Source organism: Desulfitobacterium dichloroeliminans LMG P-21439, assembly GCF_000243135.2.
Lineage (GTDB): Bacteria > Bacillota > Desulfitobacteriia > Desulfitobacteriales > Desulfitobacteriaceae > Desulfitobacterium > Desulfitobacterium dichloroeliminans.
Genome location: NC_019903.1, coordinates 2462129 through 2577471, shown reverse-complemented (window position 1 = coordinate 2577471; position 115343 = coordinate 2462129). Strand labels below are relative to the sequence as shown.

At 44.9% G+C, this 115343-nt stretch carries 124 protein-coding genes and 1 pseudogene (2 of these 125 running past the window's edge); 121 read left to right on the top strand and 4 right to left on the bottom strand.

What is annotated here, in order from left to right:
• The 12 genes from DESDI_RS12265 to DESDI_RS12210 form a co-directional block, all read left to right on the top strand.
• Positions 1–414 carry the 3' end of a TRAP transporter large permease gene (locus DESDI_RS12265; RefSeq protein ID WP_015262934.1) on the top strand. Its footprint begins 909 nt before the window's first position, so 414 of the gene's 1323 nt are visible here — the last part of the coding sequence; the start codon falls outside the window, past its left edge; its stop codon occupies positions 412–414.
• A gap of 159 nt (positions 415–573) precedes the next feature.
• Positions 574–1368, top strand: coding sequence for a methyltetrahydrofolate cobalamin methyltransferase (locus tag DESDI_RS12260; RefSeq protein WP_015262933.1), 795 nt, complete (start codon positions 574–576; stop codon positions 1366–1368).
• 77 nt (positions 1369–1445) lie between these two features.
• Complete coding sequence (locus DESDI_RS12255; protein WP_041219464.1) at positions 1446–1709, top strand: hypothetical protein; 264 nt, start codon at positions 1446–1448, stop codon at positions 1707–1709.
• A 266-nt stretch (positions 1710–1975) separates the two neighbouring features.
• Positions 1976–2962: a DnaJ C-terminal domain-containing protein gene (locus DESDI_RS12250; RefSeq protein WP_015262932.1), complete on the top strand. Its 987-nt coding sequence runs from the start codon at positions 1976–1978 to the stop codon at positions 2960–2962.
• 92 nt (positions 2963–3054) lie between these two features.
• Positions 3055–3318, top strand: a complete 264-nt coding sequence (locus DESDI_RS12245) for a glutaredoxin family protein (RefSeq protein WP_015262931.1) — start codon at positions 3055–3057, stop codon at positions 3316–3318.
• Between the two features lie 163 nt (positions 3319–3481).
• Positions 3482–3667, top strand: coding sequence for a hypothetical protein (locus DESDI_RS12240; RefSeq protein ID WP_015262930.1), 186 nt, complete (start codon positions 3482–3484; stop codon positions 3665–3667).
• A 275-nt stretch (positions 3668–3942) separates the two neighbouring features.
• Positions 3943–5004 (top strand): cytochrome c3 family protein, encoded by a 1062-nt coding sequence (locus DESDI_RS12235; RefSeq protein WP_015262929.1) that lies wholly within the window; start codon positions 3943–3945, stop codon positions 5002–5004.
• A gap of 561 nt (positions 5005–5565) precedes the next feature.
• Positions 5566–7881, top strand: a complete 2316-nt coding sequence (hypF, locus tag DESDI_RS12230) for a carbamoyltransferase HypF (protein WP_015262928.1) — start codon at positions 5566–5568, stop codon at positions 7879–7881.
• A complete protein-coding gene (locus DESDI_RS12225; RefSeq protein ID WP_015262927.1) occupies positions 7872–8099 on the top strand; it encodes a HypC/HybG/HupF family hydrogenase formation chaperone in 228 nt (75 codons plus the stop codon). The genes hypF and DESDI_RS12225 overlap by 10 nt, the downstream gene beginning before the upstream one ends.
• Positions 8080–9183 (top strand): hydrogenase formation protein HypD, encoded by a 1104-nt coding sequence (gene hypD / locus DESDI_RS12220; RefSeq protein ID WP_015262926.1) that lies wholly within the window; start codon positions 8080–8082, stop codon positions 9181–9183. The genes DESDI_RS12225 and hypD overlap by 20 nt, the downstream gene beginning before the upstream one ends.
• The gene (hypE, locus tag DESDI_RS12215; RefSeq protein ID WP_015262925.1) at positions 9184–10176 is read left to right on the top strand and encodes a hydrogenase expression/formation protein HypE; all 993 of its coding nucleotides are present in this window, start codon (positions 9184–9186) and stop codon (positions 10174–10176) included.
• Positions 10177–10241: 65 nt separating this feature from the next.
• Positions 10242–10646, top strand: coding sequence for a DUF3842 family protein (locus DESDI_RS12210; RefSeq protein ID WP_015262924.1), 405 nt, complete (start codon positions 10242–10244; stop codon positions 10644–10646).
• A 171-nt stretch (positions 10647–10817) separates the two neighbouring features.
• Here the strand turns inward: DESDI_RS12210 and DESDI_RS12205 are convergent, their stop codons facing one another.
• Entirely contained in the window at positions 10818–11099 is a 282-nt protein-coding gene (locus DESDI_RS12205; protein ID WP_242825397.1) for an ammonia-forming cytochrome c nitrite reductase subunit c552, read from the bottom strand.
• Positions 11072–11443: a NapC/NirT family cytochrome c gene (locus tag DESDI_RS12200; RefSeq protein ID WP_083879869.1), complete on the bottom strand. Its 372-nt coding sequence runs from the start codon at positions 11441–11443 to the stop codon at positions 11072–11074. Before DESDI_RS12200 ends, DESDI_RS12205 begins: the two co-directional genes overlap by 28 nt.
• A gap of 223 nt (positions 11444–11666) precedes the next feature.
• Here DESDI_RS12200 and DESDI_RS12195 point away from each other — a divergent pair, with 223 nt between their 5' ends.
• The 31 genes from DESDI_RS12195 (at position 11667) to trxA (ending at position 46128) form a co-directional block, all read left to right on the top strand.
• Complete coding sequence (locus DESDI_RS12195) at positions 11667–12425, top strand: YebC/PmpR family DNA-binding transcriptional regulator (protein WP_015262923.1); 759 nt, start codon at positions 11667–11669, stop codon at positions 12423–12425.
• Between the two features lie 186 nt (positions 12426–12611).
• A complete protein-coding gene (locus tag DESDI_RS12190; RefSeq protein WP_041219460.1) occupies positions 12612–13607 on the top strand; it encodes an SPL family radical SAM protein in 996 nt (331 codons plus the stop codon).
• A gap of 55 nt (positions 13608–13662) precedes the next feature.
• Complete coding sequence (gene ruvC, locus DESDI_RS12185; protein WP_015262921.1) at positions 13663–14160, top strand: crossover junction endodeoxyribonuclease RuvC; 498 nt, start codon at positions 13663–13665, stop codon at positions 14158–14160.
• Positions 14157–14768, top strand: a complete 612-nt coding sequence (gene ruvA / locus DESDI_RS12180) for a Holliday junction branch migration protein RuvA (protein WP_015262920.1) — start codon at positions 14157–14159, stop codon at positions 14766–14768. The genes ruvC and ruvA overlap by 4 nt, the downstream gene beginning before the upstream one ends.
• A gap of 21 nt (positions 14769–14789) precedes the next feature.
• Complete coding sequence (ruvB, locus tag DESDI_RS12175) at positions 14790–15833, top strand: Holliday junction branch migration DNA helicase RuvB (protein WP_015262919.1); 1044 nt, start codon at positions 14790–14792, stop codon at positions 15831–15833.
• Positions 15834–15883: 50 nt separating this feature from the next.
• Entirely contained in the window at positions 15884–17263 is a 1380-nt protein-coding gene (locus tag DESDI_RS12170; RefSeq protein WP_015262918.1) for a SpoIID/LytB domain-containing protein, read from the top strand.
• Positions 17264–17330: 67 nt separating this feature from the next.
• Positions 17331–18356, top strand: coding sequence for a tRNA preQ1(34) S-adenosylmethionine ribosyltransferase-isomerase QueA (queA, locus tag DESDI_RS12165; RefSeq protein WP_015262917.1), 1026 nt, complete (start codon positions 17331–17333; stop codon positions 18354–18356).
• A gap of 18 nt (positions 18357–18374) precedes the next feature.
• Positions 18375–19493 carry a tRNA guanosine(34) transglycosylase Tgt gene (gene tgt / locus DESDI_RS12160; protein ID WP_015262916.1) on the top strand — a complete coding sequence of 373 codons (1119 nt, stop codon included), beginning with the start codon at positions 18375–18377 and terminating at the stop codon, positions 19491–19493.
• 86 nt (positions 19494–19579) lie between these two features.
• Complete coding sequence (gene yajC / locus DESDI_RS12155) at positions 19580–19951, top strand: preprotein translocase subunit YajC (RefSeq protein WP_015262915.1); 372 nt, start codon at positions 19580–19582, stop codon at positions 19949–19951.
• 141 nt (positions 19952–20092) lie between these two features.
• Entirely contained in the window at positions 20093–20830 is a 738-nt protein-coding gene (locus DESDI_RS12150; RefSeq protein WP_015262914.1) for an EcsC family protein, read from the top strand.
• Positions 20831–20916: 86 nt separating this feature from the next.
• A complete protein-coding gene (locus DESDI_RS17660; RefSeq protein ID WP_015262913.1) occupies positions 20917–23121 on the top strand; it encodes a protein translocase subunit SecDF in 2205 nt (734 codons plus the stop codon).
• Positions 23122–23307: 186 nt separating this feature from the next.
• Complete coding sequence (gene ilvB / locus DESDI_RS12135) at positions 23308–24999, top strand: biosynthetic-type acetolactate synthase large subunit (protein WP_015262912.1); 1692 nt, start codon at positions 23308–23310, stop codon at positions 24997–24999.
• A 6-nt stretch (positions 25000–25005) separates the two neighbouring features.
• A complete protein-coding gene (ilvN, locus tag DESDI_RS12130) occupies positions 25006–25500 on the top strand; it encodes an acetolactate synthase small subunit (protein WP_015262911.1) in 495 nt (164 codons plus the stop codon).
• 194 nt (positions 25501–25694) lie between these two features.
• Complete coding sequence (locus DESDI_RS12125; RefSeq protein ID WP_015262910.1) at positions 25695–26687, top strand: polysaccharide deacetylase family protein; 993 nt, start codon at positions 25695–25697, stop codon at positions 26685–26687.
• A gap of 484 nt (positions 26688–27171) precedes the next feature.
• A complete protein-coding gene (locus tag DESDI_RS18115; RefSeq protein ID WP_015262908.1) occupies positions 27172–27324 on the top strand; it encodes a hypothetical protein in 153 nt (50 codons plus the stop codon).
• A 768-nt stretch (positions 27325–28092) separates the two neighbouring features.
• Positions 28093–28533, top strand: a complete 441-nt coding sequence (locus DESDI_RS12120) for a hypothetical protein (RefSeq protein WP_015262906.1) — start codon at positions 28093–28095, stop codon at positions 28531–28533.
• Positions 28534–28627: 94 nt separating this feature from the next.
• The gene (gene recJ / locus DESDI_RS12115; RefSeq protein WP_015262905.1) at positions 28628–31048 is read left to right on the top strand and encodes a single-stranded-DNA-specific exonuclease RecJ; all 2421 of its coding nucleotides are present in this window, start codon (positions 28628–28630) and stop codon (positions 31046–31048) included.
• Between the two features lie 16 nt (positions 31049–31064).
• A complete protein-coding gene (locus DESDI_RS12110; RefSeq protein WP_015262904.1) occupies positions 31065–31586 on the top strand; it encodes an adenine phosphoribosyltransferase in 522 nt (173 codons plus the stop codon).
• A 30-nt stretch (positions 31587–31616) separates the two neighbouring features.
• Positions 31617–33806, top strand: a complete 2190-nt coding sequence (locus DESDI_RS12105) for a RelA/SpoT family protein (RefSeq protein WP_015262903.1) — start codon at positions 31617–31619, stop codon at positions 33804–33806.
• 1 nt (position 33807) lies between these two features.
• Complete coding sequence (gene dtd / locus DESDI_RS12100; protein ID WP_015262902.1) at positions 33808–34257, top strand: D-aminoacyl-tRNA deacylase; 450 nt, start codon at positions 33808–33810, stop codon at positions 34255–34257.
• A 13-nt stretch (positions 34258–34270) separates the two neighbouring features.
• Complete coding sequence (locus DESDI_RS12095) at positions 34271–34888, top strand: MBL fold metallo-hydrolase (RefSeq protein WP_015262901.1); 618 nt, start codon at positions 34271–34273, stop codon at positions 34886–34888.
• Entirely contained in the window at positions 34885–36438 is a 1554-nt protein-coding gene (hemZ, locus tag DESDI_RS12090; RefSeq protein ID WP_015262900.1) for a coproporphyrinogen dehydrogenase HemZ, read from the top strand. Before DESDI_RS12095 ends, hemZ begins: the two co-directional genes overlap by 4 nt.
• A 192-nt stretch (positions 36439–36630) precedes the next feature.
• Positions 36631–37248 carry a DUF2975 domain-containing protein gene (locus tag DESDI_RS12085; protein WP_015262899.1) on the top strand — a complete coding sequence of 206 codons (618 nt, stop codon included), beginning with the start codon at positions 36631–36633 and terminating at the stop codon, positions 37246–37248.
• A gap of 13 nt (positions 37249–37261) precedes the next feature.
• Complete coding sequence (locus DESDI_RS12080) at positions 37262–37468, top strand: helix-turn-helix domain-containing protein (RefSeq protein WP_041219457.1); 207 nt, start codon at positions 37262–37264, stop codon at positions 37466–37468.
• A gap of 131 nt (positions 37469–37599) precedes the next feature.
• Positions 37600–38124, top strand: coding sequence for an RNA polymerase sigma factor (locus DESDI_RS12075; RefSeq protein ID WP_015262897.1), 525 nt, complete (start codon positions 37600–37602; stop codon positions 38122–38124).
• Positions 38121–39434, top strand: coding sequence for a DUF4179 domain-containing protein (locus tag DESDI_RS12070; RefSeq protein ID WP_015262896.1), 1314 nt, complete (start codon positions 38121–38123; stop codon positions 39432–39434). Before DESDI_RS12075 ends, DESDI_RS12070 begins: the two co-directional genes overlap by 4 nt.
• Before the next feature lie 230 nt (positions 39435–39664).
• Positions 39665–41509: a MutS family DNA mismatch repair protein gene (locus DESDI_RS12065; protein ID WP_015262895.1), complete on the top strand. Its 1845-nt coding sequence runs from the start codon at positions 39665–39667 to the stop codon at positions 41507–41509.
• Positions 41510–42281: 772 nt separating this feature from the next.
• Entirely contained in the window at positions 42282–43559 is a 1278-nt protein-coding gene (gene hisS / locus DESDI_RS12060) for a histidine--tRNA ligase (RefSeq protein WP_015262893.1), read from the top strand.
• The gene (gene aspS, locus DESDI_RS12055; RefSeq protein ID WP_015262892.1) at positions 43556–45334 is read left to right on the top strand and encodes an aspartate--tRNA ligase; all 1779 of its coding nucleotides are present in this window, start codon (positions 43556–43558) and stop codon (positions 45332–45334) included. Before hisS ends, aspS begins: the two co-directional genes overlap by 4 nt.
• 127 nt (positions 45335–45461) lie before the next feature.
• On the top strand, positions 45462–45740 hold the full coding sequence (locus DESDI_RS12050; protein ID WP_041219942.1) for a metal-sensitive transcriptional regulator: 279 nt from the start codon (positions 45462–45464) through the stop codon (positions 45738–45740).
• A gap of 58 nt (positions 45741–45798) precedes the next feature.
• Positions 45799–46128 carry a thioredoxin gene (trxA, locus tag DESDI_RS12045; protein WP_015262890.1) on the top strand — a complete coding sequence of 110 codons (330 nt, stop codon included), beginning with the start codon at positions 45799–45801 and terminating at the stop codon, positions 46126–46128.
• Positions 46129–46225: 97 nt separating this feature from the next.
• Here trxA and DESDI_RS12040 read toward each other — a convergent pair whose 3' ends face one another.
• Positions 46226–47515, bottom strand: coding sequence for a replication-associated recombination protein A (locus DESDI_RS12040; RefSeq protein ID WP_015262889.1), 1290 nt, complete (start codon positions 47513–47515; stop codon positions 46226–46228).
• A 408-nt stretch (positions 47516–47923) separates the two neighbouring features.
• Between DESDI_RS12040 and DESDI_RS12035 the strand changes: the two genes are divergently transcribed.
• From DESDI_RS12035 to DESDI_RS11890, 31 genes are all read left to right on the top strand, one after another.
• The gene (locus DESDI_RS12035; RefSeq protein WP_015262888.1) at positions 47924–48364 is read left to right on the top strand and encodes an RrF2 family transcriptional regulator; all 441 of its coding nucleotides are present in this window, start codon (positions 47924–47926) and stop codon (positions 48362–48364) included.
• Between the two features lie 66 nt (positions 48365–48430).
• Positions 48431–49630 (top strand): cysteine desulfurase NifS, encoded by a 1200-nt coding sequence (gene nifS / locus DESDI_RS12030; RefSeq protein ID WP_015262887.1) that lies wholly within the window; start codon positions 48431–48433, stop codon positions 49628–49630.
• A 16-nt stretch (positions 49631–49646) separates the two neighbouring features.
• Positions 49647–50021, top strand: coding sequence for a Fe-S cluster assembly scaffold protein NifU (nifU, locus tag DESDI_RS12025; RefSeq protein WP_015262886.1), 375 nt, complete (start codon positions 49647–49649; stop codon positions 50019–50021).
• Positions 50022–50034: 13 nt separating this feature from the next.
• Positions 50035–51162, top strand: a complete 1128-nt coding sequence (mnmA, locus tag DESDI_RS12020) for a tRNA 2-thiouridine(34) synthase MnmA (RefSeq protein ID WP_015262885.1) — start codon at positions 50035–50037, stop codon at positions 51160–51162.
• A 107-nt stretch (positions 51163–51269) separates the two neighbouring features.
• Positions 51270–51764: a PRC-barrel domain-containing protein gene (locus tag DESDI_RS12015; protein WP_015262884.1), complete on the top strand. Its 495-nt coding sequence runs from the start codon at positions 51270–51272 to the stop codon at positions 51762–51764.
• Entirely contained in the window at positions 51761–51955 is a 195-nt protein-coding gene (locus DESDI_RS12010) for a hypothetical protein (protein WP_015262883.1), read from the top strand. The genes DESDI_RS12015 and DESDI_RS12010 overlap by 4 nt, the downstream gene beginning before the upstream one ends.
• Before the next feature lie 23 nt (positions 51956–51978).
• Positions 51979–52110: a hypothetical protein gene (locus tag DESDI_RS18430; RefSeq protein WP_015262882.1), complete on the top strand. Its 132-nt coding sequence runs from the start codon at positions 51979–51981 to the stop codon at positions 52108–52110.
• A 192-nt stretch (positions 52111–52302) separates the two neighbouring features.
• Entirely contained in the window at positions 52303–53346 is a 1044-nt protein-coding gene (locus DESDI_RS12005) for an AI-2E family transporter (RefSeq protein WP_015262881.1), read from the top strand.
• Positions 53347–53742: 396 nt separating this feature from the next.
• Positions 53743–56379: an alanine--tRNA ligase gene (alaS, locus tag DESDI_RS12000; protein WP_041219453.1), complete on the top strand. Its 2637-nt coding sequence runs from the start codon at positions 53743–53745 to the stop codon at positions 56377–56379.
• 166 nt (positions 56380–56545) lie between these two features.
• Positions 56546–56809, top strand: a complete 264-nt coding sequence (locus tag DESDI_RS11995; RefSeq protein WP_015262879.1) for an IreB family regulatory phosphoprotein — start codon at positions 56546–56548, stop codon at positions 56807–56809.
• A 104-nt stretch (positions 56810–56913) separates the two neighbouring features.
• Entirely contained in the window at positions 56914–57906 is a 993-nt protein-coding gene (locus tag DESDI_RS11990; RefSeq protein ID WP_041219451.1) for an aldo/keto reductase, read from the top strand.
• A gap of 25 nt (positions 57907–57931) precedes the next feature.
• On the top strand, positions 57932–58348 hold the full coding sequence (ruvX, locus tag DESDI_RS11985; protein WP_015262877.1) for a Holliday junction resolvase RuvX: 417 nt from the start codon (positions 57932–57934) through the stop codon (positions 58346–58348).
• A gap of 117 nt (positions 58349–58465) precedes the next feature.
• Positions 58466–58774 carry a DUF1292 domain-containing protein gene (locus DESDI_RS11980; RefSeq protein ID WP_015262876.1) on the top strand — a complete coding sequence of 103 codons (309 nt, stop codon included), beginning with the start codon at positions 58466–58468 and terminating at the stop codon, positions 58772–58774.
• A 153-nt stretch (positions 58775–58927) separates the two neighbouring features.
• Complete coding sequence (locus DESDI_RS11975) at positions 58928–60235, top strand: VanW family protein (RefSeq protein WP_015262875.1); 1308 nt, start codon at positions 58928–58930, stop codon at positions 60233–60235.
• 44 nt (positions 60236–60279) lie between these two features.
• Complete coding sequence (gene mltG / locus DESDI_RS11970; protein ID WP_015262874.1) at positions 60280–61305, top strand: endolytic transglycosylase MltG; 1026 nt, start codon at positions 60280–60282, stop codon at positions 61303–61305.
• Between the two features lie 101 nt (positions 61306–61406).
• Positions 61407–62696, top strand: coding sequence for a peptidase U32 family protein (locus DESDI_RS11965; protein WP_015262873.1), 1290 nt, complete (start codon positions 61407–61409; stop codon positions 62694–62696).
• Positions 62693–62944, top strand: coding sequence for a DUF4911 domain-containing protein (locus tag DESDI_RS11960; protein ID WP_015262872.1), 252 nt, complete (start codon positions 62693–62695; stop codon positions 62942–62944). Before DESDI_RS11965 ends, DESDI_RS11960 begins: the two co-directional genes overlap by 4 nt.
• Before the next feature lie 210 nt (positions 62945–63154).
• Positions 63155–63583: a type II secretion system protein gene (locus DESDI_RS11955; RefSeq protein WP_015262871.1), complete on the top strand. Its 429-nt coding sequence runs from the start codon at positions 63155–63157 to the stop codon at positions 63581–63583.
• A gap of 177 nt (positions 63584–63760) precedes the next feature.
• Positions 63761–65482 (top strand): GspE/PulE family protein, encoded by a 1722-nt coding sequence (locus DESDI_RS11950; RefSeq protein WP_015262870.1) that lies wholly within the window; start codon positions 63761–63763, stop codon positions 65480–65482.
• A 12-nt stretch (positions 65483–65494) separates the two neighbouring features.
• Positions 65495–66700: a type II secretion system F family protein gene (locus tag DESDI_RS11945; protein ID WP_015262869.1), complete on the top strand. Its 1206-nt coding sequence runs from the start codon at positions 65495–65497 to the stop codon at positions 66698–66700.
• The gene (locus tag DESDI_RS17335; RefSeq protein WP_083879868.1) at positions 66697–67197 is read left to right on the top strand and encodes a pilus assembly FimT family protein; all 501 of its coding nucleotides are present in this window, start codon (positions 66697–66699) and stop codon (positions 67195–67197) included. Before DESDI_RS11945 ends, DESDI_RS17335 begins: the two co-directional genes overlap by 4 nt.
• 40 nt (positions 67198–67237) lie before the next feature.
• Positions 67238–67597: a type IV pilus modification PilV family protein gene (locus DESDI_RS11935; RefSeq protein ID WP_015262867.1), complete on the top strand. Its 360-nt coding sequence runs from the start codon at positions 67238–67240 to the stop codon at positions 67595–67597.
• Positions 67594–68145: a PilW family protein gene (locus tag DESDI_RS11930; RefSeq protein WP_015262866.1), complete on the top strand. Its 552-nt coding sequence runs from the start codon at positions 67594–67596 to the stop codon at positions 68143–68145. Before DESDI_RS11935 ends, DESDI_RS11930 begins: the two co-directional genes overlap by 4 nt.
• Before the next feature lie 11 nt (positions 68146–68156).
• Positions 68157–69377, top strand: a complete 1221-nt coding sequence (locus tag DESDI_RS11925) for a hypothetical protein (protein WP_015262865.1) — start codon at positions 68157–68159, stop codon at positions 69375–69377.
• Between the two features lie 51 nt (positions 69378–69428).
• Positions 69429–70595: a pilus assembly protein PilM gene (gene pilM / locus DESDI_RS11920; RefSeq protein WP_015262864.1), complete on the top strand. Its 1167-nt coding sequence runs from the start codon at positions 69429–69431 to the stop codon at positions 70593–70595.
• Complete coding sequence (locus DESDI_RS11915; RefSeq protein ID WP_015262863.1) at positions 70596–71138, top strand: RNA-binding protein; 543 nt, start codon at positions 70596–70598, stop codon at positions 71136–71138.
• A 41-nt stretch (positions 71139–71179) separates the two neighbouring features.
• Positions 71180–71749 (top strand): type 4a pilus biogenesis protein PilO, encoded by a 570-nt coding sequence (gene pilO / locus DESDI_RS11910; protein ID WP_015262862.1) that lies wholly within the window; start codon positions 71180–71182, stop codon positions 71747–71749.
• 137 nt (positions 71750–71886) lie between these two features.
• Positions 71887–72639: an RNA polymerase sporulation sigma factor SigK gene (sigK, locus tag DESDI_RS11905; protein ID WP_015262861.1), complete on the top strand. Its 753-nt coding sequence runs from the start codon at positions 71887–71889 to the stop codon at positions 72637–72639.
• 183 nt (positions 72640–72822) lie between these two features.
• Positions 72823–73296 carry an Lrp/AsnC family transcriptional regulator gene (locus tag DESDI_RS11900; RefSeq protein ID WP_015262860.1) on the top strand — a complete coding sequence of 158 codons (474 nt, stop codon included), beginning with the start codon at positions 72823–72825 and terminating at the stop codon, positions 73294–73296.
• Positions 73297–73363: 67 nt separating this feature from the next.
• Positions 73364–74092 (top strand): AzlC family ABC transporter permease, encoded by a 729-nt coding sequence (locus DESDI_RS11895; protein ID WP_015262859.1) that lies wholly within the window; start codon positions 73364–73366, stop codon positions 74090–74092.
• 31 nt (positions 74093–74123) lie between these two features.
• Complete coding sequence (locus tag DESDI_RS11890) at positions 74124–74459, top strand: branched-chain amino acid transporter permease (protein ID WP_015262858.1); 336 nt, start codon at positions 74124–74126, stop codon at positions 74457–74459.
• Positions 74460–74506: 47 nt separating this feature from the next.
• Here DESDI_RS11890 and DESDI_RS11885 read toward each other — a convergent pair whose 3' ends face one another.
• Positions 74507–75394 (bottom strand): phosphatidylserine decarboxylase, encoded by an 888-nt coding sequence (locus DESDI_RS11885; RefSeq protein WP_015262857.1) that lies wholly within the window; start codon positions 75392–75394, stop codon positions 74507–74509.
• Positions 75395–75572: 178 nt separating this feature from the next.
• On the opposite strand from DESDI_RS11885, the gene DESDI_RS11880 reads away from it, so the two are divergent.
• The 47 genes and pseudogenes from DESDI_RS11880 to DESDI_RS11645 all read left to right on the top strand — a co-directional run.
• Positions 75573–76103, top strand: coding sequence for a YqeG family HAD IIIA-type phosphatase (locus DESDI_RS11880; protein ID WP_015262856.1), 531 nt, complete (start codon positions 75573–75575; stop codon positions 76101–76103).
• A gap of 134 nt (positions 76104–76237) precedes the next feature.
• Complete coding sequence (gene aroE / locus DESDI_RS11875; protein WP_041219449.1) at positions 76238–77065, top strand: shikimate dehydrogenase; 828 nt, start codon at positions 76238–76240, stop codon at positions 77063–77065.
• Positions 77066–77093: 28 nt separating this feature from the next.
• Positions 77094–77558, top strand: a complete 465-nt coding sequence (locus tag DESDI_RS11870; RefSeq protein WP_015262854.1) for a prepilin-type N-terminal cleavage/methylation domain-containing protein — start codon at positions 77094–77096, stop codon at positions 77556–77558.
• 12 nt (positions 77559–77570) lie between these two features.
• A complete protein-coding gene (gene aroC / locus DESDI_RS11865; RefSeq protein WP_015262853.1) occupies positions 77571–78719 on the top strand; it encodes a chorismate synthase in 1149 nt (382 codons plus the stop codon).
• A 25-nt stretch (positions 78720–78744) separates the two neighbouring features.
• Positions 78745–79308, top strand: a complete 564-nt coding sequence (locus DESDI_RS11860) for a shikimate kinase (RefSeq protein ID WP_242825396.1) — start codon at positions 78745–78747, stop codon at positions 79306–79308.
• Positions 79289–80371, top strand: a complete 1083-nt coding sequence (gene aroB / locus DESDI_RS11855) for a 3-dehydroquinate synthase (RefSeq protein WP_015262851.1) — start codon at positions 79289–79291, stop codon at positions 80369–80371. The genes DESDI_RS11860 and aroB overlap by 20 nt, the downstream gene beginning before the upstream one ends.
• 259 nt (positions 80372–80630) lie before the next feature.
• A complete protein-coding gene (locus DESDI_RS11845) occupies positions 80631–80972 on the top strand; it encodes a type II secretion system protein GspG (protein ID WP_041219442.1) in 342 nt (113 codons plus the stop codon).
• The gene (locus DESDI_RS11840) at positions 80962–81345 is read left to right on the top strand and encodes a hypothetical protein (RefSeq protein ID WP_015262849.1); all 384 of its coding nucleotides are present in this window, start codon (positions 80962–80964) and stop codon (positions 81343–81345) included. The genes DESDI_RS11845 and DESDI_RS11840 overlap by 11 nt, the downstream gene beginning before the upstream one ends.
• A gap of 23 nt (positions 81346–81368) precedes the next feature.
• Positions 81369–81860 (top strand): PilW family protein, encoded by a 492-nt coding sequence (locus tag DESDI_RS11835; RefSeq protein WP_015262848.1) that lies wholly within the window; start codon positions 81369–81371, stop codon positions 81858–81860.
• On the top strand, positions 81821–82231 hold the full coding sequence (locus DESDI_RS11830; protein ID WP_015262847.1) for a hypothetical protein: 411 nt from the start codon (positions 81821–81823) through the stop codon (positions 82229–82231). The genes DESDI_RS11835 and DESDI_RS11830 overlap by 40 nt, the downstream gene beginning before the upstream one ends.
• Positions 82224–83987, top strand: coding sequence for a GspE/PulE family protein (locus DESDI_RS11825; RefSeq protein ID WP_015262846.1), 1764 nt, complete (start codon positions 82224–82226; stop codon positions 83985–83987). The genes DESDI_RS11830 and DESDI_RS11825 overlap by 8 nt, the downstream gene beginning before the upstream one ends.
• 38 nt (positions 83988–84025) lie before the next feature.
• Positions 84026–85252: a type II secretion system F family protein gene (locus tag DESDI_RS11820; protein WP_015262845.1), complete on the top strand. Its 1227-nt coding sequence runs from the start codon at positions 84026–84028 to the stop codon at positions 85250–85252.
• A gap of 34 nt (positions 85253–85286) precedes the next feature.
• A complete protein-coding gene (locus tag DESDI_RS11815) occupies positions 85287–85778 on the top strand; it encodes a type II secretion system protein (RefSeq protein WP_015262844.1) in 492 nt (163 codons plus the stop codon).
• A gap of 31 nt (positions 85779–85809) precedes the next feature.
• Entirely contained in the window at positions 85810–86574 is a 765-nt protein-coding gene (locus DESDI_RS11810; protein ID WP_015262843.1) for a prepilin peptidase, read from the top strand.
• A gap of 27 nt (positions 86575–86601) precedes the next feature.
• On the top strand, positions 86602–88065 hold the full coding sequence (locus DESDI_RS11805; protein ID WP_015262842.1) for a PilN domain-containing protein: 1464 nt from the start codon (positions 86602–86604) through the stop codon (positions 88063–88065).
• Between the two features lie 16 nt (positions 88066–88081).
• Complete coding sequence (locus DESDI_RS11800; protein WP_015262841.1) at positions 88082–88570, top strand: hypothetical protein; 489 nt, start codon at positions 88082–88084, stop codon at positions 88568–88570.
• 23 nt (positions 88571–88593) lie between these two features.
• Positions 88594–89157, top strand: coding sequence for a LysM peptidoglycan-binding domain-containing protein (locus DESDI_RS11795; RefSeq protein WP_015262840.1), 564 nt, complete (start codon positions 88594–88596; stop codon positions 89155–89157).
• 161 nt (positions 89158–89318) lie between these two features.
• Positions 89319–89759, top strand: coding sequence for a type II 3-dehydroquinate dehydratase (aroQ, locus tag DESDI_RS11790; RefSeq protein WP_015262839.1), 441 nt, complete (start codon positions 89319–89321; stop codon positions 89757–89759).
• Between the two features lie 120 nt (positions 89760–89879).
• Positions 89880–90437 carry an elongation factor P gene (gene efp / locus DESDI_RS11785; RefSeq protein WP_015262838.1) on the top strand — a complete coding sequence of 186 codons (558 nt, stop codon included), beginning with the start codon at positions 89880–89882 and terminating at the stop codon, positions 90435–90437.
• Positions 90438–90549: 112 nt separating this feature from the next.
• Positions 90550–92207, top strand: a pseudogene (locus DESDI_RS11780) (ribonuclease J).
• A gap of 154 nt (positions 92208–92361) precedes the next feature.
• Entirely contained in the window at positions 92362–93411 is a 1050-nt protein-coding gene (gene spoIIIAA / locus DESDI_RS11775; protein WP_015262836.1) for a stage III sporulation protein AA, read from the top strand.
• 3 nt (positions 93412–93414) lie between these two features.
• Entirely contained in the window at positions 93415–93924 is a 510-nt protein-coding gene (locus DESDI_RS11770) for a stage III sporulation protein AB (protein WP_015262835.1), read from the top strand.
• A 21-nt stretch (positions 93925–93945) separates the two neighbouring features.
• The gene (spoIIIAC, locus tag DESDI_RS11765) at positions 93946–94143 is read left to right on the top strand and encodes a stage III sporulation protein AC (protein ID WP_014794732.1); all 198 of its coding nucleotides are present in this window, start codon (positions 93946–93948) and stop codon (positions 94141–94143) included.
• Positions 94144–94155: 12 nt separating this feature from the next.
• Complete coding sequence (spoIIIAD, locus tag DESDI_RS11760; protein WP_015262834.1) at positions 94156–94542, top strand: stage III sporulation protein AD; 387 nt, start codon at positions 94156–94158, stop codon at positions 94540–94542.
• Positions 94543–94560: 18 nt separating this feature from the next.
• On the top strand, positions 94561–95802 hold the full coding sequence (spoIIIAE, locus tag DESDI_RS11755; RefSeq protein ID WP_083879897.1) for a stage III sporulation protein AE: 1242 nt from the start codon (positions 94561–94563) through the stop codon (positions 95800–95802).
• Between the two features lie 14 nt (positions 95803–95816).
• Entirely contained in the window at positions 95817–96407 is a 591-nt protein-coding gene (locus DESDI_RS11750; RefSeq protein WP_015262832.1) for a stage III sporulation protein AF, read from the top strand.
• Positions 96408–96448: 41 nt separating this feature from the next.
• Positions 96449–97003: a stage III sporulation protein AH gene (locus tag DESDI_RS11745; RefSeq protein ID WP_015262831.1), complete on the top strand. Its 555-nt coding sequence runs from the start codon at positions 96449–96451 to the stop codon at positions 97001–97003.
• Positions 97004–97573, top strand: coding sequence for a SpoIIIAH-like family protein (locus DESDI_RS11740; protein ID WP_015262830.1), 570 nt, complete (start codon positions 97004–97006; stop codon positions 97571–97573).
• 212 nt (positions 97574–97785) lie between these two features.
• Positions 97786–99657, top strand: a complete 1872-nt coding sequence (gene accB, locus DESDI_RS11735) for an acetyl-CoA carboxylase biotin carboxyl carrier protein (RefSeq protein WP_015262829.1) — start codon at positions 97786–97788, stop codon at positions 99655–99657.
• A gap of 10 nt (positions 99658–99667) precedes the next feature.
• On the top strand, positions 99668–101014 hold the full coding sequence (gene accC / locus DESDI_RS11730) for an acetyl-CoA carboxylase biotin carboxylase subunit (RefSeq protein WP_015262828.1): 1347 nt from the start codon (positions 99668–99670) through the stop codon (positions 101012–101014).
• A 202-nt stretch (positions 101015–101216) separates the two neighbouring features.
• Positions 101217–101615 (top strand): Asp23/Gls24 family envelope stress response protein, encoded by a 399-nt coding sequence (locus DESDI_RS11725; protein ID WP_015262827.1) that lies wholly within the window; start codon positions 101217–101219, stop codon positions 101613–101615.
• A 61-nt stretch (positions 101616–101676) separates the two neighbouring features.
• Positions 101677–102204: an alkaline shock response membrane anchor protein AmaP gene (gene amaP / locus DESDI_RS11720; protein WP_015262826.1), complete on the top strand. Its 528-nt coding sequence runs from the start codon at positions 101677–101679 to the stop codon at positions 102202–102204.
• 20 nt (positions 102205–102224) lie between these two features.
• Positions 102225–102443 (top strand): DUF2273 domain-containing protein, encoded by a 219-nt coding sequence (locus DESDI_RS11715; protein WP_242825394.1) that lies wholly within the window; start codon positions 102225–102227, stop codon positions 102441–102443.
• A 71-nt stretch (positions 102444–102514) separates the two neighbouring features.
• Complete coding sequence (gene nusB / locus DESDI_RS11710; RefSeq protein ID WP_015262824.1) at positions 102515–102961, top strand: transcription antitermination factor NusB; 447 nt, start codon at positions 102515–102517, stop codon at positions 102959–102961.
• Complete coding sequence (locus tag DESDI_RS11705) at positions 102927–103922, top strand: Kae1-like domain-containing protein (RefSeq protein ID WP_172635902.1); 996 nt, start codon at positions 102927–102929, stop codon at positions 103920–103922. Before nusB ends, DESDI_RS11705 begins: the two co-directional genes overlap by 35 nt.
• 64 nt (positions 103923–103986) lie before the next feature.
• Positions 103987–104838, top strand: a complete 852-nt coding sequence (locus DESDI_RS11700; RefSeq protein ID WP_015262822.1) for a sulfide/dihydroorotate dehydrogenase-like FAD/NAD-binding protein — start codon at positions 103987–103989, stop codon at positions 104836–104838.
• Entirely contained in the window at positions 104838–106229 is a 1392-nt protein-coding gene (gltA, locus tag DESDI_RS11695) for an NADPH-dependent glutamate synthase (protein ID WP_015262821.1), read from the top strand. Before DESDI_RS11700 ends, gltA begins: the two co-directional genes overlap by 1 nt.
• Positions 106230–106453: 224 nt before the next feature.
• Entirely contained in the window at positions 106454–107308 is an 855-nt protein-coding gene (locus DESDI_RS11690) for a bifunctional 5,10-methylenetetrahydrofolate dehydrogenase/5,10-methenyltetrahydrofolate cyclohydrolase (RefSeq protein ID WP_015262820.1), read from the top strand.
• Positions 107308–107943, top strand: a complete 636-nt coding sequence (locus DESDI_RS11685) for a cyclodeaminase/cyclohydrolase family protein (RefSeq protein ID WP_015262819.1) — start codon at positions 107308–107310, stop codon at positions 107941–107943. The genes DESDI_RS11690 and DESDI_RS11685 overlap by 1 nt, the downstream gene beginning before the upstream one ends.
• A gap of 320 nt (positions 107944–108263) precedes the next feature.
• Positions 108264–109214 (top strand): magnesium transporter CorA family protein, encoded by a 951-nt coding sequence (locus tag DESDI_RS11680; RefSeq protein ID WP_015262818.1) that lies wholly within the window; start codon positions 108264–108266, stop codon positions 109212–109214.
• 319 nt (positions 109215–109533) lie between these two features.
• A complete protein-coding gene (gene xseA, locus DESDI_RS11675; RefSeq protein ID WP_015262817.1) occupies positions 109534–110745 on the top strand; it encodes an exodeoxyribonuclease VII large subunit in 1212 nt (403 codons plus the stop codon).
• 27 nt (positions 110746–110772) lie between these two features.
• A complete protein-coding gene (gene xseB / locus DESDI_RS11670; protein WP_015262816.1) occupies positions 110773–111018 on the top strand; it encodes an exodeoxyribonuclease VII small subunit in 246 nt (81 codons plus the stop codon).
• 7 nt (positions 111019–111025) lie between these two features.
• On the top strand, positions 111026–111895 hold the full coding sequence (locus DESDI_RS11665; RefSeq protein WP_015262815.1) for a polyprenyl synthetase family protein: 870 nt from the start codon (positions 111026–111028) through the stop codon (positions 111893–111895).
• 8 nt (positions 111896–111903) lie between these two features.
• Positions 111904–112347, top strand: coding sequence for a divergent PAP2 family protein (locus DESDI_RS11660; protein ID WP_015262814.1), 444 nt, complete (start codon positions 111904–111906; stop codon positions 112345–112347).
• Positions 112348–112370: 23 nt separating this feature from the next.
• Positions 112371–112976: a hypothetical protein gene (locus DESDI_RS11655; RefSeq protein ID WP_015262813.1), complete on the top strand. Its 606-nt coding sequence runs from the start codon at positions 112371–112373 to the stop codon at positions 112974–112976.
• Positions 112954–114849, top strand: coding sequence for a 1-deoxy-D-xylulose-5-phosphate synthase (gene dxs / locus DESDI_RS11650; protein WP_015262812.1), 1896 nt, complete (start codon positions 112954–112956; stop codon positions 114847–114849). Before DESDI_RS11655 ends, dxs begins: the two co-directional genes overlap by 23 nt.
• Positions 114842–115343, top strand: the 5' portion of a protein-coding gene (locus tag DESDI_RS11645) for a TlyA family RNA methyltransferase (RefSeq protein WP_015262811.1). It continues 308 nt past the right edge of the window; 502 of the gene's 810 nt are visible here — the first part of the coding sequence; it begins with the start codon at positions 114842–114844; the stop codon falls past the right edge of the window. Before dxs ends, DESDI_RS11645 begins: the two co-directional genes overlap by 8 nt.

Below are 115343 nucleotides of genomic sequence, written 5' to 3'. Positions count from 1 at the left end.
GTATTCCTCGGCTTAGGCGGAGCACAAGTAATTACCAACTTCGTCACCAGCTTAGATGTAAGTAGATGGGTAATCTTTGCTGTAGTTGCTATTATTCTACTCATTATGGGTATGTTTATCGATTCCTACGGCGTGTTGTTGATCGGCATTCCCGTCTTTACCCCGATTGTTTATGCTCTTGGCTTTGATCCGATATGGTTTGCCATTATGTTTGCAGTGCTTATTCAAGCTTCCTACTTGTCACCGCCCTTTGCCTATGCGGCCTTTTACCTAAAGGGAGTTGCCAAAGAGAATATCAATATCTCAGAAGTGTATAGCGCTACTTTCCCCTTCTTAGGGCTGCAAATCTTGGCAATCATTCTCCTCTGTATCTTCCCTCAAATAATCACTTATTTACCAAGTATAATGTACTAATTGGGATCTAAATAAAATGGGGCATCCCTAGTATACTTGGGATGTCCCTTCTAACTACTAGGAATCAGCAAGGGAAACTGTGGTAAGTCGAATCTCATAATTCAAATACAATTTAAAGATAAAAGATTTGGGTTGGAAGGGAAAGGAGGTTAGTGGCTTTTGATTATTGTGGGAGAACTCATCAACTCCACACGGAAGGCGATCGCTCTTGCTATTGAACAAAGAGATCAAGGGTATTTACAAGACATTGCCAGACGTCAAGCTGAGGCGGGGGCGAACTTCATTTACATAATCACTGCCCACGGTGGAGACGAAGTAGCCGATATGATTTGGCTTGTCGATCTAATTCAAGAGGTTGTAGACATCCCTCTTTGTATCGACAGTCCTAATCCTCAAGCGCTTGAAGCAGGATTATCACGTTTCCGTCAACAAGGGATGATTAATTCAATTTCCGCAGAGAAAAAAAGATGGGAAGCAGTCCTTCCTCTCATTATTAAGTACAAACCCAAAGTAGTGGCTCTATGCATGGATAATTCGGGAATGCCCAATACCGTTGAAAAGAGGCTTGCCGTAGCAGAAAAACTTGTTAGCGGTCTGCGCGAAGCCGGGGTTGCTGATAGTGATATCTATTTGGATCCTGTCGTCAAACCCATCTGTGTAAATAATCAATATGGGTTGGAGGTTTTGCAAAGCACAGAGCAACTCCATTTAAAATATCCGGATATCCACATCATTGCTGGATTGTCCAACATATCTCATGGTCTCCCAGAACGAAAGCTGATAAATCGTGTCTTTGCTGTTGTGAGCGCAATAAAGGGAGCGGACACTTATATTCTTGATCCTTTAGATCAAAATATGATGTCCTTATTGGCTGCAACAGAGGCCTTAGCCGGTCAAGATGATTTTTGCATGGACTATATTTCGGGTGTTAGGGCCGGTAGAATTAAAGCCTAGATAAAGATGACTACACACGCCAAAGAACAAGAGTGGCAATGTTGCATCACCATCCAAACCAGAGAAAAGGTCACGTCATGAAGGTTAAATGGAATAACGAATTCTTTGCTCGTATAGGATTAGTACCAGCACATTGGCTGCATTACAGCATGCAATTCGGGTATACCATTGAACAGTATATTCAAAAGATGACCCGAAAAGCTAAGGAGAATCAAGATAGAACAGTCCAACGAGCAAAAGAAAGAGGTCAAGATGTTACACTCTTGACCTTGTTCGCAAAATGCACTATGCTTGGCGTATTGCATCATATACCTAAATCAACGACAAAAGTTAATTGGTAAGCCGTATGCCATAGTAGGGCACGTGCGGTTTGATGAGGGGGGAGCCATGAAAGTGGTTTCCCTACTCTATTTTTTTCACTGGTGAAAACTTTTTGTGGAATTCTGTGGAGACCGTCAAGGCTCGCACACAGTTTGGGGAAAAATCTGACCATTATTGACCTTTGTGAGAAAAAAATCTATAATATAACCAATGATACGTTGCGAATTGAGTAAGCGCAAACGTATCTAACAAATTATTTTTCAATTATGGAGATGAGGGGTGACTTATGGATTTTAAAGATTATTATGCTATTCTTGGTGTATCCAGCGATGCGGAGGACAAGGTTATTAAAAAGGCCTATCAAAAATTGGCTAAAAAATATCATCCGGATGTCAACCCAGACAATAAAGAGGCAGAAGAAAAGTTCAAAGAAGTCACTGAGGCATATCAGGCCATCAGCGATCCTGAAAAACGCAGTAAATACGATGAGTTAAAACAAAACTATGATGCTTGGAAGAAGCGTGGGGGTAGGGGCGAATTTGATTGGAATCGCTGGCAAGCTCGACCTGGTGAGGGAACTCAGACTAGGACGATGACTCCTGAAGAATTTGCCGAAATCTTTGGAGACAGGGGATTTGGTGATCGGGGATTTAGTGGTGGTTTCTCAGGTGCTGGAGATTTTTCGGATTTTTTCTCAACGATCTTTGGTGGGGGAGATCCTTTTGGTCAATCACGAAGCAACCGCGCAGCCCGTGCACAAGTAGGTCGAGACTTGGAATTGGAAGTTAGTGTAACCCTTGAGGAGGCGTATCAAGGGACGACTCGGCTTATTGACTTTGACGATAAACGAATTCAGGCGAAGATACCCAAAGGAGTGCGTACAGGGTCGAAAGTGAGATTAGCAGGGCAGGGCGGAGCCGGGTATGGTGGTGGAGCCAATGGCGATCTTTATCTTCTGATTACTGTGGAAAAGAATTCTTTCTTCGACCGCGAAGGAGATGACTTAACAACTGAGGTTCCTGTTGATTTCTACAAAGCAGCGTTGGGAGGCGAGGTGAGTATCATAACTTTGGCTGGAGAAGTGCTTATGAAAATCCCTCCAAAAATTCAAGCGAAGGCAAAATTGCGCCTTAAAGGGAAAGGAATGCCTCGCTTAGAGAATCCTGATCAAGCCGGGGATCTTTATGCGCAAATCTCCATTGTTCTTCCTAGGGAGATGAGTGCAGACGAGATGGATGATCTTCGTGCTCTTGCCGAACGATATCATAATTAATCCTTGATGAGGGAATATTGGCTATAGATAATGATGAGGTTGAGGTATCTAATAATCCACAATTCATTTGAAAGTGAAGGGCCGTGAAGTCGATGAAACCAGTTACGATGTTTGTTTTGGAATCCTGTCCGTATTGCAAAGAAGCGCTTCGTTGGATGGAAGAGCTCAAGGCTGAAAATGTCCATTATGATAGGGTAGCGTTTACTATCGTTGACGAACAACTTCACCCGGAGATATCAAGGCAGTATTCCTACTATTATGTTCCAACATATTTTGTTAATGGAATAAAGGTTCATGAGGGAGCTGCTACAAAGGATATCGTCCGCAATGTATTTGAAAAAGCCTTGGAACCTTGAGCTTAGGGGAACTCCGTAAAGTAGGAGTTCCCCTAATACTAACCGTTCACCCCTCATTTCGAACCTGAAAAGCTCAAATTTCATCCGTTTGAGGAAATATTCATAGTATTGAAAAAATGTGTAATATAATATGGGTAAGAAATAGAGAAGAGGAGTGATAGGTATGAAGGTTTATGTAGTTAAGAGCATGGATACTAACTTTGTTAGTTCGGTGGACAGAATATTTATCAGTAAGCAAGAAGCTGAAAGGTATGCCGTTTTGCAGAATGAAAAATATAAATTTGTAACTTTTTTGGTCTCTGAATACCAAGTATTTAACGATGTCAGCCAAAGTAGCTTAGCCTATTAAATCAGCTATTGTATGATAATGAAATTGAATAATAAGCGAAACAAACTATGCTCCTTGGAGCTCTTAATCTCCCGCTTTTAGGTGAACTGGTTGTATTACAAGATAACTGGTCACGAAGGGGGGATTTTTTATTTCGATACTCATGCCTAAAGTTGGTGTGGGTATTATTTTTTTTAAAAAATATTTATAAGATTACGTAAAACGCACAAACTAACCACAATGCTTAATCAAACTATATTTTAGGAAAAGGAATACGTTTAAAGGAGGAAGGTAGTTTGAAATCCAAGAAAATAATACTCGGACTAGCATTGATTGCACTGGTTATCACGGTACTCGTTGGTTGCAAAACGCAGAATCAAACCCCGCCACCCACAGGTACTGCCACAGATCAGCCTGTGAAACCACCAGCTGAAGCTCAATATGTGGGTAGCGAAAGCTGCAAAGGCTGTCACTCGGAATACCATGGCAACTTTGCTAAATCGCAACACGCGAAAGCCTTTACGCCCCTCACAGATTATTCTTTAACCCAGCCAGCAGGAGAAATAAAGCTCTTTGATCCGAAGGCTACGGATAAGACTGGGAACCTTGATCTAGCCAATAAGGATCTGGTCTATGGGGTAATGATGGATCATTACGTCATTGCTAAAGCTCCCGAAGGGTTTAGTGAGAAGGTTTACCGTGTAGCTGCCCTGGAGAAGTCAGGAGAAAAATATGTCATCAAGCCGGCTAAAGGTACTGATGTGGATAAGGATGGTAAGCCTGATTATACAGCTGAAAGCTTCACCTGCGGCAATTGTCACGCCCCAGGTATTGAAGTGAATTCTAAAGACTATGGGGTATCCTGTGAGTCCTGTCATGGCCCCGGTGGAAATCACGTAAGTGCCACTACCAAGAAAGGAACCATGGATCCAAAGACTGCTGTCAACGCATGTAATACCTGTCATGAAAGCAATCCAAGTAAGAATAAGGATGGGGTATGGACAGCTAACACCCACTATGGAACACGAAATTATTTTGCCAGCAAGCATGGGCAAAGTACTTCGATGACCTGTTTGACCTGTCACGAATCCCATAAGGCGAATGCCAGCGGTCAATTACTCAAAGCTGATAAACCCCAAGCTATCTGTGCTCAGTGCCATGAAGGGAAATCCTTTGATCTTGACAAGATGATGTGGAAGAATCCCACAGATGCTCGAGGACACTTTACTAAGGATCACAGCTTTGGCGCTCTCCCTTATGATAAGCTAGGTGATAAACCTAAGACACCAGAGATTGAGATTACCAATCAAGAGGCTATCGATCTGATTACCAAGCTACTGCCGGATGCAGCAAAGTAAAGAGCTAAAGTAAAAGCATAAGAAGAATATAAATATCTCCCTATTGAAGGATAATTCTTCAGTAGGGAGATTATTTTTGTCGCATATCCGGTACTCACAAAAAGGGGCCGATGCATAGTCCACAAACGCTTTGCATCAGCCTCTTCTAGGTAAGTGCTCTCATTTGAAAGTCACTTCATTGCCATGATAATCATGATGGCCGTCATGATTGTCATGCAGATCAACTATCTGGGAAATATTCAAGATTCATTATTAACATAACCGAATGTAGAAGTTCTATTCGTAAAGATCTTAGAAAATTCTAAATAAAAAAAGCCCAACAAGTTGCTGGGCATAGAGCAGAGGGGTTAGATTGAGGAGGAGTGAAATGATAAACTTAAACTATTAAGTTTCACTTAATTGTGATAGTAAGTGCATTCCACAATTAGATTGTAACCTATTACGCAAGTGTTTACCAGTCCTTTTTAAAATTTTTGAATATTAAAATTATTTACTTAATACCACTTCCGAGTGTAGAATGTATTTACATGGTTGGGCTCGAAAGAAAGCGGGTAATTCGTTATGAAAAGAGCTTATTCTATCCATCTCAATGGCATCGTCCAAGGCGTTGGGTTTAGGCCCTATGTCTATCGTTTAGCACTAGAGATGGGGATTAAGGGGTGGGTTAATAATTCTAGTCATGGGGTAGGGATACATGCCGAGGGATTACAAGTTGATATTTTCTATACCCGTCTACTCAGTGAAACTCCTCCTGTAGCGAAAATCACTCAAGCCGAATGTGAAGAAGCAGTGTTTTGTTATTATGAGACTTTTGAAATTCTTCAGAGTGAGGATGATGGTCTGGCTGATGTTTTAATTTCACCGGACATTGCGACCTGTGCCGATTGCTTTAGTGATCTTAGGGATCTCAAAAACAGACGTCATAACTACCCGTTTACCAATTGTACAAATTGTGGACCTCGTTACACCATCATTGAGGATGTTCCTTATGATCGTATCCAGACAACCATGAAAGATTTCCCGATGTGCGAGGACTGTGCCCATGAATATGAGAATCCGGCTGACCGTCGTTTTCATGCACAGCCTGTGGCTTGCACCCAGTGTGGGCCCACGATTCAGCTTTTGGATGCTCAAGGTGGCGCATTAGAGGGATTGGGTATAATGCAAATAGTTCAAGGAGCTATTCTCGCTGTTAAGGGGTTGGGTGGATTTCATTTAGTTTGTGATGCCAGAGATTCTGCCGCTATTCAGCATTTGCGCCAGCGTAAGGAAAGAGGAGCTAAGCCATTTGCTTTAATGGCTAGGAATTTAGAAGTTATCCGTAAATTTTTTCGACTTTCTGCACAGGAGGAGGCGCTTCTAAGAAGTCCTGCAGCGCCTATCGTTATCCTAGAAAGGAAAAAGGAAAGTAAGGACTATCTTCCTCAGGAGATTGCGCCTGGAATCCATACCTTAGGGGTGATGCTGCCCTATACGCCCTTGCACGCGATGCTTTTTGATGGTCCTTACGATTTCTTGGTGATGACCAGTGCCAACCTAAGCGGTCGTCCATTAATCTACAGAAATGAAGAAGCTTTGAGCGAGCTTGGGGGAATTGCTGATTATTTTCTGATTCATAATCGGGATATCTATCATCCTTGTGATGACTCGGTGCTTCAGGTCATTGGGGAAGAAACTGTATGGCATCGGCGAGCCCGTGGCTATGTTCCTTTACCTCAAGCAGGCCCTAAGGGTCAGCTTACCCCCATCTTAGGGGTGGGTGGAGAATTAAAAAATGCTTTCTGTCTAGCGGCGGAAGGCAGGGCTTTTACCAGTCAGTATATTGGGGACATGGAAGGGTATGAGAATTTTCAACGCTTTCGTCAAGAGTTTACTTCCTTCCAAAAGGTCGTAAAGATTGTGCCGGAGGTAGTGGCCTTTGATGCCCATCCCAATTACCAAACGACACGTTTTGCTCAAGAGGGACCATGGCTGTCAAAGATCAAAGTCCAGCACCATCATGCCCATTTAGTTAGTGTTTTGGGCGAGCATGGTATCACTGCACCTACATTAGGGGTGGTTTGTGATGGGACAGGTTGGGGTGAGGATCAAACGATCTGGGGGTTTGAGTTTCTAAAGGGGAGTTCCGCTGGGTATGAGCGTTTGGCTCATCTTGAATATCTCCCGCTACCCGGGGGCGATGCGGGTGCGAAGCACCCTTTGCGTATTGCCTATGCCTATGGAAAAACTCTGCTCTCTCCGCATGAATGGGCAAAAACACAAGAGCTCTGGGAGGGTCTGGCCGCGTCCGAACAAAAAATTCTCGACCAACAGCTTGAAAAAAGGATTAATGTTTTTAAAACCTCAAGCTGTGGCAGATTATTCGATGCTGTGAGCGCAGTGCTGGGTATTTGCACAAAGGTCACATATGAAGGGCAGGCAGCCATTGAATTAGAGAGCAAGGCCACAACCTGGCTACATAACGTGTGGGATATCTCTGGCTCCGGAGCATCTGAAGAGCTTTTAGGCCTTTCCCCGCGTTATCCCATGGAGTGGGATGAGGATGAAGAAGGGTTAGTCCTAAGAATTAAGGGAATCTTTGCAAGGATTATGCAAGACCTGCTTGAGGGAAAAGAAAATGGCTTTATTGCCACCTATTTTCATGATTCCATAGCTCATGGTATCGTACAAACGGTGCTTAGGCTCCAGGCAGACCAAGGGCCTGTAGCTTTGACGGGTGGAGTCTTTCAAAATAAACTTTTGACGGAAAGAGTATTAGAGCTCTGTAAAATTCATGATATTCCAGTCCTTCGTGCCAAGGAACTACCACCGGGTGATGGGGGGCTTGCTTATGGGCAAGTTATCATAGCAAATGAGAGGTGTTCATCATGTGTTTAGCTATTCCTGCTCGAATCGTCTCGATTGAGGACTTTTTGGCCAAAGTCGATATGATGGGAAATGAGCGTGTTGTAGGAACCCATTTGGTTCCTGATGCTCAAGTCGGTGATTATGTCTTAGTTCACGCTGGTTTTGCCATCGAGGTCGTGGATCAACGCTATGCTGAAGAAACGGTAGAATTATTGATAGAGGAAGCGAATGCCCGTGAAGAATTATAATATTGAGCAAGGAATAAAAACAGCTGCCGAGCGCTACCTTCAAGAGATCTATGAACTGGCGACAACACCCTATACGGTTATGGAGGTTTGTGGGACCCATACGGTAGCTATTGCCAAAAATGCTTTGCGTGATATCCTTCCGTCTCAGATTCGCTTGGTTTCCGGACCGGGGTGTCCCGTCTGTGTTACGGACAGCAGTGATATTGACCGTTTCTTATATCTTGCTGCCCAACCCAATGTTATTACGGCAACCTTTGGTGATATGATTCGGGTTCCCGGATCGAAGAAAAGCTTGCAGATGCTGCGTGGTGAGGGTGCCGATATTAGAATTGTTTATTCGACTCTGGATGCCTTAGAGCTTGCCCGAAAGAACCCCACTAAAGAAGTTGTGTTTTTAGGGGTAGGCTTTGAAACCACGGTTCCGACTGTTGCCGTAAGCATTGAAAGCGCCAAAAACGAAGGGCTAAAGAATTATAGTGTCTTATCCATGCATAAGCTTGTTCCTCCCGTATTACGGGCGTTAGCCGAAGATCCAGAGACCAAAGTGGATGGTTTTTTGGATCCCGGGCATGTGTGTGCCATTATCGGTACTAAACCTATAGAATTTATGGCTAAGGATTATAATAAACCGGGAGTGGTTACCGGCTTCGAGGGCGTTGATGTGTTAGAAGGGCTAGTGATGTTACTGAGACAAAGAGCCCAAGGTCGTTCGGAAATCGAGATTCAGTATCAGCGAATGGTCAAGCCTGAAGGCAATCCCGTGGCACAGTCTTTCATTGATAAAGTTTTTGAACCTGTTGATGCGGCATTCCGCGGACTAGGCACCATCGAGCAAGGGGGACTGGGCATCCGCAAGGGATATGAGGATTGGGATGCTGAGAAAAAGTTTGATCTTCCTGTATTTGAAACAGTTGAAATCCCTGGCTGCCGTTGTGGGCAAGTTCTCAAGGGACAGATTGCTCCGCCCCAATGTCCGTTATTTGGACGGAAGTGCACACCTTTAGCACCAGTGGGACCCTGCATGGTCTCGTCGGAGGGATCCTGTGCAGCCTATTATCGTTATGCGCAAAGGAGTGAGTTATAAGTGGAACGGATTATTATGGCCCATGGGAGCGGGGGAAGGTTGAGTCATCAGTTGGTGCAGGAGATTTTTCAAAAGCATCTCAGTAACTCCTATCTCAACCAAATGAATGATGCCACTTGGCTACCCGGCAGTGAAAAGATTGCGATAACCACGGACTCCTTTGTGGTTTCTCCTCTTTTTTTTCGAGGAGGTGATATTGGTAAACTAGCAGTATGTGGCACGATTAATGACCTAGCTGTATCAGGAGCCCAACCTCGTTATCTTACTCTCGCTGTGATTTTGGAAGAAGGGTTATTGCTTGCAGATCTCGAAAAAATAGTGCAAAGCATCGCCGCCACTTCCCAAATGGCGGGGGTACCCATTGTCTGCGGTGATACCAAGGTTGTAGAGCGGGGCAGCGCAGATAAAATATTTATTAACACGACGGGCATTGGTGCATTGAAAGAGTGCGCAGTAGGACCTCAGTACATAAGACCGGGAGATTATGTCCTGATTAGTGGTACGATTGGCGACCATGGGGTGGCTATCCTCGCAGACCGTGAAGGACTGGAATTTGAGACTCCGGTCACCAGTGATTGTGCGCCTTTAAATCATTTAATCGATGAATTTTATATGCCGGGGATTCATTGCATGCGCGATCCGACTCGTGGCGGAGTAGGTACAACCTTAAATGAACTTGCCAAGCAAGGCCGGGTGAGTATTATCCTTGAAGAAGAAAAACTACCTCTCCATCCGAGTGTTGCCGGAGCTTGCGGAATGCTAGGCTTGGAACCTCTTTATCTCGCTAATGAAGGAAAAGTTTTGGTTATCGTTGCCCCCGAAGCGGTGGACGAGGTCTTAACTCGGATGAGGAATCATCCCCTAGGTCAAGAGGCAGCTATTATCGGTAGGGTAGAGGCGGCTGATCCGGGACTGGTTTTACTTAAGACCCCTTTAGGAGGGAAACGAATCGTGGGTATGCTTGAAGGAGAACATTTGCCACGGATTTGCTAAAGACTCTTGGTATGTACATGGTATAGTTATTAATAACATTGCCACTGATAAGATGGAGGCTAGAGATGAGAGTTGCAGTCATTGACGGACAAGGCGGGGGAATAGGGAAGCATATCGTCGACCAATTGCGCAAGCGGGTGCCTGATTTAGAGATTTTAGCTCTTGGCACCAATGCTCTAGCCACCGGGGCGATGCTCAAGGCCGGTGCTACGGAAGGAGCATCCGGTGAAGCTGCTATTTGCTATAATGCTAATCGAGTTGATATCATTGCCGGATCCTTAGCCATTGCCACAGTCCACGGTCTATTAGGTGAGATTACCCCAAACATTGCTGGAGCAATATCCTCAAGCTCAGCTCTTAAACTACTTATTCCCATCCAAAGAAGCAATATGGTTGTTACCGGAATAACCCGAATGCCTTTGCCCCATCATGTCGAGCAATTAGTGGATGAGGTTGAAAAAAGGCTTTAAAGAGATGAGATAAAAGAGTTGATTAATAGGAATAAAGAAAAAGCAGCCTATTCAGCATATAATCTGTTTGACTTTAAGCAGATCGAATATCAGAACGGGTTGCTTTTATATCGTTTTTACGGTTTTGTTTGTTCCAATGGTTGTTTCATCATTCGGGCGATTTTCAACAGTTTATGGAGATTTATCACCATCTGTAGGCTTCTGTTCATTATTCTTATTGTCTTGCAGAGGAGTGGCCCCACCAGCGGCCTCATTGGCTGTTCCTATCCCTGGAGTTTCACCTGCATTTGGATTAGCTGCGCCACTGGCCGCGGTTCCGATGGCTAGGTTAGCTTGAAGTTGAGCCTGCCGAGCAAAATCAATTCCTTCGCCGAGGACACGAAGAGCTTCATTAGGACTGTGGAAGCCCATGCTGTTTTCAGCGGCTATGTAATCCCAGCGCCACTGAGGCAATTTTTTTGAATCACAGCTTGGCTCCATTCTGTAGTATGTAAAACGACCGGCTGATCAAAGGCATTTTTATAAACATCTTTCATGCCTGAATAACCCTTGTAAACTAAGGAATAAACGATATTATTCCCATGATAGAGATGACAATCGCTGCACCCGACAAGCTCTTCTCGGTGAGCACTATGGAGTTGAGTTTCATAGGCTTCATCCATAATGTGACAGGTCGTACCGCAATAATTAGTGGTAGAAGTATACTCGTATATGTAGGCTATGAAACCGATAAAGATTGCTAGAACAGGTATACTGATAGCTAAGAATTTTTTATATTTGCGTGGTATGGGTGCCAAAATCAAACCTCCTTTCTACTTTCTTCCTACTGTGGATAAGTCGATCTTCAGAGGAGCAAGTTTCCTTTGTCTTAGTATGATTTGCACGATGGATTTTCATTCTTAAATTACTACCCCGGAAAAATTGTGACCCATGGGCGTGTCATTGGCGACATCAACTGCTTTACAGGCTAAAAATCTCTATGGTACAATTAACGATGGACTAAGCAAAGGAGGAGTCACTGTGTCTGGACATTCTAAGTGGGCGAATATTAAACATAAAAAGGCAAAAGCTGATGCACAAAAGGGGAAAGTTTTCACCAAGCTGGGCCGGGAACTTATTGTGGCTGCAAGGTCAGGCGGTGGAGACCCTAATAATAACTTCCGTTTAAAAATTGCCATTGATAATGCCAAGGTAGCGAATATGCCCAATGACAATATCCAAAGGGCTATTCAAAAAGGAGCAGGCGGTGCCGAAGGAGAAAGTTATGAAGAACTTCGCTATGAAGGCTATGGCCCAGGCGGAGTGGCGATCATGGTGGATATCATGACCGATAATCGGAACCGGACTGCCGGTGAAGTGCGCCATATATTCTCCAAGCATGGGGGAAACCTCGGTGAGACAGGCAGTGTCAATTGGATGTTCGATGAAAAAGGTCAGTTGACGATTCTTAAAGAGGATTTACCATTTGATGAAGATGAACTTATGCTGATTGCCCTTGAAGCGGGTGCTGAGGACCTGCAGCAAGATGAGGAAAGCTTTATCGTTTATACAGCTCCAGGCGATATTGAAGCGGTTCGGCAGGCTCTGATTGACCAGGGAATAGCCATCGAGGAAGCAATAAAGAACCAAGTTCCGCAAAATTCTATTGAAATCACCGATGTGGATCAAGCTAAAAAGCTCTTTCGTATGATGGAGCTCCTAGAGGATCATGACGATTCCCAGGGAGTATACGCAAATTTTGAATTAGCTGACTCGATCAATGAAGAGGATTTGGACTGATTTGGTGGTTGTGGGTAATTTTAGTTTTTTATAGAAGAGTTCTATGCTGTCAAGTTCAGCATAGGACTCTTTGTTTTTTCCAAACTTCCCCTGAACATCCTCTAGCCAATAGGGACATGCTAAAGAAGGTTTCTGGAAAGGTTGTCATTAACGAAGTCTTTAGACAAAGTAAAAGGAGATGATTCCTTGCAACCAGAAAAAATCTATTATGAGCCTGCAGTATTAGACTACACATTAGGATTACAGCTCAAAGAACACTTTGCGACTGTTCCTTGGGAACCGATTGAGAGCCATAACAATATAGAAGCTTTGCGCAAAAATCCCAACCAGGAATTTCCACGTATGAAACGACTCCTAATTCTTGGTGTAAGAAAATCTCTAAAATATACTCCTAATCACAAAGTCTCGGACTTCCTCGTCCCTTATACATCCTCAGGCTGCAGTGCTATGTGTCTCTATTGTTACTTAGTGTGCAATTATAATAAATGTTCATACCTTCGGTTATTTGTGAATCGTGAGCAAATGATGGACAGGTTGATTAAGACGGCAAATAAATCAGAGAAAGAATTAGTTTTTGAAATCGGTAGTAACAGCGATCTTATTTTGGAAAATATCATTACAGGGAACCTAGAGTGGACTATAGAAAATTTCAGTAAGAATGAAAGAGGATATCTCACCTTCCCTACGAAATTTGATCATGTAGAACCGCTCTTACCGTTAAACCACCGGGGTAGAATAATTTTTCGGATGAGTGTTAATCCTGAAGAAATTATTCAAAAAGTAGAGTTCGGAACGTCCTCATTAAAGGCGAGGCTTAGGTCACTTAACCAAATGGCTGAAGCAGGATTTAGAGTCGGTATCCTCATTGCACCTGTGGTGCTGCTGGATAATTGGCAGGAACTTTATGCACAGCTGATTGAGCAACTTGCCGAGGAGCTCTCATCCAAGGCAAAGAAGCAGCTATTTATCGAGATCATTTTTATGACCTATAGCTTTATTCACCGTGCCATTAATCGGGAGGCTTTTCCTAAAGCAGTGAATCTCTATAATCAGCCTTTAATGACCGGGAGAGGCCGAGGAAAGTATTGGTACAAGGAGCATGTTCGTATAAGTGGGGAAGAATTTTTACGAGCGGAATTGACCAAGAAATTAGGAGGCATTCCGATTCTCTATGTTGTCTAACAAGGAATCAATCAACTTCCTGTCGAATCCTTAATGGATAGAAAGGAAGTCGTTTATGCTAATACTCGGAATTGACCCAGGAACTGCAATTATGGGGTATGGATTGATTGAAAAGAAGGGTAGCCGTTTGCTTGCTGTAGATTATGGCTGTTGGCGTACTCCAGCTCATACACCCATGACTGAGCGGTTGCTAATGCTCTATAATGATATTGCAGCCTGCATCAAGAACCACCAGCCTAACTTTGTGGCTGTTGAGGAACTTTTTTTTAATCGTAACACCACTACTGCTATCTCTGTCGGACAGGCTAGGGGAGTCATTTTACTAGCTGCTGCCCAAGCGGGGATTCCGGTGTCTGAATACACGCCCTTACAGGTTAAGCAATCCGTAACCGGTTACGGAAGAGCGGATAAACAACAGATACAACAGATGGTCAAAGCCCTGCTCGGCCTACCGGAGATACCGAAGCCCGATGATACGGCAGATGCTTTAGCCATCGCTATCTGTCATGCCCATAGTGTGAATTTGCTCAATAGAATGGGGGGATCTCTTTGATTGGAATGCTGAGGGGGAAGGTTTGGGAGATTCAAACCGATAAACTGATTGTCGATGTGCAGGGCGTAGGATATTTGATCGCTACCCCGTATGGATTATTAACCAAGGTACATCCCGGCCAAGAAGTCACCATCTATACTCATGTGATTCTACGAGAGGATGAACTGGCGCTCTATGGTTTTTCTTCAATCACAGAGAAAGAAATTTTTTTGATGCTCCTCACTGTATCAGGCATTGGACCCAAGGCAGCTTTAGCTATCTTGTCAACCTTGGGTACGGGACAGACAGAAAGTGCTATTGCTAGCGAAAATGTTACCCTCTTGACGAAGGTCCCTGGTATAGGGAAAAAGACTGCTCAGCGATTGATTCTTGAGCTGAAGGAGAAATTTAAAGATAGAGTGATTTCGGTAGATGGGGAAGATTCTTCAGTATCTATGCCTTTATTAGCTAGTGGATCGGAGGCAATGGAGACGTTGCTCGCTCTCGGATTCAGCCAAGAGGAAGCGAAGAAGGCTCTCCAATCCCTTCCCGCTACTGAACAGGGGATGAGTACCGAGGAGCAAGTGCGTCTGGCTCTTCGCTCCCTAGCGGCAATCAAGCCAGCATAATCACAGAGGAGAAAAAAGACTATGGAAGAACGGATGATAGCACCCCAGCAGCTTCCGGGTGATCAGGAAGGTGAAGTCCTTCGACCCCACCGGCTGGCGGATTATATAGGCCAGACGAAAGTTAAGGAAAATCTACATATTTTTATTCAGGCAGCTTTAGCTAGAGGAGAGGCTCTCGACCATGTGCTCCTCTATGGCCCTCCCGGCTTGGGAAAAACTACGTTGGCTAATATCATCGCCACGGAGATGGAGGTTAATATCCGAACTACCTCGGGGCCGGCAATCGAACGACCCGGGGATTTGGCGGCTATTCTGACCTCTTTGGAGCCGCGTGATGTCCTCTTTATTGATGAAATTCATCGGCTCAGCCGGACCACTGAAGAAATACTCTATTCTGCCATGGAGGATGGGTGCTTGGATATCATGATTGGCAAAGGCCCTAGCGCCCGTTCCATTCGTTTATCTTTATCACCCTTTACTCTGGTTGGGGCAACCACCCGGGCCGGGCAGTTGGCCTCACCCTTAAGAGATCGCTTTGGGGTCATCAGCCGATTGGAGTTCTACGAGGTTGACGATTTAATCAAGATTATTTCTCGGGCGGCAGGGATATTAAGCCTAAACATAACGCTTGAAGGAGCGACGGAAATAGCCAGGAGATCTCGTGGGACTCCACGAATTGCCAATCGCCTCTTAAAGCGAGTGCGAGATTATGCCCAAGTCTGGGAAGACGGACTTGTCAGTCAAGAATTGGCAAGTAAATCATTAGATCGTCTTGAAGTTGACCCGGCTGGATTGGATCGAATTGACCAAAAGTGCCTTCTCACCATTATTCAGATGTTTTCCGGTGGACCCGTCGGTTTGGAGACCCTTTCCGCGACCATCGGTGAAGAATCCGAAACCATCGAGGATGTGGTGGAACCCTACCTCCTTCAACAGGGATTTTTGCAGAGAACACCTCGCGGCAGAGTGGCAACAGTTCGCGCATACCAGCATCTCAATATTCCGCTAACAACAGTGCCCAAGGATAACTTACCTGAGGACAGTTTGTTCGAAGACGAGGAATAGATAAAACCGCAAACGGGCAATCTGAGGAAAAGAGAAGTGGGGTGGTTGATTTGCTACCTTTCTCAAGCAGATGGCCTTTTCGTGGTCTGGTTTTTGCTTTTTTTTTCATAGCTACCCTAATGATTCAGGTGTCACCCTGTCAAGCTAAAGAGATAGAAGTTGAGTTGGTTTGGAAGTTTAAGGGCGCAGGGTGGGTTAAGATTCAAATCGAGCAAGGAAATTATCTGCTCAAAGAAGTCAATAAGGATGCCAGTACCTCAACAGCCTTTCCGGCAGGATCTTCCCTCGAACTCACTTGGGGGGGATGGTCGCCTGCCTTCAAAAAGAATTATGACGCGTTTATGATTTGGAACGGAAAAGAAATTAAGCTCATGCGGCAAGGAGAATATGGAAGCTTTTTGGTCCAAACTCCAGACGGTCAACGAGTAAGTTACCGGGGCAGCTTGAGTCTCCGCTGGGAAGACGGCAACTGTAAATTAATCAACCGCGTCGACCAAGAAGATTATCTCAAAGGGGTAGTACCGATTGAGATGAGCAATTCCTGGGCAGGGGATGGTTTAGAGGCTCTCAAGGCTCAAGCTGTTGCCGCCAGAACTTATATGGTGAGAAAAACTCAAAATACTACTCGTATCACCGATTCACCCGATTATGATCAGGCGTATTTGGGAAGGAATGTAGAGGGGAGTGCCGGTCGAGCGGTTGAGAGTACACGGGGTGAAATCCTGGTGGACTCCATCACTTACCAAGCTATTGATGCCCTTTACTCTTCTCATAATGGCGGCTATATGGAGTTGGCTGAAAATGTTTGGAACAATCCAGACCCTCATTTTGCTTCGCAGCCAGATCCTTTTTCGGCAGGAATCGGCGGTCCTGCCGATCGCTGGAGATTTATCGTTGGAGCAGATGTTTTAGGAAAGGCCTTTGAATTAGGCCCGATTGCAAAGATTGAGCTTGACAAACTCCCCTCAGGTAGGATAAAAAAAGTAAGTATGCAGGACATATATGGTAAACTAGTCAGTGTTAGTGGCAGGGCTTTGGTCCAAAAGTTTTATCCTTATGGACAACCGATTACGTCGCAAGCCTTTCTCGGCAACATGTTTAGTGCGCAACGTATCCCTAACCATGAAGCGGTATTCTCTCTTGACCAAAGGGTAAAGGGAATGCCCATCCCTTTGAATGCCACCATAGATTCTCAAAAAATTAAGACGAGATATTCCGGACCTCGCTTAAGTCGCATTTTAAGCTCTTCCCAAGGAATTCGGGACTTTCCTGCGACTTATGATGTCTTTATCTTTAATGGTCGGGGTTGGGGTCATGGGGTCGGCATGTCCCAATGGGGTGCATATCACATGGCCCAGCGAGGCTACACCTACCGCGAAATCCTCGATTTTTATTACCAACAAACGGATTTAATAAAGTTCTATCTTTAGGCGAGGGATATTAGCTTTAGGATAGGGATATTAGGCTACCGATCTTTTACATAAAAGGAGAATCATTTTGAAAGTAGACGATTTTGATTTCGATCTTCCTGAAGAACTCATTGCCCAGCACCCGTTGGAGCCTCGAGATGCTTCCCGGTTGATGAGGGTAAACCGTTCTAGTGGAGGTATTGATCATCTGGTGTTTCATGATCTGCCAGACTTGCTTCGAGCGGGAGATGTCCTTGTGGTCAACAATACTAAGGTCATTCCTGCTCGATTGATTGGTGAAAAAGAGGATACCCAGGCTAAAATAGAATGTCTGCTACTTACGCGTCGTGAGAAGGATATCTGGGAGACGCTTATTAAGCCGGGCAAACGCTTGAAAATGGGACAGACCGTTGTTTTTGGCAATGGGCTCCTGCGGGGAAAACTCTTGGAGATTTTGCCTGATGGAAATCGAGTCATGCAGTTCAGTTATGAAGGAGTTTTTGAAGCGGTTTTGGACGCATTAGGGAATATGCCCTTGCCCCCTTATATTACGGAACAACTGGAAGATAAAGATCGCTACCAAACAGTGTATGCCAAGGAAAGTGGCTCGGCCGCTGCCCCCACAGCGGGCCTGCATTTCACTCCGGAGCTGATAGAGCAGTTGCGGGCTAAAGGAGTAGAAATTGTCGAGATCCTGCTCCACGTAGGGCTTGGAACCTTTCGCCCGGTTAAAGCAGATGTCCTAGAAGAACATGAGATGCATTCGGAATACTACCGAGTATCTGGGGTAGCCGCCGAACAGATCAATCAAGCTAAGGCTCAGGGGCGCAGAGTCATCGCTGTTGGTACGACAGCCGCTCGGACTCTAGAATCAGTGGCTAAAGAAAACGGACTGATTACCGCCCAAGAAGGTTGGACAGATATTTTTATCTATCCAGGTTATACCTTTAAAGTCCTTGATGGGTTAATTACCAACTTCCATTTCCCCAAGTCAACCTTAATTATGCTGGTAAGTGCCTTAGCCGGTAGAGAACGAATTCTTGATGCTTATCATCTGGCGGTCCAAGAACGCTATCGCTTTTATAGCTTTGGCGACGCCATGCTTATTTTGTAAAAAAGGAAGTGACGAATCATGGCAGTTCGTATAGAAATACTTAAAGAAGATAGCAAAACCCGGGCTCGGCTCGGCAAACTCCATACCCCTCACGGGGTAATCGAAACCCCTGTGTTCATGCCCGTTGGCACACAAGCGACTGTAAAAACTATGACCCCGGAGGAATTAAAAGAGCTGGGGGCTGGCATAATACTAAGTAATACCTATCATCTTTTTTTGCGTCCGGGCCATGAACTGATTCGAGACGCCGGAGGACTACATGCTTTCATGCATTGGGATGGAGCGATTCTTACCGATAGCGGTGGCTTTCAGGTCTTCAGTCTGGGCGATTTGCGAAAAATCACCGAAGAGGGAGTGGAATTTCGATCGCATATCGACGGATCCAAGAGGTTTCTAAGTCCTGAGATTGCAACCCAAGTCCAGATGGCCTTAGGGTCCGATATTGTGATGGCCTTTGACGAATGTACTCCTTATCCCGCGACTCGTGAATATGCTAAAGCTTCTTTAGAGCGAACGACTCGATGGCTGAAACGTTGCAAAGAGACCTTGATTACGACCGATCGACAAGCACTGTTTGGTATTGTTCAAGGGAGCATGTATGAGGATTTGCGCAAGCAAAGTGCGGCGGAAATCACCGAGTTAGATTTGCCAGGATACGCCATAGGGGGACTAAGCGTTGGCGAACCAAAAGAGCTTATGTATGAAGTGTTGGATTATACGGTGCCTTTACTCCCCAAAGATCGCCCTCGCTACCTCATGGGGGTCGGCTCTCCGGACGCTTTGATTGAAGGGGTCATGAGAGGAATCGACATGTTTGACTGTGTTCTGCCCACTCGTATCGCCCGTAACGGCACCGCTCTCACTCGCTATGGCAAGGTAGTGGTGAGAAATGCTGAATCAGCTCATGATTTCTCGCCGCTTGATCCAACCTGTGACTGCTATACCTGTAAGAACTACTCCCGTGCTTATCTGAGGCATCTCATCAAAGCCGACGAAATTTTAGGTTTGCGCTTGATGACCATTCACAATTTGCGTTTTTTGACTAATCTCATGGCTGAGATCCGAGAAGCAATCAAGGAAGATCGCCTACCCGAGTATCGACATAAGTTTTTCTCGGATTACGGATATTTTAATTAAATCGAGGCAATAAGCAGGATTTCTTCGTTGCCGTAGGGAATTATACTAAGGTAAATTAGACAAAACTAAAGGGGGCTAACCAATCTATGGATTCAGGTACAACGACTCTTCTTCTTTACATGGCTGTTTTCTTTGCAATTATGTATTTCTTTATGATCAGACCACAGCAGAAGCAGCAAAAACAAAGACAAGCAATGCTCACTAGCCTTAAAGTCAACGATAAGATTATTACCGCTGGTGGGATACATGGTAAAATCAAAAAAGTTAAAGAAGACTCCGTTATAGTTCTTATCGCCGATAAAGTAGAGATCGAATTAAACAAATCCGGTGTCGGTACGATATTGAATCGCGAAATCACTGTTGAAAAGAGAAAGTTCTTTGGCAAAAAGGATAACGAGAAGACAAAAGAAGTAGATAATGATGAGGAAAGCGAAACCCAAGAGGACTCTGCTGAGTAAGCAGTATGCTTAGAATGCTGCAGCCAATCTCGGGTACAATAGGTAAGCTAGAATAAGCAAGTGGAAGAATCTACTTGCTTATTTCATTGGGAAAAGCCAACACTTCTGGGTGATAATTACCCATGAACAAGGGGGGGTACTATGACTTACGAAGAGCATATTCGCAAAGAATTGTTGCATTGGCGAAAGAAAATGCTAAAAACCCCTGGTTTGTTGGAGAAGGGATCAAAAGCAATTCAGGGCAAAATCAATAATCTTTACCCTCAGAAATTTCTTGATGCCCTGACTGGGACCATTAAAAGGTTGGTTAGAGGAGTTCTTTTTGGACTTGAATATATTCCTAAAGGGAAACCTCTAAAAAACATGGATCTGAGTGTAAGGGATCTGCGGGCCTTAGAAGTGCTTAAAACCTATAAGCGGGTAGCTGCAGCTGAAGGTGCCGGGACAGGGGCTGGCGGATTTGTATTGGGGATTGCCGATTTCCCGGCCTTAATTGCGATTAAGCTGAAATTCCTATTTGAGCTTGCTCATATCTATGGTTATTCTACTGAAGACTATAAAGAGCGCTTATATATTCTCTTTGTTTTCCAACTAGCATTTTCCAGCCAACAAAAGCGCCCCCTTGTCTACCATAAACTAGTCCATTGGGAAGACACTGTGAAGGATTATCCCCAAAGCCAGGCTATGGAAAAATTCGACTGGGAACAATTCCAGGTTGAATATCGGGATGCGATTGATTTAAGGAAGATGCTCCAAATGTTACCGGGAATCGGTGCTGTGGTCGGGTTGATCGCTAATTACGGATTGCTGGAGGATTTAGGAAAGGTAGGCATGAATTGCTACCGCATGAGGATTCTACAAGAGAAGGGGTTATATTAACCACTAATTGACACCATTAAGGAACGAGGACTATAATATAGTTTGGCATGGGCAAGTCCCAGGACAATTTTAAGGGAGGAAAAATAATGAAAAGGGGAAGTATCCTGAAGCTAACAGCAACTATGTTGCTGATCATCATCGCCGTCGTATTCTCAGTCAAACCCCTTACAGATCCGGAACAAGGGATTTCGTTGGGACTTGACTTGCGTGGGGGAGTTCATCTCGTCTTGCAAGCAGAAGCAGGTCCGGACGGTGCAGAAATTACTGCTGAGGACATGGACAAGGCCAAAAGTATCATTGAAAAACGTGTCAATGAGATGGGTCTTTCCGAGCCAGTCGTACAGGCTGATTTAGGTAAGAAACGTATCATTGTTGACTTAGCTGGAGTCCAAGATCCTGATAAAGCTGTGGAAACCTTGAAAACCACTGCTAAACTGACATTCAAAGACCCTCAGGGTAATGTTGTGATTGAAGGAGCCGATTTGAAGGATGCCCGCGCCGGGCAGAGTCAAACGGGTTATGTAGTTCACCTTACCTTCACTCCAGAAGGGACCAAAAAGTTTGCCGAGGCAACCACAAGAAGTCTCGGTCAGCAGATTGGAATCTACTTGGATGATCAGCTTTTGCAAAATCCCAGAGTCGAAAGTGCTATAACGACTGGACAAGCTGAGATTACTGGATACAGCTCTCTAGAAGAAGCAGCGGGATATGCAGTTTTACTTCGTTCCGGCGCGTTGCCAGTGAGTTTAACGATTGAAGAGAAACGCACCGTGGGAGCTACTCTTGGGGTGGATTCCCTCAATAAAAGCATTGATGCCGGTATGGTTGCTATTGGCTTTATTATTCTATTTATGCTGGTCTTATACCGCTTGCCGGGATTGGTGGCTAATATCTCGCTCGTTGTCTTCACTCTGATTGTGCTCTGGGCATTAAAAGGATTTGGAGCGGTGCTCACCTTACCGGGAATCGCGGGGATGATTCTTTCCATAGGAATGACAGTGGATTTAAACATTATCATTTATGAAAGAATCAAAGAAGAGCTTCAGTTGGGAAAATCCTTGCGTGCAGCAGTGGAAGCAGGCTTCAGTCGTGCTTTCCTGACAGTCTTTGACTCGAACATCACCACCTTATTTGCAGCTGCTACCCTATTTTTCCTAGGAACAAGCTCCATCAAGGGCTTTGCCATTACTCTGGCGATTGGTATTTTTGCCAGCTTATTTACGGCAATCACCTTTACCCGCATGATTTTGCGTTGGATCGTGGGTGTGAATCCCCGTATGAATACGGCTTGGTTTGGTGTCAAGCCTGAGAAGAATGATTCTGAGACGAAGATTAAGGCCTCAGGTCCTGTCACTCATGCGGCAACCTATGAAGAAGTCAAGAATTCCATACCCTTCTACTTTAATGTAGTTAAGCGGCGTAATATATGGTTTGCCATCTCGCTCATTTTGATTTCGATCAGTATCGGTTCCTTGTTTATCAATAAGTTGAATTTGGGCGTGGATTTCACAGGCGGTACCATGATGGATGTGAAATTTAATCAACAGGTTACTCAAGAGGATGTTACTGAGGCTATGGGCTCAGTAGGTCTGGAAGGAATCGTCCAACTCTCCAATAATGATACCACTGCGTTGATTCGTATACCGGCCTTAGAAGACAACCAACGCAATGAACTGCTTTCGGCGCTGCAAACGAATGTTGGCGATTTTAATAAAGAAACCCTAAAGGAAGACCTTGTCGGACCAGCTATCGGTGAAGAGTTAACCAATAACGCCTTTTTATCCCTGGCTGTCGCTGCGGTCCTAATGTTGATTTATATCGCTTTCCGTTTCCAATTTGCTTATGCAGTATCAGGAATTTTGGCCTTGCTGCACGACGTCATAATCACCGTGGGGGTATTCTCCCTCTTCCAATGGGAAGTAGACTCCACCTTTGTGGCCGCCATCTTGACGATCTTCGGTTATTCTATTAATGATACCGTGGTTATTTTTGACCGAATCAGAGAAAATGAACCTCGTCTGAAACGCAACGATAGCTACGAGGATATGGTGGATAAATCCATCTGGCAGATGATGGGACGTTCTATTAAGACAGCTTTAACCGTCATTATTTCACTCCTTGCTTTACTGATTTTTGGCGGAGAGTCGACTCAAGGGTTCGCTTTAGCTATGCTAATCGGTTGTTTAGCAGGAGCTTACTCCTCAATCTTTAATGCCAGCCAGATTTTGGTTGAAATTAAGAAGAGAATACAATCCAACCGCGGTGGCAATCCGTCTCGCGCCAAAGGATAAGCTATGAATGGATATCAATAATTCATAAAACTAATATATAATGTAACTTTAGAAATTCCGGGCTCGTCCCGGAATTTCTTTTAAGTAATTTTCCATAGAATTTACTTTTTTTTAATATTATAGGTGCAATTTTTTCGGTTCTGTACTATAATACATTTTAAACAGAGATAAAGGAGGAGTGGGCGTATGAGGATGTCAGGAGCTCGAGCATTGATTGAATGCTTGAAGCAAGAAGATGTGGATATAGTATTTGGATATCCGGGAGGGGCGGTCTTGACGCTTTATGATGCGCTTTATGAGACCCAATTTCCTCACATCCTTACTCGACATGAGCAAGATGCAGTGCATGCTGCCGATGGATATGCACGATCCACTGGGAAAGTGGGGGTATGTATTGCTACCTCAGGGCCGGGGGCAACAAACTTAATAACAGGGATTGCTACAGCCTATATGGATTCGATTCCCATGGTGGCAATCACGGGCCAGGTGGCAGTTTCTTATATTGGTCGCGATTCATTTCAGGAAGCTGATGTCACTGGGATTACCACACCGATTACCAAACACAACTACTTGGTGAAGGATGTCCAGGATTTGCCGAGGGTATTCAAAGAGGCTTTTCATATAGCCCAGACAGGTCGACCTGGTCCTGTGCTCATAGATATTGCCAAGGATGTTTTTGCTAAAGAAATAGATTTCCATTATCCTGAAACGGTCCTTCTAAGAGGATACAAACCCCTATTTGAGGGAGATTCTCGGGTGATTGATCAAGTGGCAGAGGAGTTAGCTAAGGCACAAAGGCCGCTGGTTTTCGTGGGTGGAGGGGTAAATCTAGCCGATATTTCGCCGGCTTTAAGTGAATTCGTGGAGTATACGAATCTTCCTGTAATTACAAGTCTGATGGGGTTAGGGTGTATTCCAGATCGACATCCCCAGAATTACGGCATGGTTGGCATGCACGGGACTTACGCAGCTAATATGGCTACCACACATGCTGATTTGCTGATTGGCCTGGGAGTGCGTTTTGATGATCGGGTCACGGGTTTGGTCGCTGATTTTGCCTCTAAAGCCAAGGTGATTCATTTTGATATCGACCCGGCGGAAATCAATAAAAATATTATTGCCAATATACGCGTTGTAGGAGACTTAAAGTGGTCCATACCCGCTATGTTAAAAAAGGTTGAAGAGCGCACAGCCGATGCATGGAAAGCCTTGAATCCTGAGTGGAAAGCACAACTTAATGAGTGGCGGGAAATGAATCCACTCACCTATACACCACGTGAAGGGGTCGTATTACCTCAACAACTGATTGAAAGTGTCAGTCATTATGCCGACAGCGATGCGGTTGTGGTAACTGATGTAGGTCAGCACCAGATGTGGGCAAGCCAATTTTATGAATTTAGGCAACCACGAACCTTTCTTACATCGGGTGGCCTAGGAACGATGGGGTATGGTCTGCCTGCGGCCTTAGGTGCTCAAGTGGGATGCCCAGGGCGCCAAATCCTGTTATTTACCGGTGATGGTGGTTTTATGATGAACTGTCAAGAATTATCGGCCTTGGCGGATCTTGATCTGCCGGTCAAGGTATTTATTCTTAATAACCAGGTTCTGGGTATGGTCGCCCAGTGGCAAAGGATGTTCTACAATGGACATTATTCTCATTCCACCCTTAAAGGCCACACGGATTATGTAAAGCTCGCCGAAGCTATGGGCGTTACGGGGATACGGGTGACCCAACCCCAAGAGATTGACGCGGTAATTCAAAAAGCCTTGGCGATCAAAGGACCTGTAGTCGTGGAAGTTCGAATTCCTGAGGACGAAAATGTTTTGCCCATGGTTCCGGCAGGAGGACGTCTTGACCAAATGATTATGGGAGGGTAAGAGATTATGAGACACACTTTAGCCGTATTGGTTGAGAATCGCCCTGGGGTATTAACCCATATCTCCGGATTAATCAGCCGAAGGGCGTTTAATATCGAAAGTATAGCTGCAGGTTATACGGAGGAACCGGATACTACGCGTATTACTGTCGTGGTTCAAGCAGATGAACTTGAATTGGAGCAGGTTGTTAATCAACTCTCCAAACTCGTGGATGTCATTAAGATTACGAATTTAACAGAAACAGATTCCATTCAGAGGGAATTAGCCATGATCAAGGTCAAAGCCAGTAGCGAAACCCGTTCGGATATAGTGGATATCGTGGATATTTTCCGGGCAAAGATTGTGGATGTGAACAGGGAAACTATGGTTATCGAATTAACTGGGGAAGAGACTAAGATTGATGCCCTCTGTGAAGTTCTTAAGGATTATGGGATCATCGAGATTGTGCGAACCGGTAAAATCGCTTTATCCCGGGGACCTATCCCAGCAAAAGATGTGTAATACTAAATCTAAAAAGCGGTGTCCCTTGAAGTTACGGTTCGAGGGTACGCCGCTTTGCTTTGTCCAACTATCGATCTACTTGTTGTGTTTAGCTTGTAGTTTTTGCAGGGGGAATCAACCACAACGGAGAATATTAATGCAGGTAGGGTTGCCCTAATTTTACGTAAGATTTTTCTTCAAAGGGAGTTGAAGATATGAGTAGAAGAATGAGAGTTAGAAAAGGTGTATTTTGCTTAGTCTTAGTCGTTTCTTTTCTGGCAGTATTAATTAGTTCAGGATGTTCTTCGGTTCAAAGTAATCCACTCCCCTTACCACAAGAATCAGTTGCTCATGAGGTTTTAACACCAGAACAAAATAATACTTCAAACCAAACTGAAGCAGTAAGTCAGAACGTTAATCCGAGTAGTAGCGAAGATAGTATGAGCGCTAGTGGAGAAAGCATGAGCAGTAGCGAAGATAGTATGAACACTAATGAAGATAGCACGAACGCTAGTGGAAATAGGCCGAACACTCTAGCAGTTGTTGATGAAGCCATTCCAGTTCTTTATTACCACTCTATCGCCTACGAGGCAGGTAATGAGCTGCGCATTCCTCCGCAAGAATTTGAAGCTCATATGCAACTGCTTTATGACAATGGCTATGAAAGTGTTACCTTAAATGAGCTTTATCTGTATTTTTATGAGGATGGTGTGTTGCCGAAAAAACCCTTTGTTATCACATTTGACGATGGTTATGAAGATAATTATACTCAGGCTTTTCCTATTGCAGATAAATTTGGTTATAATGGCACGATCTTTATGGTAACCGACTGGATTGACGGCAAAGGTTATCTAAAGCAGGAACAACTACTGGAAATGAGTCAAGCCGGTTGGCAGATAGAAAGTCATACCAAAACCCATCCCTATTTGAATAGCATTTCCAACGAGCAGATTAAGGAAGAACTCTCCAGCTCGAAAAAAGCTCTCGAAAAGCTTCTGGGCACCACTGTTAACGTCTTTGCTTATCCCTATGGAATTAATAATCCGACAATTATTGAACTGTGTAAGGAAGCTGGGTATAAATTAGGGCTAACCATTGAACGGGGATGGGCCGCTGCAGAGGACCCTTTTCGCATCCAAAGGATTTATTGCTATGCAAATATGGGCTTGGCTGAATTGAAAAGAAGAATTGAAAACCCTTACTATTAGTACGAACTCATTTTGGAAGCAGTAATCCATAAGAGTTAATCAAAGTCTATCCCAAAATCGACACTGGTGTCGATTTTGGGATAGACTTATTTTTTGCTGTCAAAAAGTGTATTTCCTTACATGCATTACTCCTGCATTGGGCAACCAGCGACTTCTTGTTCTTTGGATATGCACTTCAAGGAAACAAGTTCTAAAGCCATGCTGTCCTGACGAAGCGGGGACTTTACGCTTCAATTATTTTGTGCGGGGAGGAAAAAATAACCAATACATCCTGTGGACATCTCACACTTTATCGTTTTGCTCATATCTTGTAGCATAACCAGATATTACCAATCGAAAGGAGGAAAACAATATGGCATTCGGAGCAGGTGGATGCGGACCTAACTATCTACAAGGTATCGCTGTAGTTGTAGTCATCGTTCTCTTATTGATTGCAATGGGTATCGTATTCTAATTGAAATTTAAAATATAAGGAGGGTACTTTATGTACGGTTTAGGTTTTGGAGGAACAGCAGGTTTTGGAGCAGGTGCAGGTTTTGGGCAATGCTGTGGTCAAGGTATGGGCTGGGGTGTTGGGGTCGGAATTATCTCTATCGCAGTCTTGATTCTTATCGCTTTAGGAGTCATCTTCAGCTAAATAAAAACACTTCAACAGATCACCTCTAATAGATAATGAGTGTCTCTTAAGGCCAAGGGCGAAATTTTTAAGGAGGGTAATACTATGCATGGAACTAATTGGGGCGCCGGAATCGCTATCGTTGTTGTAATCATCTTATTGCTCATCGCTATGGGAATAGTATTCTAAGCTGAGCTTGCTAGAAAATAAATAGTCTGGGGGTGGCATCATGTACGGTTATGGTGGTTTTGGCAGTGGTTGTCATGTTGGAAGTGGTATTGGTGCAGGGATTATCGCAATTGCAATTCTGATTCTTCTAGCTTTGGGAGTAATCTTCAACTAAGTTTCTCCGACGGGGCCTTCTCTATTGAGAGGGCTTTTTTTTGTTAATTATCTTTAAGCTGATTAGAAAGCCTTTCCATGGATGGATGTCATGAAAATGGTATGGAAAAGTAAAAACCGTTGGAACGTTCCAACGGTTTAGATAGTTTAGAACATATAATAAGGCTGTTTCCATAAGAAATAGAACCAGAATAGATTACCACCACCGACGGCGACGATATCGTACCCCAAACCAAGGGAAGCCAAATCCAAAGCCCCACCAGGGGAAACCCCACCAACCCCACATAGTACAATTCCTCCTTTGTATACATAGTTAATTTTATTCCCAATATATACTATGCAATAGAGATCCATTTGCTAATTAATGGGTTGAAGCTTTTAATTTGGTTTATTTGGACTTTTACAGGAAATACTAGTTCATGATGCGACTTGAAAGGGGGATAGGCTTTGGCTTTTGCAATTCTTGTCTTGCTGGAATGGCTGTTGTTGCTTGCGGCAGCTATGATTTTCATAGGCGGAATTAGAGGGGCGTTAGCTGCGACACTCATTATGAGTGGAATCCTCTGGTATACGCATCCTGATAATTTTTGGTTGTGGGAACTCATCTTCTTAAGCGGAGTAGGAATAAGTATAGGGATTCTCTATTATTTCCTCAGAAAGGCGGGGCAGAGCAATATTGTAGCAGGCTTAGCAGGAGGTATTGCTAGTCTCGTTATCTTTGGAGCTTTTATCACGCCACTACTTGCTATCCTAGCTTGGGCGCTAGTTGTTGGTGTCGGATTAATTCCTAAGATAAAATTTAAGGAAGTGGCTTGGGGATTCTCTCCTGTTCTCTGGCGTGCAGTAATGGGACTGTTGTGTGTTGTTGTTGGCAATATACTAATCTAAAAATGTATCTTATCAAAAAAGGTCAATTTGTCTTCCATAGGTGCGTGCACAGAGCGGAACGGATAAGGTATAATGGTGCCTATGGAGGTAGAGTATGACGAAAAAATTATGGACAAGACCACAACCCCTTCCAGGGCTGAAAGAGGAAAACTATTCCATCTCTCAACGCCTGGGAATATCCACAGTGGTTGCAGATATATTAAGACAACGTGGAGTTGAGACGGAGGAGCAAATTCTTGAATTTTTAAGACCCTCTTTACTAAATCTTCACTCTCCCTTTGCTTTTCGAGAAATGGCTCAAGCTCTAAAGCGTTTGGAGAGCGCACGGCGCGGAGAGGAGAAAGTCCTCATCTATGGCGATTATGATGTGGATGGGGTAACCAGCACAACCTTGCTCTATAAAGTGTTAACGAATTGCGGGTTAAAAGCTGTTGCTTATATTCCCAGCCGCATGGACGAAGGCTATGGTTTACATAAGGAGGCTATATTAAAAGCTTCACAAGCCAATGTAAAGGTGATTATTACAGTGGATTGCGGTATTACCGCAGTGGAAGAGGTCGAGTATGCGAAGACCTTAGGAATAGACATCATCCTAACCGATCATCATGAACCCCCCGCTATTCTACCCCAGGCTTATGCTATCCTTAATCCGAAAATCCCCGACTCCGGATATCCTTTTCGGGATTTGGCGGGAGTGGGAGTGGCTTTTAAATTAGCTCAAGCCCTGTTGGAGACTTTGGATCAGGGTGAGACGGGAGAGTATGCTATTCTTGAAGTCATGGATTTGGTGGCGTTGGGAACGATTGCCGACCTTGTCCCCTTAGTGGGAGAGAACCGGATTATTGTAGCCTCTGGCTTACGCCAGATGGAACATACTATCCATCTGGGCTTGCAGACTTTACTTGAAGAATGTGGGTTGTGGAATAAACCACTGAAGGCTGGGCAAATAGCCTTTATGGTCGCCCCGCGGATCAATGCCGCTGGGCGTATGGATAGTGCCCGTGCTGGATTGGAACTGCTGCTTACAGGACATGAAGAGCGTGCTAAGGAATTGGCGAAATTTTTAAGCCGCGAAAATTCCTTGCGTCAAGACACAGAAAAGGAAATCGTCGCAGAGGCAGTGGAGATTCTAGAAAAGTCCCCCATCCCAAGGGTTATCGTGTTATCGGCGGAGAATTGGCATCATGGAGTGATAGGGATTGTCGCTTCACGCATAGTCGAGCGCTATTATCGACCTGTTTTTATTATTTCCGAGGAAGAAGAGCTGAGTAAAGGTTCCGCCCGCGGCATCGGTGGCTATCACGTGTTGAATGAACTTAGGGAGCAAGATCAACTCCTAGAGAAGTTCGGTGGCCATTGTCAAGCGGCTGGTTTTTCCCTGAAGAAGGAAAATATACCCTTACTGCGCGAGGCCTTGAATCGTTCAGCGGAAAAGTTGCCGGAAGAGCTGTTTTACGAGCGCCTTCGGGTGGATCAATACATCCCCTTGGAGTCCATTGACGCCTCATTGATGCGGGAGCTGGAACATCTTGCGCCCTTTGGCTTTGGTAACCCCAACCCAGTACTCGCGGGTGAAGATTATACCCTGTATCAGGCAGACACAGTGGGTAAAGATCAGGCCCATCTTAAATGCAGCTTTGGTCCCCGTGGGGAATGGGAAGGTATTGCCTTTCGTAAAGGCGAGGAAATAGAGAAGATTATCAATTCCCCAACAGTGGATGTTGCCTTTGGATTGGAATGGAATACCTTCCGAGGGGTTCAATGCATTCAATTAATGATAAAAGACATTCTGCCCAAGGCGACTTGGCTTGAAAATGATGAACAGCAAAGAGCTCTTCAAGAAATTGCCGTGGGATCCGCCGAGAACCCTGAGGAAAGGGCATTGGCTCAGGACCTTGAAGTCATGGATTGGCGAGAGAAGAATCGGGAAGAATGGATGCAAGCCCTTGAAGACTGGGGAAAACTGGTCAACCTTTGGGATTGTACCGGGACAACCCCCGAGTGGAGAGGGCTGAATCCAGAAGCTCAGTGGATGATGATTTTAGGGGTTCCTTCGTCTTGGCAAGAGGTTTACGAGTGTATTTCTCAGTCACGAGGACAGGGGATTGGGGGGTTCGTTTTTGCTCAAAGTAGGGTTGATGACGACCTGCTGAAAAGGCGCACGGATTATTTATCCAGAGAAAACCTTGTCCAAATCTACAGAGTGTTATATGATTTGGCTATTAAGAAAAATCCGTTTTCTTGGCAGATGCAAGACTTACCCCTCTGGCAAGCTCGAGTGGCCTTGAGAATATTTGAAGAATTAGGTTTGTTACGCTGCTTGCGTTATACAGATCAAAAAGCGGATTTAGAATGGATACCTGCTACTCAAAAGCTAGATTTAGAATCATCTTTGCGTTTTCGGACGGCTAAAAGACGCTGGGAGGATGTTAAGGCCTTCGGCGAAGATTATAGAACATTACCTTGGACTGAGTTTAAGCAACGGCTAGACAAGGGGCAAAACAAGCTAGGGTAAAGGAAAGGTGAAAGTTGTGAAAATAGTGGATTTTGACCAATATATTCGCGTTATTGAGGATTTTCCCAAACCCGGTATTTCCTTTAAAGACATCACGACCCTTTTAAAAGATGGGGAGGCTTATCGGGCAGCTATTGATAACATTGTCGAGCAAGTTAAGGGATATCAACCGGATATCATTGTGGGACCGGAAGCCCGCGGATTTTTGTTGGGAGCTCCAGTAGCCTATGCCTTAGGAATTGGCTTTGTACCCGTGCGTAAGCCGGGAAAACTCCCTGGCCAAACGGTCAGTGAAACTTATGAACTCGAATATGGTTGTGATACCTTAGAAGTTCATGCTGATGCACTAAGGCCGGGGCAAAGGGTGGCCATTTTGGATGATTTGCTAGCTACCGGCGGGACGACATCAGCTACTGCTCGCCTAATTGAAAAGACGGGAGCTCAAGTTGTCAGTATGGGTTTCTTAATCGAACTTAGTTTTCTGGAAGGTCGTAAGAAGTTGCAAGGCTATGATATTTTTTCCTTGCTGAATTATTAGGAAGAAGTGGCACAAGAGAGGGGCAGAGTGATGTCGATAGGCGAGCTCATGGAAAAATTGCATAAAGCATCTCCAGAAGGGATTAAGCTTGTGGAGAAGGCTTATTCCTTTGCTGAAGAAGCGCACCGTGGGCAGCTTCGTAATTCTGGAGAAGAATATATTCAGCATCCTCTGGAAGTGGCCAAAATTTTATTGGAACTAGAAATGGACGAGGCAACGATTGCAGCGGCTTTTCTCCATGATGTGGTGGAAGACACAAAATACTCCGTCGAAGATATCGAAAAGGAGTTCGGCTCCCAAGTGGCCTTGTTGGTGGATGGGGTCACAAAATTAGGACGCATCGAGTACAAGAGCAAAGAGGAACTGCAAGTCGAGAACCTGCGTAAGATGTTCTTAGCCATGGCTAAGGATATCCGGGTCATCTTGATCAAATTAGCGGATCGCCTGCACAATATGCGTACGTTAAAATTCCATTCCGAGAAAAAGCAAAAAGAAATTGCTCAAGAGACCATAGAAATCTTTGCTCCCCTCGCTAATCGCTTGGGGATTTTCCGGATCAAATGGGAGCTTGAGGATTTATCCTTTCGCTATCTGAAACCCCAAGAGTACTATGACTTATCCGAAGGAATCGCTTTGAAACGAGCAGAACGGGAAGTTCAAATCAATGAGGTCATTACCCAGCTGCGTAGCCGTTTATCGGAAGTAGGAATTCGGGCGGATATATCGGGGCGTCCGAAACATTTTTATAGCATTTATCGCAAAATGATTAATCAACATAAAGAGTTAAGTGAGATTTATGATTTAACTGCCGTTAGGGTTATTGTAGATTCTGTCAATGATTGCTATGGTGCCTTGGGAATTATTCATACTTTGTGGAAACCTTTGCCGGGACGGTTTAAGGATTATATCGCTATGCCTAAACCCAATATGTATCAATCGCTCCATACCACCTTAGTTGGGGCTCATGGAGAACCCTTTGAAATTCAGATCAGAACTTGGGAAATGCATCGTACTGCTGAATATGGTATTGCTGCTCACTGGAAATACAAGGAGGGCGCAGGCAGACCTGCAGGGGGAAATTTTGAACAAAAGCTTTCTTGGCTACGACAGCTTCTCGAGTGGCAGCATGATTCCCGGGATGCCGGCGAATTTATGGAGTCCCTGAAGATCGATCTCTTTGCAGATACAGTTTTTGTCTTTACCCCAAAAGGGGATGTGGTCGAGCTACCGGCAGGATCATGCCCGGTGGATTTTGCATATCGGGTTCATACGGATGTGGGGCATCGCTGCGTGGGTGCTAAGATTAACAGTCGTATTGTCCCGTTGGAGACAAAGTTAACCAATGGAGATATTGTTGAGATTCTTACCTCAAAGCAGGGCAATGGACCAAGTAGGGATTGGCTGTCCTTTGTCAAGACCTCCCAAGCTAAGAACCGGATTCGTGGCTGGTTTAAGAAAGAAAAACGGGAAGAGAATGTTGTGCGTGGGCGCGAGGGGATTGAGCGCGAAGTACGCAAGCTTGGATTAGATCCCACTCAGGTGCTCCTCCCAGAAGTACTTCTCAAGATTGCCAAATCCTATAATATCACGAATTTAGATGATCTCTACGCTGCCATGGGAGATGGCGCAATTACGATTAATAAAGTCCTCATGCGCCTGCGGGAGGATTTTACAAAGGAAGAACGGGAAAGGATTCAGTTAGAAGCTCTGCAACAGGGAGATGGAAAATCTGCCCGGGATTCCAGTAGCTACGGTAAGGCTAGTCAGGGAGTAAGAGTAAAAGGGGTCGACAATATTTTGATCCGTTTTTCTCGTTGTTGTAACCCTTTGCCTGGGGACGATATCGTAGGTTATATCACTCGGGGTAGAGGCGTCTCCATTCATAGACGAGAATGTGACAATATCAAATCTCATTCTCCTGAGGAACAAGCTAGGATGGTCGAAGTGATTTGGGATACGGAAGTAGAGTCAATCTACCCAGTAGATTTGGAGATCTTCGCCTTGGATCGACCACGGCTAGTGACGGATGTGATGAATGCGGTTTTAGAGACGCGAACCAGTATTTTAGCTATTAATGCCCGTGTCGGCAAAGATAAAATTACCCATATCCAACTGAGTATCGAGATCCGAAACCTGGGGCATTTGTATAATGTCATCCAGAAGATTCGACGAATTAAAGATATTAGTTCTGTGGAACGGGTACATTTAGGGGGACGTTAATTTGCGTAGTGTAGTTCAGAGAGTGACCCAAGCCTCCGTATCTGTAGAAGGAGAAGTTGTAGGTAAGATTAGGGCCGGATTGCTGATTTTCTTCGGTGTGGGTCAAAGGGATGGGGTGTCTGATTTGGATTGGTTAGTCGATAAGATCGTCGGGCTGAGGATTTTCGAGGATGAGGATGGAAAAATGAATCGCTCAATACTGGATGTGGGCGGAGAAGTCCTCATGGTTTCCCAATTCACACTCTATGGCGATTGCCGCAAGGGTAGGCGTCCAAGCTTTTCAAGCGCAGCACCTCCTGAGGAAGCTAAAATTTTATTTGAGCAGGCCGTTGAAAAAATACGGGGGTACGGAATCCATGTGGAAACGGGAGTTTTTCAGGCAGAGATGAAGGTAGAGCTGGTCAACGATGGACCGGTAACGATGCTTTTAGATAGTGAGAAGAATTTTTAGGGGGGGATTGCTAATGATAGAATGTCGTGCCGTAGGTTCACTGGGAGCGAACTGTTATTTAGTCAGCTGCCCAGAGACCAAAAAGGCAGCCATCATTGACCCGGGCGCAAACAGTGCCGGCCTTAAGAAATGGATTGCCGAAGAAGGCGTTCAGGTAGAATACATCTTGTTAACCCATGGTCATTTTGACCACATCGGGGCTGTAGACGACTTGCGTGAGCATTATCAAGCAAAAGTAGGGATTCATAAAGAAGATGCCATCATGCTGACCAGTGGAGCACACAACTTGTCTCGTATGTTGGGTAAATCCTACGAATTTAAGCCAGCAGATTTCTTTCTTGAAGAGGGTCAAGTGCTCCAAGTTGGCAATCTGAGACTCACTGTCATTGCCACACCGGGCCATTCCCTTGGCGGCGTATGCTTTTTGACTGCCGAGGGCTTGATTAGTGGAGATACCCTTTTTGATGGCTCCGTTGGTCGGGCTGACTTTCCAGGTGGATCCATGGAAGAATTAATTAACTCTATTATGAAGAAGCTGCTCATTTTACCTGATGATACCATGGTGTATCCAGGCCATGGGCCAGAGACTACGATTGGGAGGGAGAAGCGGGCTAACCCGTTTTTGCAATGAACATCATTTTAAAAAGCAACACCTTATCCCGCTCCGAATTGGCAGCGGGTCTTTCCTTATGCCGAGCTTTTTTCCCAGAAGCTCTGGTGAGACTTGAAGAGGAAGGCACAGCTCTTATTGAAGAACGCAACTCAATAGATGTCAATCAAGGTGATACTGACTTTGCACTGCCTGAGATCGAGATACTTCATATAGATATTCATTATCCCGAGACCCCTTGGCGAATCGAAGGATATTTTAGGGGAGCCATCGTGGTGTTAGATGTGGATGATGTGCAAGCTATTTTAGCCCACCCTTATGCAGGAAAGGAAAGTCTACGGAAGCTCTTGTTAAAAAGAGGGATCTTAGCTCTCCTTCCTCAGATAGCAGGCCATACCCCGCCTTGGGGGATTCTGACCGGTATTCGGCCCAGCAAGATTCTCCATCGTTTGAATGATGCTGGATATACTCTTGAGGAAAGGGAAAAATCTTTACAGCGATTGTATGGGGTTCGTGAGGATAAAGCTCACTTGCTTCAAGAAGTCGTCTCAATTCAGCAGCCCTACCTTAAAATGATGAGGTCCCATCCGAACCATGTAGCGATTTATGTAGGCATACCTTTTTGCCCGACACGCTGCTCTTATTGCTCTTTTCCGGCTTATTCATTAAAGCGAGGAAGGGAGCCGTTAGAGCAGTATTTAGTGGGATTAGGGGAGGAAATCCGCACCGCTGGAGAATGGATGGGAGCTACTGGGCTTGTGGCTGATTCTATATACCTTGGTGGAGGCACGCCGACGGTCCTTACCACTTCAGAGATAAGTCAACTCATAGCTTTAATAATGAATACTATCCCTGCAAAAATAGAAGTAGAATTGACTGTGGAAGCAGGTCGACCAGATACCCTCTCTCAGGAGAAGCTTTTGGCTCTCCGTGAGAGCGGTGTCAACCGGCTCAGCATTAATCCTCAGACCATGCATAATAGGACTCTACAACGCATTGGTCGGGCCCATACTGTTGAGGATATCCTTAGGGTATATAGGCTTGCTAGGAAGATTCCGGACTGGGTTATAAACATGGACTTAATTATGGGGCTGCCCGGGGAAGGGGTAAAGGATATACAAGAGACTCTTGAGCAGATTAAGATATTAGATCCCGATAATCTAACAGTTCATGCTTTAGCCATTAAACGGGGTTCCAAGGAGCATGAACAAGGTTTGCCGCAAAATTTGGGAAGCGAACTGGAAGTTATGCAGGAAGTCGTCATGACCAGCGCCCGTTCCATGGGAATGCAGCCCTACTATCTTTATCGCCAAAAGCATATCGCCGGAAATTTGGAGAATATCGGTCTTGCAAAACCTGGACTGGAATGCCGCTATAATATCGGAATCATGGAAGAACAGCAAAATGTCATTGGTATGGGAGCAGGCGCTTCCAGTAAGATCGTAAATCCTGTGGATTTTTCCCTAATCAACTTTCATCATCCATCCGATTGGCAGGTTTACCTGAAGCGATGGGGAGAGATACAAAGGAAAAGAGCGGAAAACTTGAAGCACATAAGCAAGGGTTATTAGTCAGAGATCAGGCTGTATGTGGTAAGATGCCTATATGTTGAGTCTATAGGGATGAAGCCTGGGGATACTATGATATCGACCAGGCTTTTTGCGTCTTTGAATAGCATTTACATGGAAGTTAATGTTTATCGTTAATTATATATTGACAAACGAATATCATCTCCGCATACTGTAGATAATGGAGGGGATATAGTGGTACAGAATGATTTGTTAAGGGTTAAGAATAGAGCTGGGCTGATTCATATGCTTGTTTCAGGAGCCCTAATCATTGGAGTGATCATTTATATTGCAGCTTTAATCGCGTTCGTATTTTTTGCATTTACTTCACCTGATCGATTTACAGCAGTTAAAGACAATATTGAATGGACAATCAGTTTTACATTCGGTGACGGAGCTCAGTTCTTTACAACTATTCCATATAAGATTATTCAAGCTATTGATAGTAGTAGGTTTAGTGCGAAATATGCTATGCTTGCGTACATGGGTTCTTTCTTTGTTAGCTTTGCTTTAATCCTCTACGGAATTAAACAATTAATTACTATTTCAAAATCAGCTTATTCGGATGAGACCCCCTTTAATGTGAAGAATTCCAAGTGCTTGAATAGACTGGCTTATTCCATAATTATTTACTCAGCCACTTCCAAACTGATCGCCACTCTTTTATGTGCTATATTTGCAACTAAGATTTTTGCTTTTGATTTATCTAGTGTTCATTTCGAAGGAATAATTATCGGAGTGATTGTTCTCTTGATCTCAGATATATTCAGATATGGAGTTTACCTTCAAGAAGAATTCGACACAACGCTATAGGGATGTGTTACGCTTGGCCATTGTAGTTAGATTGGATCGAGTCCTAGCCGATAGAAAAATGAAGCTTAATGAGTTGGCAGAAAGTATTGGTATTTCTAATGTTAATCTTTCAAACCTGAAGACGGGAAAAGTAAAGGCGATTCGTTTCTCAACACTTGAAGCTATTTGTAGTACGCTGAATTGCCAACCGGGTGATATCCTAGAGTTTGTAGAAGACTGAGAAGAGATAGAGCAGTGAAGTAGACAACCATACCCCAAATCTATGGGAATGGTTGTTTTCTATCTTTCATCTTTAAAAATGAACTTTTTTAGGGGCTAAATACTCTTATCTATAGAAAGCGTGGTGGCAGAGTGGAGCAAGATATCCTAAACCGAGTGAAACAGGCTAAGCTGGGAGATAAGGAAGCCTTAATCGAACTGATCATGAGTCAGAGACAAGACTTTTATCGCCTAGCCTATATCTACATGAAGGACCAGGAAGACGCTTTAGACGCCATGGAAGATATGACCCTTAAGGTGTTTGAAAATATTAAGGGATTAAAAGATGCAGAAGCTTTCTTTAGCTGGAGTAAAATAATTTTAGTCAATTGCTGTAAGCAGAACTTGCGTAAAAGGAATAAAGTCATCTTGCTCCAGGAGCTTCCTGAAGAATCCTATGAGGAGCCGATTAGTGAACATGAAGAGAGGATGGCTTTTGAAGCCCATATTGCGGAGTTAAATCCGAAGTATCAAGAGGCACTAAGACTGCGGTTTATTCTGGATATGGATTATGAAACCATCGCTAACCTGTTGAAAATTCCTCTGGGTACTGTAAAATCACGAATACACACTGGACTACAAAAGCTTAAGCACAGGATGGAGGTGGAGCAGGGATGAAGACTATTGAAGATCTGTTCGAAACTAGTAAGGCTCAAATGGATCGTATCCAAGTGCCCGATGAGCTGGAAATAAGGCTGCGAAATGCCCTGGAAGAAGCGGAGCAGAAGCCAATGCCTTTCTACCAACGGTATACTCGGCAACTCAAGATCGCTGTGGCTCTTGTCTTCGTCCTTCTCGTTAGCTTTAATTATGATGCTATTGCTTCCTATGGTAAGCAGCTTTTTGGCTATGACCAAGTGATGGATGGAACTCTAAGAGAGCTCAATAATCTGGGTAAAGGTCAGCTGATTGGTAAAAGTAACACCTTTGCCAATGGAGTGTCCTTAACGGTCGATTATGTGATGCTGGATGAAAACCAACTTCTCCTTTTCTACACGGTAAAGGATCCTGACGGGGACGTAGACGATGCACTATCACCGTTTGTGTCCTTGAAAGGCTTCTTAGGAGAAAGTCGCTTTAATGGTTCCCAAGGCTTGATCAATGACGAAGAGTCAGAGATAAAATATATTGCCAGCTTTGAACCCCCGCCTCCTTTAGCCAGAAAGCTAACTCTCAATTTTGCCCTCGATAACCAAGTGATAAGTACTCCTGCTGAAATTTCTTTTGTCCTGGATAGAAATACGGCCATGGGACACACCCTAAAGAAAGAGCTAAATCAGGTGATAAAAGTGGATGAAACTAATATTACGGTTGAGTCCATCCTGGCTTCGCCTACCCAGACGGTCATTAGAGGATCGGCTCAAGGCATAATCGGTTTAGCTCTGGATACGGTAAGTGGGGAGCGATTTAGACCGCGAGATTTATCCTTCAGGTTAATTGCTAACAGTATCGAAGTAGAAAGACAGGGTGGTGGAATGAGCACTGATCTGAAAGGAATTACCTTCCATAGAGATTTTAATGCGCTACCCGCCCCTTTGAACGACTTAAAGCTTGAACTAGTAAGTTTTGGAGCAGATCATGATGTAAATCAAAGGTTTAAGCTTCAAACTGGCAAAGAAAATCAAACCCTAGATGTTTTAGGGCAGAATGTAGAGATTAATGAAATCGTAGTAAGGGAGGAGGAGACGCTAATCACCCTTACCAGTGAAGAAAGCGTAATTTTAACCAAGGTTTATCTCGTAGCTGATGGTAAGCAGATTGCGCTAGAAGAAACCATCGATGATCAATACGATAAAAGCTCAGATGGAATCATCAAGCATCAGAGGACTTTACGCTTCCTAGGAATGGGAGAGGGACTTGAATTGGATGTAAAATCCATGACCTACAGGTCGACCTATAATGAAGTAATCAATATACCTCTCGATTAAAATAAGAGACTCGCAATACCCTTGCTGCCTTATCACAGGGGGGAACTGTGGAAATGGATCTGCAGAAAACCTTTTTCAGTCCCTTGTATGCGAAGTTTACAGATAAGTTCGGAGTACATTGGCAGCTTCATTGCAAGAAGTAAAAGCAAAAGATCATCCCGAATAGAAGGGATGATCTTTTCTTTCTAAATTATGGTATAATTACACCATTAACCTGCAGGAGGTATACTGTGAGCGTTCCGGAAAGAATATATTCGAATAGAAAACAAGCTTATGAAAACTTAAGTACCAAACAAAAACGAGCAGCCAATCAGTTAAGCAATTACCGGTTATTCTCATTCGTGGTGGGCTTTGCTCTTGCTGTTTTTCTCTATCTTACAGTAAGTAGTGTCTTGGGAATCCTAATGGGGGTTCTTACTTTTGGTTTTTTCCTATATCTTGCATCCCAACATCGCCAGGTTCGTGCCCAATTACGACATGCAGAGATTCTTGCAAATCTTAATCAAAAGGGTCTAGAACGCCTCGCGGGTGAGTGGGTGAATTTCAAAGATGTAGGAGCAGAATTCAAGGATGACATGCATCCCTATGCTTCGGATCTTGATCTTTTTGGCCAGGCTTCTATTTTTCAATGGATTAATTCAGCTTGCTCTCCTTTGGGCAGAAAGGCGCTGAGCAGTACACTAAAAAACTCTCAGCATAGTCACGGGGAAATTGCCAAGCGTCAAGCAGCAATCACTGAATTAGGGGAAGCTTTAGGATGGCGTCAACGTTTCGAAGCAGAAGGAGCGGTTGTAGCCGATCAATTCCAGGCTACCGAACCGTTTATCCAGTGGGCAGAGGAAAGAGAAGAGGCTTATTTGCAGCCTATGCTTAAGCTAGGGGTGACCGTACTGCCGACGATCACCTGCGTGGCGACCGCTTTTTATCTTTATGGAGGACGGATTCCTTGGCAAATGGTGGCTTTGCTGATTGGCACACAAATCCTCCTGCTCCAACTTTATGGCAAGGATCGTTCCAAAGTGCTATCGATGGTTTATAAGCACGAAGCAAGTTTGAAAACCTACTCCGAAATGTTAAAGCTGCTGGAAAAGAAGAAATTTCATTCGGATGAGCTTAATAGACTACAGAGTCTTTTGCGTGATAAAGAAGGACATTCTGCACAGTGCCAAATTCAGAAGTTATCTAAGCTTGTCGAGCGCATCTCTAATCGCGATAATGCTATGTTTATAGCCATTAATATCCTTACCCTTTGGGACTATCATTGTTTGATTGCCCTTGAAGAATGGAAAAGTGGGTCAGGCAGATTACTGAAAACTTGGTTGGAGGTTATCGCGGAGATGGAAGCATTAGCAAGTCTTGCTACTATTTCCTTCGAAAATCCTCAATGGGTCATGCCCGACATTGTGGAGAACAGCAATGAAAAGGCGGGGAACGTTGCTTGGCAGGGGTTGTCTGCCCGTAAGTTAGGACATCCTTTACTTACCGTAAAGCGGGTAGCCAACGACTTTACCCTTCAGGAGCCCTCAGGAATTGCCTTGATTACAGGATCCAACATGTCAGGCAAAAGTACCTTCCTGCGCACTGTTGGCACGAACCTACTTCTAGCCTATACAGGTGCTCCTGTCTGTGCAGAGCACTTCCGCTGCTCTATTTTTCATCTTTGGACTTGTATGCGTGTTAGCGATAATTTGGAGCAAAGTATATCATCTTTCTATGCCGAAATTCTAAGAATCAAGGAAATTGTGGAAGCTGCGAAAACGGAGAGATCCGTATTCTTTTTGCTGGATGAGATTTTTAAAGGGACCAACTCCCACGACCGCCATCAGGGGGCCATTGCTCTGATTCAACAATTGCAAAAAGATGGGGCTATGGGACTTGTTTCCACCCACGATTTAGAACTGGGTGACCTTGAGAAGAAAAGTAACAGTAAAATCATAAATTACCACTTTCGTGAACATTATCAGGATAATGAGATATTCTTTGACTATAAACTTCGAGAGGGAATATCCACCACTCGCAATGCTTTATATCTAATCCGCCTTGCAGGGATAGAGGTCAATGATATAAATCAATAGCCATATATATGGGATATAAGGTAAAAGAAAAGATCGGAGGTGCTCCGATCTTACTTTTGTTTAGTTGCTTTATCAATATAACGATCTGATTTGTTGGGGCTTTGAGTTTTATCATCGGCATTGGGTGCGTGAGTACGAGTCTTGTCTGTTTGTTTGTCTGACATCATTACTAACCTCCTATCTTTGTCTTTTAAGTTTTCCCTGAATCACGCTAAACATGTAGGCCTTTTAATTGAGTATATATTTTGGTCCTCGTAATCTTGACTACAATTGTACCTCCTTGGATACACTGTAAATAATAAAAATTGTATACTATACATTGACAAATTTCTCTTCACTCGTTAAGATATTGTAATATAATACTTTTTATATCATTGTAAAAATGACAAAATCCCAAACAAAATCTCAATTAGAATATACTGAACTTGATTTTCTGAATTAACTTTTGGGAAGAGACTGTGCATCAATCTCTCTGCAGGGAAGGCTAGCCTGGACTGAAACTAGCCTGGGAGATGCTTAGGAGGACACCCCAAGAACAGAAAAGACAGCGTTTGGTCTCGTTATGGACTGCAAAGTGGGCGGAATTTTTTGAGTCCGTCAATAAGGGTGGCACCACGGGAGCTCTCGTCCCTTGCTTAATAGCAAGGGAGGGGGCTTTTTTTATTTGTATCATCCTGAGGGAAGAGTGACTAAAGGATCTATAGAACGATCTATCGAAGGATAGAAGAATCTGTTGAGAGATATTAGTTTATTTTAGAAAGGAGTATGAAATATGGCCATTCAGCGTCCGAAAGGAACTCAAGATTTGCTGCCAGGAGTTGTGGAACAATGGCAAGGTCTTGAAGAGCAAATACGCAAGATTTGTAAGGAATATGGATACCAAGAGATTCGCACTCCCATGTTTGAAGCCACTGAGCTCTTTCAACGGGGGGTTGGGGAAACTACAGATATTGTCAATAAGGAAATGTATACCTTCCTCGACAAAGGAGATCGGTCCATTACCCTGCGGCCAGAAGGGACAGCTTCCGTCTGTCGGGCTTATGTAGAGAATAAACTCTATGGAGGACCCCAACCGGTAAAGCTCTACTATATCGGTCCCATGTTTCGCTATGAACGGCCTCAATCGGGTCGCTTCCGGCAGTTTCATCAGTTTGGAGTAGAAGTATTGGGAGCAGACAAGCCCATGGTGGATGCGGAAGTCATCACCTTGGTGTGGGATCTATATAGCCGCTTAGGCTTAAAGGGTCTAGAAGTTCATGTGAATTCTGTCGGGTGCCCAACCTGCCGCCCGGAGCATAAGCAGAAGCTCCAAGAATTTCTTGAACCGCACAAAGAACAACTTTGTAAAGATTGTCAGTCGCGCTTTGAGAAGAATCCCTTGAGGATTTTAGATTGCAAGAATTCTTCCTGCCAGGAAATTACCCAGGGAGCCCCAACCACTTTGGATGTCCTGTGTGAAGACTGTGCGGGGCACTTTGCGGAACTGAAAAGGTTGCTAACGGCGGCCGAGGTTGTGTACAAGGTGAATCCTCGTCTCGTAAGAGGTCTAGATTATTATCGGAAGACGGCTTTTGAGGTTTTGGTAGAGGATATTGGCGCTCAAAGTGCAATCTGCGGCGGTGGCCGCTATGATGGGCTAGTTCAAGAGGTTGGCGGACCTCAAACACCCGGAATAGGTTTCGCCATGGGGATGGAACGAGTTCTTGCTGCTCTGAAGCTCTCGCAAGAACATCAAGATGAAGACAAAAAAGAATTTTTAATGCTTGTGGCTCTGGGCGAAAAGGCTCAAAGTGAAGGCTTTGCCATCATCAGTCGTTTGCGTAAGAAAGGCCTGCCTGTAAGCATCGACCTTCTAGGTCGGAGTCTCAAAGCTCAGCTGAAGGCTGCGGACCGAGTGCAAGCGAAGTATGCGGGTATTCTTGGGGAAGAGGAACTCAGTAAAGGAATCATCATTTTGCGCAATCTCAGATTAGGAGAGCAGGAAGAACTCACCCTCAAAGAATTTGAAGAGCAAGTGTTGAAGCAATATAAGGAGGATGGCAACCAATGACCTTATTATCTGATCGAACAGAAGCAGGAAGCTTAAGACGAACCCATGCAGGAGAGGTAATTCATCTTTTAGGCTGGGTACAACGCCGTCGTGACCATGGGGGAGTCATCTTTGTGGACCTCCGGGATCGTTCAGGCTTTGTCCAAGTTGTATTCAATCCCGATATGCCTGAATTTGCTGCGGCGGAACGTATACGTTCAGAATATGTAGTATCCATCCAAGGCAAAGTTCGCTTGCGTCCTGAGGGTTCAGCAAACCCCAATCTAGAGACAGGAGAAATCGAGGTTGTCGCAGAATCTCTGGATATACTAAATGGAGCGAAAACTCCTCCTTTCTATATTCAGGATGATGTCGATGTAGACGAAATGGTCCGTCTCAAGTATCGCTACTTAGACTTACGACGTCCGGAAATGCAAAAGGTGTTCAAAATCCGCCATCAGGTGACCCAAATTATGCGAAATTTCTTCGATTGCCAAGGCTTCTACGAAATCGAGACGCCGGTGTTGATAAAATCTTCCCCAGAAGGAGCTAGAGATTATCTGGTTCCCAGCCGGGTTCACCCGGGGGAATTCTATGCCTTGCCTCAATCTCCCCAGATTTTCAAGCAGCTTCTCATGGTCTCGGGGATGGAGAAGTACTTCCAAATCGCTCGTTGCTTCCGCGATGAAGATTTACGGGCGGACCGTCAACCGGAATTCACTCAGCTGGACGTAGAAATGTCCTTTGTCGAAGTAGAAGACATCCTACCCATGATGGAAGAACTCATGGTTCGCATTTTTAAAGAAACGACAGGTCGAGAAGTGCCCCGTCCTTTCCCACGGATAACGTATAAAGAAGCTATGGAACTGTATGGCTCCGATAAACCCGATATCCGTTTTGGTATGGAAATGGTGGACGTGGCCGAGTGTGTTAAGGATTCTAACTTTAAGGTCTTTACAGACACCTTGGCCAAAGGCGGACGAGTAAAGGGTCTCTGCGCTAAAGGCTGTGCAGGCATGCCACGTCGGGAACTGGATGGCTTAGTGCAATACGTGAGCATCTATGGCGCCAAGGGACTGGCCTATATCGTCTTAGGAGAGGAGGGTATCAAATCCCCCATCGCTAAATTCTTTACAGAAGAACAACTCAATGACCTAATCGCAAAGCTAAAAGGAGAGACAGGGGACATCCTCTTCTTTGTGGCCGATCAAGAGAACGTGGTTGCCGATGCCCTGGGTCACCTGAGATTGGAATTAGGAAAACGTTTGGGTCTCATAGCAGAAGACGCCTTGAATTTCCTCTGGGTTACAGAATTCCCCCTTCTCGAGTGGGATGAAGAGGATAAGCGCTTTGTGGCTATCCATCACCCCTTTACTGCGCCCATGGCAGAGGATATTGCTCTCTTAAAGACTGAGCCCGGTAAGGCTAGAGCTAAGGCCTATGATATGGTCTTAAACGGGATCGAATTGGGTGGAGGAAGCATCCGGATTCATCAAAGAGATGTCCAAGAGCAGATGTTCGATCTCTTAGGACTGACCCCTGAAGAAGCCAAAGCTAAATTCGGTTACTTGTTAGACGCCTTCGAATATGGAACACCACCCCATGGCGGAATTGCCTTTGGCTTAGATCGGTTGACCATGCTCTTAACCGGTAAGGATAATATCCGTGATGTCATCGCTTTCCCTAAGACCCAAAGTGCATCTGACCTCATGATCCAGGCTCCATCCTCAGTGGATGACAAGCAATTAAAAGAATTGCATATTAAGACGGATATTCTCCCGAGTAAAGCAAAATAATAAGGCATCAGATTTAGTAATGAACTCCATCTAAATTATTAATAGAAAAATCTTTGACATGGGAAATGATTCTTATTATAATAGAATTATTGGTACCCCCTATGGGTATTTAGGAGGGGAACGTGTAGTGCAGGTAAAGTCGGATAATGCGCCCAAAGAAGACGTTTTGCGACGGTTGAAGAAAATTGAAGGACAGGTCAAGGGACTCCAACGAATGGTGGATCAGGATAAATATTGTGTAGATATTTTAATCCAAATCGCAGCTGTGCGTGCGGCCATCAATAAAGTTGGGGTGTTAATTGTCGAAAGTCATTCACGGGAATGTCTGATGAGAGCCGTGGAAGAAAATCGTCAGGATGAATCGGTCGAAGAGCTCGTTTCTGTCTTAGCGAAATTCATGAAGTAGTCCATTAAATTCTATACAACCCCTGTGTAATCCAACAAATTTCGAGGAGGGACATTTTATGGCAGGCGAAAATGTAAAAACCTTTACAGCAGAAAATTGGAGTTCAGATGTTTTGGGATCAAAAGAACCCGTCTTAGTTGACTTCTGGGCTGCTTGGTGTGGTCCCTGTCGCATGGTTGCCCCAGTCATTGAAGAATTAGCCAATGAATATTTAGGAAAAGTTACAGTTGGCAAGGTGAATGTGGATGAGCAACCGGCAGTTTCGGGACAATATAAGGTCATGAGCATCCCAACCTTAGCGATTTTCAAAAACGGAGAGCTTGTTGAACAATCCGTAGGCTTCCGTGGTAAAGCCGATTTGGTAAAAATGCTGGAAAAGCACGCTTAATAAGTAGCACTATACAGCACCACACAGCGTCACACTAAGTAAAGATCAAGGGAGAGCCGTTAACTACTAAGTAGTTTTACGGCTCTCCCTATTGATTTTATTTCCCTCGATTACCTATATCTTTGCCGATTCCTGAAGGAGTGAAGAAGGCTTCTCCTTGGATTCCTTCAGGTAGATAAGACTGTTCTACCCAATGGCCAGGGTAGGCGTGGGGGTAAAGATAGTCTTTACCATGTCCCAACTTTTTTGCACCAGGATAATGAGCATCGCGGAGATGTTCTGGAACCGGGGCGGTAGGATGGGTGCGTACATAGTTTAAGGCAGAATCGATGGCTGTGTAGGCGCTATTGCTTTTCGGTGCAGTGGTTAGGGCTAATACGGCTTGGGCGATGGGAATTCTAGCTTCAGGGAGCCCCAACCATTCCAAGGCGTTAGCTGCAGCTTGAGCCTGCAGCATGACCATGGGGTCTGCTAATCCCACGTCCTCAGAGGCTTGTATGAGAATGCGGCGGACAATAAAGCGAGGGTCCTCTCCAGATTCCAGAAGAACGGCTAACCAATAGAGGGCAGCATCCGGATCGGAGCCACGCATGCTCTTGATAAAAGCAGAGATAATATCATAGTGATTATCTCCATCCTTATCGAAGCGCATGGCGCGTTGTTGAATGGATTCTTCTGCTACTCCCAGAGAAATATGACGTATTCCTTGTTCAGGGGGGGTGGTCAGCACGGCAAGCTCTAGAGCATTCAAGGCTCGGCGTAGATCTCCATTTGCATAATTTAGCCAATGCTCCCAGGCCTCCGGTGCAATATCGACAGTATAGTCTCCCAGTCCGCGCTCTTTATCCTCTAAGGCTTGTTTTAAACCCGAGCGTATCTCCTCTTCAGTCAGTGTTTGCAGACGAAATAAGGTCGAGCGACTTAAAAGTGCGGAGTTCAATTCGAAAAAAGGATTTTCTGTTGTGGCCCCGATAAAGGTAATCGTTCCGTTTTCCACGGCTGGGAGTAGAGCATCTTGTTGCCCCTTGTTAAAACGGTGGACCTCATCACAAAATACCAGCGTCTTTTTGCCGTAAAGATGAAGCTGCTCTGTGGCCGCTTGAATGATTTCGCGAATGTCCTTGACTCCGGAGGATACCGCATTGATGCGCACAAAGCTGGCAGCTGTGGTGTTGGCAATGACTTGAGCCAGCGAGGTCTTCCCTGTTCCGGGAGGTCCGTAAAGAATAAGAGAGGTGACCCGGTCGGCTTCGATAGCTCGGCGCAGGAGTTTGCCCGGTCCTATAATCTCGGATTGCCCGATATATTCATCAAGGGAACGAGGGCGCATTCGCTCAGCTAGAGGTGCCACTTGATGGGGGTTGAAGGAAACAGAAAATAGATCCATGAGGAAACAATTCCTTTCTGAAACGAAAATCAATAGGTTTGTATATTAGGTTTATTAATGAGCCACGGGAATTTTTGTGGCTAGATGAACTAATCTTAGTATACTTAGATTTTTAAATGAATCAAAGTAGATTTCTAATCCAAAGAGCGCTAGGATCTAAAAATTCATGAAAGATGCTAATCACTCAGAAATTGTGAGCAAAGATTGTTTGATAATTTATTCCTATGAACACGATGATAAATCGAAATAACCAGAGATAAAAGAGATTAAATTAGAAAAAATCCTCAGCAAAATGGTCGGGTTTATATTGACAAATCCCGAGTGTTTTTATAAGATATAGATGAAAAGAATAAGTGACAATAGTTGAGCTTAGCGGACTATAAGAACCGCTGAAAAGGAGTTGGGGATTTGAAGCTTTCTACAAAAGGCCGCTATGGCCTCACGGCCATGGTTGATCTAGCTTTAAATTCAGGAGAAGGTCCGATTTCTCTAAAAAGTATCGCTGATCGACAGGGACTATCTGAACACTATCTCGAACAACTAATATCAGGGCTTAGAAAAGCTGGGTTGGTGAAGAGTATTCGAGGAGCACAGGGTGGATATGTCTTAGGTAAGAAGACAGAGAAAATTAGAATTGGCGATATCATTAGGGTTTTAGAGGGGCCTATTGCAGCGGTAGAGTGCGAGTCTGGTGGAGATTCAGAGTGCTGTCAGAAGTCAGACTACTGTGTGACTCGAACCCTTCGGGAGAAGGTTCGTGACCCAATCGAGGATGTCTTGGATTCCATCACCTTAGCTGATCTAGTGAAGGATCCTCAAACAATGAGCTCTATTGCCAATCCTGATTGAGATCCATTTTAACATACCTTTCATCAGAGTAAATCAATAAAACAAGTTTACTTAGGAGGAACAACAATGCGGAGAGTATATCTTGACCATAGCGCAACAACTCCGGTCGATCCTGAAGTTGCCAAGCTGATGATGATCTATTACACTGAACAATACGGAAACCCTTCCAGTGTTCATAGCTTTGGACGGGAAACTAAAGCTGCCTTAGAAAACGCACGTGATTCTGTAGCCAAGCTCCTCGGTGCTGAACCGTCTGAGATCACCTTCACTAGCGGTGGTACGGAAGCAGACAACCTTGCGATCCTCGGTGCAGCTGAGGCACAAAGTAAAAAAGGAAAACACATCATTACTTCAGCTGTAGAACATCACGCAGTCTTAGAAGCCTGTGAATTTTTAGCAAAGAATGGGTATGAACTCACCGTCGTTCCTGTAGACGAAGAAGGATTAATCTCGGTTGCGGAAGTTGAAAAGGCTATCCGTCCCGATACAATATTGATTTCAATAATGCATGCCAATAATGAAGTGGGAACCATTCAACCGATTGCCGAGATCGGTAAGCTCGCTCGAGAAAAGGGCATTATCTTCCATGTGGATGCTGTCCAATCCTTTGGTAAGATTCCGATTAATGTGAAGTCAATGAATGTTGACCTTATGACCGTATCCAGTCACAAAATCTATGGACCCAAAGGGGTAGGAGCTCTCTTTATTCGCAGAGGAGTAAGGGTTGTACCTCGAATCTATGGAGGCGGACAGGAAAAGAAACGACGTTCGGGTACGGAGAATACTCCCGGAATCATTGGGTTTGGAAAAGCCTGTGATCTGGCTGCCGAGCGGATGGAAGCCGAAGGAATACGACAAGGCCAGCTACGGGATAAGCTTCTTGCAGGTATTATGGAAAAGATTGATCATGTTAAATTGAATGGACCCCGTGGGGAGAACCGTCTTCCCGGTAATTTGAATGTGAGTATTCAATTCGTGGAAGGAGAAGCACTGCTTCTCAGTCTTGATATGATGGGCATTGCCGTTTCGAGTGGCTCGGCCTGTACCTCAGGATCTCTGGATCCTTCCCATGTTTTATTGGCGATGGGATTAACTCACGAAATTGCTCATGGATCCTTACGTTTTTCCTTTGGACATCAGAACACGGAAGAAGATGTGGATTATGTCCTCGAGCAGTTACCTAAGATTGTCGATCGTTTACGGATGATGTCCCCCCTTTATGATAAAGTCAAACATGGGCAATGTAGTCACGCGCAAGCGCAATAATAAGGAGTGAAGAGATATGTATTCTGAAAAAGTAATGGATCATTTTACGAATCCACGTAATGTAGGCGAAATAGAAAATGCTGACGGTGTCGGTGAAGTGGGTAATGCTAAATGTGGCGACATTATGCGTATTTATTTAGATGTCGAAGGCGATATTATTAAAGACGTGAAATTTAAGACCTTTGGCTGCGGGGCAGCGGTAGCCACCAGTAGTATGGTGACCGAAATGGTAAAAGGTAAAACCATTGAAGAAGCTCTGCAAATCACTAACGCAGCTGTTGCTGAAGCCCTTGATGGACTTCCTCCGGCGAAGATGCACTGCTCGAACTTAGCTGCTGATGCGCTACATGAAGCCATTAAAGATTATCACGAGAAACATCAAAAGGCATAAGGATGAAGATGAAATGACACTTACCGAAAAGAAGAAGGTAGTGGTGGGCATGAGCGGCGGTGTGGATAGTTCCATGGCCGCCGCTTTGCTTAAGGAAAAGGGCTATGATGTCATCGGGATAACCCTGCAAACCATGCCCTCGGGAGGCCCGGACGATGTGGGAGGCTGCTGCTCCATTACAGCCATAGATGATGCCCGTCGGGTAGCCCATCAATTGGGAATACCTCATTATGTCTTAAACTTTCGCGCAATTTTTGAGGAAAATGTCATCGATTACTTTACAAATTCTTACCTAAGCGGGGAAACACCGAATCCTTGCACCATGTGCAATCGGGTTGTCCGTTGGGGGGAGTTTTTAAGAAAGGCCCGAAGTTTGGGAGCTGATTATTTGGCTACAGGGCATTATGCTAAAGTTCTTCAAGATCCCCAGAGTGGACGCTATCTTTTGAGCCGACCTGAGGACACCTGGAAGGACCAAACCTATATGCTCTATAACATGACCCAGGATCAGCTGAAAGGAACTTTGTTCCCATTGGCTGAGTATAAGAAAGAGCATATTCGTGAGATGGCTGCAGAGAGAGGATTGATCCGTGTCTCACGGAAGCCGGACAGTCAGGAGATATGCTTTATTCCCGATGATGATTATATATCCTTCATTCGTGAACGGTCTCCAGATAAGATTAGATCCGGTAATTTTGTTGACAGTCAAGGGAAGGTGCTGGGACTCCATCAAGGCTTGGTCAACTATACAGTAGGTCAACGCAAAGGACTGGGAGTAACCTTTGGCAAGCCAATGTTCGTCATTGGTTTTAATGTAGAGCGTAATGAAGTGGTTTTAGGTGAAGATCAAGAAGTTTATGCGACTTCTCTTTTGGCTACGGATATGAATTGGATAGCCATTTCTGAGCTTCAAGATTCACTGGATGTACAGGCTAAAATCCGCTACAAAGCCCCTCTTGCACCTGCGAAAATCATGACCGTCCAGAATCCTGAGTCAATACCCGGAGCAATCGGTTCTGTGGTCCGGGTAGAGTTTGCAACCCCACAACGTGCAATTACTCCCGGACAAGCCGTGGTCTTTTATCAAGACGACCTCGTCATTGGTGGTGGAAAGATTATCTCAGACCCCCGGAGTGAATAAAGGGACCTAGTGAAAGGACTTGTATTTCCCAGAAAAAAATTTGCATGAATACTATAAAAAACGGGCATAGTAGCATAGAACCATGAAGTTTCGAAGGGAGGGGAAAAATGCGTAGAACACGAGAAATCGTTGGTTTACCTGTTTTATGTTCAAAAAGCGGAGACCAGATTGGCTGGGTAAAAGATGTGGTTTTCGATGAAAGCAGCAGGAAAATTAGCGGCATTCTCTTGGAAAACGCTCATATTTTCCACTCTGAAAGAGGCATCCCGCGTGAAATTGTTGCTACTGTAGGGAAAGATGCCTTAACGGTAAGTGACCATGTGGTTCAAAGGATACACGGGGTTAAATGGTCACAAAAGGTTGGGAATCAAGTTTTTACCCAAGGCGGGGAAGCAAAGGGCACGATTGAGGATGTCTTTCTTGATGATTCAGCTGAAAATATTGTTGGTTTCGAAGTTTCTGATGGCCTTTTTTCCGATTTATTAGAAGGCCGTGGCACGATACTACAGGCTAACGTTATGGTAGACGGGAAAGATGTCTTAATCGTTGAAGACCAGGTATCCCCCTGGGACCAAGGAAAAGAAGGGGGTTCACTATCATGAATTGTCCGGTTTGTAGTGGTCGTGCTATCGGCAAGGTAGGAGTAGGCCAGTTTTATTGTTGGGATTGCTGTGTAGAATTCACCAGCGCCATGGATAAAGTGGTCGTGTATGACTTAGCCGAAGACGGCTCCTTAGTTGCTTGGCAAGACCAAGCAATGAATGAAGTTGTGAGCGAGGCTGCCATGGAGTAAAAGAAAATAAGGAGGGATATACCTTGAAGTCAGGACAAGTCATTGGAGGAATCGTGGCAGGTAGCATTCTGGGTATGACCGTTAGTTACATGATGCGTCCGAAAAACAGAACGCTGTCTATGATGCGTAAGGGTATGAAAAGGATGAAACTCTAAAGTCTCTCCAAAGCAAGTAAAAGACATCCTTAATCAGTAAGAGCGTGAGAAAGCTAAGTGCTTTTCTTGCGCTCTTACTTTTAGACGCACCACGGATAAACGGAAGATCTCTTTTCTGGGCAGTCATCTCTTTCTAGGTATAAATCAATTCTGTATGGGGTATTACAATGCTAAAGAGGGGTGGAGGAGACTATGAAGAAGGAAAAATGGCGTTGGATTTTTTTGGTGAGTATAGTCGTCGTGAGCTTCCTATTCATCCTTTCCGTTCGTACTATTCTCAGCCCTTTTATCCTAGCCTTTATTTTGGCTTATCTATTAGAACCTGTGGTAGAGTCTTTAGTCAAACGAGGGGCCGGACGCAAATCAGCAATCGCCATTGTCTTCGTAGGAATTCTGGGCTCGATAGGTTTGCTGGTTTTTTTTATTATCCCTATGCTTTACATCGAGCTTTCCAAGCTCACTCTGGTGCTTCCTAGTACCCTTCAGACCCTTGAACAGCTCATTCAAGATTTTCGTACTAATTTCCGAGCTACCGGATTGCCGAATCAAGTGGTCAGTGCCTTAGATGAACATTTAGGGGAAGGAGAATCATTTCTGGTCAATTGGCTTGAGGAATTTTTAGATAATCTACCCAAGCTCTTGGCTTCGATGAGCTTTCTCGTCTTATCCCCTGTGATCGCAATTTATTTATTGGCTGACTGGAAGCGTCTTCAGGTGGGTTTTTTGCGGATTGTTCCCCAACGTAAACGAGTTGCTTGGCAAAGAGTGATTCAAGACATAAGCCATGTCGTGCGTAGCTTTATCCGAGGCAATCTCACGGTGGCCATAATTGTCGGGATACTTAGTGGGGTCGGAGTAAAACTGATGGGTATGGACTATGCTCTACTGATTGGTGTCATATGTGGCGTATTTGATTTAATTCCTTACTTTGGTCCCCTGATTGGGGCTGTCCCGGCGGTACTGCTAGGACTTATTGAATCTCCTTTTATGGCGATTAAAGTAGCTATTGTAATCCTCATTGTCCAGCAACTAGAAGGCAGTATTATCTCGCCCAAGCTGATGGGGGATAGTGTGGGATTGCACCCGTTGTGGATCATTTTTGCCCTACTCGCCGGAGGGGAAATTGCCGGCTTTTGGGGAATGCTCTTTTCAGTTCCCATCGCTGCAATTATACGGGTGCTGATTCGTCATATTTATTTTTGGTTAGTTTCTCCGGAAATCAAAAGAGAAAGTTGACAAGCTCCTGACAATTCCGATATACTTGAGATTAATTTCAGAGTTTTAATACGGATTAAAACTGATGACGGAACGAGTAATACCACATTCCTTTGCAGAGAAGCTTCGCTGGGTGAAAAGAAGCTAAGGAGTTTTGTATGAAGGCTATTCCCGAGGGCAAGCAAGAACCTTGACGAGGCACGCGTTAAGTGCGATGACAGTAAACTGTCGCAAAGCGACTCATTCTGAACAGAGGCTGCCGGCGAGGAGTTGAGATTAGGTATATTGAGTAAACCTTAGATCAGACCTCTGGCTTTTGACCTCCAACGTCCGGATGAGTAAGCAGGGTGGTACCACGGTAATATGCCCGTCCCTGATTTCAGGGGCGGGTTTATCTATTTTGAGGGAGGAAATAACGTGTATACAGGTAATCAGCTAAGAGAAATGTTCCTGAAATTCTTTGAATCCAAAGGTCATCGCATCCTGCCGAGTGCATCTTTGATTCCCAAGGATGACCCAACCTTGCTTCTTACAGTAGCTGGGATGGTTCCCTTCAAACCGTACTTTATGCGCAAAGTCGAACCTCCCTTTCCAAGAGCCACCACATCACAAAAATGTGTACGTACTCCGGATTTAGAGGTTGTGGGAAAAACAGCTCGTCATCATACCTTCTTTGAAATGCTTGGGAATTTTTCCTTCGGCGATTATTTTAAATCAGATGCAATTCCCTGGGCTTGGGAATTTGTAACGGAAGTCCTCAAGCTACCGGTTGAACAGCTGTGGATTACCGTCCATCCCGAGGACGAAGAAGCTAAGGCTCTTTGGATTGAAAAAACCTCAGTATCTCCCGATCGAATTGCCTATGACCCGGAAAACTTATGGGCCGCCGGACCGGTTGGTCCTTGTGGCTATTGCTCAGAGATATATGTAGATCTTGGGGAATCCCGTGGCTGCGGCAAACTCGATTGTGCCATAGGCTGTGATTGCGATCGCTTTCTGGAAATCTGGAATCTGGTATTTATGCAGTACAACCGGGATGAATCAGGCATGCTCACCCCCCTACCCAAGCAAAATATTGATACAGGAATGGGTTTAGAGCGAATTGCCTCCGTTATGCAAGGAGCTGCCTCTAACTTCGATACAGACTTATTCCTACCCATCATCAATAAGGTGTCCGAGCTTTCGGGAGTACCATATCATAGCAATGACAAGAGCGACGTAGCCATGAAAGTGGTTGCCGATCATACACGAGCCGTTTCCTTTATGCTGTCCGATGGTATCCGCCCGGGCAGTGAAGGTCGTGGCTATGTGTTGCGCCGAATTTTACGTCGTGCCATCCGTTATGCTCGTCTACTTGGTATCGACAAACCTTTCTTAGAGCAAATCTTTGTGATTATCCAAAGAGACTACAGCCATCATTATCCAGAGCTTAAGGAAAATGAAAACTTCATCCTTAACCACCTGCGCTTAGAGGAGAAGAATTTTCAGGCCACCTTGGAGCAGGGTACGCTAATTCTTCAAGAAAAAGTTAAGTCTCTTCAGGAAGCAGGAGTAACAGCGCTTAGCGGCGCGGATGCCTTCTCGCTGTATGAAACCTATGGCTTCCCCGTAGAACTGACTGAAGAAATGCTCCTCGAGCAAGATATGAGTGTGGATATGGAAGGCTTTAACCTTGCGGCTGAAGAGCATCGCCGTCTGGCTAAGGAGCAATCTCAACAGATGAGAGCGGTTCAAGAAAGTGCTGCTATTTCCGAAAAAGCAAAAGCTTTAGGTACAACACCTTTCCGTGGATACCAGGAACTCACTATAAAAACCAAGATTGAAGCGTTGTTTCAAGCTGGGGAAGAGGTAAAAGATGCTGCTGAAGGAGACGAAGTTTTGGTCTTCCTCGCCGAATCCCCCTTCTACGCGGAAAGTGGCGGTCAGACTTCAGATCGAGGGATGATTCGGACTCAGCGCGCTGAGGCCAAGCTCACCGAAGTGAAAAAGGGTGTCACGGGGACCCTCTATCATCATTTCATCGTTACTCAAGGAGTATTGAATCTTGGAGATGAAGTAGAAGCACTCGTCGACGAGAAAGCTCGCCAAGCGACTGCCCGCCATCACAGCGCCACTCACTTGCTCCAATCCGCTCTCCGTACTGTGTTAGGAGAACACGTCCAACAGGCTGGATCCTTCGTAACACCGGAGCGCTTGCGTTTTGACTTTACCCACTTCTCTTCCTTGACACCCATGGAATTGACTAGGGTGGAGGATTTGCTCAATGAAGCTGTCCTAGCTAATCTGCCTGTTGCTGTAGTGGAGATGAGCTTGGATGCCGCCAAAGCCGATGGGGCTACGGCACTCTTTGGCGAAAAATATGGAGATACCGTGCGAGTGGTCTCCATGGGAGATTTCTCTAAAGAGCTATGCGGAGGAACTCATATCCACGCGTCGGGAGATATTGGCCTGGTTAAGATTGTCTCTGAAGGCGGCATCGGTGCCGGCTTAAGACGGATTGAAGCAGTAGCCGGAGTAGAAGCGCTCAACACCATGCGCTCCTTCAATGATCAACTACTGGAGATTGCTCAACTTCTCAAAGCCCAACCGGCCGATCTGAGTAAACGCATCCAAGGCATGTTAGCTCAAATAAAGGATTTGGAGAAGGAAGTCCAGCAGCTCAATGCCAAGGTGGCCAAATCTGAAGTGGAGTCCCTTTTGCAACAAGTGAAAGAGGTTGAAGGGGTCCCGGTTCTGGCAACTAAAGTATCTGCTCAAGATATGGATGCACTCCGCAATACGGCTGACCTTTTAAAGGATAAGATGAAGTCGGGAGTTCTCGTCCTGGGGGCAGCTTCCGAAGGAAAGGTCAACTGGGTAACTGTTGTAACACCGACAGGTTTAAGCGGGCTGCATGCGGGGCAGATTATTAAGGAAGTGGCCAAAATTACCGGCGGCGGTGGCGGTGGTCGTCCTGATATGGCGCAAGCCGGAGGAAAAGATCCCGCTAAGCTCGGCGAGGCCCTCGATCAGGTCCCGGCTATCCTGAAAAGTTTTTTGTCATCTAAAGGATAAGCTTCTGAGTGCCTAAGAGAGACTAAGTAGCCGCCTTCGCGGTGCTTCGCGCCAGCAAAGTTTTCTTTGCAAAAATAAAGGGAAATCGCTCGGTATGAGAGAATTATTCACTTAATGCTTTAATTGTATCTGCTATTGAACGCGGACTGCACAAGGGGGAACGCCAATGGATCATTCAGAACACACTATGATGTTTAAATCGCAAGGGGGAGACGCCTCGCCCGAGGAAATTTTACAACAAGTGTATGTGGCTTTAGAAGAAAAAGGGTATGACCCGATCAATCAACTGGTAGGGTATTTGATGTCGGGGGATCCGGTCTATATTACGAGCCATAATCAAGCGCGAACCCTGATCCGAAAGCTGGAACGCTATGAACTCTTGGAAGAGCTTGTACGTTCGTATTTAAACAAGGAAGTTAACAACAAGTAATTACTCAGAAACCCTCACTTCAAGCTGAGGGTTTCTGTGCGGCTATACAGTTTTTTATTTCATCCTAAGGGAAGAAGGTCCGAAGGACCTGCCCCTCTCCCGGGATGATCGTGTTAAAGGAAGTGAAGCCGAACGTGAGACAGGTTAAACTAGGCTGGTGGGGACCTGAAGTATCCGAGGTGTGTTTTGGGAGTTTGGCTATTTCTCCTTTGCAGGGGCGAGTGACCTTTGCTGAAGGAGTGCAGGTCCTTCGCTATGCTTTGGAGCAAGGCATTAATTGGATCGATACTGCGGAGATATACGATAATTACCCCCAGATTGCCCAAGCTCTTCAGGGATACCCCGATGTAAAAGTAGTGAGCAAATCTTATGCAGTGACTGCAGAAGAGATGGCAAAATGCCTTGAACGAGCTAGAGTTGGCTTAAATCGGGATGTGATTGATTTCTTTCTTCTTCATGAGCAAGAAAGTGCTCTGACCCTTAAAGGGCACCAAGGGGCTTGGGAGGAATTGCAAAAAGCCAAGGCCGACGGACGAGTCCGCTATATTGGCATCTCTACCCATGCTATCGATGCAGTGAAGGCCGGGGCTCTCCAACCGGGCTTGGATGTTATTCACCCCCTTGTCAACCATCAAGGCTTAGGAATTATTGATGGAGGCTTAGAGGAGATGCTTGACGCCCTCCGCTTCGCCTCCGAAATGGGTATCGGCATCTATGCTATGAAGGTTTTTGGGGGAGGGCATTTAGCTAGTCATCCTCATACGGCTTTAGACTTCATCCGCAATACTCCTTCCATCCAAGGCATGGCATTAGGCATGTCCAGTAAGGAGGAAGTGGATTTTAATCTGAGGTACCTTGCGGGGCAAGAGATTTCGGAAGACCTAAAGGCGGCCGTAACCTATAGAGAACGGAAACTCTATATTGCTGATTGGTGCCAGGGCTGTGGTCGTTGCTGCGAAACTTGTCCCCAAGGTGCTTTATCTCTTGAGGAGATAGATGAGGGTGGGCAAGTCCAGGCTATAGTCGACTCCAGTCAATGCGTTCTCTGCGGGTATTGTGGTAGAGTATGTCCTCATTTTTGTTTGAAAATTGTCTAATAAAGCCTGAATAGGAGGTATGTCTATGCGGATTTTAGGTTTGGATTTTGGGGAGCGTACGATCGGGGTGGCAGTTAGTGATGCACTCCTCCTTACCGCCCAAGGAATTAAGACCATCCGACGTTCCAAAAAGGAGTTAGAAGAACTGCGACAAATCATCCATGACTATGAAGTGGATGAGGTGATTCTAGGTTATCCAAAGAATATGAACGGAACCCTAGGGCCCCGTGCCACAATGACTGAAGAATTTGCGGAAATCCTTAAAGGGGAGTATGGCTTGCCTGTCCTTTTATGGGATGAACGCCTTAGTACTATAGGGGCGCAGCGTTCTTTGCTTGAGGCGGATCTATCTCGGGCTAAACGAAAGAAGGTGATTGATAAAATGGCCGCGGTCTTTATTTTACAAGGCTATCTGGATCATTTGCGCATAAAAAGTGAATAGGATAAGGGGTAGCTATTCCTTGGAGGAACTTAGGGTTAATCACATTTGACAATCTCCCCCCTGGGGAGTACAATGACAATATCTTTGACAATATCTTTTTATAAGAGGTGAATCAATATGACAGAACATAAGCATGGTCCAAATTGTGACCACGATCATGACACCGAAGAATTTGACACAATCATTCTGACGGATGATGAAGGAAATGATCATGAATTTCTCCACCTCGATACGTTAGAAGTTGAAGGATCTACATATTTTGTCTTAATGCCCATCGCTGCTGAGGAAGATGAGGAAGTCGATGAGGCTATCATCCTCAAGCTTGGCAAAGATGCGGAAGGCAACGAGATGCTTCTAGACATCGAGGATGACGAAGAGTGGGAAAAAGTCGCTGATGCTTGGGAAAGCATGGAAGAAGAAGAGTAAAACAAAGCATGAAAGCAGTCGAGTTCGATTTAATATCGAATTGGACTGCTTTTTTTATTTTATGTTCAATATTTTTCTGGAAATTGCAGAATCTATAAGGGAGAAATAAAAAGACAAATAAAAAGACAAATAAGTAATAAGGGGGAGAAGAGGATGGGCCGACGTTGGGAACGTATTTTTTGTTTAGCAATAACCTTGATGGCCTTTTTAGGTTGTACGACGAATGAAGCACGCCTATTAAATCTTGCCCCTGAAACCTCCTCCCGTGAGACGCTTGACCAACTTCCCCCAGGTACCTTTTTGGAGGATTTGGATTTAGGGGGGATACAGCTCCAAGAGGCCCAGGAGAAGGTTCGGAGTTGGTCTAAGGACAAGCTGGAAGAAAATCTTTACTTGGTGTACAATGAGACGGAGATTCTTTTAACACCCGTAGAGTTAGGAATTACTCTCGATTTTGAGAAGACTTGGGAAGAAATTCAGAGGAATACCGGTCAGAGAAGTACCAGCATTCTTACGCTCGATTATTTAAAAGCTAATCAAACTTTGCAAGAGAAGCTTTCTGATTTAACCCGTTCTGCAGTGGATGCGACCTTTAAGATTGAAAACGATCAATTCAAGATTACCCCTGCTAGTAGCGGCGAAGCGATTGATGTTGACGCTATTCTTAATGAGCTGAAGGAAGCTTCCGTAACAACCCTGCCCCATAGGATTCCTTTGACTAGAGTTGAGCTACCAGCTGCTACGACCACTGAGGCTCTGGAAGCTTTAGCTTTCAATGGAGTGATTGGCGAGTACACCACCCAATATAATGTTCAAGACAAAAATCGCTCGGCAAATCTTTTGGAAGCCGCTAAGAAAATGGACAAGACCGTTTTGAAACCCGGAGATACTTTTTCCTTTAATGATACCATCGGACCTCGGACAGCGGAAACGGGTTTTAAGGATGCCTACATCGTCATCAACAATGAATATGTGAAAGGAATCGGGGGAGGAATTTGTCAAGTATCCTCGACTTTATATAATGCCGCCTTGCTAGCGAACCTTTCTATTGTGGAAAGGCACCCTCATGCTGTTGTGGTTGCTTACATTCCTATCGGACAGGATGCGACCGTTAATTACCCGAATCTCGATTTGAAACTATTAAACGATACCCAATCCTATGTCTATCTGCGCACCAAAGCGGAAGCAGGTAAATTGACGATTAAAATCTATGGTAAAAAGACTGGCGCCAAGGTACGCTTTGAAAAGGAGATTGAAAAGGAACTGAATTATCATACAGTGCGAAGAATCGATCCGGACCTGCTTCCGGGTGCTGTGGTTCAACAGCAAAATGGGAGCAAGGGATTTATAATGAAGACTTGGAAAATTGTCACTGATGCGAAAGGAAAAGAAACAAAACAACTCCTTAGCCGTGACACGTACGCGCCAACCCATAGAATTTTGAAGATTGGTGCTGACTAATTATCAAGGTTCATTGGACATGCAGGGAAAGAGAGAGTGAAAGAATGGGAAAACGCTGGGTTAATGGTTTGCTCAGTAGATTGTTTATACTTCTTATACTGATTGGGGTGGGGATAACCGCCTGGTGGAATTGGGCGAATCAATCCTATAGTGAGGAAGGAAGCCAACCAGCAGCTGTACAGTTCAACATTACCCCGGGAATGACTGCTGCGCAGATTGCTGAAGAACTGGAAAGGGAGCAGCTCATTCGTCATGCTTTAGCCTTTCGGCTTTTAGCCAGTCAACAAAATGCTGATGCAAAACTTTTGGCTGGAGAATATCAGGTCTCTGCCCACATGACACCCCAAGCGTTGCTCGATAAATTACTGGAGGGCCCCGTGGTGCATACCGTAAAGGTCACCCTTCCGGAAGGGTATACCACGGCTCAGATTATCGATACCTTAGTCAGCAAGGGACTGGGAACTAAGGAAGAGTATAAAAAGGCAATTGAAAATGAGCCCTTTGAGTATTCTTTTCTGGCAGATACCCCCACAGGTGGGGCTCGATTGGATGGCTTCCTTTTCCCAGATACCTATTTCTTTGATCCAGAGGCCAGACCTAAGGATAATATCAACAGGATGCTCAAGCGCTTTGAGCAAGAAGTCACTACTGAAGTCAATACTAAACTGGCGGAAATGAACCTGACCCTTCAGGATTGGGTGATTCTGGCTTCGATTGTGGAAAAAGAAGCAGGTAAGGATGCCGACCGTCCGATTATTGCGGGAATCTTCCTCAATCGTCTTGAGATCGATATGGCTCTTCAATCTTGTGCTACGATTCAATATGTATTAGGAACTCAAAAATATGTCCTTTCTCTGGAGGATATCCAAGTGGAATCACCTTATAATACCTATAAATACCCTGGACTACCACCCAGCCCCATCGCCAGTCCAGGTCATGCCTCCCTTGATGCAGTACTCAACAGCACAGAGTCTGAATACCTTTATTTCTTAGCTACTCCGAGTGGGGAGACGATTTTTGCGAAGACCCATCAGGAGCATTTGCAGAATCAGGCTAAGTATATGAATTAACAAATCCGTGACCCTTTGCACACAATCCTATAACAAAAGTGAAATATAATGGAACTAAGACAATAGTGATGTTGTCTGAATAGAAAGGTTGAATTAAACCAATGCCAGATCTTCAACATAAAAAACCCGAACTCCTCGCTCCGGCAGGGGATTACGAAAAGTTAAAATTTGCCCTCGCTTTTGGTGCAGATGCTGTTTACATGGGGGGGCCGGCCTTTGGCCTTCGTGCTTATGCCGGTAATTTTACCATGGAGAAAATGGCAGAGGCCGTCCTCTACACCCATCAAGCAGGCCGCAAACTCTACGTGACTGTGAATATATTTGCTCATGAGCAAGATTTTGAAGGGATGGCTGAGTATTTAAAGCAGCTAGAAGCTTTAGGGGTCGATGGGGCCATTGTCTCTGATCCGGGCATTATCGCCTTGGCTCGCGAGGTTGCTCCGCGACTGCCTTTGCACTTAAGCACCCAGATGAATAATACCAATTCCTATAGCATGCGCTTTTGGCTAAAGCAGGGAATCGAGCGCATTGTCCTTGCTCGCGAACTAAGTTGTGAAGAGATTCAAGCCGTTCGCGAGAATGTTCCCGGGGAATTGGAGATGTTCATCCATGGCGCCATGTGCATGTCCTATTCGGGACGTTGTCTCCTCTCCAACTATCTAACGGGACGGGACGCGAACCGTGGAGAGTGCACTCAGCCTTGTCGTTGGAACTATGGCTTAGTTGAAGAAAAAAGACCCGGTCAGGTTTTTCCCATTGAAGAGGATGAGCGGGGGGCCTATATCTTTAATTCTCACGATCTTTGTTTACTGCCTCATTTGCCGCTGCTCAAACCCCTGAACATTGATAGCTACAAGATCGAAGGGCGCATGAAAAGCCTTCATTATGTATCTAGTACAGTGAAGGTTTATCGGGAAGCTATCGATACTTTATGGGATCAGGGAGAGGAAGAGTTTCAAGCTAAACTCCCCGGCTGGCTGGAAGAGATGGATAAGGTTAGCCATCGGGATTACTCTCCAGGATTCTTTTTTGGCAAGCCTGGCGCAGATGCTCATAATATCGAAAGCTCCAATTATATCCGTGATTATGAATTTGTCGCTTTTGGTTTAGCCTCAGATGACCGCGAACATCCAAAAATTTCGACTGAAGTCAGAAATGAATTTAGTCAGGGATATTGGGTAGAGCAGCGCTACAACTTCAAAAAAGGTGAAATCCTTGAAGTCTTTGCACCCATGGCCGAGCCCTGGTCCTTTGAAGTCCATGGAATCTGGACAGTAGAAGGGGAAGAAATCGAAGTTGCTCGCCATGCCAAAGAGATTGTTAAGCTGGAGCTTCCCCAACCCTTGCCGCCCTTTGCGATTTTAAGAAGAGCGAAGAAGGACAAGAAATGAGTATGGACAAGATGTGTGAAAAAACAAAAACGCCCTTTGCGGACTCGGATGTTCTTATTCGAGCCCAAGTCCCACGTGCGGAAATTCAGATGCTAGTAAAGTTTGTCGAAGGACTCGGTCATCTGGGTGTCGTCACAACGACAGATCGCCACGCCGGTGAAGTTCTAATCCAGACGACCCAATATACCTGGCCTGATTTAAAAATGGCCCTTGAGGCTATGCCTATAGAAATTAATATAAAAACTTAAATATTTTACCAATTATCTGTTAACTACTATTGACTAAGAATTAGTCTGACGGTATTATAATGTTGGCGAGAAGTTGATAGGACTAAAGTACCAAAGCATATGATGCAATAGTCCCAACAACATGCCGGCAGACTTCTGAGGAATTAGATATGAGCGAGTTAGCCAGAAGGACTTTGTTATTAATTTAATAAGGAAAAGGGAGGACAAACAATGTTAAAGAGAAAAAAAGATGGCGGATTCACACTCATTGAACTTATGATTGTTATTGCGGTAATTGGTATTTTAGCTGTGGTCTTGGTGCCTAAAATGGGTGGGGTTAAGGATAGTGCGAAATATGCGGGAGTGACAACTAATGCTAAGTCTGTAGAAGCCTATGTAGTCGCAAATATTGACAGATGGGCAAAGAATTCAACTGATGCCGAAGACGTTATTGAAGGACAGTTTACTACTGGTCCTAATAAGTTGGAGAATCCACTTGATGGCACTGCTATTATATTTGCTACTCCAATAGATGATGCTGCTGCTAAGGGTGTTGTTGCAGTGACGGGTGCAGCTTCTCCAGCTGGTGGGATAACAATTACTGGCTATGGCTCTTCAACAACAGATATTTTATACCAAAATACGGTTCGACGTAATTGATATTCGCAATGTTAAGTGCATATTGCAAGAATTTTGCCTAGATCTAAGTGAACTTTATTTGTAAGAGGGTGTTTTGATAAACACCCTCTTTTGAAAGTTGCAGAAACTCCTAATAGTTTTTGAATCAGATGTTGAATAAACATATTACCTATTTGCGATTAAAGGAGGGGAATACTCATGGCCATCAGGCAGGAACGCAAACGCCTCGGTGAGATTTTAATAGCTGGTGGCGCTCTAACCGAAGAACAACTAATCGAAGCCCTAAAACTCCAAAAGTCTTTGGGTTCCCGCTTGGGTGAAGTTCTTGTCCGCCAAAACTTCGTTCCCGAAGAAGATATCCTCCGCACAATTCAAAAGCAATTGGGGCTCCCTTCCGTTGATCTAAACCGTATCGTTGTCACAGAGAATATTCTCAAGATGATCCCTGAAGCGGTGGCCCGTAAATATACTGTTTTGCCTGTGGAATTTTCTAATGGTCAGCTTTTGGTGGCCTCCAGTGATCCTACAGATTACTATGCCTTGGATGACATTCGTTTGGCCTCAGGAGTGATGATTAAGTCTTGTGTAGCGAAGAAAGTAGACATTCTCCGGGCCATCGATCGTTTCTACGGTCGGAGTGAAGCGGTCAAAGCAGTCAGTGATTTCGTCAAGCAAACAGGCTATGATCAAGTCGCAGCCACCTCTCAAGTATCAGTGCTAGCAACGGTTCACTCGGGGGTAGAGGCAGCGGATGAAGAAACGACCCCTATCATTAAGTTTTTAAACACAATCATCGAAAATGCTGTTAATAATTTTGCGAGCGATATTCATATCGAACCCGTTGATGATGAATTAAGGGTTCGTTTTCGCATTGATGGAGTTCTTAGAGAGATTATGAGGACACCGGTCGGCATGGCCGGTCCTGTGGTGAGTCGGGTTAAGATAATGGCGGATATGAACATTGCCGAGCGACGACTACCTCAGGATGGTCGCATAACCTATCTGGTAGGGAAAAAGATGATTGACCTGCGGGTTTCTACGGCTCCTACCATGTACGGAGAGAAAGTGGTTCTGCGGATTTTAGATAAGAGCTCAGTGATTTTGGAGAAATCAGCTCTAGGTATTCATGGCGATGATTTGGAGAGTTTTGATGAGTTGATAGCGAAGCCTTACGGAATTGTTCTAGTCACTGGCCCCACGGGAAGTGGCAAAACAACTACCCTGTATACGGCTCTTAATCAACTCAATACTCCTGAGAAAAATATTATTACCCTTGAGGATCCGGTGGAGTATAATTTTAAAGGAGTTAACCAGATCCAAGTCAACCCGAAAGCGGGCTTGACCTTTGCTAGGGGTCTGCGTTCCATTCTTCGTCAGGACCCCGACATCATCATGGTTGGGGAGATGCGGGATAATGAAACTGCAGAGATAGCTGTTCGTTCCGCTTTGACGGGACATCTCGTCTTATCCACCATTCATACGAATGATGCTCCCAGTGCCGTGACCCGTTTGGTTGATATGGATATTGAGCCGTTTTTGATTTCTGCCTCAGTCGTTGGGATCATTTCTCAACGTCTTGTGCGCAAGATCTGCCCCAACTGTAGCCAAGAATATCCTGCTGAGCCGAAGGACTATGCATTATTGGGTCGTTCCCAGGATGAACCTTTGCTTTTGAAACGGGGAGGGGGATGCACCTATTGCCATGAATCAGGATATAAAGGACGTACGGCTATCTTTGAAATTATGCCTATATCTAGAGGACATAGAAATTTAATTGATAAAGGAGCCACAGCTGATGAGTTGCGTGCTTATGCTGTGGAGCAGGGCATGACCACTTTGAAAATGTCGGCTGTTGATTTGGTGATTAGTGGAGTAACAACAATCGAAGAGCTACTACGTGTGACATATGTGAATGAGTAGTGGGTGGATAAAATGCGTTTTAAATATAAAGTCATTGACGAAAATATGAACATCAATGTCGGCTCATTAGAGGCTGTTGATTTTGATGCAGCTAGGCGGATTACCTTGGAAAATGGTTGGCAGATTATTTCTCTTGTAGGGACCCGGAGACTGGGTGATTTGCTGAATCAAAAAATTGTGACTAAAGTCAAATATGAATCAATCTCAGCTTTCTGTAGTCAGATGGCCATGATGGTCCGCTCCGGTGCTAATCTTGTGCGAGGGTTAGAAGTCCTTAAGTTACAGTTGGAGGACAAACAGCTTAAGGGAGCGATAGATACTATCATTCAAGGAGTAAGTCGAGGTGAGTCCCTATCTCAATCTATGCGGGATTGTAAGGGTGCTCTGCCGGATTTATTAATCAATCTAGTGGCTGTGGGGGAGGAAAGTGGCAATCTGGATTCTGTCTTAAACAGTATGGCGGTATACTATGATCGAGAGAATTTCATCCGCAAGAAGATCCAAAGCGCCTCGATTTATCCCGTAATCCTAATCGCAGTACTTGTCGGGATTGTTATCTTTTTTATGAATTTTCTTTTACCTGAGATTATGGGTATGTTGACGGAGAATGAGCAAAGCTTGCCGGCCATCACTCAGGCCCTAATCAATGCCTCGAATTTTCTAACATTATTTGGCCCCTATTTACTCGTGGTAATTATCGGGCTGGTAGTAGCTTTGCATCGGCTATTTAAGATTCCTAAGTATCGCTATTATCGGGATTCCGTTATGTTGCGCCTGCCCCTCCTAGGCAGTAATATGCGCAATGTCGTTATTTCCCGCTTCAGTCGAACCTTTGCCTTGTTTCTACACTCTTCGATTCCCATCGTCCCAATCTTAAGTTTTATGGAAACCATTGTTGGTAATGAGGTGTCCCGCTTAGCTATCCTTCGTGTCCAAGATCGCATCGTAAAAGGAGAAGCTTTGGCTTTGGCTTTCGGACAAGAATCTTTTTTTGATCCCTTGGTGATTCAGATGATATCCATCGGTGAGGAGACAGGTCGACTCGAGGAAATGATGGAGGAAGTAGCGAATTTATACGATAAAAAAGTAGAGCTAGGTATTTCCCGGATGATTGCCTTAGTAGAACCCATCTTTACGGTGATTATCGGCATTTTTGCCGGGGGTATGATCATCGCTATTGCTTTACCCATATTTAGTATGGCGTCGGGGGCTCAATGATGGAGTGTGATAGGACAAGGGGATTTACCATGATTGAGCTGATGACTGTCATAGCCATCATCGGTATTCTATCTTTAGTTGCTCTGCCTAAGTTCCAGAGCACTATGGAGCATTATCGTTTGGATGGCTCTACTCAAGCAGTGATAGCTGAGTTAAAGTATGCTAAGCAGATAGCTATGGACCAAAGGCGTCCAAGTTACGTGGTGCTCAATAGCGATGGTGTTTCAGTCTATCAAAATCAGGATGGACACTATGTAGAACTTGAACAAAAAAAATTTGAACCTGGAATAACGTTTCAGGCCGATGCTTCAAGGAACTCTTGGATTTCAGCTTTCACTGATTTGAGCACAGGTCAATTGCTTGGATATGGAGTACATTTTGATTTCAGAGGGTTTGTATCAGATAGTGGAACTATTTGGCTGGAATCGAAAAATCAGCGCTGGGTGGGGGTAAACATCGAACCCCAAACAGGTTATATAAGAGTGAATTGGGAATAAAAGGGTGTCGTATGGGGATTAAATCTAGCGGAGGGACATTATGAAGGGCAATAGCGAGCAGGGAATGACAATGTTAGAGGTTGCTATAGCTTTGACTATATTGCTAATAGGCGTGTCTTTTATCATGAAGGGTGACGCTGTATCCCATCAATATTCCAATCAGACTCAAGTTAGAGAGCAAATGCTATTTTATGCCTCAGGGATACTTGAGGCTCAGTTGGAAGGATATACTCCGACCGTTAATTTGCCTGCTTTTCAGGATTTTGAGGTGGTACTGAGCACGATAGCTGTTGATGGGAATGAGCATCTTGAACAAGTAAGGGTTAAGGTGCATCTGCGAAGTTCGCCTACAGATCCGGAACCTGTGATTTTGACAACGTATAGGGTGAAGGAAGAATGATTAATAAAAAAGATAAAGGTTTTACCCTGCTTGAGCTTATGATGGCTATTGTTATTTTTAGTATTCTGATGATGATTGTATCACAGCTTATACGTGGTGAAATTCGCATGTTTAATACTGTAAGCAACCAGGATAATATTGAGAATAAGGCGCGCGCTGCTATGGTTAGCCTCCTTGATGAAGTAAGGTTAAATCCTTATATATTGTATTATGCTGGTAATGATGGTAGTGGAGATAATAGGGGAGTGTATGCGCAAGAACCGAGCGAAGAGGAACCCCGGTGCTTAATCAATTTACAACCTCAACAAGAAGTTTTGGCTGGGAATCTTAACGAACTACCTATAGGAACTAAAATCTATTATGATGACCTAGCTAAAAAGCTTTGGTATCGAGACTCCCCTTCAAGTGCGGTACATCTCATTGCAGATGAGGTAGAGTTTATAGAATTCCAAGGCGTCACGGAGCATCTTCTTCAGATTCATCTCAAGGTCAAGAGCACCTTCGGAGAGCAGGAGCAAGAGCTACTGACTTGGATACGGATGTATTAGGGGGGATAGGGATGAAAGAAAGAGGTTCGGCTCTATTAACAGTCGTTATTTCCCTTCTCCTCATTTTTATGATTTCTGGAGTGTTTTTTTCTATAGTCATATCCAACCTAAAACTAATACAATCAGAAGAAGCAGGAATTAGGGCCAATAATTTGGCCGACGGGGGTATTCAATACGGAATTTCGATACTGAAAAAAAACGATTTTCAGGCAGGTGATGACTTACCATCACCCGTATTGAATAACACATCATTAGGTGAGGGTGGGAGTTTTAGTGTTCAGTGGCTAGAGCTTCCGGAAGAAGATTCCTATTTGATTATTAGTACGGGCAGGTATGGGAAGATTAGCCGGGTGAAAACCGCGGGATTTGCTCTCGGATCAGGTGGTGGTACGGGTGAGCCCGGTGGTCCAGGTGAACCAGAATATCCTACATGGGACCTAAATCACAGATATATAAAAGGGGAGTATGTTGTCCGCAGTGTTACTATTGATGGGGTAACTACCGAAAGATTGTACTTAGCTCGGCATAATGGCTATGTAGGAGAGGAGCCTGGACAAGCACATACGACCTGGCAGGAAGTAACGAATAATTTCAGGAACTCAAATTTCTATGAACTTGTTAATGGGAATACGATTGTTTATTATGGATCTAGCTATTGGCAAGCAAAGTGGAATGGGTTTGGAGTGGATAACGTGCCGGGTACAACTGACATGTGGCGTGAGTTAATAGATGAATGGCGTCCCTATGGAATTTATAGCGCAAAGGATGTTGTAAGCTATGAGGGGAACCGCTACCGTGTGAAATGGAATAGTCCACCAGGGCCACCAGACAGTAGTGATCCACATGGCCCCTGGGAGCTCTTAAATAATTCTGTCAGGACCCTTCAACGAGTCTCGGTGACACCTTCTTTGACAACATTAAAAATCGGGGAACAAGTTACATTGGCGGCAACCGCCCATTTTTCGGATGGGACAACAGAAGATGTAACTAACAAAGTAGTATGGAAAACGACCTATCCCCAAATTGCTTCTCTATCTGGCAACGTTGCCACAGGTGTTATGGATACAGGCGTCGAAGGATGTAATTCCACCTTGATTTCTGCCTCATATACTTATAAGCATCCGACAAGAAACGATATAGAGATTAACCGCGTCGGTATTTGTGAGTTAAGGGTTTCAGCAGATAGTGAAAATCCGGGGCTAATTATTTGGGAAAAAGAAACTCCACCTTAGGAAATTTACGTAGCCTTAACAGACGAAATGTAAGTACAAAGGAGATTTGACGTGATTGGCAAGCAACAATGGCTAGCACTTGTACGGGGGAATCGTTGGACATTAGCTAAGGTATCTGGACGGAGAAAAAACTTAAAAATTCATCAGATTTTTGAATTTGAAGGAGAATCAGCGTTTCAACGCGAAGAATTTGATGAGTTGGATGACGCTGAAATCATGCCCCCGGTCCATAATAATCCGGAGCAAGACTGGCTGGATTCTACAGCGAATTTGAAGAAATGGTTAAGAAAACAGCGAGTTCCCCTCAAGAAGGTCAAGTATACCCTTTCTTGCCCAGGGGTTATTACGCGGATGATAACTCTCCCTAAGCTGACAAATAAGGATTTAGAAAAATTGTTGACCGAGCAAGTGGATCAGTACTTTACCTTGAATATTTCTGATTATATCGTCGAATACCGTATCTTGGAGAAAGTTCAGGAAGAGGGACAAGAACGTCTGCGGGTTCTTCTTGTGGCTATCCCTCTGAATGAATGGGAAAAACAATGGAAACGTTGGGATAGTATCGGTGTTACGCCAAAGCTTGTGGATTTCTCAGCCGACTGTATATGTCGCCTATATCGCTACTTGTCCGGGTGGGGAGAAGACAAGAATCAAGTGCCGGTAGCGGATATGGCGATTGTTGATTTGGGAAAAGACCGGGTAGAATTAGTGCTGATAGAACATGGCGTCTTTTTTCTTTATTCGGATATGGATATTTCCCTTGGCGACTTCCTTGAGCAGGGGGAGACGGGGGTATTAACAGAGCCAGCCGAGAAGGATGAATTAAGTGAGTTATTGGAAACAAACGAACTAGGGAACCCAAACGAGCCAATTAAACTATTTGAAGAAATTGAACCGATTGAATTAGTGGATCATGATGAAACGAACGTTCCTGACGAACTGGAGGTCAGATTATTACCGGTATTCAATACTCTCAGTGAGTTTCTTAATTTCTTTGCCTCTCGACACTATGGGAAATCCGTGGACCAAATTTTCATCACGGGTGAATGCGCGGATTATGCAAATCTGGAAGCGCTTTTTGAGAAGAATATGGGCATTCAGTCCAGAGTGGGATTTCCAGAAGATTGGAGACCGAAATTTACAAGAAAGTCCAGGGATTTTGCGGAGCAATGGATGAAATACGGAAGTTTATATGGACTGGCAATCCGGGAGGATTAAATGCAGGATAGACTACAATTAAATTTCGCTCAGAGATGGAGAGAAAAGCAGAAGGAACCTTTAAAGGCTGCCAGACGAAAAACTAGGCGCATCCTGACCGGAATAGGGGTGGGGATGGTTATTGCAGCCCTTGGCAGTATGCCTTGGCTCTATGAGTATCGCTTAGCTGTGGAAGCAGATGTGTTAGATCAAAAGATTACCTCCTTACAGGATGTCGATATACTAGTCTATCAGTTGGAAGACCTTGAGAGCAGGTTAGGCGCTCAAGAACAGCTCCTTGGGCTAATCGCCGAGGGCCGCAAGAACCCTAGTGAGGTGCTTAATCGGCTCCAACAGCAGCTACCGACCGGAGCTATCTTGGTAAGCTTTACGATGGATAAGGATAACTCCTTCAAGGCATCTATAACCTTTCCTTCACCGGTGGATGCGGCAAACTTTTGGTTGGGAATGATGGGTTCCAACTATTTCGAGACAAAAGATCTTGATACTCTGTCTTTGGAAGATAAAGAACAGACCTTAAATATGGAATTTAAACTTAAATAAGGCGTGAAAGTTCGCAAAGAAATCTTGGAAGTGAGAAAAGCATGAGCAAAGAGTCAAGACAGCTGATTTTACTCTTGATACTGGTTACTATAGGTCTATCCTATAGCTACTATACATATCTATTTGCACCTAAGTGGACTGAGATTCAAGGGCTGCAACACTATATAGAAGAAAGGCAGAGCCGTTATACCTCCCTGTTAGGGTATCAGGAGAGAAGCTCTTCTCTGCAAAGGGAAGTGGCACAACTTGAGACAAAGTATAACACTCTAAGAAATCAGATTCCGCAAAAAATTGATAAGCCAAAGTTAGTGGTCGATCTTTATACCGTTGCCAAGATGAATCAGGTTCAACCCCAAGCTGTGACATTTGAAAGCCTTGAAGCAATCGATTCCTATGTTACCCAGTCACTGACATTTACTTGTCTGGGCAACCGACAAGGTATAATCAACATGATCAATGACATCCAACGTTCGGAAGGCCAGCGCTTCAATTTGGAGAGTATGAATTTTACCAATGATAAGGGGATACTTCATGGAGAGATTCACTTGATTGCCTATGCTGGTAAGGCCGGTGAAGAACAACCACAGACCGAAAATGCCCAAAGCAGATAATAAGGGTCTATATATTATTTACCTCAGCGTTGCTGAGTTTTTTTATGCTAAAAACACAATGGAATTCATGGGCCAAGCAGAAATCAACCTCCTTTTGCATAGGTATTAAAACAGAGCGCGAAAGGAGTGGCTTAAGTATGTTGACCGAAATCCTTGTTGTTAGTGTTGCCTTAACGGTCTTGAAGGGTGTTACCCTTCTTGTCTCTTATATTAACAATAATGCTTTTCCTCAACCACTCAACGAGAAGGATGAAGCCCATTATTTACAGATTCTAAGAGCAAGCAAAAACCCAGAGGTTACCGCCAAGGAGCAAATTAAAGCAGAATATGCCCGCAATAAGCTCGTGGAGCATAATCTTCGTTTGGTAGCTCATTTAGTAAAGAAATTTGATGGTACAGGGGAAGACAGCGATGACCTAATCTCCATAGGGACTATCGGATTGATTAAAGGAATTGACACCTTTGATCTTGGGAAAGGAACAAAGCTAGCCACCTATGCAGCCCGCTGCATCGAAAATGAGATTCTTATGCATTTGCGCTCGCTGAAAAAGTCCCGAGGAGAGATTTCCATCTATGATCCCATCGGGGTGGATAAAGAAGGAAATGAGATTTCTCTGATGGATGTTCTGGCATTCGAGGGTGAGGCAATCTCGGACCGTATTGAAAGTGAATTTGAGCAACGAGTACTCTTAGATAAAGTAAAGAATTTAACCCGAAGAGAACGACTTGTTCTGCAACTACGCTATGGCTTGATGAATAGCCCACGACGCACGCAGAGGGAGATTGCCAAAGCCTTAGGAATCTCACGTTCCTATGTCTCGCGTATTGAGAAGAAAGCAATTCAAAAGCTAATGGAACAAATGGAAGATCATGATCCAAGAAAATCATAAGAAGCGATGACAAACACAGCCTGGAAGGAGATAGCTTCTGAGGGCTGTGTTTTTGCTTTGCTGCTCTAAGGGATTTTGCAAATGGATCAGAATGCTACTTGTCAGATGTATATGAATAATATATAGTAATATAGTAAATAACGAAACTAAATTTCGCATAATTTGCAAAAAGGAGAATTATTGATGGATATCAGTCTGGATGCTTTTGATAAAGCTATTATTAATGCTTTGCAGGAAGACTCCTCGATTTCTAATTTAGAATTATCAAAGATGATTGGCTTATCACCCTCAGCCTGTTTAGCCCGGACAAAGAATCTGAAAGAAGAAGGGGTTATACAGCACTATACAGTATTTGTTGATGAGAAGAGAATAGGCATTGAATTGATAGCCTTTACTATGGTGAACCTTTCGCCGTTGAATCGGGAAATAGCCAATAATTTCTTGGCAACCATCAACGAGATATCGAATGTTTTGGAGTGTTATACTGTGACCGGTAGCCGTGATTTTCTCTTAAAAGTCGTCGCCAAGGATATCTCATCCTTTCGAGACTTTATTATCGACACGATTATGGCAATTCCGGGCGTCGATAAAGTTGAAACGAGTATTGTCATGAATACTGATAAACGCACTTTAACCATACCCCTAGTCCACGATTAAGAAAATTAGTGGCAAGTGCTCGAAAAGTGCTCGACAAAGAACGGAGAAGAAGAGGAGAAGAATCTATATGCAGGAAAAAATAAAAGCCTTTAAAGTGGCATTTCCCTACACCCTGCCTGTCATGACCGGCTATCTGTTTCTTGGCATGGCTTTTGGCATACTGCTCAACAGTAAGGGCTATCATTTTGGCTGGGCTATCCTCATGAGTGTTTTTATATACGCCGGATCCATGCAATATGTTGCTATTAATTTACTCACCATCGCCTTTAATCCATTGAATGCTTTTATTATGACTCTGATGGTTAATGCCAGACACCTATTTTACGGACTTTCTCTTCTGGGGAAATTCGGGGAGAGCGGCAGAAAGAAACCCTATCTGATGTTCGGTCTTACGGATGAAACCTTCTCCATTCTCTGTGCTAGTAATCCTCCCCCGGGAGTGGATCGAGGCTGGTTTATGTTCTTCATAACCGTGCTCAATCATAGTTATTGGATTATTGCCTGTGCCCTAGGTGGAATTTTGGGTTCTTTAGTGTCTTTTAATACTAGAGGAATTGATTTCGTCATGACAGCTTTATTTGTGGTCATCTTTCTTGAACAGTGGAAATCGCAAAAGCAACATGCACCTGCGCTAATTGGGATTGGCGCTTCCGTTCTTAGTTTATTAGTGTTTGGGCCAGCGAATTTTATTATCCCGTCCATGATCCTGATTATTTTGGTATTTACCTTATTGAGGAGACCTTTGGAGAACTTAACTAGCCTAGAAACGACCGATAAGCTCGAAGAGGTAGGTTGAGTAGAACGAATGATTGAAAGGAGGAAAAGGCATGCTAATATCTGCACAACAATCATTGATTATTATCGCTATCATCGCTTTGGGGACTTTTCTTACGCGTGCGCTGCCCTTTCTACTATTCCCGTCCCACCGAGCAACCCCGCCTTTTATCCTCTACCTAGGGAATGTGATTCCATTTGCGGCTATTGCCATGTTGGTTGTGTACTGTTTAAAAAATGTATCCCTCCTGGCGGCCCCTTATGGGCTTCCCGAAGGGATAGCAATTGCTTTTATCGTGGTTATTCATTTGTGGAAAAAGAATGTACTCCTGAGTATCGGTGGAGGAACAGTGCTCTATATGGCGCTAGTGCAATTCGTATTTGTTTGATCTTCGTCTAGTAATAGGTCAGGTCCATGAGTCATGACTCATATACTTTACAGACGATTGCCTATTTTCTCGCCGAAGACGACATAGGTTTCAATACCTAATTTTGTTTGTTCGATAATATCGGCATCGATTTTAATTTTATTTTCTTCAAAGAAGAGAAGAACTGTTGAACCGCCGAACTTGAAGTACCCCTTTTCTGCGCCACGGGCCACTCTATGCTGAGGGGTATAGGTTTGGATAATGGACCCTACAAAAGTTGCACCCACTTCTATATGGAGAATATCCCCAAAATGATCGGAGCGAAAAATACTCCATTCTCTTTTATTCTCGCAAAAGAGTTTTTCTACTTTTTGCAAAGCCATCGGATTAACGGAGTAATAAGCACCTTTGATGCGGTAGGAGGTTTCACAGGTACCACTATCGATAAAATGAAAGCGGTGATAATCCGTGGGGCATAAGCGCAGAATTAAGCAGGTGCCCTTCTGATATTTCGAGGCGATTGCTGGGCTTTTGATGAGTTCCTTTAAGCTATAGGTAAGGCCTTTGACTTGAACCAAGTTGTCTAAATCAATATGCTCATAAGCAAGGACCTTGCCGTCTCCTAGGGAAATCAAAGAATCCTCGTGAGAATCGATGCTACGTGCTGAGGGCTTTAATTTTCGATAAAAGAAATCATTAAATGAGGAAAACTCCCTAAGTTTTTTCTCGGCAATCGATAAATCCATATCAAATTTATTAACGAATGGATTAATTTTTCGTCGGCTGATGCGACGGTCCAGATACCAACCATAAAAGCTGGAACACATCTTTTTCTTGACAACGGCTTCAAGTAATTTCATGCCTACAGGAGACGAATAGGTCCACCGAATCATTTTTTCTCCTGCCACTTTTTCTATCTGATAGTTTTTTGTTTTCCGGTCATAATATTTTATCAACTATTTTTCAACTCCTATACTGGCTATTTTATAATATTTTCTTACTTTCCACCAGAGCCTTATTTTTGAATCGGGTGCAAGATAATCTTCATGTTTCATAGGACAAATTCTATTTAACTTGCCCATAATTAGACTCTAGGATATAATAAGTAAAAAATGTCATGTCGGGGAGGAAAGTATGTTTGATCTCTTCAGGCCGACTTTTCAAGCGGATTCATTAGACAGCATATCCATGGATCTACTAGAAAGGGATGGTATTCGCGGACTAATCTTAGATCTTGACAACACGATGACCCCCTGGAATGACGTGGAAGTTGGACCCAAGGTTGAAGCTTGGTTTAAAAAACTTCAAGAAGCAGGAATCAAGGCGTGTGTGGTTTCCAATAATAAGCGCAAACAACGCGTAGCGGTTGTTGCCGATCGTTTAGGAATTCCTTTTGTTTTTCGGGCCACCAAACCACGTCGTAAGGCTTTTCGCGCGGGAATGAATATCTTGGGTACCGGAACTACGGATACGGCTGTTATCGGAGATCAACTGTTTACAGATATCCTCGGCGGGAATCGGATGGGGCTCTATACCATATTGGTTCTGCCTATTAGCGATCATGAATTTGTGGGTACCAAAGTATTGCGCAGGATGGAACGAGTATTGGTCTGGTTAATGAAACATTGCGATTCATCCGAGCCTCATAGTCCAAAAGTGCGTTGATAGAAGTGTTGATTAAGGAATTATATGACGAATGAACGATGACGGAATGGGAACACCATTCCGTTGTGTTTATCCATACTAGAGGCCATGAAGAATTATGTTTTCTTATAGTCACGAATTTTGGGGGGATAGACTTGGAGAAACATTTTGCAGTGATTGGGGACCCCATTGCCCATTCCCTATCTCCGATCATGCATCAAGCGGGATATAAGACGGCGGGGTATGTGGCAGACTATCAAAAGTTTCAAGTAATACCAGAGGCCCTAGGAGAAGCTGTTCAAGGTCTTCGGGCTCTGGGCTTTACAGGCTGGAATGTGACCGTTCCCCATAAAGAAGCCATCCTCCCTTATCTGGATGAATTAACTGTAGAGGCTCAGCGGGCAGGGGCCGTCAATACGGTAAAAGTAAAGCAAGGACGACTCGTGGGTCATAACACGGATGGTTCCGGATTGGTCCGTTCCCTTGAGGACTATCTGGAATTAAGTGAAGCTAAGAAGATTGTAATTTTGGGAGCTGGTGGGGCAGCCAAAGGGATTGCCATGGCTTTAGCCCCTTTTAACGTCGATCTATTGATCCTCAATCGTACCCCAGAGCGGGCTAAGGAACTGGCCCAGAAAGTCCGTGAATACGGAGGACAGGCCAGTCAAGCAGCTTGGGGACCAGGAGAGTGGATAGCTCAAGCGGATTGCCTTATCCAAACCACCAGTATTGGTTTAAAAAATGAATCATACCCCTTTTCCCTCGAGGGCATACGCCCCGGGAGCGTAGTTGTGGATATTATCTTTAATCCTTGGGAAACTCCCTTTTTGAAGTCCGCTAAGACCTTGGACTGCCGGGTTCTCAACGGAATCGATATGCTGCTTTACCAAGGGGTAAATGCATGGGAGTTTTGGTTTGAGGATCGGGCTCCCGTGGAAGCCATGAAAATGGCTTTGTATCAACAGTGCAAGCCAATCAGATAAAGCCTTATGACTGAAGGAGAGGGTCGAGATGAAGGTAATGCAGGGGAGCAAAATGCTCTCCAAAGGATTTACCTTGCTGGAAGTCCTTTTGGTCCTGACTCTTTTGGCGGGGGCAGGATTTGTTTTATTGGTGAAACTACCGGTCCAGATGGAGAATCGCAACTTATCTTTAGCGAGCACTCAAATCGTCCAAGATTTGCGGGAGGCAAGGACCAGCGCCTTAGCCGAAGATGTTTGGTATGAGATTCGTTTTTATGAAAGCAACGACACGTATAGAATTTATCGAGAGGGATCCTTAGTGAAGAATAGTTCACTTCCTCAGAAAATTAGCTTTGCCAATCGTCCCAGTACCGTTCGTTTCTCTGCTGGGGGCACTACCAGTTTTGTGGGCAGTCCTCCTTTGACGGGTACGATTTCCCTGACCAATGGCAAGAGCACAAGAAATGTGATTACGGCATTGATTACAGGCAGAGTTCGGGAGGAAGTAAAATGAGGAGGGCAAGTAATGCGTTATTTAACAGCTGGGGAATCCCACGGACCTAAGCTTGTGGGCATTCTGGAAGGGGTACCGGCAGGAGCGAAGATAGATAAAGAACTAATCGACCAGGCTCTACAGGAGAGGCAAAAAGGCCCCGGTCGCGGGGGACGGATGAAAATAGAAAAGGATCAGGTCGTTATTCTTTCGGGAATTCGGGGCGGAGTAACTACAGGTGCTCCCATTGCCCTGGAAATCCTTAATCGCGATTGGACTAATTGGGAAAAAGTAATGGCTTGGGGCAGTGACGCTGACTTGGAAAGCCGTAAAGTTACCACCCCTCGGCCTGGGCATGCGGATTTAACAGGTCATCTGAAGTACCGAACAGAAGTGCGCAACGTCTTAGAGCGAGCAAGTGCCCGAGAGACTGCCATGCGAGTGGCAGTGGGTAACGTTGCTCTGCAAATCTTAACTGCCCTTGGGGTAGAGATTCGTGGGCAAGTTCTCGGGGTGGGGAAAATCCAACTACAGATGGAAGATTCACCTGAGCACTGGGAGAGGGTTGATGCTTCGGAATGGAAGGTTGGGGATGCTCAAAGTGAGGAAGCCTTATATGCCCAGCTCAAAGAAGCACAGATTAAGGGCGAATCCCTAGGGGGGATATTACAAGTTCAAGTGGACCATCTACCACCCGGACTAGGTTCATATGTGCAGTGGGACAGAAAGCTGGATGGTCGCCTAGCTCAGGCCGTGTTATCCGTGCAGGCTATGAAGGGTGTTTCTTTCGGTATGGGCTTTGCAGCGGGGGAACACTTTGGGTCAGAGGTGCATGATCCCATCGGCTATGATGACGGTCGTGGTTATTATCGTTTTAGTAATAATGCGGGAGGAATTGAGGGGGGCATGACCAATGGCGAACCCATTGTTCTTCAAGCAGTCATGAAACCCATTCCTACCCTTTACAGTCCTCTCCAAACGGTTAATATGGAGAGTAAAGAGATAATGGAAGCCAGCGTAGAGCGCAGTGATGTGTGCGCGGTTCCGGCAGCCCTGATTGTTCTCCGGCATGTGGTGGGATGGGAGATTCTTCAGGCAGTTCTAGAAAAGTTCCCTTCAGATACTTGGGAAGAGTTGCATAAGGCTTGGCGGGATTATTTTCAATATGTGAGTGAGCAATAATATGGACAATAGTATGGACAATAGTATGACAAAGGATATAAATCGTATTGGGATGGATGCTCCCAAGGATAATGTTATTCTTGTAGGCTTTATGGGAACAGGTAAAAGCACAGTCGGTAGGCGGTTAGCTAAACTTTTGGGTCGGGATTTTATTGATACAGATGTGGAAATTGAGAGGTTAACCGAAATGACTGTCTCGGAGATTTTTCGCAGGCACGGAGAAACGCGTTTTCGATCGGAAGAGCGACTTCTAGTAAAGCGTCTAGCCGACCAAAAGGGCTATGTCATTGCTACAGGCGGAGGGACAGTCTTAAACCCTGATAACTGGCAGGACTTGGCTCAGAGCGGTGTAATTATTGGTTTATATGCCCCACTTGATGAGATCTATAAGCGTATTGGCTATCGGAATGATCGTCCTCTGCTTAGGGGCGACCGGCAAGTGGTAGAGGAGTTGTGGGCAAAGAGACAACCCATCTATAATCAAGCCAATTGGACTGTTGATACAACAGATAAAGGGATTGACGAAGTTGTCCAAGAAATATTTGACCGTTGTGAAGGAGGTGCGCTGCATGCAGGGACAGAGGATTGATGTAGCATCAGAGAAACCTTATCCAGTTTTTCTGGGGGTAACACTAGAAAATCTGGGGGAATATTTAGCCACCCGCATCGGGATGGGGGAGCACCTATTAGTGGTTACTCATCCCAATATCGCTGAGCTCTATCTGGATTCGCTGAAAAAGGGACTCCCATCTTTTCGAGTGGATACCTTGATCGTACCTCAAGGTGAGGAGGAGAAATCCTTAGAACGAATTAGTGAATTAACTTCAGCGGCAATCGCTTATGGTGCTGATCGGAAAACTGTGGTCTTAGCACTGGGCGGCGGAGTAATTGGAGATTTAGCCGGTTTCTTCGCTAGCATGTTTATGCGGGGTATGCGCTATGTGCAGATTCCCACAACCCTTCTGGCCATGGTCGATAGTAGTATCGGTGGGAAGGTAGCGGTAAATCATCCGGCCGGGAAGAATCTCTTGGGTGATTTTTATCCCCCTCTAGCGGTTTGGACAGATTTTAGCACCTTAGAAACCCTCCCTTGGGAGGAAATGCTTAACGGTCTTGCTGAAACCGTGAAGCACGCAGTCATCGCTGATGAAGAGCTGCTTTCTTTTGTTGAAAGACATGCACAAGATATAAAGGCACGTAAGCCAGAATTATACAAAGAGCTCGCTTCCCGCTCCTCTGCTGTTAAAGTTAAGCTGGTTTCTGAGGACGAGACAGAGCAAGGCAAGAGGATGTTTCTTAACTTCGGACATAGTTTTGGCCACGCTCTCGAAGCTGAGATGGCCTATCAAGGGATTACCCATGGACAAGGGGTGAGTATTGGCATGGTGGCAGCTACTCATCTAGCACAAGAACGGGGATTGATGTCCAATGCTGAGGTACAACGGTTGATAAATCTTCTTAAGAGTTTCGGGTTGCCCGTAAGCATTAAAGGGAAAAATCCCCAAACCCTAATCGATCTCATGGGAGCGGATAAGAAAAACTATCAAGGACAAAAGGTCTTAGTTTTACCGAAAGGGATCGGTCAAGCAATTGTGGTTCGCGATGCTAAGGATGAAGAGATCATGCGGGCCTGGAAGAAGGTCATTAAGTAATTTTATTTTTGTTCTTACTTGGTTTATTTTTTTGGGTGGTAGATATTGTTTATATCTGTCCACCCTTTTTTTCTAGAATTGTCGTAAAATACCAAAAAAAGGATTATCTTGAAGCAAGAAGAAAACATTGCTCTAAATTAGAGAAAGAATGTCTAATGAGAATAAAGAAGAAGGATTTCTTTATGGAATTAGTAGAATAGTATTGTTTAATCGGATTAGGACTAATTTACTATATGATATAGGAGAATGGGGCTATTTTATGGAGAAGAGAAGCCAAGAAGGTTTTACTTTACTTGAAATGCTGTTAATCCTTTTTCTTATCATGGCAGTCATATCAATTGCTGCACCTCGATTCAGTTCTGCCGATGGTGTCACTCGCACACAGATCGATGCTGCGAATCGAGTACGTATTGAAGGGGCAGTCGAGCTATATAAAATGGATACGGGAGTACTGCCCCAGCGACTGGAAGATTTGTATTTATCCCCTCCTGAGGTCAAAGGCTGGCGGGGACCCTATCTCGACGAGGAATTAGTTAAGCCAACAAGGGGCGGAGAACCCTATGAGCTGGACGAAAGAGGAAAAATAACCCATGACGATTAACCGCAATCAAGGCTTCGTTTTATTGGATGTGGTCCTAGCCCTATTTCTTTTCACACTGGGCTTTGCTGCTTTATATGGCTTAAGCGAAAGTGCTATAAAAGAAGCTGAACAAGCACTCCGAATCACGGAAGCGGCCAATAAGGCCCAAAGCATTTTGGAATCCCTTGCTGGGGATTCTTGGCGGGATAACATCAATGCCGGTCGTTGTCTACCCGGAGGAGAAGTAGAAGGATGGGAGGGAATCTTCCGTTGGACGATAGATGCTGATTGGGAACTCCCGGAGGAGCTAATACGGGTGAGGGTGGAGATAGCTTGGCTAGAACAAGGAAGTGTACGGGTTTATTGCTTGGAAAATCTTTATGCTATGCAATGATGGCTTGGAGGAGGGTGACCTAGATGGATGGCCAAATCCGATATAGCGATCTAGGCTTTACCTTAGTTGAGGTTTTGTTTTCCTTACTACTTACGGGGATACTCTTGGTGGTATCCTTACAGTTATTCCTTGACCAATGGGGCACTAGCCGGGTTTGCAAAGATAAGATGGAGGCTCATTATGCCGCTGTCACTGCCGGGAGATTAGTCAGTGATGCCATCCGTGAAGCGGAGTCCGTACAGTGGGCGAACAAAAACGGAAAATGGACTTTAACGGTAAACCCTAGTAGAGAGGCTGATAGTGATCATTATTACCTGGAGGATAAAAATAATGATGGTGTTAAAGATTTCTACCGAGTCCATAAAGGAATTGATAACCCAGTAGTCAGTGGAATTGTGGATTGGAATTGCGATCAAGGAGAGTCGGGACTATGGACCATAAGCTTCCAAGGGCAAATAAGGAAACAGAATGTGTTTTGGCAAGGAAAAATCAGGGTGCGAGACACCGTGAATTAGGCTACATTACCCTGCTTATGCTTGTACTTTTAGCTACTCTTTCAGCCTATGGGTTGGAAATGTATGTTCAAGCCCATGGAGAAAACAAAATTGCTCGTAAGGAGGTCAGCTCCCGCCAAGCAGTCTATGGAGCGGAGAGTGGGATAGAGTGGGTTAAGGTAAAGCTAAGAGAGGATCCAAGCTTTAGCGAAGGAGATCTTCGTATCGGGGATGGTAATGTGCATGTTCAGGTTGTAGGCAATGAAGGGAGATATGCCCTGACTTCATCAGCACACTATGGGCAGATCAAGCGCAAAATAAAAGTGATACTTCTAAAAGTGGATGAACAATGGGAAATTGAACAGTATCAGGAGATTCATGGAGATGAATAAGATAACTCTTTGGGGCAATCGCCGCCAGAAGGCTCATTACCAAGTAAACTTAAAAGAGAAATGGAAGCACTCTACATCACTCGGGGGAGGATTTGGTCAATATCTCATGGCACAGAATAGTATTGACCCTAGTCAACTGGCCGAGGCTTTACGCGAACAAAAGGAAACAGGTGCGCGGCTTGGCGAGATTTTGACGAACAAGAAGGTGCTGACTAAGGAACAAATGCTCAATGAACTCAGCAAGTACTTAGGCGTTGCTCAAATCGATCTGAATCAAGTCACTATTGACCCGAAAGTGGCCTCCTTATTAAACGAAGAAGCAGCTATGCGTTACGGTGCTATCCCAGTAGAAATAAAAGATAGAATTATCCAGGTAGCCATGTTCGATCCAGGTAATCATCGTGCCGTGGAGAATATTCGAATATTAACAGGATTTGAAGTGGAACCCTTGCTCGTCTCTGAGGATCAGGTGGTGTCCGCCATTAAAAAGTTCCTCACCGTTGAGAAGAGTATTGCTGAACTGGCCTTGGGTCAGGAGGAATTAACGGACCGAGGGACGGAACGGATTAGAGGCTTAGATTGTGAGGAAGGGCATGACGCTCCCACCATCCAATTGGTGGACTTTCTTCTTGGGGAGGCTATCATGCTAGGGGCAAGCGATATTCATTGGGAGCCCGGAGAAGCCGCATTACGAGTGCGGTTTCGAATTGATGGTAAGCTGGAAACTAAACGTTCCTTCCCTCTGGGGGTTGCGCGGAATCTTCTTGCGCGAATAAAAATTATGTCAGGTATGGATGTGTCGGAACGCCGCCTTCCCCAAGATGGAAGAAGTACGTTTGCAGTCAATGGCAAAACGATTGATCTTCGAGTCTCCAGTCTTCCTAGTATCTATGGGGAGAAAATCGTGGTGCGTATACTCGATGTGGATACGGCAAAACGCACTTTACTGTCTCTAGGCATGAGCCTAGAGGTTGAAAGCAGGCTTCGACGTTTGATCAAGGAACCCCACGGCATTATTCTTGTGGTCGGGCCGACGGGTAGCGGGAAAACCACAACTCTCTACGCTTTGTTACAGGAGCTGGTCTCTGAAACACTCAATCTGGTGTCTATTGAAGATCCGGTAGAGTATCAGCTGCCTGGAGTTGTATCCGTACAGGTTCAGCCAAAGATTGGGTTGACTTTTGCGCAAGGACTGCGTTCGATTTTGAGGCAGGATCCCGATGTGATTATGATTGGTGAAATCCGTGATGAGGAGACTGCTCGTATTGCCATAGCTGCGGCCTTGACCGGACATCTTGTTTTATCCACTTTACATACCAATACAGCAGCTGAAGCCTTCACACGTCTTCTGGATATGGGAATCGAACCCTATCTCGTTGCTGCAGTTGTGCGGGGTGTTTTGTCCCAACGCTTAGTTCGTCGTCTTTGCAATCATTGCAAGGTGCCTTGGAATCTGGACTTTCTAGAGAGGGAGGTTATGGATCTTCCAGAGGGCATCGGGCAAGTCTATAAGGCCCAAGGATGTCCTTTCTGCCGAGAGACGGGATATTCAGGGAGAATTGGCATCCATGAACTACTTCTCTATCATCAGGACATAAAAGAATTGGTCTTAGAAGGTAAAGGTTCACATTGGATAGAAGAAAGAGCTATTGCCGGAGGGATGGTGTCCTTGCGCATAGATGGCTATAGGAAAGTTCAAGAAGGACTTACGAGCCTTGAAGAGATATGGCATTCCACCAGTCGAATACCGAGTTAGGAGAGTAAAATATTGCTAACGTTAAAGAGGGAATAGTAATGAGGAATTACAGTTTTTCCTGGAAGGCCTTGGATCAAGAAGGGAATACCTTCGAAGGAATATGGGACGTAAAGCATGATACAGAGGTTAGAAAGCGTTTATATGCCAAAGGATATTATCCCTTAGCCATTGTGCCTCGAGGGCGTAAGCTAACCCTATTGATGGGGTATCTTAATTATTTGAATGTGAAAAGTGACAAACTCAGGATCTGGGCAAGTATCACCCACCGCCTAGCTCTCCTGCTCCAAGCAGGAATTCCTTTACTTCTTGCTATTGATATCCTGGCAAAGCAGCATAAAACATCTCGAATCAACCGTTACGGATGGGATCAGGTAATAGAACAGCTGGAAGCAGGGGCAGAGTTTTCCGATGCTCTGGAGGTCATGGCTCTTCCCCCTACTCCTTATATTAAGGCGATGGTTCAAGCAGGGGAACGAGCAGGCAAGATGCCCGAGGCTCTTGGCACATTATCCGGAGAATTAATGGAGGAGCATAAGTATCGGAGCAAATTAAGGGGAATTCTAGCTTATCCTCTCTTGCTTCTAATACTGACTTTAGGAATCATCTATACATTAAGCCTCATGGTATTGCCAGTCTATGAGCGAATTTTCCTGAGCATGGGGGCTGAACTCCCAATGCTTACACAGATTATTTTTCGAGTTTCCCATAGCTTACCCGCATTGATCCTTTTGATTGGTTTGGGAGGGATTTTATCTTTTATAGTGCTACGTATCCGCAATCAGGATTACTGGCAAGAGAAATTCAGGGACAAGTTATGTTATATACCTCTTTTCGGCAAAGTGTATCAACTGAATGATCATCTGAAATTTTCTCAGGTGTTAGGGACGCTACTAGAGGCTGGAGTCCCCCTCTTGGAAGCATTAAGGTTGACTCGAGATACAGTACAGACCTTTTCAATGAAGAACCTTGTCCTCGAGCTTGAGGAGGCAGCCCGAATGGGCCGAAGATTGGCCCCCGTCCTTCTGCATACGGGTGGTTTTCCCAAGGATGCTGCGCAGATGATTGAAGTGGGAGAAGAGTCTGGGCAGCTTAGTCCCATGCTGCATCATTTGAGCAAGCTGTTCCGAATGGAGCTTGAAGACCAAATGAATAGGGTTCCAAACCTTATTGGGCCTTTGCTTGTGATGGTCTTAGCGGGAATCATAGGACTTGTAGCCGTTGGTGTACTGTTGCCTATTTTCGATCTTGGGACACATATTCAGTAAGTGCTCCCTATTTCCTAGAAGGAGTGAACGAAATATGCAGTTTGAGCAAAGGAAAGGTAAAGAAGCACAACAGGGGTTTACCTTAGTAGAAGTCTTATTAGTGGTCTTTATTCTAGCTATGCTGTCTGCTATTGTTATTCCCAGATTGAGTGCGAGCTCAGAGATAGCGCGAAGGAATGCCGATATTTCGACAGGTCACCAAGTGAAGTCTGCTTTAGACCGCTATCAAGTAGAAAATGGAATTTACCCAAAAACAATGGAAATCATCCGCGATACGAGTGGAAATATTACAGCCGCCCCACTTATTCCTAAGTATATTAGCAAACTCACCCAAGATAATACCCAACAAGACGCTGCGGCAGGTAAAAAAGGTTTTGGAGTTGCCTCATTATCAGCAGACGGATCGATACCTGATGATGCGGAGAGCAATCTTATCATGTTATATCTAACAACGGATGGTTCTGCAGCGGAAGTACGAGTCTACGACTCAGGGCTAAACAAGGTGTTGTGGAGCTCGGCAAATTAACTTAGTTTTACACATGGAAAGGACGAAGCGCGTGGGAATTGAAGCCTCTTTATTTTTTGGACTATTAGGGATTATAATCGGTAGTTTTTTGAATGTAGTTATTTACCGTCTGCCTCGAGGAGAATCTGTAGTCTTCCCTGGGTCTCACTGTACTTCCTGTGGACATCATCTCCGACCTTGGGAATTAATACCCATCCTAAGCTTTCTGTTTCTAAAAGGGCGATGTTCGCTATGCCAGACAAAGATTTCCTGGCGTTATCCTCTATTGGAGCTTCTTAACGGTGTACTGTACTTTTTCGCCACCTGGCAAGACAACACAGGATCTATACTCCAGTTAGTAATTAACTTCTATTTTCTTTCCACCCTTCTAGTCCTAGCCGCAATCGATTGGGATACTTTTCGTTTGCCGGATCTGTTCACTCTCCCGTTACTGGTAATCGGTATTGTGGTAGGTTTTGCTTCGCCTCATGGCCTTTCAGGGTGGGAAAGCCTCGGAACAGCCCTAGGCGTTGGGGGGGTATTTTGGCTGATTGCCTGGAGCTATCCCCAAGGCATGGGCTTTGGGGATGTAAAACTCATCGCTGGGCTAGGGGCCTTCTTTGGAGTGCCGGAGATATTCATTGCTATCTTCATCGCTAGTTTTGTGGGATCAATAGTTGGGCTGGCCATGATATCTTTTCAGATGCGAACCTTCCGTGATCAGATTCCCTTTGGGCCTTATCTGGTTTTAGGGGCCTGGATTGTCTTCTTTTGGGGGAAGCAAATAATAACTGTATACACCACCCTTGTTAGCTAATAGTATTCATTTCTGGAGGGTCAACTCATGATCTCACAGGTTCGGTGGAAAGTATGTGTGGAGATAACCGCGGACGAATTGCGTTGGCTTTGGTGCTCTTATAAAGGTAGAGAAGGGAACGCTATTATTGCAGTTGAAAAGTTTGAAACGGTCCCTCTTCCTCTAGGCATCATCGAGCAGGGCAAGGTTCAACAACCCGGGGAATTCCTATCGATTGTCAAGAGGTACGTAGAGGAACGAAAAGTCGAGTTTAGATTGCCTTGTCATCTAAAACTACGGATTGGTTTACCCATCCAAAACCAATTCATCCGTGAGTATTCTCTCCCTTGGGCTAGAAAAGGTGATCGCAAAGGACTCCTAAATTACTTAGCTGAAGAAGAGATACCGATTCCTAAAAAAGAATTGATGGTTGATTATTTGATTCGTGAAGAGAAAAGTTCCCCCCCTCGCTTAAACGTGATTTTAGCGGGCATAAGGAAATCAGTCCTTACTCCTCTTGTATCCAGTTTTCAAGCAGCAGATATTGAGATTGAGCGGGTGAGCTTTTCTCAATTAGTCTGGGGAAATGCTCTGAAATTTAAACCACAGGACAATACCCTTATTCTCCGTCAAGAAGCTGGTCAGATTTTAGGCATTTACTATAAGGGGAAGACTCCAGAGATGATCCGGAGCGTACCTGCAGCTGCTTATAGCTATGGGGAGAAAGAATGGGATAGAGAGATTCATCGGCTGTTGCTTCATTTTTCTTCATACAACGAGCAAGGTGACTTGCATAGGATCCTCTGGGGTCGGGGGAGTGAGACGGCTGAATTGGGCAAACGAATCGTGGAATATCTGCACCGTGTCCATGGACAAGAGTCCGTTTTACAAGAGGTGGATGAAGCGTTCTATGCTGCATTTGACAAGGAACTGCTTCAAGCCATACCTTGCCCCGAGCCGGAAAAACTTCTAACCGTATTGGGAATAGCTCTTGATCAAGAGAAAAACCCCCTTAATAATTTTTGGCGAGGGGAAATGAGAAAGAAAAAGTCCCACCGCGTGAAAACGGTAACTGCAGGATTTCTTTTGCTCATCAATTTAATTGGACTGGGTATGCTGGCATCCTCTCGATACACCTTAGATAACATGCATAATGAAGTTAACGGACTTCGTGAAATGAAGGCTAACGTAGCTTTAGCAGAAGAACAACAGAGAGAGCAAGTAGAAGCTTGGGTAATGGTTAAAAACAGTCCGACCACAGTCGGTCTAGCTATGCAAGAATTATCATCTTATAATCCAGAGAGAATTCAGCTCGAGCGGATGGAACTCAAAGGGAATAACTTACTGATGCAAGGGGTGGCCAAGGAGTCGCTGGAAGTGCAAAGTGTATTTCAAGATCTCGAAGCTGGGGGATGGGAAAATGTCGTGTTGAGCAACTATCATGTAGCAGAGAAACCCCTTGTGGAGCACATGCCTATTCAATTCACATTAAAGGCCGTGCGCCATGAATAGACCCTGGAAAATATTCATGAAACCGACTGCAAAAATACTTGAAATAGCCCTCCTAGGCTTATTTGTTGTGCTTTGCTTAGTTAGTGGGAGACTCCTGCTTAACTGGCTTGAATACCAGAGTCTTCTTGAAGAATCGGCTTTAGATGAGTCATTAGCTTCAGTTCAGAGCTCCGGCGAGAGATTAGCTGAAGATATCCCTCGTTTGGATGATTTATTGGTGACTATCGATGAATGCGTAGAGATATTCAGGACAGAGGACGTGAATGTCCGTTCCTACAATTTAGAGGATATTCTTAATGAAGGAAACAACGCCTCCCTTCTCCATTCCGCATCAATTCGCTTTAAGCTCCAAGGACCCTGGCAGGGAATAGAGAAGGGATTAATTCGGGTTGAAGGTATAGGGGACCAAGCCATTGGGGTAGAAGAGGCTGCCTTAGGTAAAGGTGGAGGAGAAGTTCTCCTGAAGATTTATTTTGTGGCACCTGACAACTTCTCTTCGCCATAAGATGGGAGAGAGGGGGTGTGCCCGTGGAAGAGTATGTGATTCAACAGGGAGATACCTTTTACCGGCTTGCACAACGGTGGGGAGGTACCTGCGCAGAATGGCAGGTAGCCAACCCGGGTTTAAATCCGGACTATCTGCAAATTGGTCAGAAGGTTTACCTGCCTAGAATGACGAATCCCAGAGGTAACGAACAATATGCCATGATTACCCCACAGCAAGGGATGGAGTATGCAGGGGATCATTTAGATGATATTGAGATGGAGATCGAAGGAGTAAAATTCAGGGTAAAACGGATTGGCGAAAGCAAAATCCCTCATGAAATACATCTCCTGGTACCGAGAACCGAAATTCGCAAGGTTCAGCCCCACGGCATAAATGGACCCTGTGAAGTTCAGATTATGCTTAGTAATGTAAATATAATTCACTCCCCACGCTTAATGAGCGACCCACCTCGGTCGATGTCCGCAAATGATGGTGGAATGAACCAAGGAAGTCAAGTGAGTAACCGACCAGGCAATGCTGCTCCTGAGCTCTCTCAAATCAGCGAACTGCGTTCTGATACTCGTCCGGACTCATCTGGCTTGTGAAGAAAGCAAGCCAAATAACCCAAGTAACCCAAATAACAGTAAATCCTCGGAAATTGAGCCTCGGGCTCTATTTTTTTAATTTTTGTTCATTCTACTAGTCGAATGAACAAAATTATGGTAAGATTTTGTGGTAAATGGCGTGATTTAAGGAAGTGAAGGTCATGGGAAAGCTTTGGGTGCTACATGGCCCCAATATGAATCTGTTAGGCAGTCGAGAACCAGAGAAGTATGGGACGCAAACTCTAGAAGACATCAATCAGGCATTAATCAAGCGGGCGGAAACGGCAGGTATTCCGATTCAAGTAGCTCAAACTAACTTTGAGGGGGAAATCATTCAATGGATCCATAGCATGGGACCTGAAGATTTCTTAATTATTAACCCTGGAGCATGGACACATTATAGCTACGCTATTCGTGATGCTATTGCCAGCGTTCAGGTGCCGACGATTGAGGTTCACTTATCTAATATTCATGCACGAGAAGAGTTTCGGAAGACCTCGGTCATCGCTCCGGTCTGCCGAGGACAGATCTCTGGCTTGGGAGGAAAAAGCTATAGTTTAGCTATGCAATATGCACTTGAGCTCTTGACACGGCAGGCATAGCTAGTTCATGATTAGAATGCTTGCTTGTATATTGGTAAAATTTTGTCTTATCGAAGTAAATTCGTTTCGAGTGGGACAAGCTAATTAATAAATATTAAATGATATTTAGGGGGATATTTTATGATTTCATCCAATGAGTTTAAGACTGGCGTGACGATTGAAGTGGATAATGATGTGTATACAATTGTTGAGTTTCAACATGTTAAGCCTGGTAAGGGTGCTGCTTTCGTAAGAACAAAGTTAAAGAATGTAAAGACCGGAGGAATTGTTGAGCGGAAGTTTAATGCGGGCGAAAAGGTGCCGAAGGCACATGTGGAGCGCCGGGAAATGCAATACTTGTATAAAGATGGCGATTTTTATGCGGTAATGGATAACGAAAGCTATGAGCAAACCTCCTTAACGGATGCTCAAATTGGTGATGGGGTAAAATATCTGAAAGAGAACATGAATTTGGGTGTGCTCTTCTTTAATGGTGCTGTCATCGGTGTCGATCTTCCTAATACGGTTGTGCTTGAAGTGGCTCATACCGAGCCTGGTGTTCGCGGTGATACCGCAACGGGCGGATCTAAGCCTGCTACCCTAGAGACAGGTGCTGTAGTTCAAGTGCCTTTCTTTGTTAACGAAGGCGAAAAGCTGATAATCGATACACGAACCGGTAACTATGTCCAAAGGGCATAAATGAAAGAACCTTTAAGTCTGCTTAATATCGAACTATGTATTTAGAATCATAACTCCTCCTTTCGGGAAACCTTTTGTTAGAAAAGGTCTACCAGAGGAGGTTTTTTGTTTTATGAAATTAAGTGTGATTCCCTTGGGCGGAACCGGAGAAATTGGCAAGAATCTATTGGTCTTTGAGTATGGTGATTCCATAATCGTCATTGATGGTGGGGTTAAGTTCCCTGATGATGAATTGTTAGGATTGATCTTGTTATACCGGACATATCCTATCTAGAGAAACGCAAAGATAAAATTCTAGGGATATTTATCACCCATGGACATGAAGATCATATTGGTGGACTGCCGTTTATCCTGCCAAAATTGCAGGTTCCTGTCTATGGCACGAAGTTGACCCTAGGATTGGTCAAAGCGAAACTAAGAGAACGGGGAGGGTATCCCGAAGATAAATTCAGAGTCATCAATCCCGGTGAACCGATTAAAGCCGGAGACTTTGAAGTTGAAGCCTTTCGAGTCACTCATAGTATACCGGATGCCGTGGGTTATGGTATATTGACTCCCATCGGCAGGGTCATTTACACGGGGGACTTTAAAGTAGACTATACCCCTATTGATGGTCAAGAAATGGATCTGGGGAAGTTAGCTGCTTGGGGCCAAGAAGGAGTGCTGGCGTTGCTCTGTGATTCAACGAATGCGGAGCGCAGTGGCTCGACCATCTCGGAGAAGGTCGTCGGAAAGACCCTAATGGACGCTTTCTCCAGAGCAGAAGGGAAAATTATCATGGCTACCTTTGCATCTAACGTTCATCGAATTCAACAAGCCATTGAAGCTGCAGCTATTCTAAAACGAAAAATATGTGTGGTTGGTCGGAGCATGGAGGCAGTGGTAGCCACGGCGCGGGATTTAGGTTATCTACACCTCCCTGATCCAGAGATATTGATTGATACCAGCGATGTAAATGAGATTGCTCCTTCCAGATTACTCATCTTAACAACCGGAAGTCAGGGCGAACCGCTAGCGGCTCTGACCCGGATGGCCACCGGAAGTCATCGTCAGGTCAATGTTTCGGCAGGAGATACTGTAGTGATTTCGGCAACTCCTGTTCCGGGAAATGAAAAACTCATTGGCAGGACCATCAATCACCTTTTCCAAATTGGTGCGGATGTGATCACGAAGGATATGGGTTTGGTTCATGTTTCAGGTCATGCCAACCAAGAAGAGATTAAATTAGTTATCCGCTTAACGCGGCCCAAATTCTTAATTCCTCATCACGGTGAAGTGCGTCATCAGGTGGCATTTAGTAAGATCGGCAAACTTATGGGCTATCATGACAAAAAGATTGCCTTGACTCAGATTGGAACTCGAGTGCTACTAGACGGACAGACGATGGAACTGGCAGAACGTGTTGAATCGGGAAGCGTTTTTGTGGATGGATTGGGCATCGGCGATGTGGGGCAGATCGTCTTGAGAGATCGACAGCAGCTCTCTCAAGATGGAGTTGTCGTCGTGGTGGCAGCACTCAGCAAAGGTTCGCCGACCACCTTGGTATCGGGGCCTGATATTATCTCCCGTGGCTTCACTTTTATGAAAGAAGCAGAAGAATTAGTGGAGGGGGCTAAGAAAGTTGTGGCAGCCAGTATTGAAACCCAGATTGGCAGAGAACGATGGGAATGGGGAGTGCTCCGAGGGGGTATCCATGAATCCCTAAGTCAATACCTCTGGGATAGAACTCGCAGAAGACCAATGATTTTGCCAGTTCTTCTTCAGTTTTAAAAATACTTGCTAAAGAGATTGGGTTGCCGGGAGAGGCAGTCCGATCTCTTTTTTGTTGTCACTATTTGGGTCGGCCAAGTTATTCGAAAAACTTGGCTGCGTATGTCTAAAAGCTTGCCTTCGGACATACCTTTTTACAAAGGGGGACAACACCGTGTCGCTGCATTATACTTTTCATCCCATCAACTCAAATCCAGAACCAAAACACCGAGGAAAAGGGACTGTGCATCAGACCCAGGATAACTTGAGTCGCTGGTTTGGTGAAAATCTGGCTAGTATTCTCTTGCAGATTCAGGGGATAGCGTTTGAGGATGTTGAAGAAATCCGATTGCGCTTGGAAAGGCCTCTTTTACTTCTTGGTAATCATAGAGAAATTTTCATCGATGGTCAAGGAAGAGCGGTTCCGCCGGAAAAGGGGTATCGAATCCAGCGGGAAGATATTTTACAGGCATTAGAGCGCATGACTCAAAGTTCTCTCTATGCTGCAGAAGAAGAGATGAAACAGGGATTTATTACTTTGCCCGGGGGTCATCGAGTCGGAATTACGGGTGAGGCTATTCTGAAGCAAGGTCAAGTCCAGACTTTAAAGCATATTTCTGCATTAAATATTCGAGTAGCTAAAGCCGTCGAAGGAAAGGCGGAACATATTCTACCCAAACTTCTCAAAAGAGATGGATCACTGTACCATACCTTAATTCTTTCACCCCCAAGGGCAGGAAAAACCACCCTTTTAAGAGATTTGATCCAAAAGATTAGCGATGGTAGTCCTACTCTCCATACTCAGGGGCAGACGGTGGGGGTAGTAGATGAGCGAAGAGAGCTTGCCGGAATGTGGCAGGGTATCCCTGCCTATAATTTAGGCTATCGCACCGATATTCTAGATGGTTGCCCCAAACGTATGGGAATCAATATGCTGATTCGCTCCATGTCTCCCCAAGTGATTGCTGTCGATGAATTAGGACATCCGGAAGATGTGGAGGCGGTGCTGGATGCTTTACGAACGGGTGTGAAAATTCTAAGTACCGCTCACGCTTTAAATCTCGAAGAGGCGTTAAGCCGCCCAACTTTAAGAGTGTTGTTTGAATCCGGAGTCTTTGAACGGGTCGTGGTCCTCAGTCGGCGTCATGGCCCCGGAACAGTGGAAGAGGTTATCGTTTTGAAGCAAGAGCTGGACTGTCATCGAGGTAAAGTAAGGGAGGGATAATTCGTGATTTGGGCTGGAGCCTTCTTATTGATTATGGGCTGCGGAAGCATAGGCCTCTATCGAGCAGCACTCATTCGCAAGCGACCGGTGGAATTAAGGGAGTGTCTAACCGCCCTGGCCCTCCTCGATACCGAGATATTTTGGGGAAGTACACCTTTGCCAGAGGCCTTTGCGATTTTAAGGGAACGAACGGATGGTATATGGTCGGATTTTTTTGCAGAACTTTCTGAGCGACTGCAAGGGGGTGAAGGGGCTAGTTCCGCGTGGAATGCCACCATTGACCATCAGATACCTCGCTTTTGCCTTAAGTCCGGAGATTGGCAGGTGATTAAAGACGTCGGTAAAGGGCTGGGACGATCGGATCGCCAAGAGCAGCATAAACACATTGAGCTCGTGAAGCAGCAGATTTCTCTAGTTAAGGAACAGGCAACCCAAAGCTCTGAGAAACAAGCCCACATGTGGTCCTATCTCGGATTCTTGGGTGGAATTGCTGGAGTTCTCTTCTTAATTTGAGCAGATGGAGTGGATGATAGTATGGATTTTTATATGGTCATGAAGATTGCGGGAATCGGTCTCCTAGTGGGAGTTCTTGTCATGGTCCTTGAGCAGGCTAATCGCAAAGACATTGCCCAACTCACAGTTTTAGCTGGCGTCGTTGTTGTCCTGTATATCGTCGTTCAGGCCGTGGCCGACCTGTTTAACCTTGTACGCAGTGTATTTCAGATCTATTAGGGAGGTCTGAATGTGGAAATATGGCAGATTGTAGGAATTGCTTTAGTAGCCGCCGTTCTTGGGGTTGTACTTAAACAGGTGCGAAGAGAAATTGCCCTCCAACTGACACTATTAACTGGAGTCATCATCTTCACCCTGATTCTAGACAAAATAAAGATTATCATCGACTTGCTACAGAATCTAGCTGATCAGGCTAATATCAGCTCCTATTATTTAATAATTGTCCTGAAGATTGTCGGGGTCGCCTACCTTGCAGAATTTGGTGCCGATATTTGCCGGGATGCGGATGAAAAAGCTCTGGCGACAAAAATCGAGATTGCCGCCAAAGTGGCGGTCTTAGTTCTGGCGATTCCTATTATCGTAGCGATACTGGAGTCTATTATGCGACTCTTGCCGTGAGGTGAAAAAATGCAGCGAATTCAGCGGGTTATATTTATTTTTCTTCTCTTTTTTTTAATGGGCAGTGGGACAACTTCTCAGAGGGTTGAGGCCGCAGGGCAAGATAGTATAGAGATTAACTCCATTCAGATTAATCCCATTGAAGTAGGGGTCGATGGGAACCGTGATCAGGAGGAGACTGGCTCTCTACCAGACCTTACTCAACAAGTGGATTTGACTGAGGTCCGAGGATTCTTGGAACAAATTGATCGAGACGTTCAACAAGCATTGCCCAACTTTTCCTTATCGCACATGTTTGATGATTTACGCCAAGGAAAGATCAGCCTTAATCCCGTGGATATAGGCAACTCTTTATTGGTCTTGTTGGGAAAGGAAATCGTGGTAAGTGCGCCGCTCATTGCGAAGCTCTTGATCTTGGCCGTATTAACGGCAGTTCTCCAACAGCTTCAATCCGCCTTCAACGGTGGAGTGGGAAAGATGGCACAAGCCCTTGCCTTTTTGATGCTCATGGGAATAGCCCTTGCCACCTTTCAAATGGCCATGGACGTGGCATACACAGCCATCCAAAATATGACGGGATTCATGCAGACCCTTCTACCGGTGATGATGACCATGTTGGCGGCAATGGGTAACTTAACCACAGCAGCCTTATTTAAACCGATAGTTTTGGGGAGCTTAGCCTTCCTGGCAACCTTAATCAAAACTGTAGCTCTGCCCCTTTTCTTTATGGCAGCAGTCCTTAAACTCTTTAATCATATCTCCAGTGAATTCAAACTCAGCAAGTTAGCAGGGTTGTTAGAATTCGCCGGCAAATTGAGCTTGGGATTGTTCTTAACAGTATTTATTGGGGTGATGACGGTTCAAGGGGTCACCGGTGGGGTTGCCGACGGAGTTGTTCTCCGTACGGCCAAGTATTCAGCAGATTTAATTCCTGTAGTCGGTAAATTCTTTAAAGATGCTGTGGAATTAGTGGTTACTTCCGGGCTCTTGCTCAAGAATGCTCTAGGAATCGTAGCGATTATCGCTCTTGCCTTGATTTGTTTGGGTCCTGTGGTTAAATTAGTGGCCATGATTCTTGTGTTCAAGATATCATCTGCATTGATTGAGCCCCTTGGACAGACGGAATTAGCGGATACCCTCCAGGAAATGTCGAAGAGCCTAATTTTTATCTTCGCATCCGTAGCTTCAGTAGCAATCATGTTCTTTATGGCCATAGTTGTAGTGGTTGGTTCAGGCAATCTAACAATCATGCTTCGCTAAGGGAGGTGAGGTTATTGGAAAGTATACAAACTGTAGTCCGCAACTTAGCGATTATCCTGCTTTTGGCTAGCTTTTTGGAGATGCTACTTCCTTCTCAATCCATGAAAGGTTTCGTCAAATTAGTGATGGGCCTCTTTGTCATCTCCGCTATCCTTACCCCGATTACTACCCTTTTGGGGATGACGATGGAAACGGGAATTCCTGCCTGGACGGAAAACGCCGCCCAAGAAATGCCGGTCCTTGCCTCAGGTGAAGAGGGTGAGGTGATTGGAATGAATGCGGTACAAGAACAATACAAAGCCATTATCATCAATCAAATTATAGCCTTAAGAGTGGGGATGGAAGAAATTAAGGACATTCAGGTCAATGTAGAATTAACGGCCGGGACAGGGGGGTTGACTGACATACCTCGAATCGGCCAGGTCTTTATTCATATATTCCATGAAGAGCGGGGGGTCCAACCCATTGAAGAGGTTGTTATAGAAACGAATGAACCAAAGAGCGACCGAGAACCAATGCTCTCTGGTGTAGCTCAGGAGTTTCGAGCTAAAGTAGCTGCTTTCATGCAGATTCCCATCGAACAAATTCATGTCACAGAAGAATAACTTTTCCTAGACCCGAGGTTAATACAAAGGAGGAATGCATTATGAATCTCTTTAAAGATATTCAACCTAAAATCCTAATACCGGCCGTAATAGTGGTGGTCGCAGTATTCATGATCTTTTACGCTAAAGGTGGCAGTGAGCCGATCCAACCCATGAATCAGGCCTTGCAGACTGCTGATACCCCAGAAGTCACACGCATCACGACTCTTGAAAAAGAAATGGAGAAGAAGTTAGTGCAAAATCTTCAGCAGATGACAGGCGTCGGGAGTGTTCAGGTTTCTGTGACCCTTGCCTCCAGTCTACGGTCAGATTATGCCACCAATGGCAGCGTGACCAAGAAGACCACTAAAGAGTCAGATAAAAATGGCGGTACCAGAGAATCCACGGAGGTCATTGAAAACAATCAACTGGTTATGCCCAATGGAGCTGCTCAACCCGTTATTGTTATGGAGGAGCGGCCAAATGTAGCAGGTGTTCTGATTATTGCTCAAGGTGCTAGCGATCCCAAAATTCGTGAAAATATCCATAACGCAGTTCGAACCTTATTGGATATTCCTTCAGACAAAATCAATGTCCAACCGATGGGAGGGGTATAAATGAGAATCGTTACGTTCAAACGATGGAGCAATTTTTCTAAAAGACAAAAGGCGGGATGGATTGGGGGAGGTCTCCTCGTGTGTCTGGTTTTGGGGATACTCTGGGGCATAGCGCGAGGTAATGAGCCTTCCAGCCTCCCTAGTCAAGAGAGTTTGCCTGTCAATGCTCAACCAGAAGCGCAATCTATTGGTTTTTCGGCAGAAATGCTCAAGGCGATGCCTCAAGGGGGAGATTATTTTGTCAATTATCGGCTGCAGCGGGAAGCCTCTCGCCAAGAAGCTAAGGATATGCTAGCCCCACTCCTCAATTCCAATGTCGAAAAGACAAAAGAAGAGGCCCAAGAAAAATGGTTACAGCTCACTCATAAAATTGAAAAGGAAGAACAGATTGAAAATCTCCTCAAAATCAGTGGAATTCAGGATGCAGTAGCCGATTTAGGGAATAATGAAGTAGCAGTCATCGTTTTTGCTTCCCAACTGAATTCTGAAGAAATCAAATTAATCCAAGATGTGGCTCTGAGGGTAACCGATATGCCAAGGGAAACCATCCGGATTTCTTATCGTTATTAAGATATCAAATTCTTCTCTACAGAATCATTCTTCGTAAACAGAACACAGGCTCCTCTCGATATTCATACATCTTCTCTTAAAAAATACTGTATACTTTTCTGTGATATTGTATACTTCACCCCGTATCGTTGAAAAAGAAGTTGCAGTTTCATATAATAAAACATAATCTGGAAGAGATAATGTATATAGAGAATAGAGAGGGGTTATGTTGGATGAAACCGGTTAGAATTACAGATACAACATTGCGCGATGCGCATCAAAGTCTTTGGGCAACCCGGATGAAAACAGAAGACCTAGTCCCTATTCTCGCTGAGTTGGATCAGGTGGGATATCATTCACTCGAGGTCTGGGGAGGGGCGACTTTTGATGTAGGCCTACGCTTTCTTGGGGAAGACCCCTGGGAGAGATTGCGTACGATTAAGAAGCATGTAAAAAATACCCCTCTGCAAATGTTGCTTAGAGGGCAATCATTAGTCGGTTATCAACATTATCCGGATGATGTGGTTCGCGAATTTGTTCAGCTCAGTGTCAAGAATGGAATCGATATCATTCGTATATTCGACGCGCTCAACGATGTGCGCAATATGATTGTCCCCATGGAAGCCGCTAAAAAAGCCGGAGCCCATGTTCAAGCTTCTGTAGTGTATACAATCAGTCCGGTGCATACCCTAGAGCATTATTTAGACACAGCCAGAGCTCTTGTGGACTTGGGAGCGGATTCTATTTGCATCAAAGATATGGCTGGACTGCTCACTCCTATACGAGCTTATAAATTGGTGAGTTTAATCAAAGAAGAGTTAGGGGTTATGGTCCAACTCCATACCCATTATATTGGCGGGATGGGAACTATTGCCTATGTTAAGGCGGCCGAAGCAGGGGTTGATGTTATTGATACAGCCAGTGTTCCCTTAGCTTTCGGTGCCAGTCAACCTCCGGTGGAGCTTGTCGTTCGAGCGTTACAGGAATTTGAATTTGCTCCACAATTGGACATTCCACAGCTGTTTAGGATTGCTAATTATTTTGAGGATTTGCGCAAGAGTCGTGGTTTTGAACGGGGGATTACACGTATCTCGGATATGCGTGTATTTGAACACCAAGTACCTGGAGGGATGATTTCTAATCTTGTCTCACAATTAGAAGAACAGAAAGCCCTTAATCGTATTAATGAAGTGCTTGACGAGATACCCCGTGTTAGGGCAGAATTGGGTTATCCACCTTTGGTAACACCAACCAGCCAAATTGTCGGGACACAGGCTGTTTTAAATGTGTTAAGCGGGACAAGATATAAATTAATACCTGCAGAAGTTAAGGCTTATGTGGGCGGGCTCTATGGAAAACCTCCCGCTCCGATTGATCCTGATATTCAAAAAAAGATTATCGGCGATGGTGAAGTTATCACCGTCCGTCCTGCAGACAAATTAGCACCTGGTCTTGAAAAAGCAGAGCAGGAAAGTAAGGATCTTGCCCGTTCTCGAGAAGATGTCCTGAGTTATGCTTTGTTTCCGCAGGTGGCAAAAAAGTTCTTTGTAGAAAGAGAGAAAGGAATAACGGTTTCTGATAAGAATCCGGTCATCCTTACTCCGAAGGAGGATTCCAAATTGGATTTAAAAGAAATAAAAGAGCTCATAAAGCTCATTGGAGACACAGATATCACTGAGCTGAACCTAGAAAGCGAAGGAGTCAAGGTTTCTATCAAAAAGGGAAGCGCTCCCGTGTCAGTAGGTGCTCTTCCGGTCATGGCTACCGTTGCGGAAGTGAGCGCTCAACCTGCGCCAGCCTTACCCGGAACCTCAACTGCGAAAGACTTTCAAGGGGCTCCAGAGATAATGGCTGCTTCGGCTAAAAATGTTCAGTATATTAAGTCCCCGATGGTCGGAACCTTCTATCGCTCACCTTCGCCTGATGCCGGATCTTTTGTCGAGTTAGGACAGACCGTTAAGGCGGAAGAGACCGTATGTATTATCGAAGCCATGAAACTGATGAATGAGATCGAGGCAGAGATCAGTGGTAAAATTGTCGAAATCCTCGTAGAGAATGGTCAACCCGTAGAATTTGGGCAACCTTTGTTTGCCGTAGAAACATGAGGAGATAGGCATGTTTAAGAAGATATTAATTGCGAATCGGGGAGAAATTGCCTTGCGGATTATTCGCGCTTGCCGTGAGATGGACATTGAAACCGTGGCAGTTTTTTCAGAAGCGGATCGTGATGCTATGCATGTCCGTGAAGCGGACCAAGCCATATGTATCGGTCCCCATCCTTCAGCTAAAAGTTATTTAAATATCCCGAATATTATCAGCGCTGCTGAACTCACCGGTGTGGATGCTATTCATCCCGGATATGGCTTTTTATCTGAGAATGCTCGTTTTGCCGAAATCTGTGAGTCCTGCGGTATAACCTTTATTGGGCCATCTCCCAAAGCCATTGAGATGATGGGGGATAAAGCTACAGCTCGCAAGACCATGATAGAGGCAGGGGTGCCTGTGGTTCCCGGCTCTAAAGAGATCATCACCGATGTGGAAGCCGCCTCCATGATCGCCAAGGAGATTGGCTATCCGGTCATGATCAAAGCCTCTGCGGGAGGCGGGGGAAAGGGTATGCGTATTGCTCAGAATTCTAAGGAGTTAGGCAAGTCCATTCAAGCTGCCCAAAATGAAGCCCATGCCGCCTTTGGTAATTCGGAAATCTATCTGGAAAAATATGTGGAGGAGCCTCGGCATATTGAATTCCAAATCCTAGCGGACAAACACGGCAATGTCATCCATCTTGGGGAAAGGGATTGTTCCTTACAAAGACGGAATCAGAAATTACTGGAAGAGGCACCCTCCAGTGCCCTGACGCCTGAGCTACGGCAAGCCATGGGGGATGCAGCAATTAAAGCTGCAAGGGCTGCTGATTATTCCAGTGCCGGAACCATCGAATTCCTTTTGGATAAGCATGGAGATTACTATTTTATTGAAATGAATACGCGAATTCAAGTAGAGCATCCTGTGACTGAACTTGTGACTGGAATCGATCTCTTGAAAGCTCAGATTCGTGTCGCTGCCGGAGAGCCCTTAGGCATTCAGCAAGAGGATGTCGAAATTCGTGGCTGGGCTATGGAATGCCGCATCAATGCGGAAAACCCGGATAAGAACTTTATGCCCTCCCCGGGAACCATTGAGTTTTATCATCCACCGGGTGGACCTGGAGTACGGGTGGACAGTGCAGTATACCAAGGATACACCATCCCTCCCTATTATGACTCCATGGTGGGAAAACTCATTGTTTGGGGAGCGGACCGTGAAGAGGCTATCCAACGAATGAAGCGGGCCTTAGAAGAGTTTTATATCGAGGGAATTCACACCACCATTCCATTTCACCTTAGAGTGCTGGATAATGCCTTCTTCCGTAGGGGAGAAGTCTATACAAACTTTATCCAGCGACGGATCATGGGAGAATAGCGAATACATTCACCTTTGCCAGTAGGGTATTCTTTTGTTATACTATTAAATAGTATAATGACCTTGCATACTTTCCTCCTGCACAAGTGCAACCAACGGCCTCGTAATTTGGAATATGACTTAGAGGCCTAATGAAGCCGGGTTTTCTATTTTAATGGCAAAAGATACATATGGATTTAATATGTGGATATGAGGTGAAACTATGGAAAAGTCAGATATAGAAAATACACTGGGTACGATTAAGATTGCAGATGAAGTCGTGGAAATTATCGCTGGCTTAGCTGCTTCTCAAGTGGAGGGTGTAGCTGGCATGAGCGGTGGCTTAGTCGGAGATATCGCTCAGATGCTCGTTCGCGGCAAAAACCTCTCGAAGGGGGTTAAGGTTGAAGTCGGTGAGCAAGAAGCGGCAGTGAATCTCTACCTCGTTGTGGAATATGGTGTATCAATACCTGAGGTGTCTTCGAAGGTTCAAGAAGCTGTAAAAGAGGCTATTGAAAGCATGACGGGACTTCAAGTAATTGAAACTAATGTTCATATTCAAGGAGTTAACTTTCGTCCGGCTCCTGAGATTAAAGATGAAGAACTTCCGCGTTTAAAATAAGCTTTTTGTTACCCCCCCTGGACGACTAGGGGGGGTAAATAAATGTAAGGAGGTGGACAGGTTGTTAGGGTATAGTGTTGGCGCTCTTTTGATGGTCATCGGCGTCTATATTCTTGCTCTTAGTACTGGGTGGGGTCTTCCTTATGAGATTTTTATGGATGGAATGGAATGGTTGAGATCTAATACTTGGGAAGGTTTAATCATTGCTATCTTCATTATTATTTTGGGAATATTACCTTTCCTAAAGCCGCGGAGGAAGATGCCGGATCATACCTTCCGGACCGTATCACAACTGGGTGAAGTCCGTATAACAGTGGATGCGCTCGGAGATATTATTGTGCGCAGCGCCCAAAGCAAGAATGGGGTCCGTCTCGTCAAACCTTTAATCAAGCAGAGAGAAGACGGCTTGGAAGTTTTCTTGGATTGTCAGTTTAATCCTGAGGCAGCCATTCCAGAAGTTTCTGAACAATTACAAGCCCAAGTGAAAGAAGATATTGAGCGCTATACAGGGATCAAAGTTGCCGAGGTGAAAGTGCTGGTGCGTCGCATGGATTCTGATCCATCCAATCGCCTAGCACGAGTCCGATGAAGATTTTCTGGACGGAGTTGGTGAATAAGATATCACGTTTTTTTCTTTGGGCTCTAGAAGAGCATCCTGGGAAACTTTCGGGAATCCTTGCCGGCTTCGGGATAGGACTGCTAGTCGTTGTTTTGGGTTTTTGGAAAGCACTGGTATTGGCGTTATTTGTTCTGGTTGGCCTTATCTTAGGGAAACGACATGATGATCATAAAGATCTCTTTGGCTGGCTGGACCGTTTTTTTCATTAAATGAGTGATCGGGTGCTAAAGGATGAATAAATTGGCTTAAGTATGGATTAGAAAGCAGCTAGGAGGAACCTATGAGCCGTAGATTAGCACGGGAAACCGCGCTGCAAGTCTTGTTTCAGCTGGATATGACAAAAGAAATCTTGGAGCTGAAACCTGTGATTTGCAAATGGGCAGAAGAATTTGCAGTTCCGGAAGGAAGTATTCCATTTGCTCAAGAGCTGGTGGAAGGAACATTAACCCACCAAGAAGCTATAGACGAATTACTGGAGAAATATTCTGAAGGTTGGCCCGTATCTCGGATGGCCAATGTGGATCGCAACCTTTTGCGTCTTGCTTGCTATGAAATTCTCCATCGGGAGGATATTCCCGGACGGGTGACCCTGAATGAAGCGATTGAAATTGCCAAACGCTATGGCAGTGATGAATCGGGGAAATTTATCAATGGCATTTTGGACAAGGTTGTAGAAAGCGTCAATAAAAGGGATGAAAAAGAGAATGGCACTCTACCTGGGAATTGACACAAGTGCTTATACCACTTCCTTAGCGATAGTGGATGATCAGGCTGTACTGGTCTATGAGAATAGAAAAGTCTTAGATGTACCGCAAGGTGAAAGAGGGCTCGCTCAGTCAGTAGCCCTTTTTCAGCATGTCCAGAACTTACCTCAACTGGTGGCTGCTGTACCTCAAGAGTATTGGGGGGAGATTGCCGCAATCGGGGTAAGTACCGCACCGCGCCCTCTCAAAGAATCCTATATGCCGGTCTTTACTCCAGGGTTTGGAGTAGCCACGGCCATGGCCGCAGCTCGCTGTATTCCTCTGGTTCTGACGAGTCATCAGGAGGGACATTTGGCAGCCGGTCTCATTTCTAGCGAGTTGAGCGGCACCCGCTTTCTAGCGGTTCATATATCCGGAGGAACCACAGAACTATTAGAGGTCCAACGCCAGCTGCCGGGCCAAATGGATATCCGAATTTTAGGAGGAACAACGGACTTGCATGCCGGCCAATTCATAGATCGAGTGGGAGTGCGCTTAGGATTGCCTTTTCCTGCGGGTAAAAGCCTAGAAGCGCTGGCTCGGCAAGCTAATCCTGAAGCAGCAACTTGGCTTCCTTCAGCTGTCAAAGAATTTGAAGTTAGCTTCTCAGGGGTAGAGTCAGCGGCCCAACGTTTAATTGATCAGGGAAAGGAACCGGCAGACGTAGCTCGAGCGGTCGAAGGGTGTATTGTCAGAACCTTGACCAAATTGTTAAAGGCGGGAACGGAAGAAACCAGCATAAAGGAAATTCTTATTGTCGGTGGTGTCGCTTCCAACCAGTATATCCGTCAGGAATTAGAAAGAAGACTCGCAAATGTCGGTCACTTTCACTGGGCTTTACCGAATTGGAGTCGTGATAACGCCATCGGGGTCGCTGTACTCACTTTAGAAAAAATTAAAGGAAATTTCCTGAAGGCAGGAAATATTCCTAATCATATCGAATAATTAGAAAGTTATGTTCTTTTTTATTTTAAAAGAAATTAATGGGCAAGATTTAGGAGGTATGCACGTGTATCGGGTAGTGAAAAAGAAGCAGCTTGTTTCGGCACCCTGCATCGTCTTGTTGGAGGTCGAAGCTCCTGCAGTCGCTGCAAAAGTCGAACCAGGTCAATTTGTTATGGTGCGAATGGACGAACAATCCGAACGCATTCCGCTTACGGTAGCGGACTTTGATCGCGAAAAAGGTACGATTACTATTGTGATTCAAGATGTTGGTTATTCTTCAGCAATGATCAATTCCATGGAAGAAGGAAGCTTTTTCCTTGATTTTGTTGGTCCATTAGGAGTTCCTACGGAGATTGAGAATTATGGAACCGTAGTGTGTATCGGTGGAGGACTGGGTGTTGCCCCAGTTTATCCTATCGCGCGCGCCTTAAAAGAAGCTGGGAATAGACTGATTTCGGTCATAGGCGCAAGAAGTGAAGATATTCTTATCCTTGAGGATGAGATGAGAGCTATTAGTGACGAACTGGTGATAGCAACGGATGATGGCACCAAAGGAGTCAAAGGTTTTGTAACCAACGGCTTGGAGCAAATTCTTGCTCAAGGAACAAAAATTGACGCAATCTGGGCGGTTGGACCGGTCGTTATGATGCGCTCTGTAGCGAACTTTACTCGTCCTTTGGGTATCAAAACCATCGTCAGCATGAACCCGATTATGGTCGATGGCACAGGAATGTGCGGAGCATGCCGTTTAAGTGTAGGCAATGAGACTAAGTTTGCTTGTGTGGATGGTCCTGAGTTTGATGGTCATTTAGTGGATTTTGATTTGGCCATGAAACGTCTGAGTTTTTATAAAGATGAAGAAGAGCGTGCTAAAGTTTCCAAAGACTGTGATTGCGGAAAGGGGGGGCAACACTAATGGCTTTAAAAGTACCCCGCCATGAAATGCCTTGTCAAGATCCACAAGAGCGTGCGCATAATTTCAATGAAGTTGCTTTAGGATATGCCTCGGAAACTGCAATTGAAGAGGCTCAACGTTGTTTACAATGTAAAAACCCCAAGTGTGTACAGGGTTGCCCTGTTAATATTTCCATACCTGAGTTCATCCAAAAAATCACCGAAGAAGACTACATGGCAGCTGCTGAAATCATTAAGAAGAGTAGCAGTTTACCCGCAGTATGTGGCCGGGTCTGCCCCCAAGAATCCCAATGTGAAGCCAAATGTATCTTAGGAATCAAAGGTGAACCAGTAGCCATCGGCCGTTTAGAGCGTTTCGTCGCTGACTATGAAATCAGCCAAGGCTGTAAGGTTCCTGAGATTCCGGCTCCTACGGGTAAGAAAGTTGCCGTGATCGGTGCTGGTCCTGCCGGACTGGCTTGTGCGGGAGATTTAGCGAAGGCTGGCCATAAAGTAACCGTCTTTGAGGCGCTTCATGTTGCCGGTGGGGTTCTTATGTACGGTATTCCTGAATTCCGTCTTCCTAAAGATGTTGTTCAGATGGAGATCTGTAATTTAGAACCTTTGGGTGTTGAGATTCTTGTGAACCAAGTCGTTGGCAAAGTGACCTCTGTTCATGAGCTTCTGAGTCAAGGTTATGATGCAGTATTCATTGGTACAGGTGCAGGGCTTCCTAACTTTTTAGGTATCCCCGGCGAGAACTTAAACGGTGTTTACTCGGCCAATGAATTCTTGACGCGAACCAATCTTATGAAGGGCTATCGTTTCCCCGAATATAAGACCCCGGTTAAGATTGGTAAGAAAGTCGCTGTATTTGGCGCCGGTAACGTAGCCATGGATGCTGCTCGTACTGCCCTTCGCTTAGGGGCAGAGGAAGTCAGCATCGTCTATCGTCGTTCACGGGCGGAAATGCCTGCTCGACATGAAGAACTGGAGCATGCCGAAGAAGAAGGTGTCAAGTTCCAACTTTTGACTAACCCCGTATCGATCCAAGGAGATGAACGTGGTGCTGTCAAATCCCTTACTTGTCTCCGATATGAGCTGGGAGAACCGGATGCATCCGGTCGTCGTTCTCCGGTTGCTATTCCTGGTTCTGAATTCGAAATCCCTGTGGATACCGTTGTTGTAGCGATTGGTCAGGGACCGAATCCTTTAGTAACAAAATCCACTGAAGGGTTAAACCTCAATAAGTGGGGCAATATAGTGGTTAATGAAGAGACCTTAGAGACTTCTATCCCAGGGGTATTCGCCGGCGGAGATATTGTCACCGGTGCTGCTACTGTTATCCTGGCGATGGGAGCCGGTAAGAAAGCAGCTGCTGGAATCAACGAGTACCTTAAAAATAAGAATTAAATCCTAGGATTTCCTTTGTGTTTCAGCAAGCCTTGTGAGTCAACACTCCTTGGCTTGCTTTTCTTATAATGTTAGACTTCTATGTAGTTTAATCTGCACCATTATTTCCAGGAGGAAAAATTGCTCCCAAAGAAAGGGAATTACAGTCTCTATGGAGAACTATATAGGACAAACTAAGCCATCTTCGGAAGTTTCAGAAGTGTGAATGAGAGGAGTGTGTTTTCTTGGCTCAATTATTAGACGGAAAAGAGATTTCCAAAGTCTTAAAAGAAGAGATCAGGGAAGAAGTAAAAGGGTGGAAGGAACAAGGGATCCATCCCAAGCTGGCGGTGGTGCTTGTAGGGGATGACCCTGCATCAGTTGTGTATGCTAAGTCTAAACAGAAAGTAAGCGAAGGCTTAGGTATCGATTTTGAACTCTTCGTTCTGCCTGCTGACAGTGTTGAGGAAGATATTTTGAACCTAATCGATTCCCTCAATATCAATCCCGCAGTACATGGCATTATGATCGAGCTGCCTTTACCAAAACACATCTCAAAAGAGCGTGTTATGGCAGCAGTGCGTCCCGATAAAGATGTGGACGGAGTCCATCCCATCAATCGGGGCTATATACTCAGTGGTGAAGAGGGCCTCTTCCCCGCAACGCCCCAAAGCTGCATTGAAATTATGCTTCGTTCTGGAGTCGAAATTGCCGGTAAGCATGTGGTTATCCTCGGTCGAGGTGAAACGGTTGGCAAGCCTTTAGTTTTTCTCATTCTTAAGCATAACGCCACAGTTACAATCTGCCACTCGAAAACGCCGGACTTGGGGGCGTTTACCCGCCAGGCGGATATCATTATTGCTGCTGTAGGTAAAGCGAAGCTCCTGAAAAAAGATATGGTAAAAGCGGGTGCTGTGGTTGTTGACGCCGGAATCAATGAGATTCCCGGTGGAATCTGCGGTGATGTGGATTTTGAAGAGGTTAAGGAGGTCGCTTCTCTGATATCACCGGTTCCGGGAGGAGTTGGATCCTTAACTACTGCTTTAGTTATGAGAAATGTTTTGAAGGGAATCGCTCTCCAACATAAGGAGGTAAAATGATGGCTGACAACACTGTATGGCAGTGGACCACTGCGGAATTTTTGGCCCAATCCGCCAGCGCTGCTCCAACCCCTGGGGGAGGAAGCGTATCTGCATATGTAGGAGCGTTAGCTGCGTCTATGGTATGTATGGTCGCAAATTTGACGATTGGTAAAGAAAAATATAAGGATGTTGAGCCACAAGCTCAAGCAATTTTGGATAAAGGCCAAAAGGCGTTGGCTGACTTGAAAACCGGCTTAACCCAAGATATTGAGGAATTCTCAAATTTCATGGCAGTATTAAAGTTTCCCAAAGATACAGGAGAGCAAAAACTAGTCCGTTCGACTAAAATGCAAGAAGTATTGGTCTCAGCGACGGATACTCCATTAGGAATTGCCCAAAACTGTTATGCTGTCCTTGAATTAGCTCAAGAGCTTGCCCCCATCGGCAATAAAGGGGCGATTAGTGATGTGGGTGTAGCTGCTTATTTAGCCGAAAGTGCCCTTAAAGCTGCTATGTTTAGTGTGGATATCAATTTGCCTCAGGTTAAAGATAATAACTACCAAGACAAAGTTAAAGCTGAGCGTGAACGTCTCTTCGCTCAAGCAGAACAGCTCAAAAATGATATAGTGGCAGTCGTACAGAGCAGATTATAAGATTTATTCAGGATAATAACGATATACCGTAAAAATCCGCATCGCTTGGCTGAGTGCGGGTTTTTTGTTGACAACTGATTTTTCGTTTCGCGTAGTTTAACAAGGATGAATTTCAACTTTTCTTAGGTAGTAGAATTGACACCTCTGAACTGAAGGAGTATAGTTCTTATGTAATCACTTAAAAAATGACGGGATGGTGAGTAAACTGGACGCAGGAGGGCCTAGTCGACCGAAATTGAATATTTTATTCGAAAATAGGGGTGTGTCCGGTTTTGAAGGAGGATTATTGATTCAGCCGGCCACCTAAAGGGGGGAACCGGATGCTCAAAATTTGTAAAAATGATGCTGGTAATTATCAAGAGCTTACTTTAGATGCTTTGGTTAAAGGATCCTGGATTCAGATGGTGAATCCAACCCCAGGGGAACTTAATGCGGTGGCAGAGGCCACTGAAGTGCCACTGGATTTTCTCAAAGCGGCACTGGACGAAGAAGAGCGTTCACGGATAGAGTTGGAAGACCATTGTATCTTGATTATTACAAACATACCCTTGATGATCAATGAAACGAACTACGATACATTGCCACTGGGTATGATTATTACTGAAGATCACATTATTACGGTATCCTTAGAGGATAATCCGGTGTTTAATGAGTTTAATGCTGATAGCTACCGAAGCTTTAACACAGGGAAGCGAACACGTTTTTTATTTCAGATTCTCTATAAATCTGCTTCATATTACCTCAAGTACTTGCGTCAAATTAATAAGCGCACCGATCAAATTGAGCTTGACCTGCGCACATCCATGAAGAACCAAGAGATTTTTCAATTGATGGACTTGCAAAAAGGCTTGACCTTCTTTACGGTCTCACTTCGTTCTAACGGGGTGGTCATGGATCGCTTATTGCGGTTACGTTCCAATAGTCAATGCCAACATTTGATCAAAATGTATGAAGAAGATGAAGATTTGTTAGAAGATGTTATCATCGAGAATAATCAGGCCATCCAAATGGTTGAGATGTACACCAATATTTTGGGAAGCTTGACCGATGCCTTTGCTTCGATTATCTCCAACAATTTGAATATGGTGATGAAGTTTTTAGCTTCGATGACCATTATTTTGGCTGTACCGACGATGTTAGCCAGCTTTTGGGGAATGAATGTTGTGGTGCCTTTCCGCGATAATCCTTTTGGATTTAGCTTCGTACTCGGTATAGCATTTGCTATTGCTGGTGTTAGTGCCTTTATCTTGTGGAAAAAGAAAATGTTCTAGTAGGGAGGGAAACCTCCCTTTTTTAAATTTAAGCACAATGCATAAGTATTGGGGGATGCCCCTTGCTATCGACATGTGTAAGCGGTAGAAGTGAGAATTAAAGCCTGTCCGAGAATGGACAACGTTGTCCATTCTCGGACAGGCCTTTTGTTGTAGAGTAGACTTGGATAACTTTAAACAAGTTTAACTTGGTATAGATTCTCGAAGCTTCACTACGAAAAAGGTAAAAACCGGGTGTTTGTTATGTTATCATAGAAAAATATACAAAATTCTTGAAAATACTTAAGCTACTTTGTATTATGGGTAAGAGGTGAATAATGTGCCGAAGATCTGGACGGTTGCTGAATTAACTCGAGAAATAGGTCAGACCCTCACTGAAAACCCGGATTTTGTGAACTGTTGGGTCAGTGGGGAGATTTCTAATTATAAAAACCATCGTCCCTCGGGACATTGGTACTTTACCGTAAAGGATGAATACTCCAGTATTAAAGGAGTTATGTTTCGTAGTCGCGCTGAAAGAGTACGCTTTGTCCCACAAGATGGGATGAAGGTACTTGTGCGGGGTAGCATTCGTATCTATGAGCGAGATGGCAACATTCAACTTTATGCCGATGAGATGCAGCCCAGCGGTGTGGGCGCACTTTATTTGGCTTTTGAGCAGCTTAAGGAACGTTTAGCCCAAGAAGGGCTTTTTGACACAGAGCGCAAAAAGCCCATTCCTAGATTTCCCCGCCGCATTGGAATTGTCACAAGCCCGACAGGGGCTGCTCTTAAAGATATTCTTAAGGTTATGGAACGACGTAACCCGCAAATCTCTTGGATCCTTGCCCCTGCCGCGGTTCAGGGAGAACTCGCCCCTCGAGAAGTGGCTCAAGCTATTGCCCGGCTCAATCGTCAGGCTCAAGTGGATGTGATTATCGTGGGCCGTGGAGGTGGTTCGCTGGAAGAGCTTTGGGCTTTCAATACGGTCGAAGTTGCTCGAGCTATTGCTGCTTCAGGTATTCCGGTAATCTCGGCTGTAGGACACGAGACGGATGTCACCATTGCGGATATGGTTGCCGATCTGCGTGCGCCGACCCCTTCTGCTGCTGCGGAATTGGCTGTTCCGCTGTGGATGGAATTGAAAGCCAATTTAGCGCAAATGGAATCCCGGTTGCGTAGTAGTATGGCCTTGCAAATCCATCAAAAGAGGCAAAGAGTGGACAGTTTAAAAAGTATTGGACCACTTTCTAACCCTTTCTGGAGAGTGGATCAAAACCGTCAACGCCTCGATGCTCTAAGCGAGCGCCTAGAACAGGGGATGACTAGATTTGTTTCTGACAAAAATGGTATACTAAGACTATTGGCTGCAAAGCTTGATTTATTGAGTCCATTAGCCATTCTCGGGAGAGGCTACTCCCTAACCTATGGCCCTAAAGGAAACGTTCTTCGCCATTCTGATGAAATCAATGTGGGGCAGCAGGTTCAAGTACGGCTTCAACAAGGTGCTTTAACATGCGCTGTACTGTCGAAGAGCTCTGATCCCAAATAAGTATAGAAATTTAAAGGGGAATATAACATGGAAGTTGAGAGTAAGGAGTTAACTTTTGAAGAGGGAATCGAACACCTAGAGCGTATAGTTCGAGAACTAGAACAAAAAGAAGTCCCTTTGGAACAGGCTTTAAATCTCTTTAAACAGGGAATTGAACTTGTGCAAAATTCCAATAACCTGCTTGATCACGCAGAAAAACAAATGCAGATTCTCTTAGAGGATCCCAACGGTGAGTTGGAGATTCGACCAGCAGATTTTCCTGTGGAAGGATGATTCGTCGATGTTTCAAAAGGATTTAGAGGCACATGTCCGACAAGTCGATTCATATTTAGCACAACTCTTTAGTGGAAATGGGATTCTTATCGAAAGCATGAATTATTCTCTTGCTGCAGGAGGCAAACGGATCCGACCGGTTTTAGCTCTAGCCGCTGCCAAAGCAGTGGGGGGAGACGAGGAATCCATTCTTCCTGCGGCCTGCGCACTGGAATTGATACATACCTATTCTTTAATCCATGATGATCTTCCGGCCATGGATAATGATGATTATCGCCGTGGTCGCTTGTCTAACCATAAAGCTTTTGGGGTCGGGCAAGCCATTCTTGCCGGGGATGCTCTTTTGACCTATGCCTTCGAGCTTCTTGCTCAATCCATTACCGGGGTGACGCCGGAACGCCAGCTTCGGGTCATCAGGGAGGTCGCTCAGGCCGCGGGACCGGAAGGTATGGTGGGTGGACAGGTGTTGGATTTGGCGGCTGAAGAGAAAGATTTAGCGTTGGCTGAGCTTGAACGGGTACATCGCTTAAAGACGGGAGCCATGCTCGTGGTTTCTGCTCGCTTAGGAGCAATCCTTGCCGGGGGAACTGAAGAGAAAATTGAGGCATTAACTAATTATGCACAAGCTATCGGCCTTGCCTTCCAGATTAGAGACGATATCCTAGACTTAGAAGGTGATAGTAAAAGTCTTGGGAAACCGGCACAAAGCGATATTCGCCAACATAAAGCTACCTATCCATCGCTAATGGGCATAGAGGGTGCAAAAGCCGAGTTTATGAACAAGACAGATGAAGCTCATGCTGCGTTAGAAACCTTAGGGGAACGATCGGGCTTCTTGCATGATTTAGCAGATTATATTGCTCAACGGAAGTATTGAGGTGAAGCATGAGCATTATTTCCGGAATTCTTGATAACGCTATACTACTATCGGCAATGATGGCTTGGCTTATTGCCCAAGTTTTAAAAGTTATCATTAACTTTTCTATTCATAGAACCTTTGATGTGGGTTTTTTATTCAGCTCGGGTGGATTCCCTAGTTCACACTCGGCCACTGTCAGTGCTTTGTCGATTGGAGTGGGAAAATACTATGGATGGAACTCTCCAATTTTTGCTGTTGCAGTGATTTTTGGTATGATTGTCATGTATGATGCTGCTGGGGTACGGCGAGCTGCGGGTAAGCAAGCTGAAGTGATTAATCAGTTAGTTCAAGAACTCTATCAACAGATGTCCCACCTATCTCAAGAACGCCTGAAGGAACTGATTGGGCATACCCCCTTTGAAGTGTTTGCCGGGGCAATTGTTGGCATCATTGTGGGTATCTTGATGTAATAGAATGATTTGGAGGGTAACTGTTGGGATATAAGCGCAAAAGTTGGAAGCATATCCTATTTGTCTTCCTTCTGAGTTTTACATTAGCGGTCGTTGCTGGCTTAGGAACCGAAATATTAATGAGGAAGACCAATATATTTATCGCTCTCATTCTTTTATTGGTTATCATTATTATCAATATTGGGTTTGATGTGATTGGGATTGCTGCCACCGCAGCTACCGAGAAGCCGCATCATGCTAAAGCAGCTAACCGGGTTCCAGGCGCTCGGCAGACGGTCTTTTTAGTTCGCCACGCGGATACAGTAGCGAATTTTGCTAATGATATTGTTGGCGATGTTACAGGTGCATTGAGTGGAGGCATGTCAGCCTCCATCGTCTTAGAAATGTTGCAAACATACCCTGGATTAGGATCTCATGAGATTTGGATTGATACCTTAATGATTGCCTTGGTGGCTTCGGTCACAGTAACCGGAAAGGCCGTAGGCAAAACTTTTGCTATCCAAAAAGCCGATGAAATCATGGGACGAGTAGGATTTGTCATAGCACGTTTAGAAGAGCTGACGGGTTGGACGTTTACAGATAAACGACGGAAGGGGGGGAAGCAAAGTGGGGATCCTCGAAAAGATTGATCAGCCCAAGGATTTAAAAGGGTTGACGTATCCCGAACTTAAACAGCTTGCCCAAGAGATTCGAGAGGAAATGATTGATGTGGTCTCCACCAATGGAGGTCATTTGGCTCCAAATTTAGGGGTTGTCGAGCTTAGCCTTGCTTTGCATAGGGTCTTTGATAGTCCAAAAGATAAGATTATCTGGGATGTGGGGCATCAAAGTTATATCCATAAATTAGTCACAGGGAGACAGAAGGAATTTAAGAGTCTTAGACTTTATCATGGTTTATCAGGTTTTCCCAAACGCTCTGAAAGCCCACATGATTGTTTTGAGACCGGTCACTCTAGTACCTCGATTTCGGCGGCAGTAGGTTTCGCTAAGGCAAGAGATCTACGCCAAGAAAAGCATCAGGTCATCGCCGTGATTGGGGATGGGGCTATGACCGGCGGTATGGCTTTTGAGGCTCTAAACCATGTCGGACAAACGAAGACTAAGATGATTGTGCTCCTTAATGATAATGAGATGGCGATTGCTCAGAATGTGGGGGCCATGTCCTCTTATCTAAATCGCCTGCGTACCGATCCTCGCTATGATAGGAGCAAAGAAGAAATAGAAAATCTGCTCAAACGTATTCCAGGGATCGGTTCAAAGATGGCCAAAGCAGCTGAAAAGGCCAAGGATAGTTTGAAATATCTTTTGGTACCGGGATTATTATTTGAAGAACTAGGTTTTACCTATCTCGGCCCCATCAACGGTCATGACCAAATAGCGTTGGAACAGGTTTTTGAGCAAGCAAAACACGTGAAGGAACCTGTACTTATTCATGTTTTGACCCAAAAAGGGAAAGGCTATGAACCCGCCGAGAGAAACCCTTCTCTTTTTCATGGGGTAGGGCCTTTTAATAAATTAACGGGTGAAATCCCTAAAAAACCTGCTCCTCCGACCTATACCCAGATTTTTGGCCAGACCCTCTGCGATATTGCGGAAAAAGATCCACGGGTCGTGGCCATCACGGCGGCTATGCCAAGCGGCACAGGACTCAATCTTTTTGCCCAGAAGTTTCCGGAACGGTTCTTTGATGTCGGAATCGCCGAGCAGCATGCGGTGACCTTTTCTTCCGCTTTGGCTTTTGGTGGCATGAAACCAGTGATTTCTATCTATTCTACTTTTTATCAGCGGGCCTATGACCAAGTTCTTCATGATGTTTGTTTACCTAATTCCAACGTGGTGATGGCTATTGACCGAGCAGGATTGGTCGGTGATGATGGACCAACCCATCACGGTGTCTTTGATATTTCATTTCTGCGAGTGATACCGAACTTAATTTTTATGGCGCCGAAGGATGAAAATGAACTACGCCATATGCTTTACACTGCACTTAAATATGAGGGACCGGTGGCTCTGCGCTATCCACGTTCTGTGGGTCAAGGGGTAGATTTATCCGAGGAACTCAAGGAACTTCCTCTAGGGAAGGCCGAGGTTCTTCACGAAGGTAAAGATATTACCTTGATTGGTATTGGCCCCATGGTCAATACTTGCATGGCTGCTGCCGCGGAGCTGCATCATCGCGGGGTGGAAGCCACAGTCATTAATTTGCGCTTTTTGAATCCTTTAGATAAAGAGACCATCCTCCGCTATGCTCGCCTGACCAAACGTATCATAACCATAGAGGACCATATGCTTGCCGGCGGGATGGGAAGTGCCGTTATTGAGGTGTTAGCTGATGAAGGTTTAGCAGATGTGGTCGTCGAGCGCTTAGGTTATGATGAATTTGTGGATCAGGGAGCTATCTCTTTGCTTCATCAAGGATACGGGTTGTCTGTTGCTGGCATACTAAAAGCTGCTGAGCGTTTAAAGGTTTTGCAAAGGATTGAGGGAAGAAGCAGTGTCTAAAGGAAAAGAACGACTGGATGTGTTGTTGGTTAAGCAGGGTTTATCCTCCAGCAGGGAGAAGGCCAAAGCCATCATCATGGCCGGGTTGGTCTTCAGCCAAGGACAGCGGTTGGATAAGCCTGGTATGGAATTACCGGAAGCTACTGTTTTAGAAATCAAAGGAGATCCTTTACCCTATGTTTCCCGGGGAGGATTAAAGTTGGAAAAGGCCCTTAAAACCTTTCCCGTTTCCCTAGAGGGGGCCATTGTTGCCGACATTGGTGCCTCGACAGGGGGATTTACGGATTGTGCTTTACAAAATGGAGCAGCACGCGTCTATTCTATCGATGTGGGTTATGGACAACTGGACTGGAAACTGCGCACAGACCCACGAGTTGTCTCCATGGAAAGAGTCAATGCCCGGTATCTCGATGGAGAATCCTTGCCTGAATCGGTAGATTATGTTGTCTCTGACGTTGCCTTCATCTCTGTCACAAAGATCTTTCCGGCTATGC

Bases quoted from the DNA above. Each gene is read 5' to 3' on its own strand.
- DESDI_RS12255 (WP_041219464.1), top strand. From the start codon at position 1,446: ATGAAGGTTAAATGGAATAACGAATTCTTTGCTCGTATAGGATTAGTA.
- DESDI_RS12250 (WP_015262932.1), top strand. From the start codon at position 1,976: ATGGATTTTAAAGATTATTATGCTATTCTTGGTGTATCCAGCGATGCG.
- DESDI_RS12245 (WP_015262931.1), top strand. From the start codon at position 3,055: ATGAAACCAGTTACGATGTTTGTTTTGGAATCCTGTCCGTATTGCAAA.
- DESDI_RS12240 (WP_015262930.1), top strand. From the start codon at position 3,482: ATGAAGGTTTATGTAGTTAAGAGCATGGATACTAACTTTGTTAGTTCG.
- hypF (WP_015262928.1), top strand. From the start codon at position 5,566: ATGAAAAGAGCTTATTCTATCCATCTCAATGGCATCGTCCAAGGCGTT.
- DESDI_RS12225 (WP_015262927.1), top strand. From the start codon at position 7,872: ATGTGTTTAGCTATTCCTGCTCGAATCGTCTCGATTGAGGACTTTTTG.
- hypD (WP_015262926.1), top strand. From the start codon at position 8,080: ATGCCCGTGAAGAATTATAATATTGAGCAAGGAATAAAAACAGCTGCC.
- DESDI_RS12210 (WP_015262924.1), top strand. From the start codon at position 10,242: ATGAGAGTTGCAGTCATTGACGGACAAGGCGGGGGAATAGGGAAGCAT.
- ruvC (WP_015262921.1), top strand. From the start codon at position 13,663: ATGCTAATACTCGGAATTGACCCAGGAACTGCAATTATGGGGTATGGA.
- ruvB (WP_015262919.1), top strand. From the start codon at position 14,790: ATGGAAGAACGGATGATAGCACCCCAGCAGCTTCCGGGTGATCAGGAA.
- tgt (WP_015262916.1), top strand. From the start codon at position 18,375: ATGGCAGTTCGTATAGAAATACTTAAAGAAGATAGCAAAACCCGGGCT.
- yajC (WP_015262915.1), top strand. From the start codon at position 19,580: ATGGATTCAGGTACAACGACTCTTCTTCTTTACATGGCTGTTTTCTTT.
- DESDI_RS12150 (WP_015262914.1), top strand. From the start codon at position 20,093: ATGACTTACGAAGAGCATATTCGCAAAGAATTGTTGCATTGGCGAAAG.
- DESDI_RS17660 (WP_015262913.1), top strand. From the start codon at position 20,917: ATGAAAAGGGGAAGTATCCTGAAGCTAACAGCAACTATGTTGCTGATC.
- ilvB (WP_015262912.1), top strand. From the start codon at position 23,308: ATGAGGATGTCAGGAGCTCGAGCATTGATTGAATGCTTGAAGCAAGAA.
- ilvN (WP_015262911.1), top strand. From the start codon at position 25,006: ATGAGACACACTTTAGCCGTATTGGTTGAGAATCGCCCTGGGGTATTA.
- DESDI_RS12125 (WP_015262910.1), top strand. From the start codon at position 25,695: ATGAGTAGAAGAATGAGAGTTAGAAAAGGTGTATTTTGCTTAGTCTTA.
- DESDI_RS18115 (WP_015262908.1), top strand. From the start codon at position 27,172: ATGTACGGTTTAGGTTTTGGAGGAACAGCAGGTTTTGGAGCAGGTGCA.
- recJ (WP_015262905.1), top strand. From the start codon at position 28,628: ATGACGAAAAAATTATGGACAAGACCACAACCCCTTCCAGGGCTGAAA.
- DESDI_RS12105 (WP_015262903.1), top strand. From the start codon at position 31,617: ATGTCGATAGGCGAGCTCATGGAAAAATTGCATAAAGCATCTCCAGAA.
- DESDI_RS12095 (WP_015262901.1), top strand. From the start codon at position 34,271: ATGATAGAATGTCGTGCCGTAGGTTCACTGGGAGCGAACTGTTATTTA.
- hemZ (WP_015262900.1), top strand. From the start codon at position 34,885: ATGAACATCATTTTAAAAAGCAACACCTTATCCCGCTCCGAATTGGCA.
- DESDI_RS12070 (WP_015262896.1), top strand. From the start codon at position 38,121: ATGAAGACTATTGAAGATCTGTTCGAAACTAGTAAGGCTCAAATGGAT.
- hisS (WP_015262893.1), top strand. From the start codon at position 42,282: ATGGCCATTCAGCGTCCGAAAGGAACTCAAGATTTGCTGCCAGGAGTT.
- aspS (WP_015262892.1), top strand. From the start codon at position 43,556: ATGACCTTATTATCTGATCGAACAGAAGCAGGAAGCTTAAGACGAACC.
- trxA (WP_015262890.1), top strand. From the start codon at position 45,799: ATGGCAGGCGAAAATGTAAAAACCTTTACAGCAGAAAATTGGAGTTCA.
- DESDI_RS12040 (WP_015262889.1), bottom strand. From the start codon at position 47,515: ATGGATCTATTTTCTGTTTCCTTCAACCCCCATCAAGTGGCACCTCTA.
- nifS (WP_015262887.1), top strand. From the start codon at position 48,431: ATGCGGAGAGTATATCTTGACCATAGCGCAACAACTCCGGTCGATCCT.
- nifU (WP_015262886.1), top strand. From the start codon at position 49,647: ATGTATTCTGAAAAAGTAATGGATCATTTTACGAATCCACGTAATGTA.
- mnmA (WP_015262885.1), top strand. From the start codon at position 50,035: ATGACACTTACCGAAAAGAAGAAGGTAGTGGTGGGCATGAGCGGCGGT.
- DESDI_RS12015 (WP_015262884.1), top strand. From the start codon at position 51,270: ATGCGTAGAACACGAGAAATCGTTGGTTTACCTGTTTTATGTTCAAAA.
- DESDI_RS12010 (WP_015262883.1), top strand. From the start codon at position 51,761: ATGAATTGTCCGGTTTGTAGTGGTCGTGCTATCGGCAAGGTAGGAGTA.
- DESDI_RS12005 (WP_015262881.1), top strand. From the start codon at position 52,303: ATGAAGAAGGAAAAATGGCGTTGGATTTTTTTGGTGAGTATAGTCGTC.
- DESDI_RS11995 (WP_015262879.1), top strand. From the start codon at position 56,546: ATGGATCATTCAGAACACACTATGATGTTTAAATCGCAAGGGGGAGAC.
- DESDI_RS11990 (WP_041219451.1), top strand. From the start codon at position 56,914: ATGATCGTGTTAAAGGAAGTGAAGCCGAACGTGAGACAGGTTAAACTA.
- ruvX (WP_015262877.1), top strand. From the start codon at position 57,932: ATGCGGATTTTAGGTTTGGATTTTGGGGAGCGTACGATCGGGGTGGCA.
- DESDI_RS11980 (WP_015262876.1), top strand. From the start codon at position 58,466: ATGACAGAACATAAGCATGGTCCAAATTGTGACCACGATCATGACACC.
- DESDI_RS11975 (WP_015262875.1), top strand. From the start codon at position 58,928: ATGGGCCGACGTTGGGAACGTATTTTTTGTTTAGCAATAACCTTGATG.
- mltG (WP_015262874.1), top strand. From the start codon at position 60,280: ATGGGAAAACGCTGGGTTAATGGTTTGCTCAGTAGATTGTTTATACTT.
- DESDI_RS11965 (WP_015262873.1), top strand. From the start codon at position 61,407: ATGCCAGATCTTCAACATAAAAAACCCGAACTCCTCGCTCCGGCAGGG.
- DESDI_RS11960 (WP_015262872.1), top strand. From the start codon at position 62,693: ATGAGTATGGACAAGATGTGTGAAAAAACAAAAACGCCCTTTGCGGAC.
- DESDI_RS11955 (WP_015262871.1), top strand. From the start codon at position 63,155: ATGTTAAAGAGAAAAAAAGATGGCGGATTCACACTCATTGAACTTATG.
- DESDI_RS11950 (WP_015262870.1), top strand. From the start codon at position 63,761: ATGGCCATCAGGCAGGAACGCAAACGCCTCGGTGAGATTTTAATAGCT.
- DESDI_RS11945 (WP_015262869.1), top strand. From the start codon at position 65,495: ATGCGTTTTAAATATAAAGTCATTGACGAAAATATGAACATCAATGTC.
- DESDI_RS17335 (WP_083879868.1), top strand. From the start codon at position 66,697: ATGATGGAGTGTGATAGGACAAGGGGATTTACCATGATTGAGCTGATG.
- DESDI_RS11935 (WP_015262867.1), top strand. From the start codon at position 67,238: ATGAAGGGCAATAGCGAGCAGGGAATGACAATGTTAGAGGTTGCTATA.
- DESDI_RS11930 (WP_015262866.1), top strand. From the start codon at position 67,594: ATGATTAATAAAAAAGATAAAGGTTTTACCCTGCTTGAGCTTATGATG.
- DESDI_RS11925 (WP_015262865.1), top strand. From the start codon at position 68,157: ATGAAAGAAAGAGGTTCGGCTCTATTAACAGTCGTTATTTCCCTTCTC.
- DESDI_RS11915 (WP_015262863.1), top strand. From the start codon at position 70,596: ATGCAGGATAGACTACAATTAAATTTCGCTCAGAGATGGAGAGAAAAG.
- pilO (WP_015262862.1), top strand. From the start codon at position 71,180: ATGAGCAAAGAGTCAAGACAGCTGATTTTACTCTTGATACTGGTTACT.
- sigK (WP_015262861.1), top strand. From the start codon at position 71,887: ATGTTGACCGAAATCCTTGTTGTTAGTGTTGCCTTAACGGTCTTGAAG.
- DESDI_RS11900 (WP_015262860.1), top strand. From the start codon at position 72,823: ATGGATATCAGTCTGGATGCTTTTGATAAAGCTATTATTAATGCTTTG.
- DESDI_RS11895 (WP_015262859.1), top strand. From the start codon at position 73,364: ATGCAGGAAAAAATAAAAGCCTTTAAAGTGGCATTTCCCTACACCCTG.
- DESDI_RS11890 (WP_015262858.1), top strand. From the start codon at position 74,124: ATGCTAATATCTGCACAACAATCATTGATTATTATCGCTATCATCGCT.
- DESDI_RS11880 (WP_015262856.1), top strand. From the start codon at position 75,573: ATGTTTGATCTCTTCAGGCCGACTTTTCAAGCGGATTCATTAGACAGC.
- DESDI_RS11870 (WP_015262854.1), top strand. From the start codon at position 77,094: ATGAAGGTAATGCAGGGGAGCAAAATGCTCTCCAAAGGATTTACCTTG.
- aroC (WP_015262853.1), top strand. From the start codon at position 77,571: ATGCGTTATTTAACAGCTGGGGAATCCCACGGACCTAAGCTTGTGGGC.
- DESDI_RS11860 (WP_242825396.1), top strand. From the start codon at position 78,745: ATGACAAAGGATATAAATCGTATTGGGATGGATGCTCCCAAGGATAAT.
- aroB (WP_015262851.1), top strand. From the start codon at position 79,289: ATGCAGGGACAGAGGATTGATGTAGCATCAGAGAAACCTTATCCAGTT.
- DESDI_RS11845 (WP_041219442.1), top strand. From the start codon at position 80,631: ATGGAGAAGAGAAGCCAAGAAGGTTTTACTTTACTTGAAATGCTGTTA.
- DESDI_RS11840 (WP_015262849.1), top strand. From the start codon at position 80,962: ATGACGATTAACCGCAATCAAGGCTTCGTTTTATTGGATGTGGTCCTA.
- DESDI_RS11835 (WP_015262848.1), top strand. From the start codon at position 81,369: ATGGATGGCCAAATCCGATATAGCGATCTAGGCTTTACCTTAGTTGAG.
- DESDI_RS11825 (WP_015262846.1), top strand. From the start codon at position 82,224: ATGAATAAGATAACTCTTTGGGGCAATCGCCGCCAGAAGGCTCATTAC.
- DESDI_RS11820 (WP_015262845.1), top strand. From the start codon at position 84,026: ATGAGGAATTACAGTTTTTCCTGGAAGGCCTTGGATCAAGAAGGGAAT.
- DESDI_RS11815 (WP_015262844.1), top strand. From the start codon at position 85,287: ATGCAGTTTGAGCAAAGGAAAGGTAAAGAAGCACAACAGGGGTTTACC.
- DESDI_RS11805 (WP_015262842.1), top strand. From the start codon at position 86,602: ATGATCTCACAGGTTCGGTGGAAAGTATGTGTGGAGATAACCGCGGAC.
- DESDI_RS11800 (WP_015262841.1), top strand. From the start codon at position 88,082: ATGAAACCGACTGCAAAAATACTTGAAATAGCCCTCCTAGGCTTATTT.
- aroQ (WP_015262839.1), top strand. From the start codon at position 89,319: ATGGGAAAGCTTTGGGTGCTACATGGCCCCAATATGAATCTGTTAGGC.
- efp (WP_015262838.1), top strand. From the start codon at position 89,880: ATGATTTCATCCAATGAGTTTAAGACTGGCGTGACGATTGAAGTGGAT.
- spoIIIAC (WP_014794732.1), top strand. From the start codon at position 93,946: ATGGATTTTTATATGGTCATGAAGATTGCGGGAATCGGTCTCCTAGTG.
- DESDI_RS11745 (WP_015262831.1), top strand. From the start codon at position 96,449: ATGAATCTCTTTAAAGATATTCAACCTAAAATCCTAATACCGGCCGTA.
- DESDI_RS11740 (WP_015262830.1), top strand. From the start codon at position 97,004: ATGAGAATCGTTACGTTCAAACGATGGAGCAATTTTTCTAAAAGACAA.
- accB (WP_015262829.1), top strand. From the start codon at position 97,786: ATGAAACCGGTTAGAATTACAGATACAACATTGCGCGATGCGCATCAA.
- accC (WP_015262828.1), top strand. From the start codon at position 99,668: ATGTTTAAGAAGATATTAATTGCGAATCGGGGAGAAATTGCCTTGCGG.
- DESDI_RS11725 (WP_015262827.1), top strand. From the start codon at position 101,217: ATGGAAAAGTCAGATATAGAAAATACACTGGGTACGATTAAGATTGCA.
- nusB (WP_015262824.1), top strand. From the start codon at position 102,515: ATGAGCCGTAGATTAGCACGGGAAACCGCGCTGCAAGTCTTGTTTCAG.
- DESDI_RS11705 (WP_172635902.1), top strand. From the start codon at position 102,927: ATGAAAAAGAGAATGGCACTCTACCTGGGAATTGACACAAGTGCTTAT.
- gltA (WP_015262821.1), top strand. From the start codon at position 104,838: ATGGCTTTAAAAGTACCCCGCCATGAAATGCCTTGTCAAGATCCACAA.
- DESDI_RS11685 (WP_015262819.1), top strand. From the start codon at position 107,308: ATGGCTGACAACACTGTATGGCAGTGGACCACTGCGGAATTTTTGGCC.
- DESDI_RS11680 (WP_015262818.1), top strand. From the start codon at position 108,264: ATGCTCAAAATTTGTAAAAATGATGCTGGTAATTATCAAGAGCTTACT.
- xseB (WP_015262816.1), top strand. From the start codon at position 110,773: ATGGAAGTTGAGAGTAAGGAGTTAACTTTTGAAGAGGGAATCGAACAC.
- DESDI_RS11665 (WP_015262815.1), top strand. From the start codon at position 111,026: ATGTTTCAAAAGGATTTAGAGGCACATGTCCGACAAGTCGATTCATAT.
- DESDI_RS11660 (WP_015262814.1), top strand. From the start codon at position 111,904: ATGAGCATTATTTCCGGAATTCTTGATAACGCTATACTACTATCGGCA.